At 71.2% G+C, this 104,453-nt stretch carries 86 protein-coding genes, 3 pseudogenes and 1 riboswitch (1 of these 90 only partly in view); of the genes and pseudogenes, 61 read left to right on the top strand and 28 right to left on the bottom strand.

All coding sequences use genetic code 11. The annotated features are described in order from the left end of the window. Window positions 1–87: 87 nt before the first annotated feature. Window positions 88–2,208 (bottom strand): S9 family peptidase, encoded by a 2,121-nt coding sequence (locus AB0B35_RS11985; protein ID WP_361043875.1) that lies wholly within the window; start codon window positions 2,206–2,208, stop codon window positions 88–90. A gap of 205 nt (window positions 2,209–2,413) precedes the next feature. On the opposite strand from AB0B35_RS11985, the gene AB0B35_RS11980 reads away from it, so the two are divergent. The 7 genes from AB0B35_RS11980 to ccsB all read left to right on the top strand — a co-directional run bounded on the left by AB0B35_RS11980 (window position 2,414) and on the right by ccsB (window position 9,586). Next, a complete protein-coding gene (locus AB0B35_RS11980; protein ID WP_361043872.1) occupies window positions 2,414–3,598 on the top strand; it encodes an FAD-binding oxidoreductase in 1,185 nt (394 codons plus the stop codon). 10 nt (window positions 3,599–3,608) lie between these two features. Beyond that, window positions 3,609–4,934, top strand: a complete 1,326-nt coding sequence (gene hemL, locus AB0B35_RS11975; protein WP_361043870.1) for a glutamate-1-semialdehyde 2,1-aminomutase — start codon at window positions 3,609–3,611, stop codon at window positions 4,932–4,934. A gap of 67 nt (window positions 4,935–5,001) precedes the next feature. Then, window positions 5,002–5,631, top strand: a complete 630-nt coding sequence (locus tag AB0B35_RS11970) for a histidine phosphatase family protein (protein WP_361043868.1) — start codon at window positions 5,002–5,004, stop codon at window positions 5,629–5,631. An 8-nt stretch (window positions 5,632–5,639) separates the two neighbouring features. Next, on the top strand, window positions 5,640–6,206 hold the full coding sequence (locus AB0B35_RS11965; protein WP_361043865.1) for a TlpA disulfide reductase family protein: 567 nt from the start codon (window positions 5,640–5,642) through the stop codon (window positions 6,204–6,206). Continuing rightward, window positions 6,206–6,985 carry a cytochrome c biogenesis CcdA family protein gene (locus AB0B35_RS11960; protein WP_361043863.1) on the top strand — a complete coding sequence of 260 codons (780 nt, stop codon included), beginning with the start codon at window positions 6,206–6,208 and terminating at the stop codon, window positions 6,983–6,985. Before AB0B35_RS11965 ends, AB0B35_RS11960 begins: the two co-directional genes overlap by 1 nt. Before the next feature lie 172 nt (window positions 6,986–7,157). Continuing rightward, on the top strand, window positions 7,158–8,588 hold the full coding sequence (locus AB0B35_RS11955) for a cytochrome c biogenesis protein ResB (RefSeq protein ID WP_361043930.1): 1,431 nt from the start codon (window positions 7,158–7,160) through the stop codon (window positions 8,586–8,588). Beyond that, the gene (gene ccsB, locus AB0B35_RS11950; RefSeq protein ID WP_361043860.1) at window positions 8,588–9,586 is read left to right on the top strand and encodes a c-type cytochrome biogenesis protein CcsB; all 999 of its coding nucleotides are present in this window, start codon (window positions 8,588–8,590) and stop codon (window positions 9,584–9,586) included. The genes AB0B35_RS11955 and ccsB overlap by 1 nt, the downstream gene beginning before the upstream one ends. A 162-nt stretch (window positions 9,587–9,748) precedes the next feature. Here the strand turns inward: ccsB and AB0B35_RS11945 are convergent, their stop codons facing one another. Both AB0B35_RS11945 and AB0B35_RS11940 read right to left on the bottom strand, forming a co-directional pair. After that, a complete protein-coding gene (locus AB0B35_RS11945) occupies window positions 9,749–10,357 on the bottom strand; it encodes a GNAT family N-acetyltransferase (RefSeq protein ID WP_361043857.1) in 609 nt (202 codons plus the stop codon). Between the two features lie 155 nt (window positions 10,358–10,512). Next, window positions 10,513–11,343: a hypothetical protein gene (locus AB0B35_RS11940; RefSeq protein WP_361043856.1), complete on the bottom strand. Its 831-nt coding sequence runs from the start codon at window positions 11,341–11,343 to the stop codon at window positions 10,513–10,515. A 102-nt stretch (window positions 11,344–11,445) separates the two neighbouring features. On the opposite strand from AB0B35_RS11940, the gene AB0B35_RS11935 reads away from it, so the two are divergent. After that, the gene (locus AB0B35_RS11935; RefSeq protein ID WP_360535499.1) at window positions 11,446–12,939 is read left to right on the top strand and encodes a menaquinone biosynthesis decarboxylase; all 1,494 of its coding nucleotides are present in this window, start codon (window positions 11,446–11,448) and stop codon (window positions 12,937–12,939) included. Then, window positions 12,936–13,850 (top strand): menaquinone biosynthesis prenyltransferase MqnP, encoded by a 915-nt coding sequence (gene mqnP / locus AB0B35_RS11930; RefSeq protein WP_361043852.1) that lies wholly within the window; start codon window positions 12,936–12,938, stop codon window positions 13,848–13,850. Before AB0B35_RS11935 ends, mqnP begins: the two co-directional genes overlap by 4 nt. Window positions 13,851–13,905: 55 nt before the next feature. On the opposite strand, the gene AB0B35_RS11925 is transcribed toward mqnP, so the two are convergent. Beyond that, window positions 13,906–14,547 carry a UbiX family flavin prenyltransferase gene (locus AB0B35_RS11925; RefSeq protein ID WP_361043849.1) on the bottom strand — a complete coding sequence of 214 codons (642 nt, stop codon included), beginning with the start codon at window positions 14,545–14,547 and terminating at the stop codon, window positions 13,906–13,908. Between the two features lie 58 nt (window positions 14,548–14,605). On the opposite strand from AB0B35_RS11925, the gene AB0B35_RS11920 reads away from it, so the two are divergent. Next, window positions 14,606–15,064, top strand: coding sequence for an SRPBCC family protein (locus AB0B35_RS11920; RefSeq protein ID WP_361043846.1), 459 nt, complete (start codon window positions 14,606–14,608; stop codon window positions 15,062–15,064). 109 nt (window positions 15,065–15,173) lie between these two features. Here the strand turns inward: AB0B35_RS11920 and AB0B35_RS11915 are convergent, their stop codons facing one another. Both AB0B35_RS11915 and AB0B35_RS11910 read right to left on the bottom strand, forming a co-directional pair. Further along, window positions 15,174–16,490 carry a hypothetical protein gene (locus tag AB0B35_RS11915; RefSeq protein ID WP_361043844.1) on the bottom strand — a complete coding sequence of 439 codons (1,317 nt, stop codon included), beginning with the start codon at window positions 16,488–16,490 and terminating at the stop codon, window positions 15,174–15,176. Between the two features lie 208 nt (window positions 16,491–16,698). Then, window positions 16,699–16,968 carry a BldC family transcriptional regulator gene (locus AB0B35_RS11910; RefSeq protein WP_308440668.1) on the bottom strand — a complete coding sequence of 90 codons (270 nt, stop codon included), beginning with the start codon at window positions 16,966–16,968 and terminating at the stop codon, window positions 16,699–16,701. A 224-nt stretch (window positions 16,969–17,192) separates the two neighbouring features. Here AB0B35_RS11910 and AB0B35_RS11905 point away from each other — a divergent pair, with 224 nt between their 5' ends. Both AB0B35_RS11905 and AB0B35_RS11900 read left to right on the top strand, forming a co-directional pair. Beyond that, on the top strand, window positions 17,193–17,642 hold the full coding sequence (locus AB0B35_RS11905; protein ID WP_203696163.1) for an Lrp/AsnC family transcriptional regulator: 450 nt from the start codon (window positions 17,193–17,195) through the stop codon (window positions 17,640–17,642). Between the two features lie 44 nt (window positions 17,643–17,686). Beyond that, window positions 17,687–18,778, top strand: a complete 1,092-nt coding sequence (locus AB0B35_RS11900; RefSeq protein WP_361043842.1) for a PLP-dependent cysteine synthase family protein — start codon at window positions 17,687–17,689, stop codon at window positions 18,776–18,778. A 73-nt stretch (window positions 18,779–18,851) separates the two neighbouring features. Here the strand turns inward: AB0B35_RS11900 and AB0B35_RS11895 are convergent, their stop codons facing one another. Both AB0B35_RS11895 and AB0B35_RS11890 read right to left on the bottom strand, forming a co-directional pair. Further along, window positions 18,852–20,519 (bottom strand): DEAD/DEAH box helicase, encoded by a 1,668-nt coding sequence (locus AB0B35_RS11895; protein WP_361043927.1) that lies wholly within the window; start codon window positions 20,517–20,519, stop codon window positions 18,852–18,854. Between the two features lie 423 nt (window positions 20,520–20,942). Further along, on the bottom strand, window positions 20,943–22,334 hold the full coding sequence (locus AB0B35_RS11890) for a C40 family peptidase (RefSeq protein WP_361043840.1): 1,392 nt from the start codon (window positions 22,332–22,334) through the stop codon (window positions 20,943–20,945). 149 nt (window positions 22,335–22,483) lie between these two features. Here AB0B35_RS11890 and mqnE point away from each other — a divergent pair, with 149 nt between their 5' ends. From mqnE to AB0B35_RS11860, 6 genes are all read left to right on the top strand, one after another. After that, the gene (gene mqnE, locus AB0B35_RS11885; protein WP_360535513.1) at window positions 22,484–23,653 is read left to right on the top strand and encodes an aminofutalosine synthase MqnE; all 1,170 of its coding nucleotides are present in this window, start codon (window positions 22,484–22,486) and stop codon (window positions 23,651–23,653) included. Window positions 23,654–23,656: 3 nt separating this feature from the next. Then, window positions 23,657–24,091, top strand: coding sequence for a hypothetical protein (locus AB0B35_RS11880; protein WP_361043838.1), 435 nt, complete (start codon window positions 23,657–23,659; stop codon window positions 24,089–24,091). 58 nt (window positions 24,092–24,149) lie between these two features. After that, entirely contained in the window at window positions 24,150–24,455 is a 306-nt protein-coding gene (locus AB0B35_RS11875; protein WP_361043836.1) for a DUF4229 domain-containing protein, read from the top strand. Between the two features lie 39 nt (window positions 24,456–24,494). Then, a riboswitch (cobalamin riboswitch) is annotated at window positions 24,495–24,625 on the top strand. Window positions 24,626–24,727: 102 nt separating this feature from the next. Next, on the top strand, window positions 24,728–25,645 hold the full coding sequence (locus AB0B35_RS11870; protein WP_361043925.1) for an ABC transporter substrate-binding protein: 918 nt from the start codon (window positions 24,728–24,730) through the stop codon (window positions 25,643–25,645). Between the two features lies 1 nt (window position 25,646). Then, entirely contained in the window at window positions 25,647–26,675 is a 1,029-nt protein-coding gene (locus AB0B35_RS11865) for an iron ABC transporter permease (RefSeq protein WP_361043833.1), read from the top strand. Next, window positions 26,675–27,442 (top strand): ABC transporter ATP-binding protein, encoded by a 768-nt coding sequence (locus tag AB0B35_RS11860; protein WP_361043831.1) that lies wholly within the window; start codon window positions 26,675–26,677, stop codon window positions 27,440–27,442. Before AB0B35_RS11865 ends, AB0B35_RS11860 begins: the two co-directional genes overlap by 1 nt. Here AB0B35_RS11860 and AB0B35_RS11855 read toward each other — a convergent pair. Then, window positions 27,435–28,754 carry an aminotransferase class V-fold PLP-dependent enzyme gene (locus AB0B35_RS11855; protein WP_361043829.1) on the bottom strand — a complete coding sequence of 440 codons (1,320 nt, stop codon included), beginning with the start codon at window positions 28,752–28,754 and terminating at the stop codon, window positions 27,435–27,437. The genes AB0B35_RS11860 and AB0B35_RS11855 overlap by 8 nt on opposite strands. 296 nt (window positions 28,755–29,050) lie before the next feature. Here AB0B35_RS11855 and AB0B35_RS11850 point away from each other — a divergent pair, with 296 nt between their 5' ends. Further along, window positions 29,051–29,248, top strand: a complete 198-nt coding sequence (locus tag AB0B35_RS11850) for a hypothetical protein (RefSeq protein ID WP_361043826.1) — start codon at window positions 29,051–29,053, stop codon at window positions 29,246–29,248. Between the two features lie 63 nt (window positions 29,249–29,311). Here AB0B35_RS11850 and AB0B35_RS11845 read toward each other — a convergent pair whose 3' ends face one another. Beyond that, a complete protein-coding gene (locus AB0B35_RS11845) occupies window positions 29,312–31,348 on the bottom strand; it encodes an AAA family ATPase (RefSeq protein ID WP_361043824.1) in 2,037 nt (678 codons plus the stop codon). A 134-nt stretch (window positions 31,349–31,482) separates the two neighbouring features. Here AB0B35_RS11845 and AB0B35_RS11840 point away from each other — a divergent pair, with 134 nt between their 5' ends. Then, window positions 31,483–32,052 (top strand): metalloregulator ArsR/SmtB family transcription factor, encoded by a 570-nt coding sequence (locus AB0B35_RS11840; RefSeq protein ID WP_361043821.1) that lies wholly within the window; start codon window positions 31,483–31,485, stop codon window positions 32,050–32,052. Between the two features lie 73 nt (window positions 32,053–32,125). Beyond that, window positions 32,126–32,977: a menaquinone biosynthesis protein gene (locus tag AB0B35_RS11835; protein WP_361043923.1), complete on the top strand. Its 852-nt coding sequence runs from the start codon at window positions 32,126–32,128 to the stop codon at window positions 32,975–32,977. A 131-nt stretch (window positions 32,978–33,108) separates the two neighbouring features. Here the strand turns inward: AB0B35_RS11835 and AB0B35_RS11830 are convergent, their stop codons facing one another. Beyond that, window positions 33,109–34,053 (bottom strand): hypothetical protein, encoded by a 945-nt coding sequence (locus AB0B35_RS11830; RefSeq protein ID WP_361043818.1) that lies wholly within the window; start codon window positions 34,051–34,053, stop codon window positions 33,109–33,111. 54 nt (window positions 34,054–34,107) lie between these two features. Then, the gene (locus AB0B35_RS11825) at window positions 34,108–35,004 is read right to left on the bottom strand and encodes a hypothetical protein (protein WP_361043815.1); all 897 of its coding nucleotides are present in this window, start codon (window positions 35,002–35,004) and stop codon (window positions 34,108–34,110) included. Window positions 35,005–35,341: 337 nt separating this feature from the next. Here AB0B35_RS11825 and paaA point away from each other — a divergent pair, with 337 nt between their 5' ends. From paaA to AB0B35_RS11765, 12 genes are all read left to right on the top strand, one after another. Continuing rightward, complete coding sequence (gene paaA, locus AB0B35_RS11820; RefSeq protein WP_361043813.1) at window positions 35,342–36,364, top strand: 1,2-phenylacetyl-CoA epoxidase subunit PaaA; 1,023 nt, start codon at window positions 35,342–35,344, stop codon at window positions 36,362–36,364. Next, complete coding sequence (gene paaB / locus AB0B35_RS11815; protein ID WP_361043810.1) at window positions 36,361–36,645, top strand: 1,2-phenylacetyl-CoA epoxidase subunit PaaB; 285 nt, start codon at window positions 36,361–36,363, stop codon at window positions 36,643–36,645. Before paaA ends, paaB begins: the two co-directional genes overlap by 4 nt. After that, window positions 36,642–37,340 carry a 1,2-phenylacetyl-CoA epoxidase subunit PaaC gene (gene paaC, locus AB0B35_RS11810; protein ID WP_361043807.1) on the top strand — a complete coding sequence of 233 codons (699 nt, stop codon included), beginning with the start codon at window positions 36,642–36,644 and terminating at the stop codon, window positions 37,338–37,340. Before paaB ends, paaC begins: the two co-directional genes overlap by 4 nt. A gap of 34 nt (window positions 37,341–37,374) precedes the next feature. Next, complete coding sequence (paaD, locus tag AB0B35_RS11805) at window positions 37,375–37,845, top strand: 1,2-phenylacetyl-CoA epoxidase subunit PaaD (RefSeq protein ID WP_361043805.1); 471 nt, start codon at window positions 37,375–37,377, stop codon at window positions 37,843–37,845. A 10-nt stretch (window positions 37,846–37,855) separates the two neighbouring features. Then, entirely contained in the window at window positions 37,856–38,905 is a 1,050-nt protein-coding gene (locus tag AB0B35_RS11800) for a 2Fe-2S iron-sulfur cluster-binding protein (RefSeq protein WP_360535546.1), read from the top strand. Between the two features lie 124 nt (window positions 38,906–39,029). Continuing rightward, the gene (locus tag AB0B35_RS11795) at window positions 39,030–42,314 is read left to right on the top strand and encodes a hypothetical protein (RefSeq protein ID WP_361043802.1); all 3,285 of its coding nucleotides are present in this window, start codon (window positions 39,030–39,032) and stop codon (window positions 42,312–42,314) included. Window positions 42,315–42,330: 16 nt separating this feature from the next. Beyond that, window positions 42,331–43,212 carry an IPT/TIG domain-containing protein gene (locus tag AB0B35_RS11790; RefSeq protein ID WP_361043799.1) on the top strand — a complete coding sequence of 294 codons (882 nt, stop codon included), beginning with the start codon at window positions 42,331–42,333 and terminating at the stop codon, window positions 43,210–43,212. A gap of 5 nt (window positions 43,213–43,217) precedes the next feature. Next, a complete protein-coding gene (locus AB0B35_RS11785; RefSeq protein ID WP_361043796.1) occupies window positions 43,218–46,553 on the top strand; it encodes a hypothetical protein in 3,336 nt (1,111 codons plus the stop codon). Between the two features lie 182 nt (window positions 46,554–46,735). After that, window positions 46,736–47,926 carry a cyclic dehypoxanthinyl futalosine synthase gene (gene mqnC / locus AB0B35_RS11780; RefSeq protein WP_361043793.1) on the top strand — a complete coding sequence of 397 codons (1,191 nt, stop codon included), beginning with the start codon at window positions 46,736–46,738 and terminating at the stop codon, window positions 47,924–47,926. Between the two features lie 181 nt (window positions 47,927–48,107). After that, on the top strand, window positions 48,108–48,917 hold the full coding sequence (locus tag AB0B35_RS11775; RefSeq protein WP_361043791.1) for a hypothetical protein: 810 nt from the start codon (window positions 48,108–48,110) through the stop codon (window positions 48,915–48,917). 54 nt (window positions 48,918–48,971) lie between these two features. Then, on the top strand, window positions 48,972–49,667 hold the full coding sequence (locus AB0B35_RS11770; protein WP_203696104.1) for a demethylmenaquinone methyltransferase: 696 nt from the start codon (window positions 48,972–48,974) through the stop codon (window positions 49,665–49,667). A 49-nt stretch (window positions 49,668–49,716) separates the two neighbouring features. Next, window positions 49,717–49,998, top strand: coding sequence for a hypothetical protein (locus AB0B35_RS11765; RefSeq protein ID WP_361043788.1), 282 nt, complete (start codon window positions 49,717–49,719; stop codon window positions 49,996–49,998). A 153-nt stretch (window positions 49,999–50,151) separates the two neighbouring features. Here the strand turns inward: AB0B35_RS11765 and AB0B35_RS11760 are convergent, their stop codons facing one another. Continuing rightward, a complete protein-coding gene (locus AB0B35_RS11760; RefSeq protein ID WP_361043786.1) occupies window positions 50,152–51,120 on the bottom strand; it encodes an LPXTG cell wall anchor domain-containing protein in 969 nt (322 codons plus the stop codon). A 260-nt stretch (window positions 51,121–51,380) separates the two neighbouring features. Between AB0B35_RS11760 and AB0B35_RS11755 the strand changes: the two genes are divergently transcribed. The 17 genes and pseudogenes from AB0B35_RS11755 to AB0B35_RS11675 all read left to right on the top strand — a co-directional run bounded on the left by AB0B35_RS11755 (window position 51,381) and on the right by AB0B35_RS11675 (window position 70,502). Next, complete coding sequence (locus tag AB0B35_RS11755) at window positions 51,381–52,649, top strand: geranylgeranyl reductase family protein (RefSeq protein WP_361043783.1); 1,269 nt, start codon at window positions 51,381–51,383, stop codon at window positions 52,647–52,649. Between the two features lie 79 nt (window positions 52,650–52,728). Next, the gene (locus AB0B35_RS11750; RefSeq protein ID WP_360535562.1) at window positions 52,729–53,097 is read left to right on the top strand and encodes an NADH-quinone oxidoreductase subunit A; all 369 of its coding nucleotides are present in this window, start codon (window positions 52,729–52,731) and stop codon (window positions 53,095–53,097) included. A gap of 1 nt (window position 53,098) precedes the next feature. Then, window positions 53,099–53,755, top strand: a complete 657-nt coding sequence (locus AB0B35_RS11745) for an NADH-quinone oxidoreductase subunit B family protein (protein ID WP_360535564.1) — start codon at window positions 53,099–53,101, stop codon at window positions 53,753–53,755. Then, window positions 53,728–54,390: an NADH-quinone oxidoreductase subunit C gene (locus tag AB0B35_RS11740; RefSeq protein WP_361043781.1), complete on the top strand. Its 663-nt coding sequence runs from the start codon at window positions 53,728–53,730 to the stop codon at window positions 54,388–54,390. Before AB0B35_RS11745 ends, AB0B35_RS11740 begins: the two co-directional genes overlap by 28 nt. Then, the gene (locus AB0B35_RS11735; RefSeq protein WP_361043778.1) at window positions 54,387–55,712 is read left to right on the top strand and encodes an NADH-quinone oxidoreductase subunit D; all 1,326 of its coding nucleotides are present in this window, start codon (window positions 54,387–54,389) and stop codon (window positions 55,710–55,712) included. Before AB0B35_RS11740 ends, AB0B35_RS11735 begins: the two co-directional genes overlap by 4 nt. 17 nt (window positions 55,713–55,729) lie before the next feature. Further along, window positions 55,730–56,401: pseudogene (nuoE, locus tag AB0B35_RS11730) on the top strand (NADH-quinone oxidoreductase subunit NuoE); the annotation flags it as partial. Between the two features lie 26 nt (window positions 56,402–56,427). After that, on the top strand, window positions 56,428–57,744 hold the full coding sequence (nuoF, locus tag AB0B35_RS11725; protein ID WP_360535570.1) for an NADH-quinone oxidoreductase subunit NuoF: 1,317 nt from the start codon (window positions 56,428–56,430) through the stop codon (window positions 57,742–57,744). A gap of 2 nt (window positions 57,745–57,746) precedes the next feature. Next, window positions 57,747–60,215, top strand: a complete 2,469-nt coding sequence (locus tag AB0B35_RS11720; protein ID WP_361043775.1) for an NADH-quinone oxidoreductase subunit G — start codon at window positions 57,747–57,749, stop codon at window positions 60,213–60,215. Then, entirely contained in the window at window positions 60,212–61,591 is a 1,380-nt protein-coding gene (nuoH, locus tag AB0B35_RS11715) for an NADH-quinone oxidoreductase subunit NuoH (protein WP_361043772.1), read from the top strand. The genes AB0B35_RS11720 and nuoH overlap by 4 nt, the downstream gene beginning before the upstream one ends. A gap of 1 nt (window position 61,592) precedes the next feature. Next, a pseudogene (nuoI, locus tag AB0B35_RS11710) lies at window positions 61,593–62,120 on the top strand (NADH-quinone oxidoreductase subunit NuoI); the annotation flags it as partial. Between the two features lie 8 nt (window positions 62,121–62,128). Next, window positions 62,129–62,914: an NADH-quinone oxidoreductase subunit J gene (locus AB0B35_RS11705; RefSeq protein WP_361043920.1), complete on the top strand. Its 786-nt coding sequence runs from the start codon at window positions 62,129–62,131 to the stop codon at window positions 62,912–62,914. A gap of 4 nt (window positions 62,915–62,918) precedes the next feature. Beyond that, window positions 62,919–63,218, top strand: coding sequence for an NADH-quinone oxidoreductase subunit NuoK (gene nuoK, locus AB0B35_RS11700; protein WP_360535576.1), 300 nt, complete (start codon window positions 62,919–62,921; stop codon window positions 63,216–63,218). Window positions 63,219–63,240: 22 nt separating this feature from the next. After that, complete coding sequence (gene nuoL, locus AB0B35_RS11695) at window positions 63,241–65,190, top strand: NADH-quinone oxidoreductase subunit L (RefSeq protein ID WP_360535641.1); 1,950 nt, start codon at window positions 63,241–63,243, stop codon at window positions 65,188–65,190. A gap of 2 nt (window positions 65,191–65,192) precedes the next feature. Further along, complete coding sequence (locus AB0B35_RS11690) at window positions 65,193–66,734, top strand: NADH-quinone oxidoreductase subunit M (protein WP_361043769.1); 1,542 nt, start codon at window positions 65,193–65,195, stop codon at window positions 66,732–66,734. Between the two features lie 2 nt (window positions 66,735–66,736). Next, complete coding sequence (gene nuoN / locus AB0B35_RS11685) at window positions 66,737–68,290, top strand: NADH-quinone oxidoreductase subunit NuoN (RefSeq protein WP_361043767.1); 1,554 nt, start codon at window positions 66,737–66,739, stop codon at window positions 68,288–68,290. 94 nt (window positions 68,291–68,384) lie between these two features. Continuing rightward, window positions 68,385–69,404: a polyprenyl synthetase family protein gene (locus tag AB0B35_RS11680; RefSeq protein WP_361043918.1), complete on the top strand. Its 1,020-nt coding sequence runs from the start codon at window positions 68,385–68,387 to the stop codon at window positions 69,402–69,404. A 276-nt stretch (window positions 69,405–69,680) separates the two neighbouring features. Continuing rightward, complete coding sequence (locus tag AB0B35_RS11675; RefSeq protein WP_361043765.1) at window positions 69,681–70,502, top strand: helix-turn-helix domain-containing protein; 822 nt, start codon at window positions 69,681–69,683, stop codon at window positions 70,500–70,502. 70 nt (window positions 70,503–70,572) lie between these two features. Here AB0B35_RS11675 and AB0B35_RS11670 read toward each other — a convergent pair whose 3' ends face one another. The 5 genes from AB0B35_RS11670 to AB0B35_RS11650 all read right to left on the bottom strand — a co-directional run bounded on the left by AB0B35_RS11670 (window position 70,573) and on the right by AB0B35_RS11650 (window position 76,638). Then, window positions 70,573–70,956 carry a VOC family protein gene (locus AB0B35_RS11670; RefSeq protein WP_361043762.1) on the bottom strand — a complete coding sequence of 128 codons (384 nt, stop codon included), beginning with the start codon at window positions 70,954–70,956 and terminating at the stop codon, window positions 70,573–70,575. A 68-nt stretch (window positions 70,957–71,024) separates the two neighbouring features. Next, window positions 71,025–73,160: a PhoX family phosphatase gene (locus AB0B35_RS11665; protein ID WP_361043759.1), complete on the bottom strand. Its 2,136-nt coding sequence runs from the start codon at window positions 73,158–73,160 to the stop codon at window positions 71,025–71,027. Between the two features lie 217 nt (window positions 73,161–73,377). Next, window positions 73,378–74,295 carry an EamA family transporter RarD gene (gene rarD, locus AB0B35_RS11660; protein ID WP_361043757.1) on the bottom strand — a complete coding sequence of 306 codons (918 nt, stop codon included), beginning with the start codon at window positions 74,293–74,295 and terminating at the stop codon, window positions 73,378–73,380. 72 nt (window positions 74,296–74,367) lie between these two features. Continuing rightward, the gene (locus AB0B35_RS11655; RefSeq protein WP_361043755.1) at window positions 74,368–74,739 is read right to left on the bottom strand and encodes a phage holin family protein; all 372 of its coding nucleotides are present in this window, start codon (window positions 74,737–74,739) and stop codon (window positions 74,368–74,370) included. A 54-nt stretch (window positions 74,740–74,793) separates the two neighbouring features. Continuing rightward, the gene (locus tag AB0B35_RS11650; protein WP_361043752.1) at window positions 74,794–76,638 is read right to left on the bottom strand and encodes a type VII secretion protein EccE; all 1,845 of its coding nucleotides are present in this window, start codon (window positions 76,636–76,638) and stop codon (window positions 74,794–74,796) included. Window positions 76,639–76,781: 143 nt separating this feature from the next. Between AB0B35_RS11650 and eccB the strand changes: the two genes are divergently transcribed. The 3 genes from eccB (at window position 76,782) to AB0B35_RS11635 (ending at window position 78,962) form a co-directional block, all read left to right on the top strand. Next, a complete protein-coding gene (gene eccB, locus AB0B35_RS11645; RefSeq protein WP_361043750.1) occupies window positions 76,782–78,158 on the top strand; it encodes a type VII secretion protein EccB in 1,377 nt (458 codons plus the stop codon). A 182-nt stretch (window positions 78,159–78,340) separates the two neighbouring features. Beyond that, window positions 78,341–78,631 carry a WXG100 family type VII secretion target gene (locus AB0B35_RS11640; RefSeq protein ID WP_239168027.1) on the top strand — a complete coding sequence of 97 codons (291 nt, stop codon included), beginning with the start codon at window positions 78,341–78,343 and terminating at the stop codon, window positions 78,629–78,631. A gap of 34 nt (window positions 78,632–78,665) precedes the next feature. Next, window positions 78,666–78,962 (top strand): WXG100 family type VII secretion target, encoded by a 297-nt coding sequence (locus AB0B35_RS11635; protein WP_360535596.1) that lies wholly within the window; start codon window positions 78,666–78,668, stop codon window positions 78,960–78,962. Window positions 78,963–79,022: 60 nt separating this feature from the next. Here AB0B35_RS11635 and AB0B35_RS11630 read toward each other — a convergent pair whose 3' ends face one another. Further along, a complete protein-coding gene (locus AB0B35_RS11630; RefSeq protein WP_361043748.1) occupies window positions 79,023–79,982 on the bottom strand; it encodes a sulfotransferase in 960 nt (319 codons plus the stop codon). A gap of 153 nt (window positions 79,983–80,135) precedes the next feature. Then, the gene (mycP, locus tag AB0B35_RS11625) at window positions 80,136–81,365 is read right to left on the bottom strand and encodes a type VII secretion-associated serine protease mycosin (RefSeq protein WP_361043745.1); all 1,230 of its coding nucleotides are present in this window, start codon (window positions 81,363–81,365) and stop codon (window positions 80,136–80,138) included. A gap of 180 nt (window positions 81,366–81,545) precedes the next feature. On the opposite strand from mycP, the gene AB0B35_RS11620 reads away from it, so the two are divergent. Continuing rightward, window positions 81,546–83,774 carry an SseB family protein gene (locus tag AB0B35_RS11620; protein WP_361043742.1) on the top strand — a complete coding sequence of 743 codons (2,229 nt, stop codon included), beginning with the start codon at window positions 81,546–81,548 and terminating at the stop codon, window positions 83,772–83,774. Beyond that, window positions 83,771–84,136 carry a hypothetical protein gene (locus AB0B35_RS11615; protein WP_361043739.1) on the top strand — a complete coding sequence of 122 codons (366 nt, stop codon included), beginning with the start codon at window positions 83,771–83,773 and terminating at the stop codon, window positions 84,134–84,136. Before AB0B35_RS11620 ends, AB0B35_RS11615 begins: the two co-directional genes overlap by 4 nt. 102 nt (window positions 84,137–84,238) lie before the next feature. Here the strand turns inward: AB0B35_RS11615 and AB0B35_RS11610 are convergent, their stop codons facing one another. Continuing rightward, on the bottom strand, window positions 84,239–85,168 hold the full coding sequence (locus AB0B35_RS11610; RefSeq protein WP_361043736.1) for an alpha/beta hydrolase: 930 nt from the start codon (window positions 85,166–85,168) through the stop codon (window positions 84,239–84,241). A 73-nt stretch (window positions 85,169–85,241) separates the two neighbouring features. Continuing rightward, entirely contained in the window at window positions 85,242–86,489 is a 1,248-nt protein-coding gene (gene nhaA / locus AB0B35_RS11605) for a Na+/H+ antiporter NhaA (RefSeq protein ID WP_361043733.1), read from the bottom strand. A 126-nt stretch (window positions 86,490–86,615) separates the two neighbouring features. Between nhaA and AB0B35_RS11600 the strand changes: the two genes are divergently transcribed. From AB0B35_RS11600 to AB0B35_RS11590, 3 genes are all read left to right on the top strand, one after another. Next, entirely contained in the window at window positions 86,616–87,734 is a 1,119-nt protein-coding gene (locus tag AB0B35_RS11600; RefSeq protein ID WP_361043730.1) for a C45 family peptidase, read from the top strand. Between the two features lie 152 nt (window positions 87,735–87,886). After that, window positions 87,887–90,211 carry an immune inhibitor A domain-containing protein gene (locus AB0B35_RS11595; RefSeq protein WP_361043727.1) on the top strand — a complete coding sequence of 775 codons (2,325 nt, stop codon included), beginning with the start codon at window positions 87,887–87,889 and terminating at the stop codon, window positions 90,209–90,211. Between the two features lie 171 nt (window positions 90,212–90,382). Continuing rightward, a complete protein-coding gene (locus AB0B35_RS11590; protein WP_361043724.1) occupies window positions 90,383–91,894 on the top strand; it encodes a vanadium-dependent haloperoxidase in 1,512 nt (503 codons plus the stop codon). Between the two features lie 66 nt (window positions 91,895–91,960). On the opposite strand, the gene AB0B35_RS11585 is transcribed toward AB0B35_RS11590, so the two are convergent. The 5 genes from AB0B35_RS11585 to acs all read right to left on the bottom strand — a co-directional run bounded on the left by AB0B35_RS11585 (window position 91,961) and on the right by acs (window position 99,735). Next, window positions 91,961–94,738 carry an immune inhibitor A domain-containing protein gene (locus AB0B35_RS11585; RefSeq protein WP_361043722.1) on the bottom strand — a complete coding sequence of 926 codons (2,778 nt, stop codon included), beginning with the start codon at window positions 94,736–94,738 and terminating at the stop codon, window positions 91,961–91,963. A gap of 519 nt (window positions 94,739–95,257) precedes the next feature. Then, window positions 95,258–95,836 (bottom strand): hypothetical protein, encoded by a 579-nt coding sequence (locus AB0B35_RS11580; RefSeq protein WP_361043719.1) that lies wholly within the window; start codon window positions 95,834–95,836, stop codon window positions 95,258–95,260. A gap of 5 nt (window positions 95,837–95,841) precedes the next feature. After that, on the bottom strand, window positions 95,842–96,900 hold the full coding sequence (locus AB0B35_RS11575) for a helix-turn-helix transcriptional regulator (protein ID WP_361043717.1): 1,059 nt from the start codon (window positions 96,898–96,900) through the stop codon (window positions 95,842–95,844). A gap of 408 nt (window positions 96,901–97,308) precedes the next feature. Beyond that, window positions 97,309–97,539 (bottom strand): helix-turn-helix transcriptional regulator, encoded by a 231-nt coding sequence (locus AB0B35_RS11570; protein ID WP_361043715.1) that lies wholly within the window; start codon window positions 97,537–97,539, stop codon window positions 97,309–97,311. Window positions 97,540–97,782: 243 nt separating this feature from the next. After that, a complete protein-coding gene (gene acs / locus AB0B35_RS11565; protein ID WP_361043712.1) occupies window positions 97,783–99,735 on the bottom strand; it encodes an acetate--CoA ligase in 1,953 nt (650 codons plus the stop codon). A 143-nt stretch (window positions 99,736–99,878) separates the two neighbouring features. Here acs and AB0B35_RS11560 point away from each other — a divergent pair, with 143 nt between their 5' ends. After that, window positions 99,879–100,619, top strand: coding sequence for an oxidoreductase (locus tag AB0B35_RS11560; protein WP_361043709.1), 741 nt, complete (start codon window positions 99,879–99,881; stop codon window positions 100,617–100,619). A 466-nt stretch (window positions 100,620–101,085) separates the two neighbouring features. Here AB0B35_RS11560 and AB0B35_RS11555 read toward each other — a convergent pair whose 3' ends face one another. Continuing rightward, window positions 101,086–101,889, bottom strand: a complete 804-nt coding sequence (locus AB0B35_RS11555; RefSeq protein ID WP_360535631.1) for an HAD-IB family hydrolase — start codon at window positions 101,887–101,889, stop codon at window positions 101,086–101,088. A 552-nt stretch (window positions 101,890–102,441) separates the two neighbouring features. Here AB0B35_RS11555 and ssd point away from each other — a divergent pair. Beyond that, window positions 102,442–103,494 (top strand): septum site-determining protein Ssd, encoded by a 1,053-nt coding sequence (gene ssd / locus AB0B35_RS11550; RefSeq protein ID WP_361043915.1) that lies wholly within the window; start codon window positions 102,442–102,444, stop codon window positions 103,492–103,494. A gap of 144 nt (window positions 103,495–103,638) precedes the next feature. Then, window positions 103,639–104,453 (top strand): annotated as a pseudogene (locus AB0B35_RS11545) (TadA family conjugal transfer-associated ATPase) (its annotated part continues 187 nt past the right edge of the window); the annotation flags it as partial.

The raw sequence follows: 104,453 nt of genomic DNA, 5'->3' as shown, positions 1-104,453 counted from the left end.
AAGAACAACACTAAGAGATCTTCTCCGACGGGGGGGGGGGGGCCCCCGCCCCCCCCCCCCCCCCCGCCGTGTGGGCGAACGTGAAGGTCAGCGGGCCAGGCCGACCCGGTCCAGGATCCAGGCCGCCACGAACGCCTCTTCCTTCCAGGCGTCGTAGCGCCCGGACGGGCCGCCGTGACCGGCGCCCATCTCGGTCTTGAGCAGGTACTCGCCGCGCGGGGCGGTGTGCCGCAGGGCCGCGACCCACTTGGCCGGCTCGCTGTAGCGCACCCGTGTGTCGTTCAGGCTGGTCACCGCGAGGATCGCCGGGTACTCGAGGTCGGCGACGTTCTCGTACGGCGAGTAGGCCTTCATGTACGCGTACACCTCGGGGGATTCCAGCGGGTTGCCCCACTCCTCCCACTCGGTGACGGTGAGCGGCAGCGACGGGTCGAGGATCGACGACAGCGGGTCGACGAACGGCACCTGCGCGACGATGCCCGCGAAGGCCTCCGGGGCGATGTTGGCGACCGCGCCCATGAGCAGGCCGCCGGCCGAGCCGCCGCGCGCGATGATGCGGTCGGGGCTGGTCCAGCCGCTCTTGGCCAGGTGCCGCGCGCACGCGACGAAGTCGGTGAACGTGTTGCGCTTGGCCAGCAGCTTGCCGTCGTCGTACCAGTGCCGGCCCAGCTCACCGCCGCCGCGCACGTGCGCGACCGCGAAGACCACGCCCCGGTCGAGCAGCGACAGCCGGGGGATGGAGAACCACGGGTCCATGCTCGACTCGTACGAGCCGTAGCCGTAGAGCACCAGGGGCGCGCTGCCGTCGACGGGCGTGCCCGCCTTGCAGACCAGTGAGATCGGCACGCCCGTGTTGTCGTCGGCGGTCGCCCATACCCGGTGCTGCTCGTAGTGGGCAGGGTCGAACGGCTCGTCGGCCGGGCCCTGCAGCACCGGCTTGCGCTTGCGCAGCAGCAGTTCGCCGGTGGCCACCACGTAGTCGAAGACCGAGTCCGGGGTGACCATCGAGGCGTAGGTCAGCCGTAGCTGGTCGGTGTGGTAGTCGGGGTTGCCGGACAGCCCGACCGTGTAGAGCGGCTCCGGGAAGGTGATGTCCCGCGGCTTCGAGGTGGGCTCGCCCGAGGTCGGGAACAGGCGCAGGCCGGTCAGGCCCTCGCGGCGCAGCGACACCACGTACTGGTCGGCGAAGGCGTCCACGCCCTCCAGGCGTACGCCCTGGGTGTGGCCGATCAGTTCCTGCCAGTCCGAAGGGTCGGCGACCGGGGCCTGGGCGAGGGTGAAGTCGGCGGCGTCGCGGTTGTGCAGGATCAGCAGCCGGTCGCCCTGCGGCTCGACGGAGTACTCCAGGCCCTGCACGCGCGGGGTGACCACGGTCGGCGCGGCGGTGGGCTCGTCGGCCGGGATCAGCCAGACCTCGCTGGTGACCTTGCTGTGGATGTCGATCTGGATGAAGCGCTGCGAGCGGGTCAGCTCGACGCCGATCCAGAAGCGCTCGTCCGCCTCCTCCAGCACCAGGGCGTCGTCGCCGGTCGAGCCGACCGCGTGCCGCCACACCCGGTGCGGGCGCCAGGCCTCGTCCACGGTCAGGTAGAACAGCTGCGTGCCGTCCGCCGACCAGGCGCTGCCGTAGAACGCGCCCTCGATCCGGTCGGGCAGGATCTCGCCGGTGGCCAGGTCCTTGATCTGGAGCGTGAAGCGCTCCTCGCCGGTGTGGTCGGTGGAGTAGGCCAGCAGCCGCCCGTCCGGGCTCACGTCGAGCGTGCCCAGGGCGAAGAAGTCGTGCCCGGCGGCCAGTTCGTTGCCGTCGAGCAGGATCTCCTCGTCGGCGGGCGGGGCACCGTCGGCCGGGGTCGGCGGCGCGGTCTCGCCGGCGGTGACCGGGCGCCGGCACTGGATGCCGTACTGCTTGCCGGCCTCGGTGCGCGCGTAGTACCAGTAGGCGCCCTTGCGGACCGGCACCGACAGGTCGGTCTCCTGGGTGCGGCCCTTGATCTCGCCGAACAGCGTCTCGCGCAGCCCGCTCAGGTGGGCCGTGGCGTGCTCGGTCCAGGCGTTCTCGGCCTCCAGGTACGCGGTGACCGCCGGGTCGTCCTTCGTCTCCAGCCAGGCGTACTCGTCGATGACGTCGTCGCCGTGATGGCTGCGCGTGCTCGCGATCCGCGGTGCGACGGGGGCCGTGACCGGCCCGTTGGGGAGATCGGAAGTCATGGCGGTAACGCTACCGGCAGCCCGGGTGGGAAGGCAGTGGTGATTGCCGGAACCGTCGATGTTGACTAGTATCGAACATATGTTCTAACGAGCTTTGTGCGCTGCGTGAGGATTTCCGTCTCACGTGTCGCCAGCCCGCCTTGCGCGGGGTGAACTGTCAGGAGCGGCACCTTCCATTCGGTTGGAGCGAGGGATGACGGCACCGGTGCGTGAGGAATCCGAGCTGGACGGGTTGCGGCTGGGCTGCCCCGTGCGCCCGGCGGGCCCGCTCGACACGGTCGACGGCGCGCTGGTGCGCTGGGTCGCCGCGCCGCATGACCTCGCCGAGGCCGCCGCCCTGATGCGCCGCGCCCACGAGCTGGGGCTGACCGTGCTGCCCCGGGGCAGCGGGTCCAAGGCCAGCTGGCTCGACCCGCCGCCGGTGGTCGACCTGCTAGTCGACCTCTCCGACCTCGCCACGCTGCACTACGACCCCATGACCGAGCAGCTCACCGTCGGCGCGGGCGCGGGGGTCGCGGCGACGCAGGACGTGCTCGCCCGGTCGGGCCGCCGGCTGGCGCTGGACCCGCCGTCGCCGCGTGCGACGTTCGGCGGGGTGCTGGCGGCGGCCGAGTTCGGGCCGCTGACCCACCTCTACGGGCCGCCCGCGGTGCAGGTGGTCGACGCGACGGTGGTGCTGCCCGACGGCACGGTCACCACCGTGGCCGACCGCGCCCGCCTGCTCGGGTCCAGCATCTTCGACCTGCGCTGGACGCATCCAGGCGGGCCGCACCCCGCCTGCCTGATCGTCGAGGTGACGCTGCGGACCTATCCGCTGGCTCCCGCCGCGTCCTGGGTGGTCTGCCCGGTGCTGCAGCCGCTGCAGGTCGCGACCCTGCGCGACGACGTGCTGGCCGCGAATCTCGCCCCGGCCGCGATCGAGCTGGACATGCCGGGCATCCGCCGCACCCCGCAGGCGGGCGGGCGGCGCGACGCCACCGGGGTGATGGCGGTGCTGCTGGAGGGCTCGCCGGTCAGCCTCGCCGACCGTGGCCGCCTGCTGGTGCGCCGCCTGGGCGGGCACGCGTACCTGACCACACAGGCCCCGCCGTGGTGGGGCAAGTATCCGTTCCGTCCCGGCGAGGTGGCGGTGCGGCTCTACGCGCCCGAGGGCGACCTGCACTCGGTCTGCTACACCCTGGTCGACGCGATCGGGTCGCCTGTGCCGGTGCGCGGCAGCATCGGGGTCGGGCAGGCGTGGGCCGCGGTGCCCGGCGAGCTGCCCGCGGGGCGGCTGGTGTCGGTGCTGGAGACGTTGCGGGAGGTGCTGCTGGCGCGCAGCGGCTCCGCTGTGGTGCAGGCCGCCCCACCGCACCTGCGTGAGCTGCTCGCGCCGTATCGCGTGCCATAATTCGTACGCTGTGATCGACTTCAACGAGCCGGTGGGTTACCCGGCAGACGCACCCGCCTCCCAGGAACTTTTCGACCGGGCGGCGGCGATCGTGCCCGGCGGTGTGAACTCGCCCGTCCGGGCGTTCCGCGCCGTCGGCGGCACCCCGCGATTCATGGTTCGCGGCGAGGGCCCCTGGCTCTTCGACGCGGACGGCCGCCGCTACGTGGACCTCGTCTGCTCGTGGGGCCCGCTGCTGCTCGGCCACGCGCACCCCGAGGTCGTCGCGGCCATCCAGGCCGCCGCCGCCCGGGGCACCAGCTTCGGCACGCCCACCCCGGGCGAGGTCGAGCTGGCCGAGGAACTGGTCGCGCGCACCGCCGCCGAGCAGATCCGGCTGGTCAACTCGGGCACCGAGGCGACCATGTCGGCGATCCGGCTGGCCCGTGGCTTCACCGGCCGCACGAAGATCATCAAATTCGCCGGCTGCTACCACGGCCACGTCGACGCACTGCTCGCCGCGGCCGGTTCCGGCGTCGCCACGCTCGCGCTGCCCGACTCGCCCGGGGTGACCGGCGCGGGCGCCTCCGAGACGATCGTGCTCAAGTACAACGACCTGGACGCGGTGGCGCAGGCGTTCGAGACGCACGGCGCGGACATCGCCGCGATCATCACCGAGGCCGCCGCGGGCAACATGGGCGTGGTCGCGCCGCGGCCCGGCTACAACGCCGGCCTGGCCGAGATCGCGCACCGGCACGGCTCGCTGCTCATCATGGACGAGGTGATGACCGGCTTCCGGGTGTCGCGCTCCGGCTGGCAGGGCCTGGAGCCGGTCGACGCCGACCTGTGGACGTTCGGCAAGGTCATGGGCGGCGGCCTGCCCGCCGCGGCGTTCGGCGGCCGGGCCGAGGTGATGTCGAAGCTGGCCCCGGCCGGCCCGGTCTACCAGGCGGGCACCCTGTCCGGTAACCCGCTGGCCTGCGCCGCCGGTCTGGCCACGCTGCGGCTCGCCGATGACGCGCTGTATGCCAGGCTCGACGCCACCGCCGCGACCATCGGGGAGCTGGCGACGAAGGCGCTGGCCGAGGCGGGCGTGCCGCACCGGCTCGCCACCGCGGGCAGCATGTTCTCGATCTTCTTCGCCGACGCCGAGGTGCACGACTACGACGACGCCCGACGGCAGAACACCGCCGCGTTCAAGGCGTTCTTCCACAGCATGCTGTCGCAGGGCGTCTATCTGCCGCCGAGTGCGTTCGAGTCGTGGTTCGTCTCGGGCGCCATCGACGACGAGGCCCTCGACCACATCGCCGCCGCCCTGCCGGGCGCGGCACGAGCGGCGGCGGCAGCCGGGTCATGATCGAGCAAGGCGAGATCATCATGTGGTCGGCATGCCATCTGCCGAGCGCGCGGAGGGTGATCGGCAGATGAGGACGATCGTCCACCTGCTCCGGCATGGAGAGGTGCAGAACCCCGCCAAGATTCTGTACGGGCGGCTGCCCGGCTTCCAGCTCAGCGGCCTCGGCCAGCAGATGGCGAAGGCGGCCGCCACGGCGCTGGCCGACCGGGACATCACCTACCTGGTCTCCAGCCCTCTGGAGCGGGCCCAGCAGACCGCGCTGCCCTTCGCCGAGCAGCTCGGGCTCGACGTGCACATCGACCCGAACCTGATCGAGAGCGGCAACTACTTCGAGGGCATGCGGGTCGGCGCGGGCGACGGCGCATTGCGTGATCCGCGCCACTGGTGGGTGCTGCGCAACCCGATGACGCCCAGCTGGGGCGAGCCGTATCGGCTGATCGCGGCCCGGATGATCCTGGCCCTGCACGCCGCCCGCGAGCACGCCCGCGGGCACGAGGCGGTGTGCGTGTCGCACCAGCTTCCGATCTGGACCCTGCGCATGGCGCTGGAGGGCCGGCGGCTGTGGCATGACCCGCGCCGCCGCCAGTGCGGGCTGGCCAGCCTGACCTCGTTCGTCTTCGAAGGTGATCAGTTGGCGCAGATCACATACTCCGAGCCGGCAGCCCACCTGGGGACCGGAGCCGGGCGCGGGGCATGATGGGGCGCGTGACATCACGCCCCCGCACCCGCCGCGCCGTGCTGGCGCTCGCCGTGGCCGGGCTGGCCACGACCGCGCTGGCGGCCTGCGGCGATGACGAGAAGCCGCCCGCCGTCGGTGACGTGCTGCGCTTCCCGGCCACCGAGCGCAAGGCGGCCCCGGCGGTCACCGGTGAACTGCTCGACGGCGGCGCGTACGACATGGCGGGCAAGCTGGGCAGCGTGGTGGTCGTGAACTTCTGGGCGAGCTGGTGCGCGCCCTGCCGACTGGAGGCCGCCGACCTGGAGCAGGTCGCCAAGGACACCGCCGCCTCGGGCGTGGTCTTCCTCGGCATCAACAACCGCGACGACCGGGACAAGGCCAAGGCGTTCGTGGCCGCCCGCAACTCGTACCCGAGCATCTTCGACCCGGGCGGCCGGCTGTCGCTGCGTTTCGTCGACGTGCCCCCGGTGTCCACCCCGTCCACGTTGATCATCGACCGGCAGGGCCGGGTCGCCGCCGTGCTGCGCAAGGCGACCAACGCCGCCGAGCTGGGCCCGATCGTGCGTGAGATCGCCGCCGAGCAGGCCGGCTGATGGGTGCGGACTTCGCCGCCGTGGTCAACGGCGGGCCGCTGGTGCTGGCGATCGCCGTCGCGGCGCTCGCCGGGCTGGCCAGCTTCCTGTCGCCGTGCGTGCTGCCGCTGGTGCCGGGCTATCTGTCGTACGTGACCGGCCTGGTCGGCGCGGACCTCGACGCCACGCTCGGCGACGACCGCACCGGCCTGGGGCGGGCCCGCCGCGGCCGGGTGCTGGCCGGCGTGCTGCTGTTCATCGCCGGGTTCGCCGCCGTCTTCCTGACCACCACGATCGTCGCGGCGCAGATCGGCCGACTGCTGCTCACCTACGAGCGGGCGCTGCAGGTCGGCATCGGCGCGCTGATCGTGCTGTTCGGCTTGGCCTTCCTCGGGGTCATCCCGGGCCTGGACAACGAGAAGCGCATCCAGAAGCTGCCCCAGGCCGGGCTGTGGGGGGCGCCGGTCTTCGGCGCCGTCTTCGCGCTGAGCTGGGTGCCGTGCCTGTCCCCGACGCTCGCCGCGGTCGGCGCGCTGGCCGGCGCGTACGGCGACACCGGCCGCGCCATCGTGCTGGGCCTGGCGTACTGCCTGGGCATCGGCATCCCGTTCCTGGTGCTGGGCCTGGGCATGCGCAAGCTCACCGGCGTGGTCGGCTTCATCCGGCGCAACTCGCGCTGGGTCACCCGCTTCGGCGGCGCGCTGCTGATCCTCGTCGGCCTCGCCCTGATCACCGGTGCGTGGGGCGACTTCGTGATCTGGCTGCGGGTCACCTTCGGAGCCGGGGAGATCTCCATATGAGTGGGCGCCGCACGACCCGTCGCGTCGGCACGGTCCCCGGGAACGCCGCATGAGCCTCACCGAAGCCGCCGTCGAGAACCGGCCCGCCGACGAGCCGCCGCACCGGCGTACCCCCGGCTTCGTCGCGGCCGGATGGGCCGCGGCGCGCAACGGGTGGCGGCAGCTGACCAGCATGCGCACCGCGCTGATGCTGTTGTTCCTGCTGGCCGTCGCGGCGATCCCCGGGTCGGTCCTGCCGCAGCGCGCGGTCAAGGTCGAGGACGTGCAGGGCTTCTACGCCGCCAACCCGAAGCTCGCGCCCGTGCTGGACCGGCTGTGGGGCTTCGACGTGTACGCCTCGCCCTGGTTCGCCGCGATCTATCTGCTGCTGTTCACCTCGCTGATCGGCTGCATCACCCCGCGCCTGCGCGACCACGCGAAGGCGCTGCGCACCGCGCCGCCGGACGCGCCCAAGTATTTCAACCGCCTCCCGCAGGCGGCCAAGCTCGACCAGCCCGTCGACGAGGCGGCGGCGAAGGCCGCGCTGCGCGGCTGGCGGACCGTACGCCGCGAGCAGGCCGACGGCACGGTCACCCTGGCCGCCGAGAAGGGTTACCTGAAGGAGGCCGGCAACCTGCTGTTCCACAGCTCGCTGCTGGTCATCCTGATCGGCGTCGGGCTCGGCTCACAGTGGGGCTGGCACGCCGGGCGGCTCATCGTCGCCGGACCGGAGCAGGTCTTCTGCAACACCGTGCAGCAGTACGACGACTTCGGGCTCGGCCCGCAGGTAGGCGCGGGCGACCTGCCCGACTTCTGCCTCGAACTCACCGACTTCCGCGCCGAGTACCGCGCGGACGGCATGCCGATCTCGTTCGCCGCCGACGTGGCCGCGACCGACTCCGCGCACGGCGACCTGGGCCGGCACACGTTCAGCGTGAACCACCCGCTGCGCCTGGACGGCGCGAACGTGTACCTGCTCGGCCACGGGTACGCCCCGGTGCTGCGCTACACCGACGCGGCCGGGGTGACCCAGGAGACGGTGTCGCCGTTCCCGTACACCGACCCGACGCTGACCAGTGAGGGCGTGGCCGCGTTCCCGGACGCCAACGGCAGCGACAAGACGAAGCAGATGGCGTTCTCCGGCATTTACCTGCCGACCAAGGACGGGCCGCCGTACCTGCGCTCGGACCACCCGGAGGAGCGCAACCCCGCGCTCATGCTCACCGCGTACCGCGGTGACCTCGGGCTGGACGCGGGCATCCCGAGTTCGGTCTACGACCTCGACCAGCGCCAGCTGGACGCGGGACGGCTGAAGAAGTACGGCGAGCCGAAGCTGATGCGGCGCGGCGAGACGTGGACCCTGCCGGACGGCAGCAAGCTCGAGTTCGTCGGCACCCGGCAGTGGATCACGGTGTCCATCCGGCACGACCCGGGCGAGCCGATCGTGCTCGCCGGCGCGGTCCTGCTGCTGGTCGGCCTGCCGCTGTCGCTGTACGGCAAGCGCCGCCGGGTCTGGCTGCGGCTGCGCGCCGACGGCACCGCCGAGGCGGGCGGCCTGCCCCGCACCGAGTACCCCGGTTTCGAAGACGAGTTCCGTTCCCTGGTCGAGAGGTGGCAACGGTAGTGGCAGAACTGTCCGACGGCCTTCTGGTCGTCACCCTGCTGTCGTACCTGGTCGCGATGCTGCTGCACGCGGGCGAGTACGCGTTCGGCACCCGCGGCCGGATCGCGAACGCGGCCGCCGCACCCGCCGCCGCCCCGGCGAGGGAACTCGTCGGCGCGGGCGCACCGGTCGTCGAGAAGGCCCCGCACGCCTACGCGGCCCCCGCCGTCGACGAGCCTTCCTCCGCTGCCGGTGGCCGGTCGCGCGCCGCGTGGCTCGGGCCCGCCGCGGTCGGCGCGACGATCCTCGGTGCGGTCGCGCACGTGGTCACCGTGGTGACCCGCGGTATCGCCGCCGAGCGGCTGCCGTTCGGCAACATGTACGAGTTCGTGCTGTCGATCACGGCGCTGGGCAGCGTCATCTGGCTGGGCACGCTGTTCTTCCAGCGGCAGGTGCGCCACCTCGGCCTGTTCGTGATGCTGTTCGAGGTGCTGCTCGTCGGCGTCGCCGGCATGATCCTCTACACGCCGGTCGGGCCGCTGGTCCCGGCGCTGGACTCGTACTGGTTCGGTATCCACATCGGCGCGGTCATCACCTCGTCCAGCCTGTTCATGGTCGCCGGCGCGGCGTCGATCATGTACCTGGTCCGGACCGGCTACGACAACGGCAAGCGCGGCTTCCTGTACGCCTTCGGCGGCCGCCTGGCCAACGCCGAGGCCGTCGAGCGGCTCTCCTTCCGGCTGCACGCCTTCGCGTTCCCGATCTGGACGTTCGGCGTCACCGCGGGCGCGATCTGGGCCGAGGTCGCCTGGGGCCGGTACTGGGGCTGGGACCCGAAGGAGGTCTGGGCGTTCATCTCCTGGGTCGTCTACGCGGGTTACCTGCACGCCCGGGCCACCCCGAGCATCAAGCGCTCCACCGCGGCCTGGATCGCGGTGATCGGCTTCCTGACGATGATGATGAACCTGTTCGGCGTCAACATCTTCTTCACCGGCCTGCACTCCTACGGCGGCGTCTGACCCCCTTGCGAACAAAGGAAGGGCACCTTCTTAACGCTCCGCGTTAAAGAAGGTGCCCTTCTTAACCTCTGAGCCCTGTTGAGCTGGGACGTTGCTAGGACTTCCGGCGAGGACCGGGGCCGCCCCGGCGGTGGCGGGGTTGGGCGTTGTGGCGGGCGGCGGTCACCAGAGGCGGTCGATGAGGCCAGGGTGCAGTGCGATGCGGGCCCCGGTGAACGACTCCGTGTGCCGCCGTGCGGCCGCCGAGAAGAAGCCCGCCATGGTGACCTTGTCGAACAGGTCGCTGGCGAAGGGATCGTCGGGGGTGCCACCCACCAGCACCGCGCCCGGCACCAACTGCCAGCCGGCACTCTCGTAGAAGCTCTGCAGCTCCCGGTCACAGGTGAAGATGCCCAGGTCAGCACCGCTGAGACGGATCGTCTCGCGCGCGTGGGCCACCAGCCGGCGGCCGTATCCCCGGCCGCGGTACGCCACCCCGGTGACGACCCTGCTGAGCCCTCGGGCCTTGAAGCTCCGACCGTCGTGGCGGATCTCCTTGGACAACAGATCGAGGCCCGCGAGCACCACGCCGGCGTCATCGACCAGCAGCATCGCCACGGGGTCGAGTTCCGGATCATGCCAGTCGTCGCCGGCACCGGGTCCGCTGCCGCCCCCGGCATCGGACGCGGCACTGGCACCGGTGTCAGGCGGCCAGGCCTGTGCTTGCAGTGCCAGCACCTGTGCCCGCAGCTCGGCCGGCGTCTCCCGCTCGGAGAAGGTGACGATCCGCACGAGGCCGAAGGCTAGCGCAGCCGACCCGTGGCGTCGCCCCGTGGTTCACGGCACCAGCCGTCGCGACTCGCACCTGCCCTGCTCAAAGCCCTGAGACGTTAATAAGGGCACCTTCTATAACGCGGAGCGTTAAGAAGGTGCCCTTCCTTGCCCGGTCAGCAGGTGGTGGTGGTCCATGAGGTGTAGGGGCGCAGCCAGTCGAGGCAGTAGGTGGCGAAGTCGGCGCCGGGGCTGGTGGGGACTTCGGCGTTCCAGGGGCGCAGGCCGGCGTCGGGGGAGGTCTTGAGCTGGACGTTGTCGATCGCGAGCCGGGGGATGGTGACCGTGCCGGGGTCGGCGGGGTCGGCGTGGACCTCGACGTACTGCTCGATCTCGGCCTGGCCGGACAGCGGCAGCGGGCGGCTGGTGAGCAGGTTCCAGCGCTCGCCCCACCACAGCCAGGCCTGCCAGGACGGCTGCTCGCCGCCGGCTTCGGTCTGCAGGTGCAGCCACAGCTTGTCGCCGGGGGAGACCGCGTACTGGTCGTAGAAGGCCCAGGCGCGGGTGGCCGTGTCGTAGGTGTAGACGCGCTGGCGGGCATTGCCGGACCAGCCGGTCTCGGTCCAGCCGACCTCCAGCCACGCCTGCTCGGCGCCGCGGCCCGCCTTGGCCATGAACCGGGCCGCGACGAAGTCGTACGTGCCCTGCCGCACCCCGGCGTCGCCGACCTCGATCCGGCCGAGCACGCCCGACCAGCGTCCCCGCGTCGTCGCACCGAGGTGGTGGTAGCCGGGGCTGGGCACCGCGGCCGCGACGGGCTGCACCACGGTGGCGCGCGAGCGGCAGGCACCCGGGGCGGCCAGGCCGGCCGGTCCGGTGGGCGCGCTGGTGGAGGCGGGACGGCCGGTGGGACAGTCGGGCAGGGTGCCGGCGCCGGTCCCGGGGGTGCATCCGGCGGCGAGCGCCAGCAGCGCAGCCGCCAGGATCCTGGCGAAGCGGGGGTTCACATCCGGGTCAACCGGGCGGGACGGGCCGGAGTGACGATGGCGTACGCCGCAGCGCCTCGCCCCTCCCCGGCGGAGTGACGGGGCGGATGCGAGGATGCCAGCATGGCGGCACCGCGTTTCCCGTTCGACGACCTGCAGGGCTTTCTCGGCGCGCTGGAGCGGGCCGGCGAGTTGCACCGGGTCACCACCCCTGTCGATCCGACGCTGGAGATCAGCGAGATCGTCACCCGTACCGTGCGGGCCAAGGGCCCGGCGTTGCTGTTCGAGAAGCCGACCCGCGGCGTGATGCCGCTCGCGATCAACATCTTCGGCAGCGACCGCCGCATGGCGATGGCGCTGGGAGTGCAGGACTTCGACGAGATCGGGGCCCGCATCGGCGAGCTGGCCAAGCCGGAGCTGCCGCAGGGGTTCAGCGGCATGATGGACGGCCTTGGCAAGATCATGCAGCTCAAGTCGCTGCCGCCGAAGAAGGTCAGGAGCGCGCCCTGCCAGGAGGTCGTGCTCAAGGGCGACGAGGTCGACCTGAACATGCTGCCCGGCCTCGTCATGTGGCCCGGCGACGGCGGCATCTACCACAACTACGGTTTGACCCATACCAAGCACCCGGAAACCGGGAAGCGCAACCTTGGCCTTTACCGGCTGCAGCAGCACTCGCACAACAGCGTCGGCATGCACTGGCAGATCCACAAGGATTCGACCGCCCACCACGCCGTGGCCGAGCGCCGCGGCGAGCGGCTGCCGGTCGCGATCGCGTTCGGCGCGGACCCGGTGGTGTCGTACTCGGCGAGCGCGCCGCTGCCCGGTGACATCGACGAGTACCTGTTCGCCGGGTTCCTGCGCGGAGAGCGGGTCGAGCTGGTCGACTGCTTGACCGTGCCGCTGCAGGTGCCCGCGACCGCCAACGTGATCCTGGAGGGCTGGGTCGAGCCGGGCGAGCGGCTGCCGGAGGGCCCGTTCGGCGACCACACCGGCTTCTACACGCCCGTCGAGCCGTTCCCGGTCATGCACGTCGAGTGCATGACGATGCGCCGCGACCCGATCTACCACTCGATCATCACCAGCAAGCCGCCGCAGGAGGACGGGCCGATCGGCCTGGCCACCGAGCGCATCTTCCTGCCGCTCATCAAGATCCTGGTGCCGGACATCGTGGACTACCACATGCCCGAGGCGGGCGTGTTCCACAACTGCCTGGTGGTCGCGATCAACAAGCGGTACCCGAAGCACGCGCAGAAGGTGATGAGCGCCGTCTGGGGCGCGCACCTGCTCAGCCTCACCAAGCTGATCGTGGTCGTCGACGACGACTGCGACCCGCGCGATCTGCAGGAGGTCGCGTTCCGCGCCTTCGGCAACGTGGACTACGCGCACGACCTGGTGCTGACCCAAGGGCCGGTGGACCACCTCGACCACGCGTCGTACCAGCAGTTCTGGGGCGGCAAGGCCGGCGTCGACGCCACCCGCAAGCTGCCCACCGAGGGTTACACCCGCGGCTGGCCGGAGGAGATGCGGATGGCCCCCGAGATCGTCGCGAAGGTCGACAAGCGGTGGAAGGAGTACGGGTTCCCGGAGAGCCCGTCGCGGAAGGGTTGGGGCAAGTGAGCACCGCGTCGCGCGATGTCGCCGCGCCCGGCGCCGAGCTCAAGGAGCCGGGCCGGGTCAAGGCGTTCCTGAAGCTGGTCGCGATCGAGCACTCCGTGTTCGCGCTGCCGTTCGCGTACCTGTCCGCGCTGGTCGCGATGGACCGCACGCTCGGCCGGATCGACTGGCTCGTGCTGCTGCTGATCACGATCGCGATGGTCGGGGCGCGCACCTTCGCGATGGCCGCGAACCGGATCATCGACCGGCACATCGACGCGCGCAATCCGCGTACCGCGCAGCGTGAACTGGTCACCGGCGCGGTGAGCGTGCGCACGGCCTGGCTCGGCGCGGCCGTGGCACTGGTCGTGTTCATGGGCGCGGCGCTCGCCCTCAACCCGCTGTGCGCACTGCTCGCGCCGCTGGCCGTGGTGCCGCTGGTGCTGTACCCGTACGGCAAGCGCTTCACCGACTGGCCGCACGCGATCCTGGCGCTGGCGCAGGCGGTCGGGCCGATCGGGGCCTGGCTCGCGGTCACCGGGACCTTCGCCGGGTCCGGCCCGGCCTGGCTGCTCGGCCTCGCCGTGGGGCTGTGGATCGGCGGCTTCGACCTGATCTACGCCTGCCAGGACGCCGAGGTGGACCGGCAGATCGGCGTGCGCAGCGTGCCCGCCCGGTACGGCGTGCGCAACGCGCTGCTGATCTCCACGCTCACCCACGTGGTGACGTTCGCGCTGTTCGTTTGGTTCGGCGTATGGGTCGGCCTGGCCTGGCCCTGGTGGATCGGCCTTGCCCTGACCGCGGGTGCCTTCGCCTACCAGCACGTCATCGTGACCCCCACCGACCTGTCCAAAGTCAACCGGGCCTTCTTCACCGCCAACGGCTTCGTCGGCATCGCCCTGTTCGTCTTCGCCATCCTCGCCCTCTGGCTCTGACCCACCCCCGCGCCCCCCACCTGCCGCAACTCTTAAAGAGTCGCGGGGCGGCGGGTCATCGGTGGCCGAGGTGGCCGGTCCAGCGGGTGAGGAGGGTGTGGGGGACGGCGACGGTGTCGAGGACTTTGCCGGCGACGAAGTCGATGAGTTGCTGGGCGTGGGCTTTCGCGCCGCTGCCGTAGAAGCCGGGGCTGGCCGGGAGGACCACCGCGCCGGAGTCGATGAGTTCGACCAGGTGCAGCAGGTGGCTGCGGGTCACCGGGGTCTCCCGGGGCACGATCACCACCGGGCGGCGCTCCTTGAGGTTCACCTCGGCCGCCCGCTGCAGCAGGTCCTTGGACAGGCCGAGCGCGATGCCCGCGCACGCCGCCGTCGAGGCCGGGACGACGATCATGCCCTTGGCCCGGTACGAGCCGCTGCTCGGTCCCGCCGCGAGGTCGCCGGCGGGCCAGTAGCGCAGGTCGGCGTCGTCGAGCGGGGTATCCAGCCAGGTGGCCAGGTCCTCGCGCCAGTGCGCGTCCCGGAACGCGTGCCCGGTCTCGTCGAGGATGGTCAGCCGGGCCGCCCGGGACACGACCAGGTCGACCGCCTCCCCCGCCGCGCACAACCCGCGCAGCACGGCTGCGGCGTACGGCGTCCCGGAAGCCCCCGACACCCCCAGCACCCAGGGCGTACGCGGCGCGACATCGGCAGACACACCGATGACACTAGCCGGGTCCGTTGACCGGCTGGACACGGCTGCCTAGCCTCAGCGCATGGCAGCCCAGTCGGCTGGCGTCCGGATCGCGGTCGAGATCGTGGTCGACCGGCCTGTCGCCCAGGTCTTCGCGTACCTGTCCGATGTTCGCAACGATCAGCAGTGGTGGAGCGGCATCCACTCGTCGCGCCGGATCGGCGACGGCGGTGTCGGCACCTTCTACGAGCTGGACGCGACCCTGCTCCGGGTGCGGCATCAGACCCGCATCGAGGTGACCGCCCAGGACCCGCCGTACCGCCAGACGATCATGGTCCGCAGCGGCCCCCTGCCCTACACCGCCCACTACGAGTGGTCGCCCCTCACCCCCGACCGCACCCGCTTCAACCTGGTCGCCGAGATCGCCGCAGCCCGCCCCTGGGCCCGCTTCGGCCCCCTCCTCAACCCCCTCCTTTCCCTCCTGGCCCGCCGCTACTTCCGCCGCGTCCCCGCCCTCATCGAATCCGCCACCACCCCCTGACCCCGCCCCATGATCGCGACGATCTTGCGCGAACTGTTGCCCTTGTGGTCGTTTTGCGCGTGTCGTCCCCACAGCCCACGCAAGATCGCCGCCTGGGGCGGGGCGGGGGTCAGATGGCGTATTCGCCGAGGGGGTTGGTGTGGGCGTGGGAGTACATGTGTTCGTGGAAGCGGACGAAGCGGTCGATGAGGGTGGTGGCGCGGCGGTCGGGGAGGCGGGCGTCGAGGGCCGCGAGGCCGGCGGCCAGGCGGGCGCTGTGCAGTCCGTAGAGGCCGGCGTGGTAGGTGAGGCTGTCGGCGAGGGCGGTCAGGGCGCTGGTGGCGTCGGGGGCTCGGCGGGCGTGCCAGAGGGCGACGTTGGCCTCGCCGTTGACGATGTCCTTCTGCAGGCGGTTGAAGGCGGCGTCGGGGTCGGCGGCGAGCTGGTCCAGGGCGGCTTCGGCGGTGTCGCGGCCGTCGGTGTCGCAGGTGCGTGCGATGCGGTTGATGAGAGCGTGCTGCTGAACGGGGGGCATGCGCAGCAGGCGGGTACCGAGGTCGTTCTGGAGGCGTACCAGCAGGGCGGCGTCGGAGAGCACGTCGCTGAGGGTGCCGTCGGCGAGCACCGCGCGGTGTACAGCAACCGGGGCCAGCAGGTCGTTGAGCACGCAGACGAAGTAGGCCAGGGTCGGCAGGACGAGGATGCTCTGGCCGCCGAGTGCCGCCAGGTCGAGCCGGGACAAGTGCTCGGCGCGCAGCGTGCGCTCGACGGCCCGGTAGCGGTCGGCGAGGCCCTGGCGCACCAGGGAGGCGGTGGGCGTGCCGTCGATGCCGTCCACCAGGTCGCGGCAGCTCTCGACGTTGGCCACGAGCGCGGCCCACAGGCCGTACTCGACGTCCTGCAGCAGCGGCGCGTCGGCCCCGACGTGGCGGGCGTAGTCCTCGGCCATGCCCGCGCGTTTGCTCTTGACCAGGCTCTGCTCGAAGCCGGAGGCGTGCCGGGCGGCGTCGCGTGCCGGTCCGGACAGCAGCAGCATGGCCGGGGTGTTCCGGCCGGGGGCCAGTGCCTGGAGCATGGCCCGGTTGAGCGCGCCGATCAGGTCGAGCCGGCGGGTCTGGGCGGCGTCGAGCACCGGGTGGCCCAGGCCGATGGCGAGGTCGTCGGAGACCACCTCGAACACCTGGTAGGCGTTCATGCGGCCGGCATGGTGGAGCATGGCGGGCCAGTCGTCCTCCTCAACCAGCCCGGTGAGCATCCGGGTGTTCATGGTGACGAGCTGGATGACGCCGGTGCTCTGGAGGTATTCGTGCCGCCGGGGATTCTCCGCCGAGTATGCCCACGCGGTGAAGTCCCGGTAGGGTCCGGCGGGCATGTGCCGCCGGATGGTCTCGGTCAACGCCGAGCACGTCGCGGCCAGCAGCTGGGCGGCGCGCCGGTTGGTGGGCATGCGGCGACTCGATCCTCGGGTCCGGCACGGGCCACACGGTTCGGTGGCCCGTTCAAGGAACGTGGTGAGTCCCTTCCCGCAGGCGGGAGGCGAGCGCCGGGACGTGCCGTGTTCCTGGCGCCGGGTCAGCGCCGCTGATGAGGGTACGACCATCTGGACCGCCGTGGCGTACCGCTCGGTAGTTGTCCTGGTGGGACCGCGCCCGGGGTCAGTATCCGCCCGGCCGGCTGCCCGCCGCCCGCGGTGCCGCGCCGGCTCCGGGTTGCGGTGCCGGGCTGCCCGGGGGGTTGTCCTCGTCGAACTCGCCCTCGCCCTCAAGCAGTGCCCGCACCTCCGACTCGCGGAACCGGCGGTGGCCGCCCGGCGTGCGAATGCTGCCGATGCGTCCGGCCGCTGCCCACCTGGTCACCGTCTTTGGGTCGACCCGGAACAGCGCGGCCACCTCGCCAGGTGTCAACAGGCGATCTCCTGTGTCCACGCCCACCTCCTTGCGTCGACGGAGTTGGTTCGGGCGCACCCGGTTGCCGCCTCCGCTGGGACGTACGCCCAATTAGAGCACCATCACTAGCAGGCGTCCCTAAAATGGTCGTACGCACCTTTTGGGGGGTTCGCATCCATATGTTGCGAACCTCATTCGTATATTGCCCGAAGATGCGCCCCTCCGTGCCCACTCTGGAAGAAACTGCCTCTAAGGTGCTCTGTGTGGACGCGATCGACCGCAACCTGCTTGACCTGCTGCGCAACAACGCCCGCCTCTCGTACGCGGAGCTCGCGCGCCAGGTCGGCCTCTCCGCGCCGGCCGTGCACGACCGAGTCGGCAAGCTGGAGGCCTCCGGGGTGATCCGCGGCTACCACGCCGACGTCGAGCCCAGCTCCATCGACCTCGGCGTCACCGCGCTGATCGGCATCGTCGCCGACCCGGCCGTCGACATGGAGGACGTCTCCGCGGCCCTGCAGGGGCTGGAGCAGATCGAGTCCTGCTACTTCATGGCCGGCGAGGAGTCGTACCTCGTCAAGGCCAGGGTCGGCACCATCGCGGAGCTGGAGCAGTTGATCGTCCAGTTGTCGCGCACCCGCGGTGTGGCGCGCACCCGCACCGCCATCGCGCTGTCCACCACCTTCGAGGGCCGTCCCCGGCCGCTGATGAGCTGACCGGACCTGCTGACCAGCGTTCGTTTGGTGCTACGGTCCGGGGCATGGAGCAGCTTGATCGGTGTTCGGACAACGACCGCGTCTGGGTGACGGACGCGATCGGCAAGGTCGTCGCGGACGCCAACCGCAGCGCCGACACGCACCTGCTGCCGTTTCCGCTGCCCCCGTACTGGGGCATCGACCTCTACCTCAAGGACGAGTCGGTGCACCCCACCGGCTCGCTCAAGCACCGGCTGGCCCGCTCGCTGTTCCTCTACGCGCTGTGCAACGGCTGGATCCGGCCCGACACGACGGTGGTGGAGGCGTCCTCGGGCTCGACCGCGGTCTCCGAGGCGTATTTCGCCCGCATGCTGGGGCTGCCGTTCATCGCGGTGATGCCGGCCTCCACCAGCAAGGAGAAGATCGAGCTGATCGAGTTCCAGGGCGGCGAGTGCCACCTGGTCAGCGATCCGGCCCAGGTCGTGGTCGAGGCGCGGTGGCTGGCCGAGGACCGCGGCGGGCACTTCATGGACCAGTTCACCTACGCGGAGCGGGCCACCGACTGGCGCGGCAACAACAACATCGCCGAGTCGATCTTCCAGCAGATGGAGCTGGAGCGGCACCCGGTGCCGAACTGGATCGTGATCGGCGCGGGCACCGGCGGCACCTCCGCCACCATCGGCCGGTACGTCCGCTACCAGCGGCACTGCACGAAGATCCTCGTCGTCGACCCGGAGAACTCCGCCTTCTACCCGTCGTACGAGTCCGGCGACGTGTCGGTGACGACCGGCAAGGGCTCGCGGATCGAGGGCATCGGTCGGCCCCGGGTCGAGGCGTCGTTCCAGCCCCACGTGGTGGACCGCATGGTCCGGGTGCCCGACGCGGGCTCGCTGGCCGCCATGCGGGTCGCCTCCGAGGTGCTGGGCCGCCGGGTGGGCGGCTCGACCGGCACCAACCTGTGGGGAGCGTTCGGGCTGATCGCCGGGATGCTGGCCCGCAGCGAGCGGGGGTCCGTGGTCACCCTGCTGTGCGACGGCGGCGAGCGGTACGCGCACACCTACTACGACAACACGTGGCTCAAGGACCAGAACCTCGACCTCACCGAGGCGCTGGCCACAGTGCGCACCTTCCTGGCCACCGGCACCTGGCAGGAGTGAGCGGGACGCCAAACCGAAGGGCCCCGGCCCGCCGCGATTGCGGTGGACCGGGGCCCTTCGAGGTTGCTACAGGTCAGCCGGCGTTGCGGCGGTCGCCGTACGAGCGCTCACCCTGGGGGCGGTCGCCGTAGGTGCGCTCGCGGAACGGCCGGTCACCCTGGGGACGGTCGCCCCGGAACGGGCGGTCACCCTGCGGGCGGTCGCCCCGGAACGGCCGGTCACCCTGCGGGCGGTCGCCCCGGAACGGCCGGTCGCCCTGGGGGCGGTCGCCGAACGAACGCTCGCCCCGGAACGGGCGGTCGCCCTGCGGCCGGTCGCCCTGGGGGCGGTCACCGTAGGAGCGCTCGCGGAACGGGCGGTCGCCCTGGGGGCGGTCCCCGTAGGAACGCTCGCGGAACGGCCGGTCACCCTGCGGCCGGTCGCCCTGGGGACGGTCACCGTAGGTGCGCTCGCGGAACGGGCGGTCACCCTGCGGGCGGTCGCCGTACGAGCGCTCGCGGAACGGGCGGTCGCCGTACTGGCGCGGGCCGCGGTCGCCGTAGCCCCGTCCACCGTCGCGGCGCTGGCCGCCCCGCTGGAAGCGCGGCTCCGGCTCGTCCACCACGGGACGGCCGGACGGCTCCTGGGCGCCGGTCAGCTCGACCAGCTTCGGGTCGTCGACGCGCAGCCGGTGCTCGGCGGGCTTGGCCACGCCGGCCTTCTCCATCATCGAGATGGTGGAGCGGCGCTGCTTGGGCAGCACCAGCGTGGCCACCGCGCCCGACTCGCCGGCTCGGGCGGTGCGGCCGGCCCGGTGCAGGTAGTCCTTGGGGTCCTTCGGCGGGTCGATGTGCACGACGAGCGAGACGCCGTCGACGTGGATGCCGCGGGCGGCGACGTCGGTGGCGACGAGGACGCTCATCCGGCCCTCCTTGAACTGCGCCAGGGTGCGCGTACGCACGCTCTGGGTCTTGCCGCCGTGCAGGCCGCCGGCCCGGACGCCGACCTCGCGCAGCTGCTCGACCAGGCGGTCCACGCCCATCTGGGTGCGCGCGAACATGATCGTCCGACCCGGACGGTTCGCGATCGCCGCGGTGACCTTGAACTTCTCCTGCGGCGGGATCAGCAGCATCATGTGGTCCATGGTGGACACCGACGCCTCCGCGGGGGCGGTCGAGTGCGTCACCGGGTTGTTCAGGAACCGCTTGACCAGCGTGTCCACGTCACCGTCGAGAGTGGCCGAGAACAGCAGGCGCTGGCCGCCGGCCGGGGTCTTGGCCATCAGCTCGGTGACGTCGGGCAGGAAGCCCATGTCGGCCATCTGGTCGGCCTCGTCCAGGACGGTGACCTCGATGTCGTCCAGCGCGCAGGCGCCGCGCTGGATCAGGTCGCCGAGGCGGCCCGGGGTGGCGATCATCACGTCGAGCCCGCGCTGCAGGCCCAGGATCTGCCGGTCGTACGGCACGCCGCCGACCGCGGTGCCGGTGTACAGCTCCATCGCCTTGGCCAGCGGGCGCAGCGCGTCCGCGACCTGCATGGCCAGCTCGCGCGTGGGCACCAGGATCAGGGCCTTGGGGTGGTGCGGGCGGGCCGGCTTGCCCTCGGCGATGCGCGCCAGCAGCGGCAGTCCGAAAGCGAGGGTCTTGCCGGAGCCGGTCTGGCCACGGCCGAGCACGTCGCGTCCGGCCAGCGCGTCCGGCAGGGTGGCGGCCTGGATCTCGAAGGGCTGGGTGATGCCGGCCCGGGTCAGCTCGCGCACCATGGCGCGCGGCAGGCCGAGCTCGGCGAAGCTCGGGAGGTGCTCCGTGACGGCCTCGTCGGCGGCGGTGTCCGCGGCCTCGACGACGTCCGTGACGGTGTCGGTGGTGGTGGTCGCCGCTGCGGCGGCCGTCTGGGCGGCGGCCTTCGCGGCCGCGGCCTTGCCCTCGGTATCAATGTTGATCTCGAAGACGGACGGGAACAGGGCAGGGTCGTGCATAGTCAAAGCGAAACCTCTCGGGTGGCGCATCCCCGCGCCGCGCGGCCTCGTGCCGCTGCAAGTCACCCGCAGGAACGCTCAAAAGCGCGCCGAGCGCGCCCAGAACAACCCGATGAGTGTACCGGGCTTTGCGGCCACCGCCGCCCGAATAACACGACGGTGTAGTGGGCGTCACCCCGCAAGGCCAATGAAGCGGGGTGACGCGTGTCACGCAGCGGGCACCGGGTCGGGGCTCGGCGACGTCGACTCGGCCGGTTTCGGGCTCTCCGCCGGCGGCTGCGGGGACGGCGACTCGGCCGGCGGCTTCGGCGACGGCGAAGGGCTGGCCGGAGCGCTCGGCGAGCTGGACGGCGAGGTGCCGGTCGTCGGGCTCGGCGAGGTGGTCTTCGTCGGCGACGGCGTGGTGCCGTGCGTCGGGTTCGGCTGGTTCGGGGCCGGCACCGCGTCGACAACCCGGGTCGCGAAGTCGATGCTGCTGAGGCTGACCGACGCGCGCCGCACCACGTCGCCGGTGCGCGGCGAGTGGACCATCCAGCCGTCGCCGAGGTACATGCCGACGTGGTGGATGGTGCGCCAGTCGTTCGGGTCGGTGGCGAAGAAGACCAGGTCACCGGGGAGCAGTGCGTACTTGCTCACGGTCTTGTGGCGGGTGCCGTAGTACTGGTCCTTGGCGACCCGGTTGAGGGTGATCCCGGCGGCCTTGTACGACGCCAGCATCAGGCCCGAGCAGTCGTAGGTGTTCGGACCCTCGTCGCCCCAGCGGTAGGGCTTGCCGCGCTGGCTGAGCGCGAACAGGACGGCTTTCTGCGCCTTGGCTGCGGCGACCAGCCCGGCGTTGCTCTTGCCGGGGCTGTAGTTGCCGAGGTTCTGCTCCTGGATCTCGCGCAGCCGGTCCGCTTCGGACTGGAGCTCGGCGAGCCGCCGCTTCAGCTCCAGGAACGCGACCTCTTTGCGCTTGAACTCCTTCTCCACGGCCGAATACGCCGTGGAGGCCTGCTGCTCGGCGGTGATGGCCGTGGTGAGCACGGTGTAGGCCTGGCGTTCGGCCTGCTGCGCGGTGGCGAGGTCGTTGAGCACGGCCTCGGTCTCCGGCGTGGACTCGGTGCGCGGGATCAGCTGACCCAGCTCGCCGAGCGAGTCGCCCAGCCGCGGCGGGGCCTTCACGGCGGCCTGGTATTCGGCGACGGCTGCGGCCTCGGCGGCCTCCTTGGCCACCCGCAGCGCGTCGGCGGTGGCCCGCCAGGCGTAGTCGGCCATCGCCTTGGCCACGACCGAGTTGCTGTAGGCCTGGTAGAGCTCGCTGCGGCGGGCGCCGAGCACGGACAGCTCCAGCTCGGCGGCGCTGTACTGCGCCAGCAGCGCGGCGTGGGCGGTCAGCGGCTGGGTGCGGGGCATGCTCAGCGAGCCGAACGGCAGCGTCGGCAGCCCGTCGGGCTGGGGGCGCAGGCCGGCGTCCGGGATCGAGGTGATCTTCGAGCCGATCGGCGGGTCGGCGGACGCGGGCATGGCGATGCCACCGGCGATGAGCGCGCTGAGAACAGCCGAGCCCACCGCGACCTGGCTCTGCCGTCGAGCCTGCCCGCTTCGACGCTTGGACATCGTTGGCCCCGTCCTCCCCGTTGGTCCCACAAGGTTCCTACCGGAAATCAGGATCGCTGTCGACCCTTCTGTCCCGGTGGCGTCAAGCTGAACAGCAGCTGTCAAGGGCAGCAGCAGGCACGTCGGCGGCACGTCGTAGGCTCACTGCCATGGACGTGGGTTTGAAGCGGGAGCTGGAGCAGAAGGTCTACGCCGGGGAGCGGCTCAGCCGCGAAGACGGCGAGGCTCTCTACGCGAGTGACGATCTGGCCTGGCTGGGGCGGCTCGCGCACCACGTCCGGACGGAGAAGAACGGCGACCGGGTGATGTTCAACGTCAACCGGCACCTGAACCTGACGAACGTCTGCTCGGCCAGCTGCGCTTACTGCTCCTTCCAGCGCAAGCCCGGGGAGAAGGACGCCTACACCATGCGGGTGGAGCAGGCCGTCGCCAAGGCGCTGGAGATGAAGGACGAGCAGCTCACCGAGCTGCACATCGTCAACGGTCTGCACCCGACGCTGCCGTGGCGCTACTACCCGCGCGTGCTCAAGGAACTCAAGCAGGCCCTGCCGAACGTCAAGCTGAAGGCGTTCACCGCGACCGAGGTGCAGTGGTTCGAGAAGATCTCCGGCCTGACCGCCGACGCGATCCTCGACGAGCTGATGGAGGCGGGCCTGGAGTCGCTGACCGGCGGTGGCGCCGAGATCTTCGACTGGGAGGTCCGCCAGCACATCGTCGACCACGCCTGCCACTGGGAGGACTGGTCGCGCATCCACCGCCTGGCGCACAGCAAGGGCCTGCGCACCCCCTCGACGATGCTCTACGGCCACATCGAGGAGCCGCGGCACCGCGTCGACCACGTGCTGCGCCTGCGCGAGCTGCAGGACGAGACCGGCGGCTTCACCGTCTTCATCCCGCTGCGCTACCAGCACGACTTCCACGACAGCGCGGACGGCAAGATCCGCAACCGGATCCAGGCGCGCACCACGATGGCGAGCCCGGCCGAGTCGCTCAAGACGTTCGCGGTGTCCCGGCTGATGCTGGACAACTTCGACCACATCAAGTGCTTCTGGGTCATGCACGGCCTGTCGCTGGCGCAGCTGTCGCTGAACTTCGGCGTCGACGACCTGGACGGCTCGGTCGTCGAGTACAAGATCACGCACGACGCGGACTCGTACGGCACGCCGAACACGATGCACCGCGACGACCTGCTCCACCTGATCTGGGACGCGGGCTTCAGCCCGGTCGAGCGGGACACCCGCTACCAGGTCGTCAAGGAGTACGGCGCGCCGGTCAGCATGGCCGAGCGGCGCAGCGAGCCGCAGCAGGTCTGGGCCTGACGGGTGGCCGATCCGCAGAGCCCGGCCGAGGAGCAGCGCAAGGGCCCGCGGCGGGACGCGTCCGGGCGCATCGTCTCGCTCACCGACCTGGTGGCGTACGCGCTGGCCGGGTTCGCCATCAGCGTGCTCGGCATGATCGCCTTCGACGGTCTGTTCGCCCTGCTCGGCATGGGCGAGTTCGGTGACCTCACCGGCTGGCTCGCGGTGATCTTCCCGGCGATCATCTTCGTGGAGCAGTTCAAGGCGGCCGCGGGCCACCGCGGGCGGCTCGCCGTGGCCCCGGCCGCCGGACTGGTGGCCGTCGTGCTGGGCGTGCTCGCGGTAGGCGTGGCGTCGGGATTGCCGCCGCTGGTCTCCGGCGGGCTGGGCGCGCTGGTCACCACGGTGGTGTACGCGGTGCTGTGGCACCTCGGCCTGGTGGTCGCCGAACGGGGCTGACCGGCCCCTCGCGCGGGGCTGACCGAGGCCGGGCAGGTTCGGCGGCTACCCTGGACCGGTGAGTCCTGCTGTCAAGTACACGCTCGCCAGGCTGATGCTCTTCCTGGCCGTCTTCGCCGCGCTGTGGTTCGTGCCGAACCTGAGCACGCTGCTCAAGCTGATGATCGCCATCCTGGTGTCGGCGGCGGCGAGCTATTTCCTGCTGCGCAACCTGCGTGACGACGTGGCCGCCCAGGTCGAGGGCGCGGTGGACCGCCGCAAGGCCGAGAAGGACCGGCTGCGCGCGGCCCTGGCCGGCGAGACCGAGCCCACCGAGGACGTGCCCGCCGCCGAGGCCGAAGAGGTCCACAAGACCCAGGCGTGATGAGCCTGCGCACATCCTCCACTCCGCGTCGTGAGCATCGGCACGGGTGTGTATTAGCGTGTCGCCTGACTGTCCCGCAGCGAAGCCGGTGTGAACCCGGCGCTGTCCCGCAACTGTGATCCCACCTCGGTGGGCGAGCCAGGTCGCCTGCGGCAGTCGCGAACCACGCTCTCGAGGAAGGGCGTCTCGCGGACCGGGCTGCCCCACCTGATCGGGCCCTGTCGGCGAAGGACCTGCCTCGACCGATAGGAGGATCAGTGCGTACCCGTTTCCTGTCCCGCCGCGCGCTCGGCGCGCTGGCCGCCGCCGGCCTCGTCGCCGCGCTCGGGGCCTGCGCCACCAACGACCCGGCGACCCCTACCCCGTCGAGCGCCGCCGCGGCGTACCCGGTGACCGTCGGCTCGGTGACGCTGCCCGCGCAACCGGTGAAGATCATTTCGCTGTCGCCCACCACGACCGAGATGCTCTTCGCGATCGGCGCCGGCGGCCAGGTCGTCGCCGTCGACGACAACTCGAACTTCCCGGCGAACGCGCCGAAGACGGAGCTGTCGGGCTTCCAGCCCAACGCCGAGGCCGTCGCCGCCAAGAGCCCCGACCTGGTCGTGCTCAGCACCGACGCCAACAACGTGGTCGCCCAGCTGACCACCCTCAAGATCCCGGTTTACGTGGCCCCGGCCGCCGTGACGCTGGACGACACGTACAAGCAGCTCGCCGAGCTGGGTGAGCTGACCGGGCACAAGGCCGAGGCGGCCGCGCTCAGCCAGCGGATGAAGGACGACATCGCCAAGCTGGTCAAGGACCTGCCCAAGCGCGCGACCCCGCTGTCCTACTACTACGAGCTGGACCCGACGCTTTACTCGGTGACCTCGAAGACGTTCATCGGCTCGCTGTTCGAGCTGGCCGGCCTGAAGAACGTGGCCGACGCCGCCGACACCAAGGGCAGCGGCTACCCGCAGCTCACCGCGGAGTCGCTGGTCAAGTCGAACCCTGACCTGATCTTCCTGGCCGACACCAAGTGCTGCCAGCAGAACCTGGACACCGTCAAGGCCCGTGCGGGCTGGGCGGGCATGACCTCGGTCAGCAAGGGCCAGGTCATCGCGCTGGACGACGACATCGCCTCGCGCTGGGGTCCCCGCGTCGTCGACCTGATCCGCGCGATCGTCGACGCCGCGAACAAGGTCCCGGCCTGACGTGACGACTCTGCGACCGGCACGGCTGCGTCCCGGGTGGCTCGCCGCCGGGATCGGAGCCGTGCTGGTCGCGCTCGTCGCCGGGGTCGCCCTGGGCCCGGTGACGCTGCCGCCCGGCTCGGTCGCGGCGGAGCTGCTCAACCTGATCCCCGGCGTGGACCTGCCGTCGGGGCTGAACGAGCGCGAGATTGCCATCATCACCGAGCTCCGGCTCCCCCGGGTGGTGCTGGGCCTGCTGGTCGGCGCGATGCTGTCCCTGGCCGGCGGTTGCTATCAGGGCGTCTTCCGCAACCCGCTGGCCGACCCGTACCTGCTCGGTGTCGCTGCGGGCGCCGGGCTGGGCGCGACCATGGCGATCGCCTTCCGGGCCGGGGCGGTGCTGCCGCTGGCCGCGTTCGCCGGGGCGGGCATCGCGGTCGTGGTCACCTACCTGCTCGGGGTGGCAGGCGGACGGGACCGCTCGTCGGCGACGCTGATCCTGGCCGGTGTCGCCGTGTCGAGCTTCCTCGCCGCGATCCAGACCTACCTGCTGCAGCGCAACGTGGACACCATCCGCGAGGTGTACTCCTGGCTGCTCGGGCGGCTGGCCACCAACGGCTGGCACGAGGTGACGCTGCTGCTGCCGTACGCGCTGGTCACCACGGTCGTGGTGCTGGCCCTGCGCCGGGAGCTGGACGTGCTCGGCGTCGGCGACACCGAGGCGGCGAGCCTGGGCCTGCACCCGCAGCGCTCCCGGCTGATCCTGCTGGCCGCGGCCTCGCTGGGCACCGCCGCCGCGGTCGCCGTGTCGGGGCTGATCGGCTTCGTCGGCATCATCGTGCCGCACGTGGTGCGACTGCTGGCCGGTGGTTCGTACCGGTCGATCCTGCCGCTGTCGCTGCTGTTCGGCGCGGCCTTCCTGGCCCTGGCCGACCTGGCCGCGCGCACCCTGATCGCCCCGGGCGAGCTGCCGATCGGCGTGGTCACCGCGTTCTTCGGCGCGCCGTTCTTCATCCTGGTGCTGCGGTCGACCCGGCGGGTGAGCGTCTGATGCTGGCCGTCGAGGACGTCCGGGTGACCCTGGGCGACGCCGAGATCCTGCACGGCGTGGACCTGACCGTGGCCTCCGGCGAGTGGGTCACCGTGATCGGCCCCAATGGCGCGGGCAAGTCGACCCTGCTGCGGGCCGTGGGCGGCGCGGTGCCGTGCCACGGGAAGATCATCATCGACGGTGCGCCCACCAGCGCGCTGCCGCGCCGCCGCCGCGCCCAACTCGTGGCCACCGTCGCCCAGCAGCCCGTGGTGCCCCCCGGCATGCGGGTGCTCGACTACGTGCTGCTCGGGCGCACCCCCTACATCGCCCCGCTGGGCCGCGAGTCGGCTCAGGATCTGTCCATCGTGGAGCGGGTGCTCGACTCCCTGGAGCTGCGCCGGTTCATCGGCCGTGAGCTGGAGACGCTGTCCGGCGGCGAGCGCCAGCGGGTGTTCCTGGCCCGCGCGCTGGCCCAGGGCGCGCCGCTGCTGCTGCTCGACGAGCCCACCTCGGCCCTGGACATCGGCCACCAGCAGGAGGTCCTGGAACTGGTCGACCGGCTGCGCAAGGACCGCGCGCTGACCGTGCTGGCCACCATGCACGACCTGTCCGTGGCCGGCGAGTACGCCGACCGCCTGGTGCTGCTGGCCGAGGGCCGGGTCGCCGCCGACGGGCCGCCGGAGCAGGTGCTGACCGAGGAACTGCTCGCCCTGCACTACCGCGCCCGGGTGCGGGTGATCGCGGGCGAGTTCGGCCCGATCGTGGTCCCGGTCCGCGTCAACTGATCTCGCGTACCGCCGCGAGCGCCCGGTCCACGTCGGCCTCGTTCGTCACGATCGACGTCCCGAACCGCAGGTAGGACGGGTTGTACGGGGTCGTGCTGGTGATGACGTCCTTGGCCGCCAGCACGGACACCGCCGCCGCCGGACTCATCGACCCCAGCTCGCAGCAGACCAGCCCCGCCGACAGCTCGGCCGACTTCGGCGTGATCAGCTTGACGCCGTCGATGTCGGCCAGGCCCTCCTTGAGCCGGGTCGCCAGCTCCGTCGTACGCGACGCGACGCGGGCGCGGGTCAGCGCGCCGTGGAAGTCGAATGCCTGCTCCAGCGCCCACAGGTGCTCGAAGTTGTGGTAGCCGCCCGGCGACGCCGACGGCGCGGGCAGCGCCGGGTCGAACCCCAGCCAGTTGGCGAACCCGGCCTGCTCGAACGTGGGGATGGCAGGCCGGAACCGGGCCCAGGCCTCGGGGCGGCCCCAGATCATCCCCGTGCCGCGCGGCCCGAACAGCCACTTGTGGCAGCCCGAGACCAGGAAGTCGCAGCCCAGGTCGACGGCGCTCGCGTCGACCGCGCCGAAGCCGTGCACCCCGTCCACACACAGCAGCGCCCGCCGGTCCGGCGGCAGGTCGCGGTTGTGCGCGGCGAGCACGTCGGCGATCGCCCGGATCGGCATCCGCAGCCCGGTGCTGGAGTGCACCCAGGTCACCGCGACGATCCGGGTGGCCGGGGTGAGCGACTTCGCGACGGCCTGCGCGATCTGGTCGACGCTCGCGGTGGCGGGCTCGGCGAACAGCCGCACCCTGCGGACCGTCACGCCGTCGCGGGCCGCGCGCAGGCGCAGGGACTCGTGCGTGGAGTAGAAGTCGTGCTCGGTCGTCAGCACCTCGTCGCCGGGCCGCAGCGCGATCCCGCCGTAGAGCAGGCCGAGGCCCATCGTGGTCGAGTCGGTGAAGTAGACGTGGTCGCCGGATCCGCCGAGGTACTTGCCGGCCGCGAGGTGCAGCCGCTGCCGGGCGTTCTCCTCCTGGGCGTGCAGGTAGCCGACCGTGTCCCGGTCCAGGCCCTCGCGGTGCCGCGCGATCGCCGCCCGTACGTCGGCCGGCGGGCTGGCGAACACGAAGGCGGCGAACTGCGCCTTGGCCGTGTCCAGCAGGAACTGTCGCCGGACGCTGTCCCAGCTGTTCGGGTCCAGTGGCGCGTACACCGGCGGCGGATTCTCGACGACGGCATCCCCGTCGCATGCCGACAGTGCGCCCAGCGCCGCGGTGGCGGTCAATCCGCCCAGCAGCCCCCGACGGCTGACAGAAAGCTCACCCATCGGCATATCGGACCACGCCCCGCGCCCTGTCCGCTATCCGTAGCAGGGCTGGAACCTAACGCCAGAGCCGTCCTCGGGCCGACAGAAGTCGATAGGCTGTCTGGTGTCCCTGGGGAGGTGACGGGTTGCGCGAGGACCGGGTCAGAGACGAGTTCGCTCGGATCGAGCTCACCGCACGAATGCATCGCTACCGTGAATGATCAGCCAGTACGAGACTGGCCTGGCGTTTCATCGTCGGCAGATCGAGGATGACCAGTTCGAGCTAGGCAGGCTCGACGAGAGGTTGGAGGCCGGTCGTGAACGTGGATGAGCACATCGCGGCGCTACATGCGTTCATGCGCGCGGATCATGAGGAGTACATCGCCCAGGTTCGTGGCTGGGCGGAGAGTGCCGATGCGGAAGGCCGCGTCGCCGCCTCCCGGCAGCACTGGGCACATGTCAGCAGGCTGGAGGCCATGGACAAGCCGTGGGAGGCCAAGCCGCGTGCTGCTTAGCGCCGTCATGAACGGAACACGGGAGCCCCGCACGACCGGTCGTGCGGGGCTCCCGTGTTCCCGTCAGGCGCGCAGCGGTTCCGGGAGGGGTTCGGTGTGCAGGACGATGAGGCTGGTGACGGCGCGGGTGAGGGCGACGTAGAGGCGGTGCAGGCCGCGGGGTTCGGCGGCGACGATGGCGGCGGGTTCGAGCACGATCACGTGGTCGTACTCCAGACCCTTGACCATGGTGGCGGGCACGACGGTGAGGCGGCCGTCACCGTCCAGGTCGGACGGTTCGAGACCGGCCGCGTGCAGGGCTTCGAGCACACCCGGCACGGCCGCGTCGGCGGCGATGACGCCGACCGAGCCCTCCCTGGTCAGCGCGATCCGCGCCGCGGCGACCACGTCGGCCGACTCGGTGACCTCCAGCGAACCGTCGCGCCGCAGCGAGCGGGCGGGTGGCACCGCCACGTCCAGGGCGGGCAACAGCCGGTTGGCCAGTGCGACGACCGCGGCAGGGACCCGGAAGCCGGTGCTCAGCGGCACGATGCGGCCGTCGGGGCGGCCCAGGTGGCCGAGCATGTCGCGCCAGTCACGGGCGGCCCACGGCGTGGTGCCCTGGGCGAGGTCGCCGAGGATGGTGAGCGAGCCGTGGCCGCTGCGTCTGGCCAGCGCCCGCGCCTGCATCGGGGACAGGTCCTGTGCCTCGTCGACGACGATGTGCCCGAACCCGGCCGGCCGATCGAGCAACCCGGCGATCTCGTCGGCCAGCACCGCGTCGGCCGCGGTCCACGGGGCGGTACGCAGGCTGCGCGGTGGCTTCGGCCAGTGCAGCAACTCCTGCTCGTCGGGAGAGAGCAGCCCGTCGGCGGCCCGGCTCAGCGCTTCGGCCTCGGTGTAGAGGTCGGCCAGCAGTTGCTGCGGGGTGACCGCGGGCCAGCAGTGGTCCAGCAGTTCGGCGACGGCCTTGACCTTGCCCATCTTGCGCAGCCAGGAGTCCGGCGGGGAGTCGCCGCGGCGGGCCTCGGACTGCCGTTGCAGCAGCCCCACCACCCGGGCGCGCACCCGCTCGCGGCCCAGCGCGTACGGCGGCTGCTCGCGGCGGACCTCGTCGACGACCCGGCGCAGCACGCCCTCGTCGACGCGCCAGCGGTAGGAGCCGTCAGAGACGGTGATCGGGCCGGCGGGGCGGGCGATCCGGGCCCACAGGGCGCGGTGCAGCACCTGCGCCATCCGCGCGTCGTGTTTGAGGGTGGCGGCCGCGACGTCGTCCTCGGCGCGGACCGGCAGGTGGTCGAGCAGCTCGGCGACGGTGGACTGGGACACCTCCAGCTCGCCGAGGGCGGGCAGGACCGCGGAGATGTAGTGCAGGAACGCGCGGTTCGGGCCGATGATCATCACGCCGGATCGGCGCAGCCGCTCCCGGTGCAGGTAGACCAGGTATGCGGCACGGTGCAGGCCGACCGCGGTCTTCCCGGTGCCGGGCGCGCCCTGTACGCAGATGGTGTCCTCCAGGTCGGCGCGGACCAGCTCGTCCTGCTCGGGCTGGATGGTCGCGACGATGTCGCGCATCGGGCCCACGCGGGGCCGCTCGATCTCAGCGGTGAGGATGGCGCTGTCGGTGCCCAGTTCCTGGCCGTTGTCGAGGTGCTCGTCCTCGAAGCTGGTCAGTGCCGTGGTGCCACCGGCTCCGGCGGGTGACCAGCCGAACCGGCGCCGGACCGCCACCTCCTGCGGATCACGGACGCTGGCCTGGTAGAACCGCCGCGACATGGGCGCGCGCCAGTCCAGCACCAGCGGCTCGCCGACCGCGTCGGAGACGTGCCGCCTTCCGATGTGCCAGCGCTCGGCACCCATCGTCAGCTTGCCGAAGAACAGCGGTACGGCCGGGTCGTCGGAGAGTTCCTTGATGCGCTGCGCCATCTGCCGGCCGAGCTGCTCGGCGGTGTACGCGTCCCCGGCGACCTGGTCGCCGACGGAGAACAGCTGCTCGGCGCGCTCCCGCATGGCTTTCAACGCGGCGCGCGAGGTGACCAGGTGGGCGCGTTCGGCGGCCAGCTCGTCGGAGGTCGCGATCGTGGTGGATATCTCGGGGGCGGTCGGTGCTTCGGCGCTCATGGCCGTCCTCTCGGGTGAGAAAGATCGGCCGCCCGGCGCTGCGCTTGGAAGATAAGCGCTGTCGGCAGTGCCCTTCACAATCGACCGACCATGGTAGCTGTCATCGACGGGCAGTCACGTGATTTTCTTTACCGGTGAGCTCTGAGGGACTGCTGAAGATCACCGACCCGTCGGTGATGCGGGCGCTGGCGCATCCGGCCCGTATTGCGATCATGGATCACCTCTCCGCCACCGGTGAGGACGCGACGGCCACCGAGTGTGCGGAGATGGTCGGCCTGTCCCCCAGTGCGACCAGCTACCACCTGCGGGCGCTGGCCAAGGCGGGACTGATCGAGGACGCGCCGAGCCGGGGCGACGGCCGGGAACGGGTGTGGCGGGCCCGCACCCGCGGCTGGTCCCTGGAGATCGGGCCGGACGGCGGCTCCGAGGCCCGCGCGGCCGAGAGCGCCGTGGCCGGGGTCTTCCTGGCCCAGGGCGACGAGCGGGTGCGCCGGTGGCTGTCGCGTTCGCACGAGGAGACCACGCAGTGGTACGACGCCGCGCTGATGAGCGAGTTCGGCATCGTCATCACCGCCGACGAGTTGACCGCGCTCACCGACAAGATGGCCGAGCTGCTGGAGCCGTACAAGGTGAGCCAGCGCCAGGAGGTGCCCGGCGACGCACGGCGGGTCACCTGCCAGATACGCGCGGTGCCGGTCGACTGACCGGACACGCCACACAGGTCACACCCGCCGCGGGCACCGCCCGAACGGTCGCCCGCGGCGGGTAGGCTCCCTGATCATGAACGCGGTGCGGCGTCCCCGGGTAGGGCACATCCAGTTCCTGAACTGTCTCCCGATCTACTGGGGACTGATGCGCTCAGGCGCCCTGATCGACGTCGAGCTGCGCAAGGACACCCCCGACCGGCTGAGCGAGGCACTGGTCGCCGGCGACCTGGACATCGGCCCGATCTCGCTGGTGGAGTACCTGCGCCACGCGGACGAACTGCTGCTGCTCCCCGACCTCGCGGTCGGCTCGGACGGCCCGGTGCTGTCGGTCAACGTCGTGTCCACCAAGCCGCTGCAGGAACTCGACGGCACCCGGGTCGCGCTGGGCAGCACCTCGCGCACCAGCGTGCTGCTCGCGCAGATGCTGCTGCTGGAGCGCTACGGCGCGAGCCCCGACTACTTCACCTGCCCGCCCGACCTGACGCAGATGCTGCTGGAGGCCGACGCGGCGGTGCTCATCGGTGACACGGCGCTGCGTGCGCTGTTCGAGGCGCCCAAGCGCGGGCTGGCGGTCACCGACCTGGGTCAGGCCTGGCGCGAGTGGACCGGCCTGCCGATGGTGTTCGCGGTGTGGGCGGTCCGCCGCGACTTCGCCGCCGCGCACCCCGGCCTGGTCAAGGACGTGCACCAGGCGTTCCTGCGCTCGCGCGACCTGTGCGTGGACAACCTGGACGAGGTCGCCGCGTCGGCGGCCCGCTGGGAGCCCTTCGACGCCGCCACGCTCGCCTCGTACTTCCGCGTGCTGGACTTCTCGCTGGGCGGTCGGCAGATCAACGGGCTGCGCGAGTTCGCCCGCCGCGCCGCGCTGGCCGGCCACGCCCCGGCCCTGCCCGACGGCGGCCCGGAGTTCATGGAACTCTGACCCGGTTCGCGGGTGGCCGCGCCGGCTCCGCCGCCTCGCTCGTCGGACTTGCCTGGCACCTGTGCGTATCTTGAGCGCGAACAAGCCCACCTGCCTGGCAAGTCGGGTGACCTTGGGCGTCGGGGCGGGGGTCAGACCAGTTCGGTCTTGGTGCGGAGCTGGGTGGCGACGGACTTGGCGATCTCGCCGCCGTGGGTCCAGGACGTGCTCAGCGGGAAGCGGGTCAGCACGGCCATGGTCCAGTCGTCGCCCAGGGCCAGGCAGTTGACGTTCCACTCGCTGGTGGCCTGCCGGTCGACCCAGCCGTTCTTGATGGCGATGCGGGACTGCTCGGCGGCCGGGAACGCCTTGCGGATGCCGAAGTCGCCGGTGCCGCGCACCGCGCGCATCTCGCCGACGAGGTAGCTGGTCCAGGTGGGTCCGGCGGCCCGGCCGGTGCCGATGGCGTGCGCGATGCGGCAGGTGTCGCGGGCCGACAGCCGGGTGGTGCTCCAGCCGTCGCCCGCCTTGGAGTCGGTCAGCCCGCAGACGTCGATCAGGCGCGCGATCGTCGCCGAGCGGCCCAGTTCCGCGTACAGCGTGGAGGCGGGGCCGTTGGCGCTGTCGCGGATCATCGTGCGGATCTCGTTCATCCGCGTCGAGCTGGGCGTCTGACCCGCCTCGGCGGCGCGGCGCAGGTAGTCGGCTGCCAGCCACGCCTTGATCATCGAGGCGGTCATGTTGGTCTGGTTGAAGTTCTTCGAACCGACGATCTTGCCGGTCTTCCGGTCCATCAGCGCCCAGCTCCACCAGGCACTGGTCTTCACGGTGACCAGTGCGCCCGCCTCCGGGGCGGTCAGCACGTCCACTTCCGCGTGCGCCAGTCCCGGCCGTCCGGGCTGCACCGGGACGCTGCGGGCGAGCGCGGACTCCGGACTCGCGGAGGCGCTCGGCGACACGGCCGGGTCCTGCCAGTTGGCGGCGGCGGTTGGTGCGTCGCCGCCGCGGCCGGCCAGCCAGAAACCGCCACCGGTCAGGGCGGCCAGTCCGGCGGTGCCGGTCAGCAGCACGCGTCGACGGGAGAACAGCTCTGTCATGAGGGGGAACTCCGTGAGGGGGGAGGCGGGGGCGCGGAGGGGTGGTCCGCCGGGTCAGGTCAGCGGTGGCGTCACCAGCTGACGCGCCACGGAGGCGCAGACGTCGGCCCCGTACTGCAGGCCGTTCTCGACGGGGTAGCGGGTCATCACGTTCATGATCCAGTCATCGCTGATGGCGAGGCAGTTCAGGTGCCAGTTGCTGTCGGCGCCGATGGCCGTCCAGCCGTTCTTGATGGCGAGGGTGCGGGCGAGGGTGTCCGGCACGCCGTCGATGATGCCCCACCGGCCGCCGCCCGTGGTCGCGAACTGCTCCTCGGCGGCCGTCGTGCCGGTCACCTGGCGCATCTCGGAGAGCACCCAGCCGGTCCAGGTCGGGCCCGCCGCGGTGCCGTCGGCGACGCACTGCGCCAGGCGGACCGCGTCGCGCGGGGACATCTGGGTGCGGCTCCACCACTGGTCGAACAGGGTGGTGTCGGTCAGGCCGCAGATGTCGATCATCCGCTGGACGACCTCGTTGCCGCCGCCGGACAGGTAGAGGGCCTGCGCGGCGCGGTCGTCGGAGTGCCTGATCGCGGCGCTCGCGTCGGACAGCTCCTGCGGCGTCACGGTCTGCCCGGACTCGGCGGCCCGGCGCAGGTGGTCGGCGACCAGCCATACCTTGATCATCGACTCGGTGCTGCTGGTCTGCGTGGCGTTGCGGGACGCGATGATCTCGCCGGTGTGCCGGTCGAGCATGGCGTAGCCGATGAAGTCGCCGGTGAAGGCGAGGTTGACCCGGCCCGCGGTCAGCGACCGGCTCGGCCGCTCGGCGGCGCGGGCGGCACCGCCCTGCTTCGCGGCGGCGGGCTTCGCGGCACTCGCGGCCGGGGCAGGGGCCGTGGCGGCCGACGGAGCCGCGGCGGGCGCGGCGGTGGCGGCCGGGGGTGGGGTGTCGCCTGCTTCTGCGCTCACCCGGACATTCTGCGAGCCGGTGAGAGCGGCGGCGGCACTAGGGGCCACCAGCGCGAGGACCAGAACGCCCAGCGCGATCGTCGCGGCGGTGAGAGGGGTACGGCGGCGCATGTCGAGAGTTGCTCCCGTTCGACGGCATTGTCGTGGGTCGCCCGGGTATGGGGTGGTCCCGGATTGGCAGCAACGGTAGGTCGCACCGCGCTGAGCTGCCATATCCGAGTCTTGCTCGCGCCCATTCCCCGTGCCAGCGGTGATGCAGGTCACGTCGGGGCGGGCACGGGAGCGCTGGTTGTGACAGTTGTTGCGCCGATACGCGCGAAGCTGTAACACTGGCCGCATGGAGACGGGTATGCCGGGCGTTGCCGGCGCGGAGAGCCTGCTCGGCGAGGTCGAGGAGGCCGAGGCCGCGCTGCGCGAGGCCGCCGACCGGGCGCTGGACGGCGAGGCGTCGTTCGAGGCCGTGATCGCCGCCGATCAGAAGATCGAACCGCGGGACGCCATGCCCGACGCGTACCGGGCCGGGCTGATCCGCCAGATCGCCCAGCACGCGCACTCCGAGATCATCGGTATGCAGCCCGAGGGCAACTGGATCAGCCGCGCCCCCTCGCTGCGGCGCAAGGCGATCCTGCTGGCCAAGGTGCAGGACGAGGCCGGACACGGGCTCTACCTCTATGCCGCCGCGGAGACGCTGGGCGTCAGCCGGGCCGAGCTGGACGCGGCGCTGCTCACCGGGAAGCAGAAGTACAGCTCGATCTTCAATTACCCCACACTGAGCTGGGCGGACGTCGGCGCGATCGGCTGGCTGGTGGACGGCGCGGCGATCGTGAACCAGGTGCCGCTGTGCCGCTGCTCGTACGGGCCGTACGCCCGCGCCATGATCCGCGTGTGCAAGGAGGAGTCCTTCCACCAGCGCCAGGGCTACCAGTCGCTGTACGTGCTCGCCCAGGGCACCCCGGAGCAGCGGGCGATGGCGCAGGACGCGGTGGACCGCTGGTGGTACCCGTCGCTGGCGATGTTCGGCCCGCCGGACGCCGACTCCACGCACTCGGCGCAGTCCATGGCCTGGAAGGTCAAGCGCTTCTCCAACGACGAGCTGCGCCAGCGCTTCGTGGACATGTGCGTGCCGCAGGCGGAGATCCTCGGCGTGACCCTGCCCGACCCGGACCTGAAGTGGAACGAAGAGCGCGGGCACTACGACTACACGTCTCCCGACTTCGAGGAGCTGATGCGGGTGGTCAAGGGCGACGGCCCCTGCAACCGCCAGCGGCTGGCGCACCGCAACCGGGCGCACGAAGAGGGCGCGTGGGTGCGCGAAGCGGCCGCGGCGTACGCGGCGAAGAACAGAAAGGTATCGGCGTGACGTCTGATCAGCCCCTGTGGGAGGTGTTCGTCCGGCCGCGGCGCGGGCTGGCGCACACCCACGCCGGCAGCCTGCACGCACCGGATGCGGGCATGGCCCTGCGCCACGCGCGTGACCTCTACACCCGCCGGCAGGAGGGCGTCTCGATCTGGGTGGTGCCCGCCGCGGAGATCACCGCGTCGAGCCCCGACGAGAAGGACTCCTTCTTCGACCCGGCCGCCGACAAGATCTACCGGCACCCGACGTTCTACGAGCTGCCGGAGGGGGTGGCTCACCTGTGAGTGAGACCGCCACCGGAGTCGAACTGCTAGGGCTCGGGGACGACGCGCTGATCGCGGCGCAGCGGCTGGCCGAGTGGGTGTCGCGCGCGCCCACGCTGGAGGAGGACGTGGCCCTGGCCAACATCGCCCTCGACCAGCTCGGCGCGGCCCGGATGCTGCTGGCCGCCGTCGGCGACGAGGACGAGCTGGCGTACCGGCGCGACGACCACCGGTTCCGCAACTGCCTGCTGGCCGAGCTGCCGCTCGGGCCGGGCCGGGGCGACCTGGACTTCGGCTGGACGATGAGCTGGCTGCTGATGCTGTCGGCGGCGCAGCTGCTGCGCTACACCGACCTCGCGGCGGGCTCCGACGAGCAGGCCGCGGCCATCGGGGCGAAGGCGGTCAAGGAGTCGACGTACCACCTCGACCACGCCTCGCAGTGGATGCTGCGGCTGGGCGGCGGCACCGAGGAGTCGCACCGCCGCGTGCAGCAGGGCCTGGACGGGCTGTGGCCGTACGGCCACGAGCTGACCGAGGGCATCCGCGACCGCTGGCTGGCGATCGTCGAGCCGGTGCTCGCGGAGGCGGGCCTGACCCGGCCCGCCGACCGCTGGCGGCCGGACGGCGGCCGGGCCGGACGGCACACCGAGCACCTGAGCTACCTGCTGGCCGAGATGCAGTCACTCCACCGGGCACACCCCGGAGCGCAGTGGTGACCACGGCCGGTGGCCGGGCGGGGAGGAGGCCGTGATGACCACGACGCAGGCCGAGATCGCCGAGATCGCCGGTGCGGTGCCCGATCCGGAGCTGCGCGTGGTGACCATCGGCGAGCTGGGCATCGTGCGCGGCGCGGAGACGGCCGAGGACGGCCGGGTGGTCGTGACGATCACGCCGACCTACTCCGGCTGCCCGGCGATGGACGCCATCCGCGACGACATCCGGGCCGCGCTGCGCGGTGCCGGGTACGCCGACGTCGAGGTCAAGACCGTGCTCAGCCCGGCCTGGTCGACCGACATGATCACCGAGTCGGGCTGGGCGGCGTTGGAGCGCACCGGCATCGCCGCGCCGGGCCCGTCTGGCACGCCGACCTGCCCGCGCTGCGGGCATCAGGGCCGGCCGACGCCCGTGCTGCAGATCAGCCGGTACGCCTCGACGCCGTGTCAGAGCCTGTGGAGCTGCCGCTCCTGCCTGGAACCCTTCAACGCCATCAAGAAACTGTGAGCACGCCGCTGTGAGCACGACCTTCCACGAGCTGACCGTCACCGCGGTCGAGCAGCTGACCCCGTCCGCGGTGGCGCTGACCTTCGCGGTGCCCGCCGAGCTGCGGCCGGCCTTCGCGTTCCGGCCGGGACAGCATGTGACCGTACGCCTGGACGACGAGCTGCGCCGCTCGTACTCGATCTGCTCGACGCCCGCGCAGCTGCGCGAGCGCGGCACGCTGACGATCGGCGTGAAGCGCGTGCCGGGCGGGGTCTTCTCCACCCGGGCGCAGGCGCTCGCGGCGGGCGAGACGCTGCCGGTGCTGCCTCCGCTGGGCCGGTTCACCACCGAACTGGACCCGGCCCGCTCGCGGCGGTACGGCGCGATCGTGGCGGGGTCCGGCGTCACGCCGGTGCTGTCGCTGGTGTCCACGGCGCTGGAGACGGAGCCGGGCAGCACGTTCGCGGTGGTCTGCGGCAACCGCAGCGCCGCCGAGGTGATGTTCGCCGACGCGCTGGCCGACCTGAAGGACCGCTTCCCGGGCCGGTTGCAGCTGGTGCACGTGCTGTCCCGGGAGACGCAGCCGAGCGAACTGCTCACCGGCCGGCTGGACGCCGACCGGGTGGCCACGCTGCTCAAGGAGTTCGACCTGGGCGGCGTGCAGGAGTGGTTCCTGTGCGGGCCGCTGGGCGTGGTGCGCTCGGCGCGGGAGGCGCTGGCGGCGGTGGACGCGCCGGGCAAGGTGCACGTCGAGCTGTTCCACGCCGAGGAGCCACCACCGCCGGTCGCCGACGTGGCGGGCGGGGACGTGGAGGTCTCCATCGTCCTGGACGGACGGTCGACGGACTTCACCATGGACCGGTCCGAGCGGGTGCTGGACGCGGCGCTGCGGCACCGTGGCGAGCTGCCGTACGCGTGCAAGGGCGGGGTCTGCTCGACCTGCCGTGCGAAGGTGGTCTCGGGTGCGGTGCAGATGGCCGCGAACTGGGCGCTGGAGCCCGACGAGGTGGCCGCAGGATACGTGCTGACCTGCCAGTCGAGCCCCACGAGCGAGGAGCTGGTGCTCGACTTCGACGCCTGACGGGCATAGCCGTCGTTTCCCGATCAGGCTGTCGGGCGTGTTGCATTCCAAATCGGGCAAATGCCGCGTACAACACAGATGACCGGAGATCACCGGTGATCCTGCGCGGCCGAATGGGACAGCCATGCCCGAGGAAGAAGTTCGCGACGAACCCGCTGCGCCGACCACGTTCGCGCGACGCAAGCTGCTCGGCCTGGTCGCCGCGGGCGGCGGTGTGGCGCTCGCCGCGAAACTGGGTCTGGACGGCATCCCCCGGCAGCCGCTGGCGCTGCTGGAAAACCTGCTCGCGCCGCTGCTGGAGTCGGTGCCGCCACCCGGCAGCCTGCTGGTCGCGCGCGGCGACGACGGGCTGCTGCTCGGCTTCTCGTTCGTCAACCTGGAGGTACGCGCGCCGAGCTTCGGCCAGCCCGCCCGCCTGGTGCTGACCGACTCGTCCGCCGCCGGGCAGATCGTGCTCGGCCTGGGCCCGCAGAGCCTGCTGGAGCAGGCGTTCTTCGACGACGGCGGCGGAGTGGACGCGCCGGACGAGCCGGTGCCCGTGCTGGTGTCCGGGCCGAGCCGGCTGGTCTTCACCGTGCCGCCGGGCTCCGCGCCGGTCCCGTACAACCTCAGCACCCTGCTGAACCTGGTCGCGTTCCCGCTGGCCGTCAGCGCCGCGGCCAACGGCACGGCCACCCCGTCCGCGCAGCCCGCCCCCGGGGTCACCGCCATCGAGGCGCCGTACCGGCTGCTGCTGTCCCCGCCCGCGAGCGCCGCGTTCACCGCGTCGCGGATCCCGGTGACGCGCAACGGGCGCAGCGAGCTGTGGCATGCCCGCGCGATCGCGCAGCGCCTGCCCAACGGCTCCGCCGACGAGCGGCCGCTGCCGGTGCCCGTACGGGCCATCTGGAACACCGACCGGGACGGGCCGATCACCGGTGCGCCGTGGGCGCTGGCGGAGAACACCGTCGCGCTCACCCCGGCCGACCGGGCCCGGCTCGTCGACGCGACCACCACGCTCACCGACGGCGTGAACATTCCCGCGCAGGCGTCGCTGCTGCTGGTGTCGGCGATGGGCGCGAGCCTGGACATCACCGGGGCCTGGCCGACCCGCGGTGACGTGGTGGCCTGGCGGCACCGCTCCTACCTCGGCCGCGACAACTACGTGAAGGTCGAGGAGCCGGGGTTCCTGTTCCCGTTCGGCTTCCGGGCCACCCGCGTGAAGATCACTGAGCGGGTCATCGACGACGGCATCGCCATCCTGCGCAAGCGCATCTTCATCGTGGTACGCGAACCGGAGGTCGCCTTCGACCGGCCCGACCAGCCCAACGACGGCCGCAACCTGGCCTTCGTCAAGGCGGTGACGACCACCCTGGTCTCACCGCCGCTGCTGGCCGACCAGACGCCGATCGGCGGTGGCGGCGCGACCTGGATCGAGGTGCGCGACGAGTCCGGCGACCGGACGCGCCTGCGCTACCAGTTGCAGCTCACGGACCGGACCGGCCGGGTGGTCACCGCCGATCTGCCGATGATCTACGTGCCGGCGGGCGACCTGGACGACCCGAACATCCCCGACGACCCGAACGCGCCGCAGGCAACGGGAACGGCGTACGACCGGGCCAAGATGGTCGAGATCGTCAACGCCTACAACGGGGCCGGTGCGGGCGACCGCACCCTGCGCCTGGCCGGGCAACGGCTGGCGTTCGTCGAGGCGGTCAAGGCCGCCGACCTGCCCGCGAACGCCCGCCCGGAGGACCCGGCGCTGCCGACGTTCGACGTGGAGATCCTCGCGGAGCCGACCGACGGCACGCTGTCCTCCGCGGACCTGTACACGAAGCGGTTGCTCGGGGCGTTCCCGACGATGGGCACCGTGGAGATGCCGTACTCGGCGGCGCTGCCGGTGGCCGCGCCGGTCGCCGCCGGTCGCCGGGCCGCCGCGACCAAGGCCGCGAAGTCGCAGGTACGCCTGGAGGCGCTGGACGCCGTCGGCGGCGAGGCGGGCGGCACCGCCGCGATCGAGTACGCCGCCGAGTACCTGGGCGGGAACTTCGGCGGCACCGCGAACGCCGGCGAGGTGTGGGCGACCGTCTCGGCCCCGCCGAAACTCGCCGTGCCCCAGCAGACCGGCGGCGGGCTGGCCGCCCCGCAGCTGTCGGTGCAGGGCCTGTCCCGGGCGTTCGGCCCGATCGCCGACCCGGCCGCGATCGCCAAGGGCGACTTCCGGCCCGACGAGTACTTCAAACTGCCCGACATCACCCTGCTCGGCGGCATCCCGCTGCGCGAGGTGGTGGACGGCAACGCCCCGGTGATCTCCCAGCCGCGGGCGCTGGAGGGCGATCATGTGCCCAAGGTGATCACGGTGCGCACCGCGCAGGCCGTGGACACCGTCATCACCTGGAAACCGCTGCTGCGTACGGCGCTGGACAACCTGTTCGTGCCGTCCACGGCCGAGGCGGACAAGCGGCTGGAACTGAAGGCCGAGTTCCACACCGACCTGTCCACCGGCGCGACCAGCAGCAAGGTCACCGGCGAACTGCGCGACTTCACGCTCAACTTCGTCGGCACCGGAGCACGCGGCTTCATCAGCCAGCGGGTCGCCAAACTGCGCTTCGAGAGCCGCGACGGCGCGAAGCCCAGCATCGACATCCAGATGGGCCGCACCGAGTTCCAGGGCGACCTGCGCTTCCTCAACGACCTGAGCAGCCTGCTGCCGTCGCTGCCGGGCGGCGTGAAGCTGGACATCAGCCCGCGCGGCGTCACGGCGGGCCTCACCATCGCGCTGCCGGCCGTGGCCATCGGCGTGGTGCTGATCCGCAACATGTCCATCGGCATCCTGTTCGACCTGCCGTTCAACGGCGACCAGGCGATCCTGACGTTCAGCTTCGCCACCCGGGAGAACCCGTTCCAGGTCACCGTGAGCGCGTTCGGCGGCGGCGGCTTCCTGGCGCTGGGCATGGGCACCCGCGGCGTACAGCAGATCGAGGGTGCGCTGGAGTTCGGCGCGGCGGTCGCGCTGGACTTCGGTGTGGCCAGCGGCTCGGTCTCCATCATGGCCGGCATCTACTTCAAGTACGCCCAGCGCCAGTCCTCCGACGGCAGCAACGCCGCGCCCGCCGGGGAGACGTTCGTCATCACCGGCTACGTCCGCGCGGTGGGCAAGCTGGACGTGCTCGGGCTGATCCACGTGACGGTCGAGTTCTACCTGGGACTGACCTACGTCAAGGAGACCGTGCCGGAGCCGCTGCCCGCGCCGCCGGGCCGGGTGCAGGGCGAGGCGACCCTGACGATCCGGGTCGAGGTGCTGGTCTTCAGCGCGGACGTGAGCGTGTCGATGCGCAAGGAGTTCGCGGGCGGGCCCGACCCGACGTTCGGCCAGCAGATCACCGCCGGCGACTGGGCCGCGTACTGCGCGGCGTTCGCCACCGCCTGAGCGAGGAGAGTGGGACATGCCCTTCACCGAGACGTTCCTGTGCACACCGCTGCCGGAGGGGATCACCGGCACGAAGGTGCGCATCGCCGTGCTGGTGAGCCCGCGGCTGGGCGGTGACGCGACCGACGACCTGGACAACTGGCCCGACGTGCGGGACTGGCCGGACATCCGGCCCACCTGGCAGGTGACCCTCAAGCAGGGCGACACCGAGGCGGTGCTCACCGGCACCGAGGTCGTGCCCGCCGCCGGGTACGACGACGCCACCTGGGAGCAGTTGTTCCCGCACACCATGCAGGTCACGCCGTACGTGCCGGTGGACCGGTCGGAGGCGCGGATCTACTCGTACCCGGTGGCCAAGGTGGTGCGGTTCGTCAAGGAGCTGCACACCAGGGTGCTGACGGAGTCGCGTACCCAGTTCCCGACGCTGGAAGAGCTGCAGGATGACGAGGTCTTCCAGGCGCTGAAGGCGGCACTCGACCCGATCAACTGGGGTGAGCTGCAGGACCTGTGGTCGGACGGTCCCAAGGAGGACGCCGACGACCCGTTCTCGGCCTTCGCGCCGCTGGAGTTCCTCTACGGGCCGCGCCCCGGTTCCGCGCCCCCGCCCCTGCCGACGGATCCGCCCGTGGTGACGAATCTGGACCCGGTCACCGGTGTCGTCGGTGGGCGCACCCTCGTGACGATCACCGGCGAGAACTTCTTCCAGCCGATCACGGTCACCTTCGGCAGCAACCTGGCCACCGAGGTCGAGGTGGTCGACGAGCAGACCGTCAAGTGCCGCTCGCCCCGGGCGGGCTTCGACGACGTCGAGGTCGACGTCCGGGTGACCACCAACGAGGGCACCAGCCCGGTCTCGCCGGATGCCAAGTTCACCTACTACGTTCCCGGACCCAGGTGAGATCAGTGCCGCAGCAGCCCACCTTCGACGTGCAGAGCGCCCTCGCGGCGATGGCCGACTACCCGGTCATGCTGCGCCGCCTCGGCGTCATCCGCGTCATCGAGGTCGACCTCGCCGGGTCGGGCATCGACCCGGCCGACGCCGGGCCGGTGACCGTCAAGGCCAAGCCGGCCTGGGCCACCCGGCTCCCGGACGCCCAGGTCGACCGGCCCGCGGTGACGGTGCCCGCGTACCTGTCGCCGACCCGCTTCTCGCTGTTCGCCGACGGACGGGTCGACGCCGCCGCCACGAAGCTGTCGGTGACCGAACTGGACACCGACAGCGCCGGGACGCGCCTGCTCGACCTGGCGCGCCAGGTCGTCAACGCCGAGCGCGAGAACGCCGCCGCCGCGGCCAAGAACCCGCCCGAACTGCCGCCGGTCTCGCTGCCGAACCGGTTGTCGCTGCCGTCGCTGCGCAACGCCGGCATCTGCGTGGCCCAGCAGAGCCGCGCCGTGGACCTGCGGGAACGACTGGTCTCGGGCAAGGACCTGGTGTCCGCGTCGGACGACCAGGCAGTCGACGACGCCCGGCACGCGGTGCTCGGCCACGTGCTCGACGTGTGGGACGACCGGACCGGGCGCTGGCACTCGCTGTGCGCGCGCCGGGGCACGTACCGGCTGCCCGGCGGCACGACCTTCACGCACGACGACGAGGGCCCGATCTCGATGGCGGCGACCGCCCGGGACCAGGCCGAGCCGGACGACACGCTGTACCTGCACCAGTCGCTGGTGCGCTGGACCGGGTGGAGCCTGGTCGCGCCCCGGCCCGGCCAGCCGGTGGTCACCGAGGACGAGGGGCGGGTGCCGAACGCGCCCGAAGGCCCCGGCCTGCCCGGGTTCTCCGTCGGCTTCACCGCCAAGCCGGGTTCGCTGCCGCGGCTGCGGTTCGGTGTCGGATACCGCTTCCAGCTGCGCATCGTCAACGCGGCCGGCCACGTGGAGCCGTTGCAGCCGACCTCGGCCGACTTCAGCCGGGCGGTGCCCGCCGGGTCCGCGCCGCCCGCGAAGTACCTGCGCTTCGAGCCGATCTCGTCGCCCGTGGTCGTCGCCCAGGCCCCGATGACCGAGGGCGAGTCGCTGGAGACGCTGGTGATCCGGCCCGACCCGTGGCCCGGCGGCATCATCGGCAGCATCCTCGCACCGATCCTGGGCACCGGCTCGACCCGGCATCTCGCGCCGCCGAAGGTGAACCAGCAGCTGTGCGAGGAGCACGGCGGGTTCGACAACGGGCAGGGCGTGCCGGACCCCGGCCGGTACTCCCTGATCGCCCAGCGTGACGCCGCGGACCTGGCCGCCGTCGGCACCGCCGACCCGAATCGGGCGGGCCAGCGCTACTACTCGGGCACCACGCTGCCGGTGAGCTGGCTCGCCGACCCGATCTCGCGCGGATTCGCGCTGGCCGGGCTGCCCGGCGGCCTGGTCAAGGTGGCCTTCGACCCGGCGGCGGGGCAGTCCTGGCCCAACGTGCGGGCGGCTCGGCTCCAGCTGATCGACGGCACGGGCACGCCGCAGTGGAACGCGCTGCTGCGGGTGCTGACGGTGCCGGTGCCCCGCGGCGAGCGGCGCGAGGTGCGGTTGAGCAGCTACCTCAACAACGCCGACCTGGCCCTGCTGGGCCACCTGGGCTGGCTGGCCGACAGTGGCGCGTCCGCCTCGACGATCGCGGCGGTACGCGCCGACACGGCCGCGGGGCAGTGCTGGCAGATCACCCCGTACCGGATGCTGACCCTGGTCAACGCGGTGCGGGTGCCGGTGACCGCGCCCGTGCTCGACACGGTCGCCTTCGTCGACGCCGACGAGCCGCGCGAGCCGGGTTCGCACCGGCAGGATCTCGCGGTGGCCGCGACCGTGCACCGGCCCAGCACCGGCACGCTGACCATGACCGCGACCTGGACCGACCCGCTCGACGACCCGATCGAGCAGGCGGCCGGCCCGGAGAACCGGGTCCGGCGGGCGATCCCGCAGGTGCTGGCCGCCGAGGGCAGGCCGCTGCCGGAGCTCACCGTCGGGTACGACCCCGACCCGGCGACCGGCGCGCAGGTGCGTTTCACCACGACGCAGGGCTTCGGCGACACCCGCCGCCGCGTGGTCAGCTACTCCCTGACCGGCACCACCCGGTACATGGAGTACTTCACCCAGCGCGGCCGGGTGGTGCTGCGCGGCACCACGCCGACGCAGGTCGCACGGGCGGGCATCGCGCCCGGCACGGACGTGGTGCGCTCGCTGGACGGCACACTCACGTACCGCCGGACCATCGACTACACGGTGGACGAGGCGCAGGGCACCATCGCACGCATCCCGAGCGGCACCATCCCGAACAACGCCACCGTCGAGGTCGCGCTCGTGGCGCTGCCGGTGAGCCGGCCTAGTTCCGGCCAGCCGCTGGTGGTGGACCTGCCGAGCACCGCCCGGCCGCTGCCGCCGAAGCCCGCCTGGATCGTGCCGACCTTCGGCTGGACCGAGTCGTCGGCCAATCTCGGCCGCACCCGGACCCGGGCGCGCTCCGGCGGCGGCCTGCGCGTGTTCCTGGAGCGCGGCTGGTACTCCTCCGGCGTCGGCGAGCAGCTCGCCGTGGTGCTGGCCGACGGCAGCGTGTCAGGCGACGACGAGCAGTTGCGCACGATCGTGACCAGACGGGCGGCCGACCCGGTGACCGCGCGCACCGCGACACCCACCGAGTTCCCCACCGCGACCGAGTTCACGCTGGCCAAGGCCCGGGTGGCGGGGATCGTGCCGGCCGAGCTGCCCGAGCGCAGGGTCTCCGTCGCCGCGCACGACGTCGTCTTCGACACCGAACGCAAGCGCTGGGCCTGCGACATCGTGCTGCCGCCGGGCAGCCAGCACCAGCCGTTCGTGAGCCTGGTGCTGGCCCGCTACCAGCCGAACTCGCTGGACGGGCTGCACCTGTCGCCGGTGGCCCAGGTGGAATGGGTTCAGCTGGCCCCGGACCGCACCGCCACCGCCGTGACGGAGCTGCTGGACCTGACGAAGGTGACGGTGACCGTGGCGGGACGCTCACCGTCGGGCACCGCCGCGGCGCCGGGCCAGCCGAACGCGATGTCGGTGCTGGTGCAGTCGGCGTCCGGGCTCAACCCGGGCGACCTGGACTGGACCGTGGTCGGCCCCGCGGACGGTCAGCGGCTCACCGCTGCGGCGCAGCCCGGCGGGACGACGCTGTGGACGGGCACGCTGCGGCTGCCCACCTCGCGCCTGCTGCGGGCATACCGGCTGGTCATCGTGGAGCAGGAGCAGCACGCGGGCGGCGGACGTCTGGTCTACAGCGACGTCATCCGGTTGTGACCGCCCGGCCTTGATCCACCGACTGCCAGGCATCCGTGCGTATCTTGGAGCCGCTTTCGGCCAGGTGCCTGGCAAGTCGACCGATCATGAAACGGCCGTGACCTGGCCGTCCGTGGCTCGCCGCGGGTGCTGTGACGGACCAGCCAGACCCGGCGCGGCGGCGACCCGATAGTCTCGGTGGCGTGACTGCGAACCGGGAGATCGACAGCATCGTGCAGCGGGCCGCGGACGGCGGCCGGATCAGCTCCGAGGAGGCGCTGCTGCTGTACACCGACGCGCCGTTCCACGCGCTCGGTGAGGCCGCGGACGCGGTGCGCCGCCGCCGCTACCCGGACGGCATCGTCACGTACCTGATCGACCGCAACATCAACTACACCAACGTCTGCGTGACGGCGTGCAAGTTCTGCGCCTTCTACCGGGCCCCCAAGCACAGCGAGGGCTGGACGCACGACACCGCCGAGATCCTGCGCCGCTGCGGCGAGGCGGTCGAACTCGGCGCGACGCAGGTGATGCTGCAGGGCGGCCACCACCCTGACTACGGGGTGGACTACTACGAGAACCTGTTCTCCTCGGTGAAGCAGGCGTACCCGCAGCTCATGATCCACTCGATCGGGCCCAGCGAGATCCTGCACATGGCCAAGGTCTCCGGCGTCTCCATCGAGGACGCCGTGATCCGCATCAAGGCGGCCGGCCTCGACTCCATCGCGGGCGCGGGCGCGGAGATGCTGCCCGACCGGCCGCGCAAGGCGATCGCCCCGCTCAAGGAGTCCGGCGCACGCTGGCTGGAGGTCATGGAGGTGGCGCACCGGCACGGTGTCGAGTCCACCGCGACCATGATGATGGGCACCGGCGAGACCAACGCCGAGCGCATCGAGCACCTCACCATGATCCGCGAGGTGCAGGACCGCACCGGAGGCTTCCGCGCCTTCATCCCGTGGACCTACCAGCCCGAGAACAACCACCTCAAGGGGCGTACGCAGGCGACCTCGCTGGAGTACCTGCGCCTGATCGCGGTGGCCCGGCTCTTCTTCGACAACGTGGCGCACCTGCAGGCGTCCTGGCTGACCACCGGCAAGGACGTCGGCCAGCTCGCGCTGCACATGGGCGTGGACGACCTGGGCTCGATCATGCTGGAGGAGAACGTCATCTCCTCCGCGGGCGCCAAGCACCGGTCCAACCTGCACGACCTGGTCCAGCTCATCCGCACCGCCGGGCGCATCCCGGCCCAGCGCGACACGCTGTACCGGCACCTGAACGTGCACTGGACCCCCGCCGACGACCCCACCGACGAGCGCGTGACCTCGCACTTCTCCTCGATCGCCATCGAGGGCGGCGGCGTCGGCAAGCAGCTCCCCCTGGTGGAGGCCCGCTGACGCGGACCGGTCGCGCCAGTCGCGGGCGAAGATCGCTGATTCGGGTCGGGAAGTCGGGTTGAACCTGGCTTCCCGACCCGAACTCGTGATCAAGCCCACGCGGTGCGTGACTGATCGGCCTATGGGCGACCCCCGGACGCGCGGTTACCGTGCGGGGTTGGCGACCCGTAGGAGGACGGCGATGAAGCGGCACGTGATCAGGCTTGCGGCAGTGCTGGCGGCACTCGTCGCCGGGCTGGGTCTGCTCGCGTCCCCTGCGTGGGCGGACGGAGCCGATGTCGCGGTGCAGTCCGACGACCAGAAGGGCGACATCGGTCAAACGGTGAGCGTCTCCGTGGGCCTTGCCAACAAGGGCGACAAGCCGCTCGATGCCGGGCAGGTGACCCTGTTCTACCGCGCGCCGGCCGGTTCAGTGATCACCCAGGTGGGCGGTGGGACGAACTGCCAGTTCAATGCGTCCCGCACCACGGCGCGCTGCCAGATAGGGGCCGGTTGGCGAGCGGCGATCGTCGCGCCCGGCGGGCCGTTCGTGCGGCGCAACCTCGACCTGCGCATCAACGGCAAGATCACAGCACCCGGCGAGTTCCGGGTGGCTTGCGAATGCGACGCGAACAAGGGGAACAACTCCACGAGCATCGTGCTCAACGGTGTCACCAAGCCGCTGCCGAGTGCCTCGCCCAAGCCGTCCGTGAAGCCGTCGCCCTCCGTCTCGCCGTCGGCCAGCCCGTCGGCGACGCCGAGTGAGACGCCCGAGGCGACGGACGAGCCGACGGAGGAGGAGCCGGTCGGGCCGGGTGTCGCCGAGCCCTCGACCCCCGCGGCTTCGGGCGACTCCCTGCTGAGCGGGATGATGCTGGTCGGCTTCGGGATCGTGCTGCTCGGCCTGGTCGGGCTCGGTGGAGCCGTCTACCTGTGGCGGGTCCGCGCCGGACGGGACGAAGACGACGGCGACGGCGGCGTCGACATGGACGCCACACAGGTGATCAGGTAGCGCAGTGTGGCGGCCGCCGCAGCGCGCCCGGACGGCGTTTGGCAGAGTGGCGATGTGAGCCGCGCAGACCTGGATAAAGAGCCGTACGAGATCGCCGCCATGTTCGACGGCGTCGCGGAGAAGTACGACAAGACCAACTCCGTGCTGTCGTTCGGCCAGGACAAGGGCTGGCGTCGCGCCACCCGGGCCGCGCTGAACCTCAAGCGTGGCGAGAAGGTGCTCGACCTGGGCGCGGGCACCGGTGTCTCCACCGAGGAGCTGGCCCGCTCGGGGGCGTACGTGGTCGGCGTCGACCTGTCGCTGGGCATGCTCGCGGTGGGCCGCCGCGACCGGCCGCACGTGCCGCTGGTCGCCGGCGACGCGCTCGCGCTGCCGTTCCCCGACGCCACCTTCGACGCGGTGACCACGTCGTTCGTCATCCGCAACGTGGCGAACACCCCGGCCGCGTTGCGCGAGCTGGCCCGGGTCACCAAGCCCGGTGGCCGCCTGGTGATCTGCGAGTTCTCGCACCCGGTCAACGGCGCGTTCCGCACCGTGTACCTGCAGTACCTGATGCGCTCGCTGCCCGCGGTGGCCCGCAAGGTGTCCAGCAACCCCGAGGCGTACGTCTACCTCGCCGAGTCCATCCGGGCCTGGCCCAACCAGAACGAATTCGCCAAGATCATTGGTGAGAACGCCTGGTCGCAGGTGAAGTACCGCAACCTCACCGGCGGCATCGTGGCCCTGCACCGGGCCGTCAAGCCCGCCTGATCCGGGCGTTCGCCGGACACGGCCCACCGCGCCGCCGCACGATCGATCTATGCGGTATGACGAGAGCGCGGTGATCGGCGTCCTCGGCGGCGGCTACGGCGAACCACCGGTCCGCGTCGCCGACCTGGAGGAGGCGGCTCGCCGCACCGCGGCCAGGCGCGCCGCGGCCCGCGAACCCACGCCCGCACCCGTACCCGACGAGCCCGCGTCCATCGGCACATCCGGACCCGGCGGCACGCCTGCGCGGGACGGCACGTCCACGCCCGACGGCGTGCTCGCGTCCGACGGCACGCCTGCAGGCGGGTCGGGGAGCCTCGGCGACGCTCACTGATCACCGGCGATCCGGCTTCGGCCGCCGAGCGCCGACCGGCCGCCCTCCGAACCACAGCCCGGATGTGGCGGCCGGCGAATCAAGATCTGTTTTTGTGGACGCCCGCGGCCCCTGTGGGGGCGTCCAGCGTCCACAAAAACAGATCTTGGACGGTCAGGCGCGGCGGCGGCGGCCGATCAGCATCAGGATCGCGCCGGCGAGCAGGATCGCGGCGCCCATGCCGGCCACCGTGTAGATCTTGGTGCCGGTCAGCGGCAGCTCACCGCCGGCAGGCGTGCTGCTCGTCGGGGACGCCGAGGCCGTCGCGGTGCCGGTGGCGGTCGCGGAGGCGCTCGCCGACGGCGTGCCGGTCGGAGAAGCGCCGGCCGACGTGGTCGGGCGCACCGATGCGGTCGGCGACGCGCTCGCCGAGGCCGACGCCGACGGGCTGATCGAGGCAGACGGGCTGGCCGACGCCGACGGGCTCGTCGAGGCCGACGGGCTGGGCGACGGGCTCTGGCTGGTCGTGGGGGTCGGGGTGGGGGTCACCGCGACCGGGCGGACGGTGACGTCCACGTAGTTGTTGTCGGGGTCGGCGTCCAGTTCGCCGTTCTGCTCGTACGCCCAGTCGTCGGCGAAGGCGAACAGACCCTGCTCGGAGTTCTTGGTCAGCTTGACCGTGATCTCCTTGGTGACCGTGGCACCGGCCTTGAGCTGGGCGAGCGTGCAGTCGAAGTACGAGCCGAACTCGGGCTCGGCCGCGGCGGCCGCGGCGGCGGCCTCGTCGGCCAGCCCGGAGGCGTCGTACTCGACGCACTCGGCCGGGGTGGCGACGACCTGGATGCCGGTGGTGGTCAGGAAGCCGTAGTACGGCTCGACGGGATTGTTGGCGCCGAGGTTCTTGACGGTGAGCTTGATCTTGGCGGTCTCGCCCACCTTGATCTGGGCATACGTCGGTGTCGCGGAGATCGCGATGTCGCGGACCGGTGCCGGGGCGGCGGCGGCGGCGGCCGGACCGCCTGCCGACGGGGTGGCGGGTTCGGCCAGGGCCGGGGTGGCCAGGCCGAGCACGGCGGCGGCCAGCGGGGCGGTGGCGACAGTGCCGAGCCGAAGGGCGAGGCGGGGTCCGGGTACGACGTGCACGGGGGAACTCCAGAAAGGGGTGGGGGTGAGCGCGCGAATCGTAAAGGACCAGGTCAGAGGCCGTCAAACAGGGGTGTCTGTGAATGTCTCGGCCCTCTTGGGCGGACAAATCGGAAACGGCACTCCGGCTGCCACAGATCTTCACTTAGGTTCACCTAACCACTACGGGTCCTTGATGCAGTTCTAGACTGCTCGCCGGACTTGCTTGTGAAGACTTTCACGAGCCCCGAACGAGCGTTAAGGCCGAGGTGGAGGTGAGCATGACACCGACCGATGTCGATGCGGATGTGATCGTCGTTGGAGCCGGTCCGGGTGGCTCCGCCGCTGCCTATCACCTTGCCAAGCACGGTGCGAAGGTGCTGCTGCTGGAGAAGACCGAGTTCCCCCGGGAGAAGGTCTGCGGTGACGGACTGACCCCGCGCGCGGTCAAGCAGCTGATCGACATGGGCGTCGACGTGAGCCCCGAAGCCGGCTGGCTGCACAACAAGGGACTGCGGGTCATCGGCGGCGGCGTACGGCTCGAACTGGACTGGCCCGACCTGGCCAGCTTCCCCGACTTCGGCCTCGTGCGCACCCGCATGGACTTCGACGACATGCTCGCCAAGCGGGCCGTCGCCGCGGGCGCCGACCTGCGCACCGGCCACAACGTCACCGGCCCGGTGCTGGACACCGACGGCCGCGTGGTCGGCGTCGAGGTGCGCACCCCCGACGGTGACCGGACGCTGCGCTCGCACCTGGTGGTGGCCGCCGACGGCGTTTCCGGCCGGTTCGCGCTCGCGCTGGGCATGGCCAAGCGCGAGGACCGCCCGATGGGCGTCGCGGTGCGCCGCTACTACCACAGCCCGGTCAAGGCCGACGACGACTACCTGGAGTCCTGGCTCGAACTGCGCAGCCGGGAGGCGGGCGCGGCGCAGCTGCCGGGCTACGGCTGGATCTTCGGGCTCGGCGACGGCCGGGTGAACGTGGGCCTGGGCGTGCTGAACTCCTCCAAGGCCTACCAGGCGACGAACTACCGCACCATGCTCACGGACTGGATCGGCAGCACGCCCGAGGAGTGGGGCCTGACCGAGGAGAACGCCGACGGCAAGATCCTCGGTGCGGCCCTGCCGATGGGGTTCAACCGCACGCCCCACTACACGCGGGGCATGATGCTGGTGGGCGACTCGGGCGGCATGGTCAACCCCTTCAACGGCGAGGGCATCGCGTACGCGATGGAGTCCGGCCAGCTGGCCGCCGAGGTCCTGATCCAGGCCCTGGCGCGCCCGGCGGGCCCGGCCCGGGAGCTGGCGCTGCAGGCCTACCCGAGCGAGTTGAAGCGCCGGTTCGGCGGCTATTACCGGATCGGCGGGATCTTCGTGAAGCTGATCGGCAATCCGCAGATCATGAAGGTGGCTACGAAGCACGGCATGCCGCACCCGACGCTGATGCGGTTCGTGCTCAAGCTGCTGGCGAACCTCACCGATCCGCGGGGCGGCGACTCCATGGACCGGATCATCAATGCCATGTCCCGCGTGGCACCCGCGGTGTAGCGGGCCGCGGGGCGAGGATCATAATCCGAGCTGCAAGCAGGCGAAACACTAACCAACCGGGAAGAAAGGACGTAGGCAGGTGTCGCTCTCCGCGTACGTGCCCATCGTTGGGCTCTTCGCGCTGGCCGCGGCCTTCGGGCTTTTCTCGGTCACGGCCGCGCCCTTCATCGGACCCCGCCGCTTCAACAAGGCGAAACTCGACGCCTACGAGTGCGGCATCGAGCCGACCCCTCAGCCGGTCGGCGGCGGACGCTTCCCGATCAAGTTCTACTTGACCGCGATGCTCTTCATCGTCTTCGACATCGAGATCATCTTCCTCTACCCCTGGGCCGTCACCTTCGACGCGTTCCAGGGGTGGTTCGTCTTCGTCGAGATGCTTCTGTTCATCGGCACGGTGTTCGTCGCGTACGCCTACGTGTGGCGTCGCGGCGGCCTGGATTGGGACTGACATGGGACTCGAAGAGAAGCTCCCCTCCGGGGTGCTGCTCACCACCGTCCAGGGGCTCGTCAACTGGACCCGTAAGGCCAGCTTCTGGCCGGCCACCTTCGGCCTGGCCTGCTGCGCCATCGAGATGATGGCCACCGGTGCGGCCCGGTTCGACTCGGGCCGCTTCGGCATGGAGGTCTTCCGGGCGTCGCCCCGCCAGGCCGACCTGATGATCGTGGCCGGCCGGGTCAGCCAGAAGATGGCCCCGGTGCTGCGCCAGATCTACGACCAGATGCCCGACCCCAAGTGGGTGCTGTCGATGGGCGTCTGCGCCTCGTCGGGCGGCATGTTCAACAACTACGCGATCGTGCAGGGCGTGGACCACATCGTGCCCGTCGACATGTACCTGCCGGGCTGCCCGCCGCGGCCGGAGATGCTGCTCGACGCGATCCTCAAGCTGCACGACAAGATCCTCGCCGAGCCGCTGGGCGCCGGTGGCCGCAAGATGCTGGCCGCCAAGGAGGCCCGCGAGGGCAAGCCCGTGGTCGCCCCGGGTGCGATGCCGTCGAGCTACCGCTACAACAAGGCGCTGCGCGCCGAGTGGGAGCAGGCCGTCGCCGAGGGCCGCGAGGAGCAGCTGCGGATCTCGAAGTGGATGGAGCGGGGGACCCACCGGTGACCACACAGGGTGAAGGACTGTTCGGGGTCACCGGCACCGGTGACACCTCCGGCATGGGCGGCCTGGTCCGCAAGCGGCCGGTGCAGCTCGACGCGCAACGGCCCTACGGCGGCTGGTACGACGAGGTCGTGGACGCGCTGGAGGAGGCCTACCCGGGCTTCTCCGACGCGATCGAGCGCGTCGTCATCGACCGTGGTGAGCTGACCCTGCACATCGTCCCGGCGAAGATCGCCGAGGTGTGCCAGATCCTGCGCGACGACATGTCGCTGCGGTACGAGCTGTGCTCGTCGGTGTCCGGTGTGGACTACATCGCCGAGGAGCGCCGCCTGCACGTGGTGTACCACCTCACCTCGATGACCTACCGCCGCCGCATCCGCCTGGAGTGCGCGGTCACCGCGGCCGACCCGCACCTGCCCAGCGTGACCTCGGTCTACCCGACCGCGGACTGGCAGGAGCGCGAGACCTACGACATGTTCGGCGTGATCTTCGACGGCCACCCGAACCTGACCCGCATCCTCATGCCGGACGACTGGGACGGCCACCCGCAGCGCAAGGACTACCCGCTGGGCGGCGTGCCGGTCGAGTACAAGGGCGCCGAGATCCCGCCGCCCGACAGCCGGAGGGCTTACCGATGAGCAACGCTGGATACGCGCAGGAGCGCGAGACGACCGAGGGCAAGGTCTTCACGGTCACCGGCGGCGACTGGGACTCGATCGTCTCGGGCGTCGACCCGATGCACGACGAGCGCATCGTCGTCAACATGGGTCCCCAGCACCCGTCCACGCACGGCGTGCTGCGCCTGGTGCTGGAGATGGAGGGCGAGACCGTCACCGAGGCCCGCCTCGTCGTCGGCTACCTGCACACCGGCATCGAGAAGAACATGGAGTACCGCACCTGGACGCAGGGCTCCACGTTCGTGACCCGCATGGACTACCTCGCCCCGATCTTCAACGAGACGGCGTACAGCCTCGCGGTGGAGAAGCTGCTGGGCATCGAGGACCAGGTCACCGAGCGCGCCAACACCATCCGTGTGCTGATGATGGAGCTCAACCGGATCTCCTCCCACCTGGTGTGGCTGGCGACCACCGGTATGGAGCTCGGCGCGCTGTCGATGATGATCTACGGCTTCCGCGAGCGTGAGTTCATCCTCGACATCTTCGAGATGATCACCGGTCTGCGGATGAACATGGCCTACGTGCGCCCGGGTGGCGTCTCGCAGGACGTGCCGGACACGGCGATCGCGAAGATCCGCGAGTTCCTCGACTTCATGCCCAAGCGCATCAAGGAGTACGAGGACCTGCTGTCCGGCCAGCCGATCTGGACCGCGCGCACCAAGGGCGTGGCGGTGCTGGACGTCACCGGCTGCGTGGCGCTCGGCGTCACCGGCCCGGTGCTGCGCAGCTCCGGCCTGGCCTGGGACCTGCGCAAGACCATGCCGTACTGCGGGTACGAGACCTACGACTTCGACGTGCCGACCCAGCCCGAGGGTGACGTGTTCGCGCGTTACCTGGTCCGGCTGGCCGAGATGCGCGAGTCGCTGAAGATCATCGAGCAGGCGCTGGACCGGCTCAAGCCGGGCCCGGTCATGGTCGAGGACCGGAAGATCGCGTGGCCCGCGCAGCTCGCGCTCGGCAACGACGGCCTGGGCAACTCGCTGGAGCACGTGGCGCACATCATGGGCCAGTCCATGGAGTCCCTGATCCACCACTTCAAGCTGGTCACCGAGGGCTTCCGGGTCCCGGCCGGCCAGGTGTACGTGCCGATCGAGGGCCCGCGCGGCGAGCTGGGCGCGCACGTGATCTCGGATGGGGGCACCCGGCCGTTCCGGGTGCACATGCGGGAGCCGAGCTTCGTGAACCTGCAGGCGATTCCGGCCATGGCCGAGGGCGGCCTGCTGGCAGATGTGATCGCGGGTGGAGCCAGCCTCGACCCGGTGATGGGTGGGTGTGACCGATGACAGCGCCGCAGAAGTCGGTGGACGTGTTCGACGAGAAGACCCGGGAGCTGGCTCGCGAGATCATCGCGCGCTTCCCGGAGGGCAAGGAGCGCTCGGCACTGCTGCCGATGCTGCACCTGGTCCAGTCGGTCGAGGGGTACGTCTCCCCGGCCGGTGTCACGTTCTGCGCCGAGCAGCTCAACCTGACCAAGGCCCAGGTCGGCGCGGTCGCCACCTTCTACACCATGTACAAGCGCCGCCCGACCGGCGAGTACCTGGTCAGCGTCTGCACCAACACCCTGTGCAACGTGCTCGGCGGGCAGGAGGTCTACGACACCCTGTCGCAGACCCTGGGCGTCGGCCACGACGAGACCACCGAGGACGGCAAGATCACGCTGGAGCACGCCGAGTGCCTCGCCGCGTGTGACTACGGCCCGGTGCTCACCGTCAACTACGACTTCTTCGACAACGTGACCCCGGAGAGCGCGCTCGACGTCGTCGGCAAGCTCAAGGCCGGGCAGCGGCCGATGCCGACCCGCGGCGCCCGGCTGTGCTCGTTGAAGGAGACGGCGTTGCAGCTGGCGGGCTTCGCCGACGAGCGCGAGGGCGCGGTCGCCGACGGCCCGGCGGGCGACTCGACGCTGCGCGGTGTGCGCCTGGCGCAGCAGCACGGGATCAGCCCGGCCGGTTTCGACATCAACACGCCCATCCCGACTCCCTCGAAGGAGGCGGCGAAGTGAGCACGCCCAGCGCGGCCACCCTGGCCAAGCTCACCCCGGTCCTCACCAAGCGCTGGCTGTCCCCCGACGCCTGGCGCCTCGACGTGTACGAGCGCCTCGACGGCTACGCCGCCCTGCGCAAGGCCCTGGCCGTGCACCCGGACGACCTGATCGCCCTGATCAAGGACTCCGGCCTGCGCGGCCGCGGCGGCGCGGGCTTCCCGACCGGGCTCAAGTGGGGCTTCATCCCGCAGAACGACGGCAAGCCGCACTACCTGGTCGTCAACGCCGACGAGGGCGAGCCGGGCACCTGCAAGGACCTGCCGCTGATGTCGCACGACCCGCACTCGCTGGTCGAGGGCGTCATCATCGCGTCCTACGCGATCCGCGCCAACCGCGCCTACATCTACATCCGCGGCGAGGCGGTGCAGGCCGCGCGGCGGCTGCGCCACGCGGTGCAGGAGGCGTACAAGGCCGGCTACCTCGGCAAGAACATCCTGGGCAGCGGGTACGACCTCGACCTGGTGGTGCACTCCGGCGCGGGCGCGTACATCTGCGGCGAGGAGACGGCGCTGCTGGACTCGCTGGAGGGCTTCCGCGGCCAGCCGCGCCTGCGCCCGCCGTTCCCGGCCACGCACGGCCTCTACGCCAGCCCGACGGTCGTCAACAACGTGGGCACCATCGCCAGCGTGCCGTACATCGTGCTGGGCGGGGCCGCCTGGTGGAAGACGATGGGCACGGAGAAGTCGTCCGGCCCGATGATCTACTCGCTGTCCGGCCGGGTGAAGAACCCGGGCCAGTACGAGTGCTCGATGGGCATCACCCTGCGCGAGCTGATCGAGCTGGCCGGCGGTATGCAGGACGGCCACCAGCTGCGGTTCTGGACCCCGGGCGGCTCGTCGACGCCGCTGCTGACGGGTGACCACATCGACGTCGCGATGGACTTCGAGTCGGTCGCCGCGGCGGGCTCGATCCTGGGCACCACCGCCGTCCAGCTCTTCAGCGACCAGGACTGCCCGGTCTACGCGACCTACCGGTGGCTGGAGTTCTACCACCACGAGTCGTGCGGCAAGTGCACCCCGTGCCGTGAGGGCAACTACTGGATGGTGCGGGTCTACCGGCGCATCCTCTCCGGCGAGGGCACGCTCGAGGACCTGGACACCCTGCTGGACACCGCCGCCAACATCCTCGGCCGCTCTTTCTGCGGTCTCGGTGACGGCGCGACCAGCCCGGTGACCTCCTCCCTGCAGTACTTCAAGCAGGACTACCTGGACTACATCGAGGGTCGCAAGGCGCCGAAGCTCAGCGCCCACGCCCTGGCAGGAGCGCACTGACAATGAGCCAGGAAGTACAGAAGCACACCGACACCGTCACGCTCACCATCGACGGCATCGAGGTGACCGCGCCCAAGGGCGAGCTGGTCATCCGCACCGCCGAGCGGCTGGGCATCGACATCCCGCGGTTCTGCGACCACCCGCTGCTGGCCCCGGCCGGCGCGTGCCGCCAGTGCCTGGTGGACGTGGAGGGCCAGCGCAAGCCGGTCGCCTCGTGTACCCAGACGGTGGCCGACGGCATGGTGGTCCGCACGCAGCTGACCTCCGAGGTCGCCCGCAAGGCGCAGGAGGGTGTGATGGAGCTGCTGCTCATCAACCACCCGCTGGACTGCCCCATGTGCGACAAGGGCGGCGAGTGCCCGCTGCAGAACCAGGCGATGCAGGTCGGCCGCCCGGAGTCGCGCTTCCGCGAGGAGAAGCGCGAGTACGAGAAGCCGATCAACATCTCCGCGCAGGTGCTGCTGGACCGTGAGCGCTGCGTGCTGTGCCAGCGCTGCACCCGGTTCTCCGAGGAGATCGCGGGCGACAAGTTCATCGACCTGATGGACCGGTCGTCGGCCGAGCAGATCGGCATCTACCGCGACGCCTCCTTCGGCCACCCGCGCGACCACGGCACGATCGACGAGCTGGCCTACGACCAGGACGACCCGGAGCCGGGCGACGTCCCGTTCAACTCCTACTTCTCCGGCAACACGATCCAGATCTGCCCGGTCGGCGCGCTCACGAGCGAGCAGTACCGCTTCCGCGCCCGGCCGTTCGACCTGGTGTCCTCGCCGAGCAAGTGCGAGCACTGCGCGTCGGGCTGCGACATGCGCACCGACCACCGCCGCGGCAAGGTGCTGCGCCGGATGGCCGGCGACGACCCGCAGGTCAACGAGGAGTGGAACTGCGACAAGGGCCGGTGGGGCTTCCGCTACGCCACCGCCTTCGACCGGCTCACCACCCCGCTGGTGCGCGACGCCGAGAGCGGCGAGCTGCGCGAGGCCTCCTGGACCGAGGCGCTGACCGTCGCGGCCGAGGGCCTGCGGGCCGCCCGGGACGGCGCGTACGGCGTCGGCGTGCTGACCGGCGGCCGGCTGACCGTCGAGGACGCGTACGCGTACGCGAAGTTCAGCCGCATCGCGCTGGGCAGCAACGACATCGACTTCCGGGCCCGGCCGCTGTCGGCGGAGGAGGCCGAGTTCCTGGCCTCGTCGGTCGTCGGTGAGCAGTCGGTCACCTACACCGACCTGGAGCAGGCCAAGCACGTCGTGCTGGTCGGCTTCGAGCCGGAGGAGGAGAGCCCGATCATCCTGCTCCGCCTGCGCAAGGCGGCGGCCAAGGGCAAGCTCAAGGTCACCTCGGTGGCCCCGTTCCTGACCCGCGGCGCGGAGAAGGCCGGCGCGACGCTGGTCGAGTGCGTGCCCGGCCAGGAGCCGGCGGCGCTGTCCAACCTGGAGCTGGAGCCGGGCACCATCGTGCTGGCCGGCGAGCGGCTGGCCGTCGTCCGCGGCGGCTTCTCCGCCGTGGCGAGCCTCGCGGCCCGTACCGGCGCGAAGCTGGCCTGGGTGCCGCGGCGCGCGGGTGACCGCGGCGCGGTCGACGCGGGCTGCCTGCCCACGCTGCTGCCCGGTGGCCGCTCGGTCGCCGACGCGGCCGCGCGGGCCGAGCTGTCGGCGGCCTGGGGCGTGGCGGCGGGCGTGATCCCGAGCCAGACCGGCCGCGACACCGACGGGATCCTCGCCGCGGCCGCCTCCGGCAAGCTGGGCGCGCTGGTCGTGGCGGGTGTCGACCCGGCCGACCTGAGCGACCCGAAGGCCGCCGAGGAGGCGCTGGACAAGGTCGGCTTCCTGGTCTCGCTGGAGCTGCGGATGAGCGCCGTGTCCCGGCGCGCGAACGTGGTGTTCCCGGTCGCCGCGCCCGCCGAGAAGGCGGGCTCGTACGTGAACTGGGAGGGCCGCCTGCGCACGTACGAGCAGGCGCTGGAGACCCCGAACACGGGTGCGAAGCTGACCGACGCCCGGGTGCTCGACGCGCTGGCCGCCCGGATGGGCGTGACGCTGGGCACCGGCGACGTGCTGGCGGTGCGCCGCGAGCTGGGCAGCCTGCCCGCGACGGGCCAGCAGCGCCCGGCCGCGCCGACCGAGGTGGGCGCGGTCGCGCCCACGCTGAAGCAGAACGAGGCGATCCTGGCCAGCTGGGCGCAGCTGATCGACCTGGGCACCCTCACCGACGGCGACGAGGTGCTGGCCGGCACCGCCCGCCCGCCGGTGGTGCGCCTGTCGAAGGCCCGCGCCACCGCGCTGGGTGTCGCCGACGGAGACCCGGTGACCGTCGGGACCGCGCGGGGTGCGATCACCCTGCCGGCCGCGATCACCGAGATCGCCGATGACGTCGTCTGGGTGCCGACCAACTCGCCGGGTTCCACACTGCGCCGCACGCTCGGCGCGAACCCGGGCGCGGTCGTGACCGTGAGCGGAGGAAGCAAATGATCCTCGCCCCCATCGGGTTCCTCGCCGAGGACCCGGCGACCGGCGATCCGACGCTGGTCGACTTCGGGCATGACCCGTGGTGGATCGTCCTCATCAAGGTGGTCGGCGTCTTCGTCTTCCTCGTGGTGATGACCCTGTTCACCATCTGGTACGAGCGCCGCGTGGTGGCCCGGATGCAGGTGCGTCCCGGCCCCAACCGGCACGGTCCCTTCGGTCTGCTGCAGTCGCTGGCCGACGGTCTGAAGCTGGCGTTCAAGGAAGACATCATGCCGCTCAAGGCGGACAAGGTGGTCTTCTTCATCGCGCCGGTGATCTCGACCGTCTGCGCCTTCACCGCGTTCTCGATCATGCCGTTCGGCCCGTTCGTGTCGATCTTCGGCACGCGCACGCCGCTGCAGCTGACCGACATCCCGGTGGCGGTGCTGCTGGTGCTGGCCTGCTCGGGTATGGGCATCTACGGCATCGTGCTGGGCGGCTGGGCGTCGGGCTCGACGTACCCGCTGCTCGGCGGTCTGCGCTCCAGCGCCCAGCTGATCTCGTACGAGGTCGCGATGGGCCTGTCGTTCGTGGCCGTCTTCATGACCGCGGGCACGATGAGCACCTCGGAGATCGTCAACGCGCAGGCGCAGGGCTCCCCGGTGAACCTGTTCGGCTTCGAGTTCACCGCGCCGAGCTGGTTCTTCCTGCTGCTGCTGCCGAGCTTCATCATTTACTCGATCTCGGCGGTCGGCGAGACCAACCGGGCCCCGTTCGACCTCCCCGAGGCCGAGTCGGAGCTGGTCGGCGGTTTCCACACCGAGTACTCGTCGCTGAAGTTCGCGCTGTTCTTCCTGGCCGAGTACATCAACATGGTGACCGTCTCCGGTCTGTGCGCCACCCTCTTCCTGGGCGGCTGGCGCGCGCCGACGTCGTTCGAGAACTTCTGGCCGGGCATCAACTCCGGCTGGTGGCCGCTGCTGTGGTTCACCATCAAGGTGCTGCTGCTGCTGTTCGTCTTCATCTGGCTGCGGGGCACGCTGCCCCGCCTGCGCTACGACCAGTTCATGCGCTTCGGCTGGAAGGTCCTCATCCCGGTCAACCTGGTGTGGATCCTGACCCTGGCCGGCATCAAGACGCTGCAGAAGTCGACCTCGATGAGCCAGTTCGACAAGCTGTTCGCCGCCGGTGTCGTGGTCGGCGTGATCCTGCTGCTGGCGCTGCTGTGGCCGCAGAAGAAGGAGGAGCCGGTCCTGCCCGTCGAGGAGCAGGTCGCCCGGCGTCCCCAGGGCAGCTTCCCGCTGCCGCCGATGGACCTGCAGGTGCCGGTGAGCCCCCGCGCGAAGCGGCTGACCGCCGAGCGCGAGACCGTGCCCGCGACCAGCGAAGAGGAGGTGTGACATGGGTTCGATGACTGATGCCGTCAAGGGCTTCGGCGTGACGTTCTCGCACATGTTCAAGAAGACCGTCACCACGCACTACCCGGAGAAGCCGGACCCGACGGCCCCGCGTTACCACGGCCGGCACATCCTCAACCGCTACCCGGACGGCCTGGAGAAGTGCATCGGCTGCGAGCTGTGCGCGTGGGCCTGCCCGGCGGACGCGATCTTCGTCGAGGGCGGCGACAACACCGACGAGGCGCGCTTCTCGCCCGGTGAGCGGTACGCGGCCAATTACCAGATCAACTACGCCCGGTGCATCTTCTGTGGTCTGTGCATCGAGGCCTGCCCGACCCGCTCGCTCACCATGAGCAACGAGTACGAGCTGGCCCGCGACAACCGGCAGGACCTGATCTTCACGAAGGAGCAGCTGCTCGCGCCGCTGCTGCCCGGCATGGAGCAGCCGCCGCACCCGATGCGGCTGGGCGACACCGAGAAGGACTACTACCTGGGCGCCCCGGCGAACCCGGGTACGTCGGCGGGAGCTGAGACCCGATGATGCTTTCGACTCAGGTGCTCGCCGCGGCGGCCGAGACGGCGGCTCACGTGTCCGGCGGGGAGAAGTGGACCTTCTTCCTGCTGGCCCCGCTCGCGGTGATCGGCGCACTGGGCATGGTGATCGCCCGCAACGCGGTGCACTCCGCGCTGTGGCTGGTGCTGACCATGCTCAGCCTGGGCGTCTTCTACATCGTGCAGGCCGGTCCGTTCATCGGCATGGTGCAGATCATCGTCTACACCGGCGCGATCATGATGCTCTTCCTGTTCGTGCTGATGCTGGTCGGCCGCGACGCGTCCGACTCGGTGATCGAGACGCTGCGCGGCCAGAAGGTCGTCGCGATCCTGCTGGGCCTGGGCCTGGCGGGCCTGCTCGGCACCGGCGTCTTCCAGGCCACCCGGGACATGCCGGTGGCCGGCCTGGACAAGGCCAACATCAACGGCAACGTGCAGGGCATCGCCCAGCTGCTGTTCGGCCCGTACGTCTGGGTCTTCGAGGTCACCTCGGCGCTGCTCATCACGGCGGCGGTCGGCGCGATGCTGCTGGCCCACCGCGAGCGCGAGAAGGGCGAGCGGGTGGGCCAGGTCGCGCAGATGAAGGCGCGCTTCGAGCCGGGCAACTACCCCGGCCCCAAGCCGGGCCCGGGTGTCTTCGCGAACTCCACCTCGGTGGCCACCCCGGCGAAGCTGCCGGACGGCACCCCCGCCGAGCGGAGCATCTCGCCGATCCTGCCGACGCGCGAGCTCACCTCGGCCGAGATCGCCAACAAGCACACCGAGGGGAAGTGACCCGATGACCCCCATGTACTACATCGTGCTGTCGGCTGTGCTGTTCAGCATCGGCGCCGTCGGCGTGCTGATCCGGCGCAACGCCATCGTGCTGTTCATGTGCATCGAGCTGATGCTCAACGCCGCGAACCTGGCCCTGGTCACCTTCGCCCGGATGAACGGGACGCTGGACGGCCAGATCATGGCCTTCTTCTCGATGGTGGTCGCGGCAGCGGAGGTCGTCGTCGGTCTGGCCATCATCATGTCGATCTTCCGCACGCGACGCTCGGCGAGCGTCGACGACGCGAACCTGCTGAAGTACTGAGGCGGAGATGCAACCAACTCTGATGCTCGCGGAGGCGGCACAGGCGCCCGTCGTCTACGCCTCCGCGACCGGGATTCTTTCCTACATGTGGCTGCTGATCGCCGTTCCGGCGGTCAGCGCCCTGATCCTGCTCACGACCGGCCGCTGGGCCGACAAGTGGGGCCACTGGCTCGGCTGCGCCGCGGTGCTGTTCTCGTTCGTGCTGGGCGCGGCCATGTTCTTCGAGCTGCGCGACCTGCCCAACCGGGCGGTGCAGCTGGACCTGTACAGCTTCATCCCGGTCGGCTCGCTGCAGGTGGACTTCGGTTTCCTGTTCGACCCGCTGACCGCCTGCTTCGTGCTGCTGATCACGGGCGTGGGTTTCCTGATCCACCTGTACGCGACCGGCTACATGGCCCACGACGAGGGCCGTCGCCGCTTCTTCGGGTACTTCAACCTGTTCATCGCGGCGATGCTGCTGCTGGTGCTCGGCAACAACTACGTGATGCTCTACTTCGGCTGGGAAGGCGTGGGTCTCGCGTCCTACCTGCTGATCTCCTTCTGGTACGGCCGGCCGTCCGCGGCCACCGCCGGCAAGAAGGCGTTCATCATGAACCGCATCGGTGACGCGGGTCTGGTGCTCGGCATCTTCGTGATGTTCGCGCAGCTCGGCTCGGTCAACTACGACGTGGTGTTCAGCAACGCCGGCCTGCTGCCGAGCACGACGATCCTGGTGCTCGGCCTGCTGCTGCTGCTCGGCGCGTGCGGCAAGTCCGGCCAGTTCCCGCTGCAGGCGTGGTTGCCCGACGCGATGGAGGGCCCGACCCCGGTCTCGGCCCTGATCCACGCGGCGACGATGGTGACCGCCGGTGTCTACCTGATCGCCCGCTCCAACCCGATCTTCTCGGCGAACCTGACGCTGCAGACGGTCGTGGTCAGCGTCGGCGCGCTCACCCTGCTGCTGGGCTGCATCATCGGCTCGGCCAAGGACGACATCAAGCGCGTGCTCGCCTGGTCGACCGTGTCGCAGATCGGCTACATGTTCCTCGGCGTCGGGCTGGGCGGCGGCGCGTACGCGCTGGCCATCATCCACCTGCTGGCGCACGGCTTCTTCAAGGCCAACATGTTCCTCGGCGCCGGCTCGGTCATGCACGGCATGAACGACCAGGTGGACATCCGCCGCTTCGGCGGGCTGTGGAAGTACATGAAGATCACCTGGCTCACCTTCATGATGGGCTGGCTGGCGATCATCGGCATCCCGCCGCTGAGCGGCTTCTTCACCAAGGAGCCGATCATCGTGGCCGCCTTCGCGCGGCCCGGCTGGACCGGCTGGCTCTACGGCTTCGCGGCGCTGATCGGCGCGGGTCTCACCGCGTTCTACATGACTCGGCTGTTCATCCTGACGTTCCACGGCCCGAAGCGGTGGACCACCGCCAAGGAGGGCTCGGTCGACCAGCACCCGCACGAGTCCCCGCCGGTGATGACGATCCCGCTGATCTTCCTGGCGCTCGGCTCGATCTTCGCCGGCTGGCTCATGGCCTCCCCGGTCGCGGAGTGGCTCACCCCCGTGCTGGGCCCGCCGGTCGAGGAGCACCCGACGACGCTGTCCCACACCACCATCACCATCCTCAGCCTGGCGCTGACGGTGGCGGGTGCGGGTCTGGCGTACGCGCTGTTCAACAAGGGCACGGCGCTGGAGCCGCAGCCGGCCGGCGCGCTGGTCACGGCCGCCCGCAACAACCTCTACACCGACGCCTTCAACGAGGCCGTGTTCGAGAAGCCGGGCAAGTGGTTCACCCGGGCCCTGGTCTTCGTCGACAACAAGGGCGTGGACGGCCTCGTCAACGGGCTCGCGGCGCTGGTCGGCGGGGGCTCGGGCAGGCTGCGGCGGCTCCAGACCGGCTTCGTGCGGTCGTACGCGCTCTCGATGCTTCTCGGCGGGGTGCTGGTGCTCGGCGCCTTCGCCGCGGTGCAGCTCGGCTGGATGGGATAACGATGAAATACCTGTCAATCCTGACTCTCGCGCCGCTGGTCGGCGCGCTGACGGTCGCGTTCGTCCCGCGAGCCAAGCCGGAGCTGGCCAAGCGGCTGGCGCTGATCTGGTCGATCGTGGTGCTGGCCGTGGGCGTGGCGACCTGGGTCGCGTACAAGCCCGGCGGCCCGCGCCTGCAGCTGCAGGAGTCCTACACCTGGATCCCGGCGTGGGGCGCGAAGTTCAGCTTCGCCGTCGACGGCATCGCCCTGGTGATGATCGCGCTGATCGCGCTGCTGGTGCCGCTGGTGATCCTGGCCAGCTGGCACGACGCGGAGAAGAGCAAGCGCAGCGTCCCGGCGTACTTCGCCCTGCTGCTGGCGCTCGAAGGCACCATGATCGGCACCTTCACCTCCGCCGACGTGCTGCTGTTCTACCTCTTCTTCGAGGTCATGCTGGTGCCGATGTACTTCATCATCGGCTCGTTCGGCACCGACGTGCCGGCCAAGCAGCGCCAGTACGCCGCGGTGAAGTTCTTCCTCTACTCGCTGGTCGGCGGTCTGCTCATGCTGGCCGCGGTCATCGGCATGTGGGTGTACGGCGGCCAGACCTTCGACTGGCAGACGCTGACGAACGTGGAGTTCACCACCACCGTGCAGCGGTGGCTGTTCCTCGGCTTCTTCATCGCCTTCGCCATCAAGGCGCCGTTCTTCCCGTTCCACACCTGGCTGCCCGACGCCGGTGGGGCGGCTCCGGCCGGCGCCGCGGCACTGCTGGTCGGCGTGATGGACAAGGTCGGCACCTTCGGCATCCTGCGCTACTGCCTCCCGCTGTTCCCGGAGGCGTCGCGCTGGTTCGCGCCGTGGGCGATCGGCCTGTCGGTGATCGGCATCATCTACGCGGCCCTCGTGGCGATCGGCCAGAAGGACCTCAAGCGCCTGGTCAGCTACACCTCGATCGCGCACTTCGGCTTCATCGGCGTCGGCATCTTCGCCTTCACCTACCAGGCCGGCTCCGGCGCGGTGCTGTACATGGTCAACCACGGTCTCGCCACCGGCCTGCTGTTCCTGGTCGTGGGCATGTTCGTGGCGCGCCGCGGCAGCACCCTGGTGACCGACTTCGGCGGCGCGGGCAAGCTGCTGCCGGTGCTGGCGGGCGTCTTCTTCATCGCGGGCATGGCCTCGCTGGCGCTGCCGGGCCTGGCCCCGTTCGTCAGCGAGTTCCTGGTGCTCATCGGCACGTTCACGGTGAACAAGCCGGTGGCGGTCATCGCGACGGTCGGCATCATCCTCGCCGCGGCGTACGTGCTGTGGATGATCCAGCGCACCACGCAGGGCAACACCAACCCGGCGTTGCTCGACCTCGCGCCGATGAAGCGCGACCTGTCGCTGCGTGAGGGCATCGTGGTGGCCCCGCTGATCGTGCTGCTGATCGTGCTGGGCTTCTACCCCAAGCCCGTGCTCGACGTGATCAATCCGGCGGTGCAGGCCACGCTGACCGACGTGGTCACCCCGGAGCGGGCCGACCCGGCGCCCGCCACCTCCACTGTGGAAGCAGGAAAGTGACCATGGGCGAAGATTTTGTCGTCAAGCTGCCGGAGCTGGATTACGCCGCCCTGGCGCCGATGCTGATCCTGTTCGGCGCGGCGTGCCTCGGGGTGCTCGTCGAGGCGTTCGTGCCGCGCCGGGCCCGTAACACCGTGCAGCTGGTGCTGGGTCTGCTGGCCCTGGTCGCCGCGCTGGTCGCCGTGCTGATGCACGCGCCGGACGTGACCGACGCCAACGCGCTGACCGGTGCGCAGTCGCTGTCGATCGACCAGGCCGGCCTGTTCCTGCAGGGTGCGATCCTGGTGCTCGCGATCGTCGCGCTGCTGCTGTTCGGCGAGCGCACGCTGGAGAACGGCGGCCCGTTCGTGGCCCAGGCCGCGATCACCGTCGGCTCGGAGCTCGACCGCAGGCAGGCGGCCAAGGAGTCGGGTGCGACCGAGGTCTACCCGCTGGCCGTCTTCGCCGTCGCCGGCATGATGCTCTTCGTCACCGCGAACAACCTGTTGGTCATGTTCGTGGCGCTGGAGGTCTTCTCGCTCCCGCTGTACCTGCTCTGCGCGCTCGCCCGGCGCAAGCGGCTGCTGTCACAGGAGGCCGCGCTCAAGTACTTCCTGCTCGGCGCGTACGCCTCGGCGTTCTTCCTGTTCGGCCTCGCGATGATCTACGGCTTCGCCGGCGCGGTCGACTTCCGGGCGATCCACGCCTCGGTGACCGACTCGACGAACAGCCCGATCCTGCTGTTCATCGGCCTAGCGATGCTGTCCATCGGCCTGCTGTTCAAGGCCGCCGCGGCGCCGTTCCACGTCTGGACGCCCGACGTCTACCAGGGCGCGCCGACCGCGGTCACCGCGTTCATGGCGGCCTGCACCAAGGTCGCCGCGTTCGGCGCGCTGGCCCGGGTGCTCTACGTCGGCTTCGACGGGCTCGGCTGGGAGTTCACGCCGGTGCTCGGCGTCATCGCGGTGCTGACGATGCTGATCGGCGCGATCCTCGCGGTGACCCAGACCGACCTCAAGCGCCTGCTGGCCTACTCGTCCATCGCCAACGCCGGCTACCTGCTGGTCGGTGTGCTGGGCGGCGGCAAGCAGGGCCTGAGCAGCATGCTGTTCTACCTCGTGGCGTACGGCTTCCTCGTGATCGCGGCCTTCGCGATGCTCACGCTGGTCCGTGACGCCGACGGGGAGGCCACGCACCTGGCCCGCTGGGCGGGCCTGGGCAAGCGGTCGCCGCTGTTCGCCGGTGTCTTCACCTTCCTGCTGCTGGGCTTCGCGGGCATCCCGCTGACCAGTGGTTTCGTGGCGAAGTTCGCGGTGTTCGGCGCGGGCATCAACGGCGACCAGACCTGGCTGGTGCTCTTCGGCGTGCTGAGCAGCATCATCCTCGCCTTCCCGTACCTGCGGGTCGTCGTCATGATGTGGCTGAGCGAGCCCGGTGAGACGACCCCGAGCGTCTCCATCCCCGGCATGCTGACCTCGACCGCCCTCATGATCGGCGTGCTGGTCACGCTGGTGCTGGGCGTCTGGCCGAGCCCACTGCTCGACCTGACGACCGACGTGTCCAACTTCATCCGGTAGGTAGGCGTAAATCCGAGGCTCCCCCCACGACCCGTTCACTGGGCATGGGGGGAGCTTCGATCATGTGAGAGCCATGTGGCATCGTGAGGACGTGGTGAGCAGCGTGAACGGTCGTACTGCCCGGAGCACCGGTGTCCGGTTCGAGGACCCTGCCCTGGAAGCCTCGGTGATGGCGCACCTGGCGTCGGTGGAGGACCGCCTGCGCGAGTGCGTCGAGTCCGCGGACCCCTTCGTCAGCGAAGCCGCCAAGCACCTGATGGAGGCCGGCGGGAAGCGGTTCCGGCCGATGCTGGTCGCGGTCTGCGCGCACTTCGGCGACCCCGCCGCGCCTGAACTCGTGGACGCGTCGACGGTGCTGGAGCTGACCCACGTCGCCACGCTCTACCACGACGACGTCATGGACGAGGCGCTGGTGCGCCGCGGCACGCCCAGCGCCAACGCGCGCTGGGGCAACTCGCTGGCCATCCTCGTCGGCGACTTCCTCTTCTCCCGGGCGGCGGAGCTGGCCGCGGGCCTCGGCCCCGACGCGGTGCGCATCCAGGCGCAGACGTTCGCGCAGCTGGTGCACGGCCAGATCGCGGAGACGGTGGGCCCGCGCGACGCCGACCCGGTCGAGCACCACCTGAAGGTGCTCGACGGCAAGACCGCGTCGCTGATGGCGACCTGCGGCACGTTCGGCGGCATGTTCTCCGGCGCGTCCCCCGCGACCACGGCGGCCCTCACCACGTACTGCGAGACGTTGGGGCTGGCCTTCCAGCTCTCCGACGACCTGCTCGACATCTCCAGCGAGTCGACGGACTCCGGCAAGACGCCCGGCACCGACCTGCGTGAGGGCGTGCCGACGCTGCCCGTGCTCTACGCGCTGGCCTCCGACGACAGCGACCCGGCCGCGGTCCGCCTGCGCCAGATCCTGGCCGACGGCCCGGTCACCGACGACGCGCTGCACGCCGAGGCGCTGGAGCTGCTGCGCGACAGCGTGGCGCTCAAGCGCGCCCGGGAGACCGTGCGCGGTTACGCCGAGCAGGCCCGAGCCCAGCTGCAGGGCCTGCCGCGCAACGCGGCCCGCGAAGCGCTGGAGTCCCTCTGCGACGTCATCGCCGACCGCATCAGCTGAGTTGCCGGCGCCCGCCTCCGGCGGGCGCGGGGTTCGGCCTCTCAGCCTCCTTTACCCTCCGGGCGCTCGCCGCTGCGCGGCTTCCGCGCCTGTCGGGTGCGGTCGGCGGCCGAACCCGGCTGTCGTCGCGGTCAAGGCCGCCGTGGTCGCGGTTGGCGGATTCGCGCATCTCAAGTGTTCGCGACGAGCGCCAACCGTCCGGAATGGATCGAGGGATTTCGTTGCGTCGGGGCTCTTCACGTCAGGCGTGCATTTGCATATCGTAGGTGCGACTGCATGGAGGTGACGGTGCGAGACTCAGCGGTTCCGCCATCGGACATGGTCAGCAGCGTGGCGCGAGCGCTGCGGGTGCTGGAGGTGGTGGGCGAGTCGCCCACCGGGCTGTCCCCCAAGCAGATCGCGCGCCGGTGCGACATCACGATCGCCGCCGCGTACCGGATGCTGCGCACCCTCGCCCACCAGGGTTACGTGATGCGCCGCGCCGACGGGGCGTACACGCTGGGCCTGGCGGTCGCCGACCGCTTCCGTGAGCTGGTCAGCGCGATGCGCGGGCCCGCCGAGGTCGGCACGGTGCTGCGCCGCGCCAGCGCCGAGATCGGCTACAGCCACTACCTGGGCAGCTTCGTCGACGGGCGGATCGCGATCACCGCCGTGGCGGAGGGTTTCCGCTCGCCGCACGTCGAGGACCTGGTGCCCGGGTTCGACGAGGGCGCGCACGCGACCGCGCTGGGCAAGAACCTGCTCGCCACCCTCGACCAGGCGCAGCGCGAGCGCTACCTCAAAGAGCACGGCATGCGGGCCTTCACCCAGGCCACGCTGCGCTCGCACACGGCGCTCGACGCCGACATCGCGGCGGGTATGCGCCGCGGCATGCAGGTGGAGATCGGGCAGTTCCGCCCGGGGGTGGCCTGCGCGTCGGTGTCCGTGCAGACGGCCGGCGACCTGTCGCAGCGCTTCGTGGTCGCCTGCGCGCTGCCGGCGGTCGACCTGGTGAAGCAGGCGCCGATGATCCGGGAACGGCTGCACGCCACGGCCCGCACGCTTCAGGCGGCCCTCAACGCCCCACTGACGGCCGTACACGGTGCGGCCGCGGCCTGACCCCACTCCGGCAGTCCACAGCCCGGCAGCCGACCCGGGAAGGCACCGCGACGGCGGCGCGTGTAGTGGGTCAGTCGGACAGGAAGAGGCAGAACGGGTGGCCGGCCGGGTCGAGGTAGACGCGGACGTCGTCCTGCGGCTGGAAGCCGGCGAGCGTCGCGCCGGCGGCGACCGCGTGGGCACCGGAGGCCGCCAGGTCGTCGACGGCGACGTCCAGGTGAACCATCATCTGTTGCTCGCCGGGACCCGCCGGCCACACCGGGCGCACGTACGCTGACTCGGTCTGGAAGGACAGGCCCGGCCCGCCACCGGGTCCGCGCAGCTTGACCCAGTCGGGTTCGTCCTGCTCCCGGGTCCAGCCGAGCAGCCGTTCGTAGAAGGCGGCCAGCGCCTGCGCGTCGGGCGAGTCCAGCACGATGCCGGACAGCTCCAGCCGGGGCGTGTTCTCGGTCATACCGGTCAGCCTAGACAGGAACAGCGCCCGCGGCCCGAGGGCCGCGAGCGCCGCTGGTGCGAGGTGGGTCAGCTGCCGACGGGGCGGCCGTCGAGCCGCCACACGCCGACGATGCCCGGCTTGGCGTAGTCGCCGTCGGGCCAGGTGCTGGCCGGCTTGTCCATGGACGCGCCGCTGATCTCGCCGGGGTGCTGTGGGGCGACGAACACCGTCTTGTTGTCCACGCTGATGAACGGGCCGCAGGCCTCGGCCCCGCGGGGCACGGTGAGGAACTGCTTGAGGTGGCCGGCCTCCGGGCCGCTCAGCGCGGTCGCGAACAGGCCGTCGTTGGACAGCAGCGCGTTGCCGTCCGTGGAGATCCACAGGTTGCCCGCGCCGTCGAACGCGAGGTTGTCGGGGCAGGAGATCGGCGAGACCTTGGTCTTGTCGTACCCCATGAAGTAGGTCGACGGGTCCGCCGGGTCGCCGCAGACGATCGGGACCGCCCAGGTGAACGTGGTGCCGGTGTGGTCGCCGCCGTTCTCGGTGATCTCGAAGATGTGCCCGTGCTTGTTGGCGTTGCGCGGATTGGCCTCGTCGGCCGGCGCGTTGCGGCCGCCGGTGGTGCCGCGGGCCGTGTTGTTGGTCAGCGCGGCGTAGATCTTGCCGGTGACCGGGTTCGGCTCGACGTCCTCCGGACGGTCCATCTTGGTCGGGTTGACCAGGTCGGCCGCGAGGCGGGTGTGCACCAGGATCTGCTCGACGGTCCAGCCCGGCACCATCGGCTTGTTGTCCTTGACGAGCGGGATCCAGACGCCGGTGCCGTTGAACGCGCCGTCGCTGGGCAGCTTGCCGGTGCCGTCGATCTCGGCGGCGCTCGTGTAGCCGAGCTGCGCCACGTACAGGTCGCCGGACTCCAGCAGGGACATGTTCTGCTTGCGGGCCCAGTACGAGTTGCCGCGGGTGAACTTCTTGTGCGACACGAACTTGTACATGTAGTCGTGCCGCTCGTCGTCGCCCATGTACGCCACGACGTGCCCGCTGTCGGCCACGATGACGTTCGCGCCCTCGTGCTTGAACCGGCCCAGCGCGGTGTGCTTGCGCGGGGTCGAGCCCGGGTCGAACGGGTCCACCTCGACGATCCAGCCGTGGCGGTTGATCTCGTTCGGGGTCACGGCCAGGTCGAACCGGGCGTCGACCCGGTCCCACTTGCGCGAGCCGCTGGGGTAGCGGGCCGTGGTGGACACGCCGTACCGGGCCAGCGAGGCCTTGGCCTCCTCGGGCGCGCCGTCGCCGCCGACGAAGTACTGGTTCCAGTTCTCCTCGCCGGACAGCACCGTGCCCCACGGGGTCACGCCGCCCGCGCAGTTGTTGAACGTGCCGATGACCTTCTTGCCGGTGGGGTCGGCGGCCGTCTTCAGCAGCGCCGAACCCGCGGCGGGGCCGGTCACCGCGAAGACGGTGGACAGACCGGTGATGCGCCGGTTGTACGACCGCCGCCCCTTGCCGACCACGACCCACTGCCCGGTGCGCCCGACCCGCTCCAGCTCGACCACCGACATGCCGTGCGCGGCGATCGTGGCCTGGATCTGGTCGGTGGTCAGTGCGTCCAGCCCGGCGAAACCGGGGAACATCAGCTCTTCGTTGGTGTACTCGTGGTTGCAGACCAGCAGCGCGCGGTCGCCGCCGCGGCCGAGCGGCAGCACCGCGACGAAGTCGTTGTTGTAGCCGAACTGCTTCGACTGGGTGGCCGCGCTCTGCTTCGCCGGGTCGAAGTCCGCCGCGCCGGGCACGACCTCGTCACCCCAGCGGATGATCACGTTGTGGTCGTACCCGTTGGGCACCACCAGGTTGTCCAGCGTGTTCGGGGGGATCGGCGAGAACGTCAGCGCGGTCGGCTTGCCCGTGCGGGTCAGCGTCTCCACGGAGAACTCCTCGGCCGCGGCCGCCTCGCCGGGCTCGGCGAACGCCGGGGACGCGGCGGTGGCACCGGCCACCGCACCGGCGAAGCCGAGCGCGATGGCGCCGGCCGAGCCGGCCTTGAGCATGCCGCGCCGGGACACCTCGGCCTGCACGACGTCGCCGAAGTACTCGTTCGACGACGTGTTCGGGGCCGGGTGGTCACAGGCGTTGCCGCAGCGGTACAGGCAGGTCATGGACGACCGGCTGCCTCCGCTGTGGCCGTCCCCGCCGAGCAGGGGGAGCCGGCGGCGGGATTCGTTCATGGGAGTTGCCTCCATACGTCGGGTTCGACAGGGTGTGCCGTCGTCCGGAACGTAGGTAGCCCGAGTGAGCCGCGCTCATCCCATGGATGAACCCCACATGAACACCACCAGGCAGCCGCGCCGCCGTCTCAAGATCGCTCGACTTGCCGGGCAGATGTGCGTATCTTGAGCCCGCTTTCGCCCACTTGCCAGGCAAGTCGAGCGACCTTGGTGTGGATTACGCCCGGGTGGCGGCCAGCGGAGTCGCCACCGCCAACCGCGTACGGCGGGCGTTGCGGAGTCCGTCCCAAGTGAAGACGGCCAGGGCGAGCCAGACCAGGCCGAAGCCGAACAGGCGGGCCGGTGGCATGGGCTCGTGGAAGGCGAACACGCCGAGTGCCAGCTGCAGGGTCGGGGCGACGTACTGGAGCATGCCGAGCCCGGTGAACGGGATGCGGTTGGCGGCTCCGGCGAACATCAGCAGCGGGATGGCCGTGATCACGCCCGCTGCGGCGAGCAGCAGCGTGTGCCCGGTGCTCACCTGGCCGAAGGTCAGGTCGCCGGAGGAGGCGAGCCAGCCCAGGGCTGCCAGCGCGGGCAGGGTGAGCACCGCGGACTCGACGAACAGGCCGTCGGCCGGGGGCAGGGCCAGGCGCTTCTTGGTCAGGCCGTACAGGGCGAAGGAGCAGGCCAGGATGAGGGCGATCCACGGCGGGTGGCCGTAGTCGACGGTCAGCACGAGCACCGCGACCGTGCCGACGCCGACCGCGGCCCACTGCGCGGCGCGCAGCCGCTCGCCCAGCACCACCACGCCGAGCACGATGACGACGAGCGGGTTGATGAAGTAGCCGAGCGACGTCTCCACCACCCGGTCCACGTTCACGCCGTAGATGTAGGTGCCCCAGTTGACGCCGATGAAGATGGCGGCCAGCGTGATGCCGCCGACGGTGGCGGGCTTTCGCAGCAGCGCTGCGATCTGCCGCCAGCGGCGCACCACGGTCAGCAGGAGCACCATGAACAGGGCCGACCAGGCGATCCGGTGGGCCAGCACCTCGACCGGGCCGGCCGGTTTGAGCAGCTTGAAGTACGCCGGGAAGAAGCCCCACAGTGCGTAGGCGCCGAACCCGTACAGGTAGCCGAGGCGAAGCTGACTCACCTACCAATGGTAAGGGGAGGCCTCGCCTCGGCTCCTGACATGTGAGCCAGGTCGCTCAGCTGGTGAGAAGACTCAGTCCTCGATGAACCAGTTCAGTGCCCAGCTGGTGAGACCGACGACCAGCGCGCCGAGGATGGCGGCGGGCCAGAAGTCGTCGACGTGGAACGGCACGTCCAGCAGGCCCGCGATGAAGCTGGTCAGCATGAACAGCGCGCCGTTCACCACCAGCGCGATCAGGCCGAGGGTGAAGACGTACAGCCCGCAGCCGACCATCTTGACGATCGGGCGGATGAACGCGTTGCAGAGGCCGAAGATGACCGCGATCGCGACGAACGTGCCGATCTTGCCGAGGATGGTCTCGGCGGTCACGCTGATGCCCGGCACGAGCATGGTCGCCACCCAGACGGCGGCGGCGCTGGCGGCCAGACGGAGGAGGATGCCCATGGTGCGGCATCGTGCCACGATTCGCCCGGGTGCGCACCCCCCCGGCCGGGCCGGTCAGCGTCCGTTCTGCTGGGTCGCGTTGATCAGCTGCTGCTCGTAGCCGGTGGTGCTGAGCGCCGCCCAGCGCACCGAGCGCCGGTGCACCACGCCGATCATGCCGGGCTGGGCGCGGGACAGCCACGACTCCTGGTCGCGGCTGAGCCCCAGCACGGACACCGCGACCGCGGCCTCGGCGGGCTGCAGCGGCTGCAGCAGCGCCAGGTCGGCACGGCCGAGCACGTCCACGTCCACCGGGGACAGGTCGTCGCGCACCACGAGTGTGCTGTGCCACGGGGTGCCCGGCGTGCGGTCGGCGGCGACCGGACCCGCGTCGACGATGCTGAGCAGCGGGCGCAGCGGCGTGCCGGGCGGCACGTTGACCGGGCCGGGGGCCATGACGGCCAGCGGCGCGCCGGAGCCCAGCCCGCGGCTGAACGGCTCCCACGCCCACGGGCGGGTCGTCTGGACCAGCACGTACGACCCGAGGGCCATCGCGCGCACGGCGACGACCTGGGCGACGGCGACGCCGCCGATCAGGACGACCCGGGTCGCCTCGGGGCGGAACAGCCGGAAGGAGACCGGCTCGCTGTGCCGGTTGACGCCGATCATGAGTCCGCTGCCGCCGTACGGTGTGGCCAGCGCGGCGACCGCGGCCGGACGCCGGGCGACGCCGCCGCGGCCGCCCGCGCCGAGGTCGGCGGGACCGGGCCCGGCCAGCGGGAGAGTGGCGGTCAGGCCGTCGAACTGCTGGCCGTCGAGGCGGCGGGCCTGGGCGTGCTCGGTGGCCAGCAGCTGGCGCAGGGCGGTGCCCGCGTTGCCGAGCGAGGTGTGGTCGGGCGCGGTGAGCCGCACGGTCAGCTCGGCCTGCACAGTGGCGCCGCCGTCGGCCCAGGGCCCCGCGGTCAGCGACACCGAGACCGTGGTGGCGGGCAGCCGCAGCAGGCGCGGCAGCAGCGCGTGGGCGGGGTCGGGGTGCGGCGTCGGCCAGCGCTCCACGGCGTACGAGCTGGCGTAGAGCCCGCCGATGTGCAGCGCGGACCAGCCCTCCTGCGCGGCGGTCGTCCCGTCGTGCCCGGCCGCCTCGGCGAGCGCGCGCAGCGCCGCGACGTCGCCGAGCAGCCGGTGTGGCACGTCGCCCAGCTTCGCGCGCACCTTGCGCACCGCACCGGTGAGCGCGCGTTCCAGGTCGGCCTCCGACCAGCCTTCGGCCCGGTGCACACGCACCACCAGCAGGGCGCGCTCGTTTGCCAGCAGCCGTCCGCTGGACAGCTGGCGGTAGGACGAGGCCGCGGGCGACGAGCCGTTGGCGGCGTTGGCGTGCAGCAGCAGCTGCAGCCGCACGGGCGGGGTGTCGGCAGCGGGGGCGGGCAGCAGCGTGGCCGGCGAGGGCAGCGGGTGCCAGGCGCGGGCCGGCATCACCGCCTGGTCGCCGAGTTCCAGCAGCACGCACATGCCCAGGGCGTCGGTGAGCGAGGCGCAGGACACGCCCTCGATGTCCAGCATGGACAGTCGACTGCCGGGCGCGGCGGCGGCGAGCAGCTCGGCCGGGTCACCGGTCGGCTCGATGCGCCGGCGGCGGCCGCGATAGCGCAGGTAGACGGCGGTCCACTCGGACAGCCAGCGCCCACGCCAGCGGCCCCAGGCCACCACCACGAGCGCGGCGGCCACGGGAACGGCGGGCAGCAGCAAGCCGACGCCCGCCTGCGCGGCGGCCACCAGCAGCACCAGTGCCAGCTGCACGGCGACGATCTGACCGCTGCCGAGTCCGAGGAACCGCCTGGCGGGCCGCGGGTGCGCCGCCGGTGCGGTCCCCTCGTCGATGGTGCGTGCCGTCGGCCCGGTCACCGTGTCGACCGTCATCGCGATAGCCTCCCCTAGGCTCCAGCTAGTGGCGGCCCTCGCGGTCCGCCCGGCGGCGGATCAGCCGCGGACATCCACCAGCTGTACCGCCGCACTTCGCCCGGCTCATGGTAGAGCCGCAGGCTGACCCGTGGGGAGGGCCCATGCCGTCGAGACAGGACCAACTGCACTCGTACCAGTTCACGGTGCAGCGCGTGGTCTCGGCGCTGGTGATGCGCGACACCGATCCGGCGCAGGCGCCGTTTCGCCGCGCGGCCGGCGCGACGCTCGCCAGCATCCTGCTGGCCGTGGTCATCGCGGCCGGATACGGGGTGTACGGCGTGTTCAGCAATCGTGGCGACACCGGCTGGAAGGCCGACGGCACGGTCATCATCGAGGACGGCTCGGGCGCGCACTTCGTGTACCGCAACGGAAAGCTGCACCCGGCGCTGAACCTGACCTCGGCGCTGCTGGCCTCCGGCGCGACGTCGCCGAAGCTGGTGACGGTGGCGAAGAAGTCGCTTGTGGACGTGCCGCGCGGGCTCACCGTCGGCGTGGTGGACCTGCCGGACTCGCTGCCGGATCCGGGCGCCCTGCTCGGGCTGCCCTGGTCGATCTGCTCGGCGACCGAGGCCGGCAAGCCGGCGTCGGTGCTGGTGGTGGGCGACGGCGTGCAGGCCGGCAAGGGCCGGGTGATGGGCGGCGACGACGCGCTGTTCGTGCGCGCCGGTGACCAGATCTACCTGCTGTGGCACGGCCGGCTCTACAACGCCGACGCCGACGAGTTCGCCGACCTGGCCGGCGGAGCGCAGCCGATGGCCGTGCCGGCCGCGTTCGTCAACGGCATGCCCCAGGGCCAGCCGCTGGACGAGCCGCGGGTGGGCTCGCCGGGTGCGCGCTCGACCGTCAAGAACCTCAAGAACGGCCAGGTCATCAAGATCAAGGGCCTGGACGGCAAGTCGCACCAGTACGCGGTGGTCCGTGCGGACGGCCTGGCGATGATCACCCCGGTGCAGGCCGCGCTGCTGCTCGGCCGGTACCGGCAGAAGCACGACATCGGCCGGGAGATCGAGATCGACCAGACCGAGCTCGCCGAGTACGACAACTCGCCCGCCAGCCTGGTCCCGGACGCCAACGACCCGCGGCAGCCACCGGCGAACATGCCGACCATCGCCTCCTACGGCCAGGGCGCGCTGTGCGCGGTGACCCGCGACGACTCGAACGCCCCCGAGGTGCGCGTCGAGGTGCCGATGGACCTGGCCGGGCGTATCGCGACCGTGGCCCGCAGCGCCGAGGGCGGCGCGTACGCCGACTACGTGCTCGTGCCCTCCGGCCGGGGTGCCATCGTCGCCGCGGGCACCACGCTGAGCCTGGTCACCGACCAGGGCGTGCGCTACGACGCGGCCCGCCCCGACGTGCTGCCGATGCTCGGCTACAAAGACCCGGTGCCGCTGCGGTTGCCGTCGTCGCTCGTCGATCTGCTGCCCCCGGGACCGGGTCTGGACCCGCAGGCCGCGTCGGCCCAGCTGGCGCTCGGCTGAGCCGCGGCGAGGTTATCCACAGGCGAGGGCTCCGGGCTGGCACGAGTCGACGCGGGACGCTACCGTCACCGAGACAGGCGCACCGCCACCAATGCTCCGCATAGGACGGTGGAATGCGTAACTGCACAAAGGGAATGGGGTGACGTACGACAATGGCGGAAACCGCCTCCGAAGCTGCGATCATGGCCTCGACCGCGGGCAAGTTCGACTCGGCCAACGACGACCTGCAGACCATGCTCAGCAGCCTGCTGAGCGAGCTGGAGATGCTGCAGACCAGTTGGGTGGGTCGGGCCGGCAGCTCCTTCGAGCAGGTCAAGATCGCCTGGTCGCAGGACCAGAAGGCACTGCACCAGGCGCTCGCTGAGACGTCGAAAGCGATCCGCACGGCCGGCCAGGAGTACAGCCGCGCCGACGAGGAGCAGGCAGGCCGGGTGGCCTCCAAGAACACCGGCGGCGTCTCGCTGAACCTGTGAACGCAGATCACGGACCGAAAGGGGGAGGACCGATATGAGCAACGGCGACAGGCTCGTCGTCAACTTCGCCTCGCTGCACGAGGCAAGCGGGCACATTCAGAAAGCGCTGGGCAAGCTGGAGACCACGCTGAGCCAGCTGGAGAGCGACGCCGGGCCGATGGTGTCCACGTGGAGCGGCGCCGCGCAGACGGCGTACCACGAGCGTCAGGCCAAGTGGCGTAAGGCCGCGGACGAGCTGTCCGCGATGCTGCGCGACATCAAGGGCGCGGTCGACGAGGCCGCCGTCCAGTTCAAGGACGCCGAGGACCGCAACACCCGGCTGTTCCACTGACCACGTCGCCGTGGCCCGGGGCGGGCGGCTTCCGCCGCCCCGGGCTGCGCGCGTAGCAGCTCAGGCCGCCGTGCCGGCGGGGCGGAACCGGTCCAGGACGTCGCCGGTGATCGCGACGACCCGTGCGGCGTCCTCCGCCGACAGCCGGTTCTGCGCCGCGGCCAGCGCCTGCTTGGAGTCCATCGGGCGGAACGCCGTCTTCGACGTGCCCGAGCGCACGAAGCCGCGCTGGGAGTCCTGCTCCCCGGCCGTGGTCGCCGCGACGACCTGCGCGCGGGCCTGCTCGTCGAAGTTCAGCCCGAAGTGCGCGTACAGCGCCCCGAACTCCTCCTCCGGTCGCATCGCGAAGTCCTCGTAGCGGCGCACGAGCACGCCCGGCACGTGCCGGTGCACCCGGTCGACCACGTCGTAGACGACCCGCCACAGCAGTGCCGTGGTGTGGATCTCGTCCTCCTTGGCGGCGGCCTCGCGCAGCTCGTCCACGTGGTCGGCGAGCAGGTCCCGGGTGAGCAGCGGCTGGCCCAGCAGCTCGTCCAGGCTGATGTGCCAGCCCAGCTTCCGGTAGCTGCCGACCAGCGACACCGGGTCGCGCACCAGCACGACCGAGCGCACCCCGAACTTCTCCGCCAGCCACGGCACCGCCATCAGCGCGTACGGGTCGTCGAGCATGGCACGCCGGCCGCGCAGCCGACCCGTGGTGAACGCGGTCGCGTACTTCACCATCCGGGCGATGTCGTAGGGGGCGCGGTTGCGGCGCAGCTCGCGGCCGACGCCGTAGCGCAGGGCCAGGGTGCGGCGGAACGCGCGCAGCCAGACGTCCTCGTTGTCGGCGCAGATGTACTGGAAGCGGTGCGTGACGTCGGCGTCGAGCACGCCCGGCGAGCGGCCCGGAGGGTGGCGCACGTTGAGCGGCTCGTTGACGTACACGACCTGCCGCCCGGCCTCCACCATCTTGCCCACCCAGCTCGTCCCGCTCCGGGGTAGCCCGGTGACCAGCAGTCCCGGCTGGGTCGCGCTCATCTGCTCTCCTTCGAAAACGGCAAACTGCCGATGACGTGGCTGTCCCACGGACATGATGGCCGCCGTCGCCGTCCGGCGGATCCACCGTCGAGTCGGCAGTCGGCGACGCTCGGGCCCGACGTGGGCAAATGGGCCCCGAATGTCATGCTTCCGTCAGCTCCCGGCGGCCCGCCAGCGACGGCGGATGCCGTTGGGCAGCGCCACGGCCAGCGCGAGCACCAGACCCGCCAGGATGACGCCGAGGCCCGCCAGCCACAGCGCCTGCGAGCGCTGCTGCGCGGCCCGGTCGGCCGCTGCCTCGGCGGCCGGGTCGGCGGGCCGGGGTGCCAGCGCGGCCGGGGTGACCCGGGCCGCGCCGTCGAGCACGTCGGTCACCGCCCGGACCGGGTTGAGGATGCCCACGCCGTAGTCGTCGCTGTGCCGCCCGCCGGGCGCCGGGTCGGCCGTGGCCAGCAGCCGCCGCCGCACCTGCGACTCGGTGAGCTTCGGGTACGCCTGGCGGACCAGGGCGGCGGTCGCGGCCACCATCGGGGCGGCGAAACTCGTGCCGCTCTCCTTGCCGTGCCCACGCGTCGGGCGGGCCACGGTCACCTGGTCACCGGGGGCGACCAGGTCCACGTACGGCCCCGTCTGGGAGGCCCCCAGCCGCTGCCCTGCCTCGTCGATCGCGCCGACCCCGAGCACGTCGTCCCAGGAGGCGGGATACGGCGTCGGGTTGCCCTTCTGCTTGGCGTTGCCGACCGCGGCGACGACGACCACGTCCTGGGCGATGGCCTCGCGGATGGCGTCGTGGAGCTCGTCCAGCTTGTTCGCGTCGGCGTAGCTCAGCGAAAGGTTGATCACGCGGGCCTTCCTGGTCACCGCGTACCGGATCGCGGCGGCCATGTCCTTCACGTCGGCCTGGCGGGCGTTGTTCGAGTTCTCCTGCCCGCCGAGCGCCTCGCTCACCCGGATCGGCAGGATCTGCACGCCCGGGGCGATGCCGCGGAACTCCACCCCGGCCAGCGGTTTGGCGGCGATGACGCTGGCCACGCCGGTGCCGTGGCCGACGCAGTCCTGCCGCCCGTCGGTGCCCCCGCCGAGCAGCTTGTCCTGGCCCGCCATGACGTGCCCGCGCAACTGCGGGTGGTCCTTGTCGACGCCGGAGTCGAGCACCGCCACGACCACGCCCGATCCGTCGATGCCGCGGGGCAGCGCGGACAGGTCCCAGCGCTGCTGCGGCCACGGCTTGGCCGGGATCACCGCGCTCGGCGCGAGCGGGCCGCTCGGGCAGGGGGCCGCGGCGGCGGGCGCTGTCGCGATGCCGACGACGGCGAACGTCGCCGCCACGCTGAACGCCACCGTGCGGGCCGCGAAGGCGACCGTCGGCCGGCTGCGGTACATATGTCGCCTCCCCAGGCCTTGTGTGGAGTCGGCCGCCGCGGGCGAGCGGATACCCGCGTGGCTGAACCCCGGCGCAGATGTTACTGGAACGAGCCGACCTAGACTGCTGGTTGCGACACGCCTACGGCGCGCAAGGTAAGTTGTGACTCAGTACTCTCGCGGCAGCCAGGAGGTGAGCGCGTGATGGGTTGGGAGCCGGCCACCGATACCGAGATCGCGCTGCGTGACGCACTGCGCGCCGGGGATCAGGAACTCTACTTCCGCATCCTCGGCCGTTCGGAACTGCTGCTGCCGGTCGCCGGTGACGCCGCATCCGCGCGCGGTCCCGCAGGCTGGGGCACCTGGACCGCGGAGAACCGCACCCACGTGCTCGCCTTCACCTCGTCCGCCGCGCTGCGGGCCTGCCTGGCCGAGCACGCCGGGCCCGCGCGGCGCGTCCCGTTCCAGGAGCTGGCCACGTCGTGGCCCAACCACGAGTGGTGGCTGGCCGTGGACCCGGGTCTGCCGATCGAGGGATACCTGCCGGCCTGGTTCGTCACCCAGCTGGTCCGCGGTGACGTGCGGATCCCCGGCGCTCCGGCGGTCGCCCGCGGCCGGCTCGAACGGCTGGAGGCGCTCGAACGCGCCAAGGCCGCCCGGACCGCGCCGCCGCCGGTGCAGCCCCGCGGGCCGCAGCCGGCGTACGCCGCACACCCCGACGAGGAGCTGATCCTCGACGCCGAGGTGATCGACGTCGAGGAGGTGCGCCCGGTCGCCGCGCCGAGGGTGCACACGCCACTGGCGATCGAGTCGCCGGTGACGGTGCCGCAGCCGTCCGAGCCGCGGCCCACTGTGCCGGCGGCGCAGCCCGGCGGCCGGTTCTTCCCCGCCGACCCCGCCTTCTCCGCCGAGCCGGTCTCGCCCGCCGCCGCGCACACCTTCGTCCCGCCGGCCGCAGTGCCACCGCCGGGCATGGTGCCCGCGGCCGCACCGCCCGCACCAGCAGTGCCGGCGGCTGCGGCGCCGCCCGTCCCGGTGTCGGCCGCCGCGACACCGTCCGCGGCCGAGCCCGCCGGAACTCCGCCCACGGTGCGGCGCGCCGAGGGCTCCCTGTTCGAACCCGTTTCCGCTGCTCCGGCCGCATACCCCCCGGCCCCCGCGCCGCCCTCGGCCGAGGCGTCCTCGCCGGGTGCGCGTCCCGGCACCGGGTCGCTGTTCGAGCCGGTGTCCGCAGCGCCTGCGCATCAGCCCGCTGCCGCGCCGCCCGCGAACGGAGCCGCCGCGCCCACGCCCGGCACGGGCTCGCTGTTCGAGCCGGTGTCGTCGGCGGTCCCCGCAACCGACGCCACCGTGGCCGCCACGCCCGCGCCGGGCACCGGGTCGCTGTTCGAGCCCGTGTCCGTCGCCGTGACGGCACCCGAGGTCCCCGTGCCGCCGGTCCGCGAGCCGGGTCCGCGCCACGAGCGGCCCAGCGGACCCGAGGACGACTTCACCCCGTCGAACTCCGTCGAGGAGCAGCTGCTCGAAGCGGCCGACGCGGGCAACACCGACGCCTTCCTGTCCACGCTGCTGCTCGCCACGGTGCTGCTGCCCGTGCCGGCCGGGCCCGGCGCGCCCCGGCCAGGTGAACCCGGTTTCACGTGGCAGCCGCGGGACATCGGCGGTGAGCCGCACATCGTCAGCTACACCTCCACCCAGACCATGCCGGAACCGGTCGAGGCTGTTCCGGTGCGCTTCGTGAAGCTCATCGCGACCTGGCCCGATCCGGCCTGGTCGTTCGCGGTGAACCCGGGCACCGCGGTCGGCGCCAGCCTGCCCGGCGACCAGCTGCTGGAACTCGCCCGCTGGGCGGCCGAGATGGGCCTCGGCGGCGACGAGAGCGAACCCGCCGTGACCACGCCGACGGCGGGCTCCGCGCCACCGCCCGCGCGGCGCGATCCCGAGATCACCGAGATGCAGAAGGTGATCGCCCCCAGCCAGATCGGCTACTACCTCGACCGCGGCTACGACCGGGTCTCCGGATTCGTGCACCGCGCCCGCGAGGTCGGCCACCTGCGCGGCGCGCAGGCACTGCGCAGCGCGCTCGGCCTGACCTGGACGGGCTCGCCGTTCTCCGCCGACGACAAGGAGATCTACGTGCTGCGCTGGCCGGCCTACCGGCCCAGCCTGTACCGGATCCCGTACGGCGGGCAGCACGAGGCGGCCATGAAGGCCATGGAGGGCTGGGTCATCGAACGCGCCCCGTTCCGCGGCAACGGCTTCGCGCCCGGGGAGAGCACCGAGATCATCGCCGAGTTCAAGGTGGACAGCGCCCGGCTGCCGCACGGCGCTCGCCTGCTGCGCGTGGACGCCGAGGGCAAAGAGGAGATGGTCGCGGTGCTCGACGCCGACGGGCCGCGCTGGCTGCGCACCGACGGGGGCGAGGAGTGATGCGCGACGGCTACATCGCCCGCTACCTGGGGCGTGAGTACGAGGCGAGCCCCGACGGCGACACCGTGCGGCTGTACCGTCCCGAGCCCGCCGAGGGCTTCGAGGAGGTCCGGCCCGGCCGGTTCGTGCGGGTGGTGGCCGCGGCCGACATCGACGACCTGGCGTACGTGCGCAGCACCTGCACCTGGCGCGGCCAGCCCTTCATCGTGCTGGCCGAGCACGACGCCTGGCTGCGCGTCGAGTACACCGGCGGCAAGGCCCCCGTCGCCGCCGAACTGGGCCTCGAAGAGTTCGACTACGGCGTCTACCAGGGTTGGGCCCCCAAACAAGACGTCACCGACCTCCGCGAATCCCGCCTCTGACCCGGTCCGGCCCACCAAGGTCATCCGACTTGCCGGGCACCCGTGCGTATCTTGAAGCGCCATTCCCCCATCTGCCTGGCAAATCGAGTGATCAAGGGCGGGTCACTTGGTCCAGCGGATGATTTCGCCGGCGACCAGGTCGGGGCGTTCGAGGTGGGGGAAGTGGCCGGTGTCCTCCAGGAGGCGCCATTCGTAGTCGGCGAGGACGTAGCGGCCGGAGCCCTGGGCGGTGGCGGGCAGGGTGATCGGGTCGAGGGCGCCCTGGAGCTGCAGGGTGGGCGAGATGATCGGCTGGCGGACGGCGCGCAGGAAGCGGTAGCCGTGCAGGCGCAGCGTGGACCGGAACGCCCAGCGGTACGCCTCCATCGCACAGAACGCGGCCTGCGGGATGCGCATCGCCTCGCGGCAGCGGCGCTCGTACTCGGCGTAGTCGGCGGTCTGCCGGAACGCCGGCGCCGTCCAGGCGCGCATCAGCCCGCCGGCCAGGGCGGCGTCGTCGCGGGTCAGCACGTGCTCGTAGCGGGGCAGCTGGAAGCGCAGCAGGTCGCGACCGGCCCGGCGCTGCGCGGCGTTGGCGACCAGCGCCGAGCGCAGCCGGAGTGGGTGCGCCGCGCCGAGCACCACCAGCCGGTTCACCAGCCGCGGGTGCAGCGCCGCCGCGGACCAGCCGATCAGGCCGCCGGCCCCCGCGCCGACGACGGTGGCGTTGCGCTCGCCGAGCGCGCGGATCAGGCCGACCACGTCGGCGGCGAGGGTGAAGCCGTCGTACCCCCGCGGTGGCTTGTCGCTCGCGCCGTAACCGCGCAGGTCCACCGCCACCGCCCGCAGGCCCGCGTCCGCGAGCAGGGGCAGCTGCCGGTGCCAGGCCCACCAGAACTCGGGGAAGCCGTGCAGGAGCACCACCAGCGGCCCGGTGCCCTGCTCCACGACGTGGAACCGGCTGCCGTTGGCGTTGACGAACCGGTGCGTCCACGGACCCTCGTCCAGGACACATGACTCGTCCACGGACACGTTCCCCGCGCGCTCACTCATGCCGGCTCCTCGCTGAGCTCGTCGACGACATGCGTCTGCCGCGCCGCTCGCTCCGCTCATTCATGAGTGCAGGCTAGCCTGTGCGCACCCGGACCTGTCTGCGCAGCAGGGCCGCGGCCAGCAGCGATGCGATCAAGGAACCGAGCAGCACCGCGCCCTTGACCCTGGCCTGCTGCTCTCCGTAGTCGAAGGCCAGCTCCGCGATGAGCAGGCTGACCGTGAAGCCGCAGCCGGTGACCACCGCGACGGCCGTCAGATCGCGCCAGTCGAGCGCCTCCGGCAGCTCGGCGAGCTTCGAGCGCACCGCCACGGCCGCACCGGCCAGCACGCCCACCGTCTTGCCGACGACGAGGCCGATCAGCACGCCGAGCGAGGCGCGGTCGGTGAAGATCGCGCCGAGCGCGCCCGCGCTGATGGCGATGCCCGCGGAGAAGAAGGCGAACAGCGGCACGCATATCCCGGCGGAGATCGGCTGAAGCCGGTGTTCGAGCGCCTGGGCGGGCGATTCGTGCTCGCCTGGATCGGGCTTGACCCGGGTGAGCAGGCCGATGGCGACGCCCGCGATGGTGGCGTGCACCCCCGAGGCGTGCACCAGGGCCCAGGCGGCCAGCGCCAGTGGCAGGTAGAGCCACCAGCCCCGGAACCGGAACTGCTGGAGCAGGGCGTACACCACCAGCACCGCGGCCGCGCCGAGCAGCGGCAGGAAGGCCACGTGCGCGGTGAAGACCAGGGCGATCAGCAGGATGGCCCCGAGATCGTCGACGATCGCCAGGGACAGCAGGAAGACCCGCAGGCTGGGCGGCAGGTCCCGGGCGCAGATGGCGAGCACGGCCAGCGCGAAGGCGATGTCGGTGGCGACCGGCACCGCCCAGGCGTCGGCCCCGCCGGGCGCGCCGAACGCGATGAGGAAGCAGAGCAGCGCGGGCACGACCATGCCGCCGATCGCGCCGGCGATGGGCAGCGCGGCCTGCCGGGGGCTGCGCAGCTCGCCGACGACGAGTTCGCGTTTGAGTTCCAGCCCGGCGACCACGAAGAAGACGGTGAGCAGGCCGTCCTGGGCCCACTGCGCGACCGACAGGTCGAGGTGCAGCGACTGGGGCCCGAAGGTGTACGCGCTGAGCCGCTGGTAGGCGTCTGCCAGCGGCGAGTTCGCGATGATCAGGGCCAGCGCGGTGGCCCCGAGCAGCACCAGGCCGCCGATCTGCTCGGTGCGCAGGAAACGCACCACCTCGGCGGCGGCGCTGCGGGCGGCCTGGGCACGACGGCGCTGCATCCGCTTCACGCGCGGGCTGGACTTCGGCCGCGTCCGGCTGTCTCCCATGATCCGGATACTACGGTTCCGGCCAGGCACGCACCGGAAGGTTGGCCGCGAAGGAGCCGCCGCCCACCGGGGCTGGCAGCTTTCACGCTGGCGCGCCGGGCGGCGGGTGCGGCAGAGTGGCCGGGCATGAACACCCCCTTGACCGTGGTCGACGTGAGCGGCGCCCCCGAGGAGATGGGCACGGCATACGGCCGGGCCGCCGCCGATCTGATCAACCTGAACGTGTCGGCCTACCTCGACCGGTTCTCCCGCGCCGCCGGGCTGGACCTGGCAGCGGTGTCCGCGCAGGGCGCGGCGTTCCGCGCGACGACGCTGGGCAATTTCCCCCGCCTCGCGGCGATGCTCGACGGGGTCGCCCGGGGCGCGGCCGTCGCCGCCGAGTTGATCTACGCGATCAACGCCCGCTCCGAACTGCTCTACGGCGCGCCGACCTGTGGCTCACCCGGAGCGTCCGGGACCGCGGACGGTGACCGGGGGGAGTGCACCAGCCTGGGCGTGCTCGGGCCGCGCAGTGAGGGCGGGCGCACACTGCTCGCGCAGAACTGGGACTGGCACCCCGGACACCGGGACTTCAACCTCCTGCTGATCACCCGGGACGAGCGCGGCCACGAGGTGATCACCCTGACCGAGGCGGGCATGCTGGCCAAGACGGGGCTCAACTCGGCCGGGGTCGGGGTCTGCGTCAACCTGCTCGGCTGCGACCGCGACGGTCGGCCCGGCGGGGTGCCGTACCACGTGCTGCTGCGGTCGGTGCTGGAGGCGGACTCCCTGTCGTGGGCGATCCGCAACGCGATGCGGGCACCGCGTTCGGCCTCCATCAACCTGCTGATCGGCCAGGCGTACCCGGGCGGCGGCGAGCTGATCGACCTGGAGCTGGCGCCCGGCGACGCGGGCTGGCTGCACCCGGTGGACGGGGTGCTGGTGCACGCCAACCACTTCGAGACCGGCCTGCGGGTGTACGACACGATCAAGGACTGGGGTGGTTCGTCGCTGTTCCGCTCGGCGCGGGCCCGCCGATTGCTGGAAGCGGTGCCGAACCCGCTGACTCCGGCCGATCTGCGGGCGGTGCTGCAGGACCATCACAGCCATCCGGTGGCCATCTGTCGCCATGCCGACGACCGGGATGCCGAAGACGATCGCTCGGAGACGATCTGGACCGTTTTCATGGATTTGGATGACCGGTTCATCCGTCTTGTTCCCGGACCGCCCTGTACGGGCGGAGAGGGCATCACTTACTCCCTCTGATGTGGACGGCAGGATTTCCCGGCGGCGCAGGGTGATGACATCGACTTGCGTTTATGCAAGGCTGCTTTCACATATCGACGAACCCGGGCCCGCGGGCTCACCCCTGCCCCGCGCTGCCTGGATTCGTCTCCGCCAAAGGGAGGGAGGACCCTTTGCGAATCCACAGAATCGGCAGCGCGGTCGGGATCGCGGCGGCGCTGGTGGCCGGCAGCCTCGCGGGAGCACCCGCGAACGGCGCACCGCAGCCGGCTGCCCACGTCGCGGAACCGGCCGGTGTCAGCCGGGCCGACAACCTGCCCAACCCGCTGAACAAGCAGCGGCAGGACACCCTGAAGCAGGCCATCGCCGACGTGGTGTCGGGCAAGGCCAAGCCGGTCCAACGCAACGGCTCCGAGGTCGTGCAGGTCGGCAAGGGCAAGTGGGCCGAGCTGAAGAAGAAGGCCGACAAGGTCGATCCGATCCTCACCATCCTGGTGGAGTTCGGCGACCAGGTCGGGCCCGACGGCACGGCCGGCACGCCCGGCCCGCTGCGCAACCTGATCCCGCAGCCCGACCGGGCCAACGACAACTCCACGTACTGGGCGCCGGACTTCAACCGGGCCCACTTCGAGAAGATGATCAATGGTCCGGGTGAGTCGATGGCCGACTTCTACTACAAGCAGTCCGGCGGCAAGTACTCGGTCAAGGGTGACGTCACCGACTGGGTGAAGGTGCCCTACAACGAGGCGCGGTACGGCTACAACTGGGACGACGTGCCGAACCCCAACGGCTACGACGACACCGACACGGCCTGGCCGTTCATCGAGGACACCCTCACCGCCTGGTACGACTCGCAGCGTGCGGCCGGCAAGTCGAGCGCCGACATCGCCGCCTACCTGTCCAAGTTCGACGTCTGGGACCGGTACGACCACGACGAGGACGGCAACTTCAACGAGCCGGACGGCTACATCGACCACTTCCAGGCGATCCACGCCGGGGAGGGCGAGGAGGCCGGGGGCGGCGCGCAGGGGCCCGACGCCATCTGGTCGCACCGCTGGTACGTGAATCAGACCGAGGAGGGCACCACCGGCCCGGCGAACAACAAGCTGGGCGGCGCCCCGATCGGCGACACGGGCTTCTGGGTCGGCGACTACACCACGGAGCCGGAGAACGGCGGCCTCGGCGTCTTCGTCCACGAGTACGGCCACGACCTGGGCCTGCCGGACCTGTACGACACGAACGGCGGCGACAACGGCACCGGCTTCTGGACCGTCATGTCGGGCGGCTCCTGGCTCAACAAGGGCCTGGACAGCATCGGCACCTCGCCGGGCTACATGGGCCCGTGGGAGAAGCTGTTCCTCGGCTGGCTGGACTACAAGGTCGTCGAGGACGGCAAGACCAAGCTCGTCTCGCTCGGTTCCGCGGCCACCCCTGAGGGCCTGCCGCAGGCGGTCCTCGTGCCGCTGCCCGACCAGACGGCGACCACGCAGTGGAACACCCCGTTCGGCGGCAGCTGGGAGTGGTGGACCGGCAGTGGTGACGACCTGCGCAACACCCTGCGCCGCAAGCTCGACCTGACCGGGGCCACCACGGCCACGCTGACGGCGAAGGCGGAGTACGACATCGAGCAGGGTTACGACTGGCTCTACGGCGAGATCAGCGCCGACAACGGCGCGAGCTGGCAGAAGATCAAGTCGCCCGGCCTCGGCGGCACCAGCGCGTGGACCGACCTGAGCTACGACCTCACTCCGTGGCTCGGCAAGGTGGTCGACTTCCGGTTCCGCTACCAGACCGACGGCGGCGTGGCCGGCGAGGGCGCCTTCCTGGACGACATCAAGCTGGTCACCGACGGCCCGAACGGGTTCGTCGACGATGTCGAGGCCGGCGAGGGCGCGTGGACGGCGAAGGGCTTCCTGCGCATCGACGGCAGCCACACCGCCGTCTACCCGCGCTACTACCTGGCCGAATACCGTACGTACACCGGTTACGACAAGAACCTCAAGACCGGTCCCTACAACTTCGGCTTCGGCACCGCGAGGCCAGAGTGGGTGGAGCGCTTCCCGTTCCAGGACGGCCTGCTGGTCTGGTACGTGAACTACCGCTACGGCAACAACAACACCTCGGGCACGGACCGCGCGGGCACCGGCCTGGTGCTCCCGGTCGACGCCCGTCCCACGCCGGTCTCGTGGCCGGGAGTGACCTGCGGCGGCGGCGGCAACCCGGACGGCCTGTGCAAGCTGACCAACCGACGGCAGCCGTGGGACGCCGCGTTCGGCCTGCAGAAGACCGACGCGGTGACGTTCCACCGCAACGGCGTGCCGGTGACGGTGCCGGCGAGCAACGGCATCCCGACGTTCGACGACTCCGACCCGAACCGTTACTGGTCGGCGTCGAACCCGTGGGGCTCGGTCAAGGTGGCCGGCAACGGCGTCAAGATCTCGGTCTGGCTGGAGCTCACCGGTCCCGCACCGGTGATGCTGCTCCAGGTCAAGAACTGACCCATCGCGTATCGCCGAAGGGGCCCACCCGTTGGGGTGGGCCCCTTTTCTGTGCGCGTGTCGTTACCGATTGTTTATCGAACGGGGCAGATGCCCCGCCGCCGGACTCCTATCGTATGGAAATAGTTGAATTCCGCGCCCGATCCGGGCGTGGACACGGGGAGGAAACACGTGAAACGACTGCGAAGTCGTGGGCTGCTCGCTGCCCTCACACTGGTTGTCGGGGCGGTAGGCGCCGTCGTCATCCCGGCCCAGGCCGCACACGCCGATGCACCCGCCGACCACACCGTCTACTGGAACCAGGTGCTGCTGCGTACCTACCGCACGGTCGGCGGCGCGCCCGGCCCGCTGGCCCGCGCGGGAGCGATGATGCACGCGGCCATGTGGGACGCCGCCAACTCGGCGAGCTGCCGCCTGGGGCTGACCGCCAACCCGGTGCAGGACACCTGCCTGGGCAAGAAGTACCTCGTCAACGTCACCACGGTGAAGTACGCCGGGGCGAGCGCGCCGGTCGAGAGCACCGCGATCGACTACGCGGCGGTGACCGTGCTGCGGAACCTGTACCCGGCGCTGAACTTCGACGCCGACCTGGCGACCGCGCAGCAGGGCGTCGGCACCCACAACAACCAGAAGGAGGCCGTGTACATCGGCCAGCAGGCCGCGTTGGCGATGAAGACGGCGCGGACCTCCGACGGCTCCACCGACACCACTCCGTACGCCGAGGGCACGGTGCCCGGCGCGTGGCGCAACACCGGTTCCGGCTCGGCCGCGACGCCGAACTGGGGCGCGGTCACGCCGTTCAGCATGACGTCCGGGTCGCAGTTCCGGCCGCAGCCGCCGCTCGGTTACCCGAGCTACTCGACGCTGCTGGCCAGCGCCGGATACGCGGCGCAGGTCAACGAGGTCAAGAGCTTCGGTTCGGCGACGTCCACGACCCGCACCGCGGACCAGACGCAGCTGGCGTGGTTCTGGGCCAACGACCTCGACGGCACCTACAAGCCGCCGGGCCAGCTGTTCGCGCACACCGCGATCCTCGCGCAGCTCCGCGGGTTGGGCCCGAGCCAGACGGTACGGCTGTTCGCGCTGGTCGCGATCGCGATGGCCGACGCGGGTGTGGCGTCCTGGGACGCGAAGTACCGCACGGCGATCGACCTGTGGCGGCCGGAGTCGGCGGTGCGCCTGGCCGACACCGACGGCAACGCCGCGACCGTGGCGGACACGGCGTGGCAGCCGCTGTCGGCGACCGCGAGCGGGGTGCACTTCAGCCCGCCGTTCCCGGCGTACATCTCCGGCCACGCGACGTTCGCCGGGGCCTGGGCGGGTGTCATGCAGGCCTACCTCGGCACCGACGCGGTCACCTGGACGGCCACCACGGAGGATCCGCACGCGCTGGGCGTGGTCCGCACCTTCACCAGCATCTCGGCGGCCGCCACGGAGAACGCGCTCAGCCGGATCTACCTGGGCGTGCACTACCGGTTCGACGCCGACTTCGGGCTGGCGACCGGGGACAGCGTCGCGGACCACGTGTTCGCGCACGAGCTCACCCAGTGGCAGGAGCACGGCCTGTACTCCGACATCTCCGCCTGCCACGGCGCCGGCGGCGCGCTGGTGTCGGCGGGCACGTACGAGGAGTACAAGTGCGTGGAGAACGTCAATGAGACGGCGGTGCTGTACGTGCGCTGACGGTTGACGAAGAAGGGGGCCACCGGCGCGATGCCGGTGGCCCCCTTGTTGTTCAGTGTTGCGCGATCAGCCGTTCGCCGCCGTGACCTGCACGTAGACGTAGGCGTTGTCGTGCGTCGCCCACAGCAGCGTCAGCTTGACGCCGTTGGCGACTCCCGCGTCACCGGGGTTGCCGGTGCCCAGGACGGTGAACCCGAGGTCGGCGCCGTAGGCGTCGGTCGCGGGCGTGCCGTCCGGGTTGACGACCCGGGTGGTGTACGGGACGTTGCCCGCCGACGGGATGACGACCGAGGCGTTGGGGTCCCGGCGGTACAGGGAGCCGTCGCGCAGCTCGAGGCCGGGCACCCAGCCGTTGGCGTCGGTGAAGGACGCCACGCCCTTCTGCGCCTTGACCTTGGTGCAGTACTCGCTGTACTGCACCTCGCCCTCGATGCACTCCTTGAAGGCGTACGTCGGGTGCAGCGTGAACGCGAGGTTCGAGGACTGCGCGCGGCTCGGCAGGTTCTTCAGGGTGGACGGGTCCTTCTCGGCCGCGATGCCGGTGCGGCGCAGCGGGTCGTAGTGCGAGTCGACCAGCAGCAGACCGCCCTTGGCGCCGAAGCTCGGCAGGGCCGTTTCGTTCGCCCGGACGTGGTTGGTGCTGCCGTACGTGGTGTCCCGGTACCACAGCAGCATGCCCGGCGCGTTGTACTTGATCTTCTCCACCTTCCACGCGTCACGCGAGTAGGTGGTGTCGTAGGCGTACTGCAGGCCCTTGTCGAACCCGTCGAAGTTGCGCCACTCGGCCAGGTAGTAGTGCGCCTTCACCGAGGTGCCGGTGTCGGTCCGCCAGCCGGGGCCGGTGGTGTCGACCCAGGAGCTGACGGTCGAGGTCCAGCCGTTGTCGCCGCTCTCGACGTCGTCGCTCCAGGTGGTGGCGCCGCCGCCGGTGACCGAGAGGTCGTCGACGAACCAGCCGCGCTCCTGGAAGGCGGCGTCGGTGGCCAGGCGCAGGCGCACCTGCACCGTGGTGCCGGCGTACCCGCTGAGGTCGACGTAGTCGTGACGCCATCCGTGGCTGTCGCCGGTCAGACCGTACTTCAGCTTGAACGTGTCGTTCATGTTGCTGTTGGGGTCGGTGTAGTCGTCGTTGGTGGACACCAGCGCGCCCGACTCGTCGTAGATCTTGAGGTTGCTCCAGGTGTTGCCACCGTCGGTCGAAACCTCGACGAAGCCGTAGTCCCAGTCCGCCTCGATGACGTAGTTGTTCCACATCCAGAACTTGGCGTCGGCCGCGTTCGGCACGGCGATCTCGCGCGTCAGCTTGAGGTCGGCCCAGTCCTGGTCGGCACCCGTGTAGCGCATGTTCGCGCCGCTGTGCGGGGCAGCCAGCGTGATCGTCTTCGGCGGCAGGTCGATCTTGATACCGTCCTGGGTGCCGACCGGCGTGCGCGAGGTCTGTCCCAGCTTCACGTTCTGCGTGCCCGCCCCGGGGCTGATGATCTGCGGGTCGGCCCAGCCGAGCACCCACTTGTCCCAGATGCCCATGTGCGTCGGCATCGACTGGAAGATCGGACCGGCGTGCGAACCCGAGGACATGAGGTCCCAGAAGTCGATGCCGGACTCGCCGTTGCCGGAGGTGTCGTACAGGTCAGGCAGACCGAGGTCGTGGCCGTACTCGTGGGCGAACACGCCCACGCCCGAGTCCTCGGGCTGCACGATGTAGTTGGAGATCTTCTTGTCGGTGCCCGGGATGGTGAAGCCGGTCGGGATCGCCGAGGAGTGCGCCCAGATGGCGTACGGGCCCTGTGCGCCGCCGCCGCCGGACTTGTCCTCACCCGCGTGCACGAGCACCACGTGGTCGATCACGCCGTCCGGCTCGTAGTAGTTGCCGTCGCCGTCGCGGTCGCCCTGGTCCTCGATGTCGTAGTCGGCCCAGGGGAAGTTCGGCTGAGCCGCGGCGAGCGCGGTCACCGCGTCCGCGGCCATCTGCCCCGGACCCAGCGGGTTGTCCGGGTGGCCCTGCATGCCCTGGATCGCACCGGCGTCGTACACGCCGTCTGCGTTCAGGGAGCAGGTGTTCGCGCCGTACCAACCCTCGGAGTGGGGCAGGGTGATCCACGGGGTCGCCTCACCGGTGACGGTGTAGGCGCCCTTCGACATCTCCAGGTACATGTTGCGCATGGTCAGGCCGGTCATGTCGATGCCCGGCTTGCCGTCCGGCCCCTTGAGGTCGGTGCGCACCCGCTTGGTGATGCCCTTTTCGGTGTAGAGCATCTTGTTGTAGTGGTCCTGGTTGAAGTCCGCGACCCACATGGAGTTGTTGTCCTTGTGGGACTGCGTCGCGGGGTTCGGGATGCCGTTGTGCAGCGGGCCGTTCTGGATGTTGCCCTTCACACAGGTGCGGTCCCCCGTGACGGACGTCGGCACCCACACGTTGGTGAAGTCGTCGTTCGCGTTGGGGTTGTACTCCACCAGCATGGTCAGCAGCTTGGCGACCTGGGTGGTCGGCGCCTGCTTGATCTTGCGAGGGCTCTTGCGCTCCTTGATGGACTTCGCTTCGAGCTTGGCGAGCTGGCGCGCGGTGAGCGGGTTGCCCGCCGCGTGCTTCTTGTCGAAGGCGCGGGTCTTGTCGGCCTTCGCGCCGTAGACGCCACCCGCACCCTTGACTTCCTTGCCCGTGGTGTCCGGCTGGACGGCGGGCTCGGCGTAGTTGATGTAGTACTCGCTCGGGCTGATCACGGCGATCGGACCCGCGGCGGCGCCGGCCGCCGTGGGTGCGGTCAGCCCGACAGCTGCCAGTGCCAGCGCCGGAACGGCAGCGAGTAGCCGCCGTCTCCGTTGCGCATGGATGGCGTGCTTCATGGTCACTCCATTCCTCGGGGTGTCCGCCATGGCAGGGGGCGCCCTGGCGGTTACAGGTGGAGACGAGAGGCGCGGAAGCCTGCCCTCCCACGCCGATGCGGCTTCACATGGCGAATGTGGATCCCGGCTCACGTGAAGCAAGCACTTCACAATCGCAAATGAATGCGCAGCGACGCATGGTCCGGACATCGGATCACTTTGCGACGAACGGCTGATGTTTGCTGTCCCATTTCGACATCTAGGCATCGTCCGAACGGCTGATGCACATGTAGGGTGCTGTGCGCCGGACGTCATCACCCGGCCGACAGCCGGCAGTTGAACTGGGCGTATCACTGGCCGTACTCGTGGGCGAACGCTCCCGGCCCGAGTGCTCGGGCTGCGCGATGTGGTTCAGGACTTCGGAGCGGTGTTCGGGCAGATCCCTCGCCGTATCCGGTGCGGTGCGGCGGGCTTCGACAGCGAAAGGGGCGACCCGCGAGAGCGGGCCACCCCTTTCGGCCGGTCAGCGTCCTTCTGCCATCAGCCGCACTTCATGCAGCCCGGCGGAACGGGACCGTTGACTTCCTCCTTCAGGTCGGTGACGGCCGGCAGGTCGACCCGTGGCGAGTCGGTCGGCAGCGGGCCGCCGATCACCGGCAACAGGCCGGCCTCGGCCGGGACCCAGTCCACGGAGACGCAGGCCATGCGGGTGGTCTCGTTCGCGATCACGCAGACGGCCTGGACATCGGGGTAGATCCGGATGAAGTTCGCGTAGTCCATCGTCAGCGAGTTGCTGTAGGCGTAGGGGAACGCCTCACCGCTGGCGTAGCCGCTGCGGTATGCCGCGAGCGCGTAGGCGTAAGGCGTGCCGGCCGGCCGGCAGGTGGTGATCGCACCGTGGAGTTCGACCCAGTAGACGTCCAGGCCCTCGGTGGTCGTGTGAGCCCTCGCGTCGGTGATGGAGGCGGTGCTGGCGGCACCCTCGGCGCAGTCCAGCCACTTGTAGTAGGTGACCTTGTACGGCGGCGGGCCGCTGCCGGCGGCGGCGGGCGTCGTCCCGGCGACGGCCGTGGCCAGCGCGACCAGGGTCAGGACGATCGTGCGGAGGCTTCTTCTCACTGGTGTTACTCCCCGTTGGTCTGTTGCGCTTCCGTCTCCTCGGTCGGCGCCTGCGACGCTGCTTCGGCACCGAGCCGCAGGCCCAGCTGGAATCGGTTCGTCACCGCGTATCTGTCCATGAGGCCGGACAGGGTGTAGGCGATGGTGCGGACGCTGATGTCGAGGTTCGAGGCGATCGCCACGTCGGTGTAACCCATCGCGAGCATCACCACGACGGTGTTCTCGCGGGGCGTGAGGCCCGCGGGTGGTGTCCAGAAGCGTGCCGGTTCCGTGGCGCGGGCCCACTGCTGGAAGAAGAGGGAGACGAGGTCGGCGACGACGTCCGGTGCGGTGATCTCCCACATGCCACGAGCCCTGTTCCCGGGATCGATCCGGACGAAGGCGGTGGTGCGGTCGACGATCAGCAGCTTGCCCGGCACCTCCGACAGTTCCCGGTACTCCAGGCCGTAGCCCCGCATCTCCTCGTCGTGCCAGTCCGATTCGTCCTCGGCCGAGGCGGGCACACCGAGACAGCGCATGACGACGCCGCGCGCCATCGACTGGCGCTCCAGCGGCGCCGCCGCCTTGACCTGGGCGGTGCTGAAGGCCGGCTCCGGATTGATGGCCAGGTTCTCGTGGCGCTCCGTCGAGGAGATCTCCGCGAGCCGTTCCAAGGTCCGCTCCAGGCCTTCCAGCGGGCGGGCGCCCCCGGCCAGGATGCGTGCCGGATCGGGCACGAGGCTCGGGTACGACGCCCGGACCAGGCGATGGTGCAGCCGTTCCCGGGCCAGCGCGGCTCGGTGGTGCCGGTCGCGAAGCAGTGACAGGACCTGCGCGGGAGCGCGGCCGGACCAAAGGCGGTCGTCGCCGGCCCGCCCGGCCGACAGCAGGCCGTCCGGCACGGCCGCGTCCAGCGCGACCAATTCGTCGAGAGCCGCGCGCACCTGCCGCGGCCGCATCTCCAGGGAGCGGCTGATGCTGTCCACCGACCAGGGGCCGAAGGCGATGAGGGTGCGATACACGAGATCCGCGTGTGGCGAGACGCCCCACTTCATCAGTGAGGGCACAACGTGCGTATCGAGCATGTCGGCCTCCCCGCGAGCCTCCTGCCGGCGCGGTCCATTTCCGACCGTCCCTGAGCAAGGTAGACAGTCGGCTCAACCGCGACCAGGGCCGACCAGCCGATTGCAGATTCATGCAACGGCGACTAGTGATCTTGGGGATCGTGTCGTCCGGCCCTAAGTTCAGTGGCACGACCTCCGCCCACGGCGGAGACGGGTTACCACGAGGCCCGGCACGTCGGCGGTGGGGGCACCGCGCGACGGGTCGGTCTCCGCGGCGCGGGCACGTGCGTGCGCATCGGGCGGTTCACCGCCCGGCGGGTACGGGGGACCACGTACCGGCGACGGCGAAAGGGGTGGCCATCGGCCTGCTACCGATGGCCGCCCCTTCGACCACCGCGGTGGGAGTCCGACGGCGGCAGCCCGGTCCGCTCATCCCTCCTCCGGCTCCGGCTCGCCGGGGTCGTCGCCCTGCTGCGCCGATTCCGCGCCGAGCCGCAGGCCCAGCTGGAACCGGTTCGTCACGCCGTACCTGTCCATGAGTGCGGAAAGGGTGTAGGCGATGGTGCGCACGCTGATGTCGAGTTTCGCCGCGATCACGGCGTCGGTGTGGCCCTCGGCCAGCAGCGCCACGATGCTGCGCTCGCGCGGGGTGAGGTGCATGGGTGGCGTCCAATCGCGGCCCGATGGGTGGAGGTGCGTCCGCCGGCGCGGTTGGCTCCCGGCCGGACATGAGCAACTTAGGTAGCCGCCTGCCCGCAGGCCAGGGCAACGCGCCTGATTGCAGGTTTGCGCAACGGAAGCCGGGGAGCGTGGAGGTTTTCGGCGGTGCGAACGGCGGGCAAGCGGACGAAAAGGGGCGGCCACCGGTGTGTCGCCGGTGGCCGCCCCTTGTGCAGGTGCGGGTCAGTCCTCGTCGGACTTGCTCGACTGCATGCCCGCGGAGATCAGGTTCATCACCGCGGAGTCCTGCAGCGTGGTGACGTCGCCGAGCGAGCGGTTCTCCGCCACGTCGCGCAACAGCCGCCGCATGATCTTTCCGGAGCGGGTCTTCGGCAGCTCGGTCACCAGCATGATCTGGCGTGGCTTGCAGATCGGGCCCAGCGTCTTGGCGACGTGGTCACGCAGTTCCGGCACGCCGACCTCGGCGCCGCCCTTGAGGATCACGAAGGCGACGATGGCCTGACCGGTGGTCGGGTCGGTGGCGCCGACGACTGCCGCCTCCGCCACCGCCGGGTGGGCGACCAGCGCCGACTCGACCTCGGTGGTGGAGATGTTGTGGCCGGACACCAGCATCACGTCGTCGACCCGGCCGAGCAGCCAGATCGCCCCGTCCTCGTCCCGCTTCGCCCCGTCGCCGGCGAAGTAGAAGCCCTGCTCGGCGAAGCGCGACCAGTACGTCTCGACGAAGCGCTTGTCGTCGCCCCAGATGGTGCGCAGCATCGACGGCCACGGGCCGGTCAGCGCCAGGTAACCGCCGCCACCGTTGCCCACGATCGAACCGTCGTCGGCGACGACCTCGGCCTTGATGCCCGGCAGCGGGCCCATCGCCGAACCCGGCTTGCAGTCGGTCACACCCGGCAGCGGCGAGATCATGATGGCCCCGGTCTCGGTCTGCCACCAGGTGTCCACGATCGGGCACCGGTTGCCGCCGATGTGCTCGCGGTACCACATCCACGCCTCGGGGTTGATCGGCTCGCCGACCGAGCCGAGCAGCCGCAGCGAGCTGAGGTCGAACTGCGCCGGGATGTCGTCGCCCCACTTGGCGAACGTGCGGATCGCGGTGGGCGCGGTGTAGAGGATCGTGACGCGGTACTTCTCCACGAGTTCCCAGAACCGGCCGCGGTGCGGGGTGTCCGGGGTGCCCTCGTACATGACCTGGGTGGCGCCGTTGGACAGCGGGCCGTACACGATGTAGCTGTGCCCGGTGACCCAGCCGATGTCGGCGGTGCACCAGTAGACGTCGGTCTCCGGCTTCAGGTCGAACACCGCGTGGTGGGTGTACGAGGCCTGGGTCAGGTAACCGCCGGTGGTGTGCAGGATGCCCTTCGGCTTCGCGGTCGTGCCGGAGGTGTAGAGGATGAACAGCGGGTGCTCGGCGTCGAACGGCTGCGCCTCGTGCTCGGGGCTGGCATTGCCGACGGCGTCGTGCCACCACACGTCACGGCTGTCGTCCCAGGCGACGTCCTGCCCGGTGCGGCGCACCACGAGAACCTTCTCGACGGTCGGGCACTCGGCCACGGACTCGTCGACGGTCGGCTTGAGCGCGCTCGGCGCGCCGCGGCGGTAGCCGCCGTCGGCGGTGATGACGACCTTGGCGCTCGCGTCCTGGATGCGGCCGCCGAGCGCGTCCTTGCTGAAACCGCCGAACACCACCGAGTGGGTGGCGCCGATGCGGGCGCAGGCCAGCATGGCGACGGCCGCCTCGGGGATCATCGGCATGTAGATCGCGACCCGGTCGCCCGCGTTCACCCCGAGCCCGGTCAGCGCGTTGGCCGCACGGCACACCTCGGCGTGCAGGTCGGCGTACGTGATGGTGCGGGTGTCGCCCGGCTCGCCCTCCCAGTGGATGGCGACCCGGTCGCCCAGCCCGTTGGCCAGGTGCCGGTCCAGGCAGTTGTACGCGATGTTGAGCTGACCGCCGACGAACCACTTCGCGAACGGCGGGTTGGACCAGTCCAGTACCTCGTCCCACGGCCGGGCCCAGTCGAGCCGCTTGGCCTGGGTCTCCCAGAACGCGAGCCGGTCGGCGTCGGCCTGCGCGTAAGCCTCGGCGGTGACGTTCGCGTGCGCGGCGATCTCCGCGGGGGGTGGGAACCGGCGCGACTCGTGCAGCAGGTTTTCGAGGGTCTCGCTCACTACAGCGCCTCCCTAGGGGTGATGGTCATGCCATGTGACCTGGGTCTCCGGGTGATGTTACGGCCCGATGACCGACCTTTACAGTAAGGGTCCCTAACTATTTTGCCCGGCTGCCCTCAGCCGGGCTTGGTTACGCTCTGGCTGTGACTATGGATCCGCTGGCACCGCTGTTGAAACTGGCCGACGTCGAATCTGCGGTGAATGGCGCACGCGCTGCGGTGGACGGTGCCTACAAGCACCGCGCACTGCGGCGGCAGGGTGGCGCGGTCGCCGCCGAGATCAGCCTGCGCTGCGCGGTGGCCAGCGCCGCCCTGGAGGGCCACCGGTACGAGCTGAGCGACGTGCGCGGCGGCACCGTGCTGGACGCGGTGCTGCAGGGGGCGCTGCGCGTCGCCGAGGCGCTGCCCGGCCTGCACCAGCACTGGCACGGCGCACCGCGGCAGGTGCTCGCGAAACTGCACCTGCTGGCCGGGACCGGGGTGCTGCCCGACGCCACGCTGGGCAAGCCGACCGCGGACAGCGCCGCCCGGCTGGACACCCTGCTGGAGATCGTCTCCGCGCAGGCCGGCAACCCGCTGGTCCGCGCGGCCGTCGTGCACGGCGAGCTGCTGGCGATCCAGCCGTTCCCCGGCGTGAACGGGATCGTGGCCCGAGCCGCGGCCCGGCTCACCCTGGTCGGCAGCGGCTTCGACCCGCGCGGCCTGGTCGCCGTGGAACTGGCCCACCTCGCCCGCGAACCCGAGTACATCGGCGCCGCCGGGGCCTTCGCCACCGGCACCCCCGACGGCCTGCGCTCCTGGCTGCGCCACTACGCCATCGCGGTAGAGCAGGGCTGCGCGGAGATCGCCGTAGTCGGCGACGCGGTACTCGCCGCCGTGGGTTGATCGCAACAACCGTTGAAAGCAACAACCAAGGACAGCGACCACGTCCGCGTTCGGCCGCACCCGCCAGGAGCGGAAGTCCGCGCAGCGGACGAGGGACCGGCGGGTAAGGGAGGCTTCCAAGGCCGAACGCCGTGGCCGCGAAGGCGGCCACCAGCAGCTCAGCCGCCAGCATTATGGATGGCGCCGCACGTTCGCGGCGCCATCGCGTACTTCCTGCCGGGTTACCAGGCGTGCACCTCTTAGCAACCGCCCTCAGTGGACCCGAAGATCACACCGGGACTTTGCCTTCACGACGGCTAGATCGCGCGTGGGTGCCCGGAGGCCGTACCCGAAAGCCGGCTTCTGCCAGCTACTTCCAGCTGCAGAATGCTTCCGTAACCACTTTTCTACGCCCGTTCGGCGGTGATGGCCAGGCTTCGGGCCCAATGTGTGACTGGTGTGGCTGTTGTGGCAGCCAAATCACCCGTCAGAGGGCAGAAGCCGCAGCACGGGCCCGTTTGCGGCGGCCGTACCACGCGATGCCGATGGCGACGCCGACTCCGATGCCGAGCGCGGCCGCGACCGGGACGGCCGGGCGGTTGCGCAGCCGGCGGCCCAGCGGGACCGGGTGCCGGAACTCCAGCACGGGCCAGCGCCGCTCGTTGGCCTCGCGGCGCAGCGCCTTGTCGGGGTTGACCGCGCTGGGGTGGCCGACGGCGGCGAGCAGCGGGATGTCGGAGATGGAGTCCGAGTAGGCGTAGCACTCGCCGAGGTCGTATCCGCGCTCGGCGGCGAGCTTGCGTACCGCCTCGACCTTGGCCCCGCCCGCGGCGTAGAACTCGATCTCGCCGGTGTACTGGCCTTCGGCGACCTTCATCCGGGTGGCGATGACGTCGGTGACGCCGAGCTGCGCGCCGATGGGCTGCACCATCTCCTCGCCGGACGCCGACACCAGCACGATGTCGCGGCCGGCCGCCTGGTGCTCCTCGATGAGGGTCGCCGCCTCGGCGTAGATGTACGGGTCGATCAGCTCGTGCAGCGTCTCGTTGACGATCTGGCGGACCTGGTCCACCCGCCAGCCCTTGACCAGCTCCGCCATGTAGTCACGGGTGCGCACCATGGCCTGGTCGTCGGCGCCGCCGCGCTTGAACATGAACTGGGCGAACGCCGTCTTAACGACGTCACGCTTAGTGATCAGACCGTCACGATAGAACGGTCTGCCGAATGCCAGCGCGCTCGAAGTCGCGATGACGGTCTTGTCCAGGTCGAAAAACGCGGCGCTGCGGCCCACGGTCGGAAAGTGTAGCCGGGTGCTTGCGGCGGTGGTGTCCACCCGTCCGTCGGATAGCGGCAGTCGCTCGTACGAGGGGACGCAGATATGTGCGCAATCGCCGGTTACTGAGCGGCGAATCAGTGATTGCGCAGCGTAGGATCTTGGGTTCATCTACGGCGTGTCGGCGCGTGTCGGCCCCGACCCCTCTCGACGGCGCGCAGTCAAGTCAGGCATGCTTTCGCAACAGCCCTCAGCGGGTGCCACCCCCCCCCGCAGCCGCTGAGCGGGCTCCGGCTCACCATCCCCCCTGAGAGCCGGACCCCAGGACGACCCCCGTCTCCCCGGACGGGGGTCGTCGTCATCTGCGCCCCGGCGCTCATGGGCTGCCGGTTCACCCACCGCGCGGGTCGGCCGCATAACAGATCGACACGATGATCGGCGCGCTGTCCACAAGTGCCCGTCCGTCCACAGGCGGCCGGTCCGACCGCTGGTCCGGCACCACCCCGCCCGCGCACAGTGCCGGACATGACCCGTCCGTTCGCCCCGCCCGCGGCCCCCCGCACCCTGCTGGTGACCGCCGACGCCGACCTGCTCGACGACCTGCTGCGGCTGGGCTCCGCCGCGGGCGCCGAGGTCGAGGTCGCCCACGACCTGTCCGCGGCGCGCCTGCGCTACGGGCCCGCCCCGCTGGTGCTGATCGGCGGCGACATGGTGCCCGGTTGCCTGCGCGCCCGGCTGCCGCGCCGGGCCGGGGTCGTCGTGGTCTGCCGCGACAGCACCGACTCCCGGCCGTGGGACTACGCCCAGCCGCTCGGGGCCGAACATGTCGCGCTGCTGCCCGCGGCCGAGTCTTGGCTCGTCGAACGGCTCGCCGGAATCGGCCGCGCCTCGACCGCCGGCACCGGGCGGGTGCTGGCGGTGCTCGGCGGGCGCGGCGGAGCCGGGGCAAGCGTGCTGGCCGCCGGACTGGCTGTCACTGCGTGCCGCACCCGGCTGCGCACCCTGCTCGTCGACGCGGACCCGCTCGGCGGCGGCGCCGACCTGCTGCTGGGCTGGGAGGAGCTGCGCGGGTTGCGCTGGCCCCAGCTCGCCAGGGCCAGCGGCCCCGTCGACCCGGCCGCGTTCGTCGACGCCCTGCCGAGCCGCGGCGACCTCGTGGTGCTCTCCTGCGCCCGCGACGTCCCCGACGAGGACACCCCGATCTCCCCGGCGCTGCCGCCCGATGCGATGGCCGCCGCACTCGACGCCGGTCGGCGCGGCCGGGATCTGATCGTCGTCGACCTGCCCCGCCGTCTCGACGACGCCGCGGCCGTGGTGCTCCAGGCAGCCGACCGGGTGCTGCTCGTCGTGCCCGCCGAACTGCGCGCCGCCGCGGCGGCGGCCCGGGTGGTCGACGTCGTGTCGGCGTACCGGCGCGAGCTGTCCGTGGTCGTCCGCGGCCCGGCACCCGGCCGGCTGGGACCTGACGACCTGGCCCGGGCGCTGGGCCTGCCGCTGGCCGGGATGCTGCCGCCGGAGCCGCGCCTGGCCGCCGCGCTCGAACGCGGCCACGCCCCGGGCAGCGCACCCCGCGGCCCCCTGGCCACCCTGTGCGGCCGCCTGATCCGCGAGGTCATGGCATGAGCGAGCGCAGCGAGCGAATTGGTGGGCTCGGTTCACATGGCGTCGACGAGCGCAGCGAGGAGAGGTCATGAGCGAGCGCAGCGAGCGAATCGGTGGGCTCGGTTCGCATGGCGTCGCCGCGCGCGGCGAGGAGGGGTCATGAGCGAGCTGGTCGGGGCCGGGCCGTTGGGTCCGCTGCTGGCTGCGCCCGAAGTGACCGACGTGCTGGTCAACGGGGTGCAGGTGTGGACGGATCGGGGATCCGGGCTGGTCCGCGAACCGTTCACCATGCCGTCGGTCGACGCCGTGCGACGGCTGGCGCAGCGGCTCGCGGCCGCGTGCGGGCGGCGGCTCGACGACGGGCAGCCGTACGTCGACGCGCGGCTGGCCGACGGGACGCGCCTGCACGCGGTGCTGCCGCCGGTGGCGACCGCTGGGCCGTACCTGTCGTTGCGCACGTTCCGGCAGCGGCCGATGGCGTTGGCGGACCTCGTCCCGCCGGACACGGCCCGGCTGCTGTCCGCGATCGTCGCGGCCCGGCTGACCTTCCTGATCTCCGGCGGCACCGGATCGGGCAAGACCACGCTGCTCGGGGCGATGCTCGCCGCGGTGCCCGGCCGGGAACGCATCGTGCTGGTGGAGGACTCGGCCGAGCTGCGTCCCGCACATCCGCACGTCGTCACGTTGCAGGCGCGCACCTCCAACGTGGAGGGCGCGGGCGTGGTCGGCCTGGCCGAGCTGGTGCGGCAGGCCCTGCGGATGCGTCCGGACCGGCTGGTGGTGGGCGAGTGCCGGGGTGCGGAGGTGGTGGACCTGCTGGCCGCGCTCAACACCGGCCACGAGGGCAGCGCCGGGACGTTGCACGCCAACGCCCCCGCGGATGTGCCCGCGCGGCTGGAGGCGCTCGGGCTGCTCGGCGGGCTGCCCCGTCCCGCGCTGCACGCGCAGGTCGCCGCGGCCATCCGGGTGCTGCTGCACCT

Source organism: Catellatospora sp. NPDC049133, assembly GCF_040648455.1.
Lineage (GTDB): Bacteria > Actinomycetota > Actinomycetes > Mycobacteriales > Micromonosporaceae > Catellatospora > Catellatospora aurea.
Note: the sequence above shows the minus strand (reverse complement) of the source record. Positions and strands in the feature narration are given on the sequence as shown.

What these genes read in the sequence shown, in the direction of transcription:
- AB0B35_RS11655 (WP_361043755.1), bottom strand. Translation starts at nt 74,739, where the DNA reads ATGGGCATCCTCCTCCGTCTGGCCGCCAGCGCCGCCGCCGTCTGGGTG.
- AB0B35_RS11690 (WP_361043769.1), top strand. Translation starts at nt 65,193, where the DNA reads ATGAAATACCTGTCAATCCTGACTCTCGCGCCGCTGGTCGGCGCGCTG.
- AB0B35_RS11915 (WP_361043844.1), bottom strand. Translation starts at nt 16,490, where the DNA reads ATGCCCACCAACCGGCGCGCCGCCCAGCTGCTGGCCGCGACGTGCTCG.
- AB0B35_RS11960 (WP_361043863.1), top strand. Translation starts at nt 6,206, where the DNA reads ATGGGTGCGGACTTCGCCGCCGTGGTCAACGGCGGGCCGCTGGTGCTG.
- nuoK (WP_360535576.1), top strand. Translation starts at nt 62,919, where the DNA reads ATGACCCCCATGTACTACATCGTGCTGTCGGCTGTGCTGTTCAGCATC.
- AB0B35_RS11790 (WP_361043799.1), top strand. Translation starts at nt 42,331, where the DNA reads ATGCCCTTCACCGAGACGTTCCTGTGCACACCGCTGCCGGAGGGGATC.
- AB0B35_RS11630 (WP_361043748.1), bottom strand. Translation starts at nt 79,982, where the DNA reads ATGAGCGCGACCCAGCCGGGACTGCTGGTCACCGGGCTACCCCGGAGC.
- AB0B35_RS11640 (WP_239168027.1), top strand. Translation starts at nt 78,341, where the DNA reads ATGGCCTCGACCGCGGGCAAGTTCGACTCGGCCAACGACGACCTGCAG.
- AB0B35_RS11705 (WP_361043920.1), top strand. Translation starts at nt 62,129, where the DNA reads ATGCTTTCGACTCAGGTGCTCGCCGCGGCGGCCGAGACGGCGGCTCAC.
- AB0B35_RS11600 (WP_361043730.1), top strand. Translation starts at nt 86,616, where the DNA reads ATGAACACCCCCTTGACCGTGGTCGACGTGAGCGGCGCCCCCGAGGAG.
- AB0B35_RS11970 (WP_361043868.1), top strand. Translation starts at nt 5,002, where the DNA reads ATGAGGACGATCGTCCACCTGCTCCGGCATGGAGAGGTGCAGAACCCC.
- paaD (WP_361043805.1), top strand. Translation starts at nt 37,375, where the DNA reads ATGACCACGACGCAGGCCGAGATCGCCGAGATCGCCGGTGCGGTGCCC.
- AB0B35_RS11775 (WP_361043791.1), top strand. Translation starts at nt 48,108, where the DNA reads ATGAAGCGGCACGTGATCAGGCTTGCGGCAGTGCTGGCGGCACTCGTC.
- AB0B35_RS11650 (WP_361043752.1), bottom strand. Translation starts at nt 76,638, where the DNA reads ATGACGGTCGACACGGTGACCGGGCCGACGGCACGCACCATCGACGAG.
- paaA (WP_361043813.1), top strand. Translation starts at nt 35,342, where the DNA reads ATGGAGACGGGTATGCCGGGCGTTGCCGGCGCGGAGAGCCTGCTCGGC.
- AB0B35_RS11795 (WP_361043802.1), top strand. Translation starts at nt 39,030, where the DNA reads ATGCCCGAGGAAGAAGTTCGCGACGAACCCGCTGCGCCGACCACGTTC.
- nuoH (WP_361043772.1), top strand. Translation starts at nt 60,212, where the DNA reads ATGATCCTCGCCCCCATCGGGTTCCTCGCCGAGGACCCGGCGACCGGC.
- AB0B35_RS11670 (WP_361043762.1), bottom strand. Translation starts at nt 70,956, where the DNA reads ATGACCGAGAACACGCCCCGGCTGGAGCTGTCCGGCATCGTGCTGGAC.
- AB0B35_RS11675 (WP_361043765.1), top strand. Translation starts at nt 69,681, where the DNA reads ATGGAGGTGACGGTGCGAGACTCAGCGGTTCCGCCATCGGACATGGTC.
- AB0B35_RS11895 (WP_361043927.1), bottom strand. Translation starts at nt 20,519, where the DNA reads ATGGTGCGCGAGCTGACCCGGGCCGGCATCACCCAGCCCTTCGAGATC.
- nuoN (WP_361043767.1), top strand. Translation starts at nt 66,737, where the DNA reads ATGGGCGAAGATTTTGTCGTCAAGCTGCCGGAGCTGGATTACGCCGCC.
- AB0B35_RS11665 (WP_361043759.1), bottom strand. Translation starts at nt 73,160, where the DNA reads ATGAACGAATCCCGCCGCCGGCTCCCCCTGCTCGGCGGGGACGGCCAC.
- nuoL (WP_360535641.1), top strand. Translation starts at nt 63,241, where the DNA reads ATGCTCGCGGAGGCGGCACAGGCGCCCGTCGTCTACGCCTCCGCGACC.
- AB0B35_RS11955 (WP_361043930.1), top strand. Translation starts at nt 7,158, where the DNA reads ATGCGCACCGCGCTGATGCTGTTGTTCCTGCTGGCCGTCGCGGCGATC.
- AB0B35_RS11920 (WP_361043846.1), top strand. Translation starts at nt 14,606, where the DNA reads ATGGCAGCCCAGTCGGCTGGCGTCCGGATCGCGGTCGAGATCGTGGTC.
- nhaA (WP_361043733.1), bottom strand. Translation starts at nt 86,489, where the DNA reads ATGGGAGACAGCCGGACGCGGCCGAAGTCCAGCCCGCGCGTGAAGCGG.
- AB0B35_RS11575 (WP_361043717.1), bottom strand. Translation starts at nt 96,900, where the DNA reads ATGCTCGATACGCACGTTGTGCCCTCACTGATGAAGTGGGGCGTCTCG.
- AB0B35_RS11900 (WP_361043842.1), top strand. Translation starts at nt 17,687, where the DNA reads ATGGAGCAGCTTGATCGGTGTTCGGACAACGACCGCGTCTGGGTGACG.
- AB0B35_RS11755 (WP_361043783.1), top strand. Translation starts at nt 51,381, where the DNA reads ATGACACCGACCGATGTCGATGCGGATGTGATCGTCGTTGGAGCCGGT.
- AB0B35_RS11585 (WP_361043722.1), bottom strand. Translation starts at nt 94,738, where the DNA reads ATGAAGCACGCCATCCATGCGCAACGGAGACGGCGGCTACTCGCTGCC.
- AB0B35_RS11765 (WP_361043788.1), top strand. Translation starts at nt 49,717, where the DNA reads ATGCGGTATGACGAGAGCGCGGTGATCGGCGTCCTCGGCGGCGGCTAC.
- AB0B35_RS11830 (WP_361043818.1), bottom strand. Translation starts at nt 34,053, where the DNA reads ATGACAGAGCTGTTCTCCCGTCGACGCGTGCTGCTGACCGGCACCGCC.
- AB0B35_RS11635 (WP_360535596.1), top strand. Translation starts at nt 78,666, where the DNA reads ATGAGCAACGGCGACAGGCTCGTCGTCAACTTCGCCTCGCTGCACGAG.
- AB0B35_RS11985 (WP_361043875.1), bottom strand. Translation starts at nt 2,208, where the DNA reads ATGACTTCCGATCTCCCCAACGGGCCGGTCACGGCCCCCGTCGCACCG.
- mqnE (WP_360535513.1), top strand. Translation starts at nt 22,484, where the DNA reads ATGGACGTGGGTTTGAAGCGGGAGCTGGAGCAGAAGGTCTACGCCGGG.
- AB0B35_RS11735 (WP_361043778.1), top strand. Translation starts at nt 54,387, where the DNA reads ATGAGCAACGCTGGATACGCGCAGGAGCGCGAGACGACCGAGGGCAAG.
- AB0B35_RS11610 (WP_361043736.1), bottom strand. Translation starts at nt 85,168, where the DNA reads ATGAGTGAGCGCGCGGGGAACGTGTCCGTGGACGAGTCATGTGTCCTG.
- AB0B35_RS11845 (WP_361043824.1), bottom strand. Translation starts at nt 31,348, where the DNA reads ATGAGCGCCGAAGCACCGACCGCCCCCGAGATATCCACCACGATCGCG.
- mycP (WP_361043745.1), bottom strand. Translation starts at nt 81,365, where the DNA reads ATGTACCGCAGCCGGCCGACGGTCGCCTTCGCGGCCCGCACGGTGGCG.
- AB0B35_RS11860 (WP_361043831.1), top strand. Translation starts at nt 26,675, where the DNA reads ATGCTGGCCGTCGAGGACGTCCGGGTGACCCTGGGCGACGCCGAGATC.
- AB0B35_RS11855 (WP_361043829.1), bottom strand. Translation starts at nt 28,754, where the DNA reads ATGGGTGAGCTTTCTGTCAGCCGTCGGGGGCTGCTGGGCGGATTGACC.
- AB0B35_RS11935 (WP_360535499.1), top strand. Translation starts at nt 11,446, where the DNA reads ATGGCGGCACCGCGTTTCCCGTTCGACGACCTGCAGGGCTTTCTCGGC.
- AB0B35_RS11720 (WP_361043775.1), top strand. Translation starts at nt 57,747, where the DNA reads ATGAGCCAGGAAGTACAGAAGCACACCGACACCGTCACGCTCACCATC.
- AB0B35_RS11570 (WP_361043715.1), bottom strand. Translation starts at nt 97,539, where the DNA reads ATGCACCTCACCCCGCGCGAGCGCAGCATCGTGGCGCTGCTGGCCGAG.
- eccB (WP_361043750.1), top strand. Translation starts at nt 76,782, where the DNA reads ATGCCGTCGAGACAGGACCAACTGCACTCGTACCAGTTCACGGTGCAG.
- AB0B35_RS11745 (WP_360535564.1), top strand. Translation starts at nt 53,099, where the DNA reads ATGGGACTCGAAGAGAAGCTCCCCTCCGGGGTGCTGCTCACCACCGTC.
- AB0B35_RS11890 (WP_361043840.1), bottom strand. Translation starts at nt 22,334, where the DNA reads ATGTCCAAGCGTCGAAGCGGGCAGGCTCGACGGCAGAGCCAGGTCGCG.